The following is a 115,343-nucleotide window of genomic DNA, read 5'->3' on the forward strand; positions in this document are numbered from 1 at the left end:
TCAAAAATAACTCTGCTGGGTGTTCTAGCTTCATTAAATTTGAAGATAGGCTTTACTTTCTCCCTGGGCTTTTCTAACATCTCCATTTTGTCCAGCTGCTTTTGACGGCTTTTGGCACGCCCGGTAGTGGAAATCCTTGCTTTGTTACGGGCAATAAAATCTTCTAATCGTTCCACTTCTTTTTGCTGCTTTTCATAGGCTTTGAGATCTTGTCTTTTCTTTACTTCGTATAGCTGTAAGAACTGCTCATAATTACCGGTGTAACGAGTTAGCAGACTATTTTCCACGTGATAAATGACATTGACAACTTCATTTAAGAAAGGTACATCGTGGGAAACTAAGATAAAGGCATTTTCATAGTTTTGCAGATATTTCTTCAGCCACTCAATGTGTTCAAAATCAAGGTAGTTGGTTGGTTCATCTAAGATTAAGATGGTCGGGTTTTCCAGCAACAATTTGGTTAATAGCACCTTGGTTCTTTGGCCACCACTTAAATCAGCAACATCCTTGTCCAAACCAATTTCCACCAAACCCAAACCATTGGCGATTTCTTCAATCTTAGCATCGAGGGTATAAAAGCCGTTATCTTCTAAGATGGTTTGAATTTCTCCCACATCTTCCATCATGCGGGCAACCTCAGCTTCCGATGCCTCGGCCATTTTATCGTATAACTGAAGCATCTCTGCTTCTAAATCAAACATTCCCTTAAAAGCATCTCGCAAAACCTCTCGCATGGTTTTACCCTTGGTCAAAACAGTATGTTGGTCTAGATAACCCACCGTTACACGGTTAGACCACTCAACCTTGCCTTGATCAGGGGTGAGTTCCCCGGTGATGATACTTAAAAAGGTGGACTTTCCCTCTCCGTTAGCCCCCACTAAGCCCACATGTTCTCCCTTTAATAAACGAAAAGATGCATCCTCTAAAATGGATCTGCCGCCAAAACCATGAGAAACATTCTCTACTGTTAAAACACTCATTTGCTTCTCCTTTAAAACGATTAATTAAATAATATAATACCTTGTATATTTTATCTTGCCAGCAGCCTTAAGTCAAAATAGAATCTAGCGTAACGTAAATTGTTAAAATATATTGAAAAATCTTATTTAATCAGACAAATATTCTTTTGGTGTAGCTGCCTCTTGAAGATTAAATATAGAATGGGTTAATAATATTTGTTACAATAGGTTATATGTTTGGAGCAAGCGGACTATTTTAAGGAGGTTTGCGGTATGTTTACAATTGAACAAGTTTTACAACCAGAAACGTTAGAAGAAGCCTATCAAGCCTTACATGGAAATATAAGTAATACTGTTTTGGGCGGGTGTGCATTCTTAAGGTTAGGTTCTAAGAAAATAGCGACTGCTATTGATTTAAGTGAATTAAAGCTAGATTATATCCTGGAACCAGGGAAAGAAATTGAAATTGGTGCTATGACCACCTTTAGGACTGTTGAAACCCACCCTACCTTACATCAACTTTTTAATGGTGTGTTACCAAAATCGGTTAGTAATATTATTGGTGTGCAGTTTAGAAATGTTGTTACCGTAGGCGCCACTGTTTACTCCAAGTATGGCTTCTCTGATCTACTGACGGCACTTTTAGCTTTAGATACAGAGGTTGAGCTATATAAAGGCGGCAGACTGCCATTGGAAGAATTCTTACAGAAGTCCTTTCCTAAGGATATTCTTACTCGATTGTTCATCCAGAAAAATGCTCGTAAGGCATCTTATCAAAGCATGAGGAACTCCCTTAGTGATTATCCGATTCTTACCATCGCTGTTTCCGAGTTGAATCAAAGGTGGCGCATTGTGGTGGGAGCTCGCCCACTGAGGGCACAGCTTGCCTCTAAAGCATCCGAGGCACTGTCTAACAGTAAGCTAACTGCTGAGGATATTGAACAATCCGCTAGCCTGGCAGTAGAGGAACTGTCCTTTGGTTCTAATATCAGAGGCAGTGCAGAATATAGAAAAGCCATGTGCAAAGTGTTGGTTAAAAGAGGAATTATGGAGGTTCTGCAATGCAAATAGAAACTACCATTAATGGTAAAAAAATCACCTTGGAAGTAGCGAACGATGAACTATTGTCAGATGCCTTAAGAGCCAAGGGCTATTTAAGCATCAGACAAGGTTGTGACACCTCCTGCTGCGGACTTTGCACCGTATGGATTGATGGGAAACCTACACTCTCCTGCTCTACCCTTGCTTTCCGGGTTAGGGACAAACAGATCACAACGATTGAAGGGGTAGCGCAACAAGCCGAAGAATTTGCTCAAGTTTTGGTGGCAGAGGGTGCCGAACAATGTGGTTTTTGCAGTCCCGGCTTTATCATGACGGTACTGGCAATGAAACATGAATTAAAAAATCCTACAGAACAAGAGATTATTCACTATCTAACTGGTAATTTATGCAGATGTACTGGCTATATGGGGCAACTAAGGGCTATTAAGAAGTATTTAGGGGGTGCCTAGGGATGAAATATGTTGGAAAAGGATTGCCCAAGCTTGACGGCATACGGATTGCTACCGGCCAGCCTGTTTATACCGAGGATTTAACTCCGGCCAATACTTTGGTCGTAAAAATACTGCGTAGCCCCCACGCCTTTGCCAGAATTAAAACCATCGATACCTCTCAAGCTGCCGCTTTGGAGGGAGTTGCTTGTGTCCTCACCCACCAGGATGTACCGAAAGTAAGGTTTACCTTGGCGGGACAATCTTATCCAGAACCCTCTCCCTACGATCGCTATATTCTGGATGAAATCGTGCGGTACGTTGGTGATGAAGTGGCTATCATTGCAGCCGTGGATGAAAAAACCGCTATCCGGGCCATGGCATTAGTGAAGGTAGACTATGAAGTATTTGACCCTGTGTTAGACTTTGAAACGGCAGCCGAACATCCTTCCGTGGTTCATCCAGAAGCCGATCTGGCCTGCAATATTGATATTGGGCTACAGCAGGAAAAGAATATTGTGTGCTCTCATATCAATGAAGTTGGGGATGTGGAACAAGAGTTAGCCCAATGTGATGTGGTGGTGGAAGAAACCTATTATATCCAAGCCCAGGCTCATGCCATGATGGAAACCTACCGGGCAGTAAGTTATCTCGATCATACCGGCAGACTGGTGGTGACCAGTTCTACACAAATCCCCTTTCATGTGAGAAGACAGTTAGCTCGGGCCTTACAGCTTCCCGCCAGTAGAATTAGGGTTATTAAACCAAGAATCGGTGGCGGTTTTGGCGGCAAGCAAACCGGTTGTGTTGAGGTTTTTGCTGCTCTGGTCACTCAAAAAACCGGCCAACCGGCTAAAATTGTTTTAGATCGACGTGAAACCTTTACCAGTACCACCAGCCGTCACGCCATGCGTTTAAAAGTACGGATTGGTGCGGACAAAGAAGGATTTATCAGAGCCCTGGATATCGAAGGTCTTTCTGATACTGGAGCTTATGGAGAACACGCCCCCACTGTCTTTTGGGTAGTGGGCGAAAAAACGTTACCCTTGTACAACAAAACCAGAGCAGTGCGTTATCACGGGCAAGTGGTTTATACCAATAAAATGCCGGCCGGGGCTTTACGGGGTTATGGAGCAACCCAAGGTACCTTTGCCTTGGAATGTGCCGTCAATAAATTGGCTGAAAAACTTAACCTGGACCCTGCGGAGCTCAGACTGAAAAACTTAATTAAAGAGGGTGAAACTGCCCTGGCTTATCATGGAAAACGATTGGGCAGCTCTACCTTACATCAATGTATTGAAAAAGGTAAGGAATTAATCGGTTGGCAGGAAAAATACCCCAGAAAAGAAATGGGCAATAACAAAGTTCGGGCTGTGGGTATGGCTGTTACCATGCAGGGATCTGGCATAGCCGGAATTGATACCGCCTCTGCAGAAATTAGGCTGAATGATGATGGCAGTTATACCCTACTGCTCGGCTCCACCGATATGGGCACCGGTAGTGATACCATTCTTGCCCAAATGGCAGCTGAGGTTTTAGAGACTACCTTGGACCAAATCGTTGTGTACGCTGCAGATACGGACATCTCTCCTTTCGATCCTGGCTCTTACGCTTCCAGCACCACCTATGTTACTGGCATGGCTGTGGTAAAGGCTGCTCAAGATGTAAAGTCTAGAATTATTCAACAGGGTGCTAATTTCTTAGAGACAACGGTGGAGGAAGTAACCTTTGATGGTCAATTGCTTCATGCCGGGGACAAGTCTATGACCTTGGAAAAACTAGCAGAGCTTTCAATACTAGGCAGTGGTAAACTTCAGCTGGTTGGTCATGGAACCTATGGCAGCAATGTTTCTCCCCCACCCTATGTAGCGGGATTTGCTGAGGTGGAAGTGGATCAGGAGACCGGCAAAACTACTTTACTGGATTACGTGGCTGTGGTAGATTGCGGTACGGTCATTAATCCTACGTTAGCCAGGATTCAGGTGGAGGGCGGCATTGTTCAGGGCATTGGGTTAGCCCTTTATGAAGATGTAAAATATGATACCAAGGGTACGCTGCTGACCAACTCTTTCATGCAGTACAAAATTCCTTGCCGCAAAGACATTGGTAACATTCGCGTGGCCTTTGAAGAGAGCCATGAACCTACCGGACCCTTTGGTGCTAAATCCATTGGTGAAGTGGTTATTAACACTCCGGCACCGGCCATAGCTCACGCGGTTTATAATGCGGTAGGCGTTAGCGTAACCAAACTCCCCATTACACCCGAGAAAGTGTTTATGGGTATGCAGAAATAAGATCTAATAGATAAGAGGACTTACGCTGATTATGAGCGTAAGTCCTCTTCCTTTTTGTCATGGTGACATTATACTGTTTTTATTTTAAAATATGGACAAATATTTGTCCATAACATAGGAAAACAGTATCTACTAATCCACTTTAAGGGAACTTATTTAATGTGGATTAGTATTATAAAGTAGAAAGTATTTCCTTAGCGCAGGAGAGATAATAGTGACGGCCATTAGCACTTGTTTCCTGACACCCGAGGTTGAGAAGACCTTGGGCTTTGTAACGCTTCGCCTGTTTAGTGGAACTATCTGCAGCAATAAGGATATCTGCAAGTTCAAGAGCCCATTGATCTTCTTTGTTGTCTAAGGCTTGGCTAATGCTGGCAAGGACGGACTCTACGCCACCCATCAGAGCGATGGTTTTTTTGGCCCGGGTCTGCTTGGGCAACGGATTGAGATTGGTTGGGTTGCCGTCAAACCAGCCGATATAGCCAGCGTATATGCCACGAACAGACCAGGCCACAGTACCATAAAATTCGCCTAAATAAGGAAGTTTGGCCCACTTTTCAGGCAACGTAACTGCTTCTACCACCTCGTCCATGGTCATGCCCTGATTCATGCCTTTAAGAGTTTCTGTAAGTATGTAATCAATGGCATCCCGGAAGTTGGTTAAGATTTCCGCAACAGCTGCTTCCCCTTGGATAGGCTGAGTATGGCCGGGCAGGAGATGTTCAGCCCGATAAGCAATTAACTGGTCCAAGGTCTCTACCCAGGTACTGATATCTCGATACTGGCTGCCTCGAATGGCATAAAGATTAGGCCAGCAGCCGTAATAATTATCACCACAGCAAAGTACCTTGTAAGCTGGCAACCAGACCAGTAGCTGGTCATCCGTTTCGCCTGGAGCAGCAGCAAGTTCTAAGGTAACTCCATCAATCGTACGGTTGATTTTTTCCTCACCGTAAACAGTGGTTGGTGAAACAAAGGCCCTTTTCCCTTCACCCTGAACCATACCTTCACGAATGCCGAGGCCTTGGCAAATGGCTTCAGCGTCATTGAGCTCGTAGCCATGTTGCATAATGCCCCGCTTATCGAGTAGGTCCAGTAGGGTATTCATTCGCCCGAGGACTGGTTTGCAAGGAGCAAAGGCAATAATTTCTGGATCACTGTCCATAAAAACTCCCGCACCACCACAGTGATCCGGATGGCTATGGGTATAGATGATGGTCTTTACCGGCTTGTTGGTATGCTCAGCGATAATGGCTTTGAGGGCTTCTGCACGGTAATCGGTATCCAGGGTATCAATCAGTATAACTGAGGTTTCTCCAATGATAAAGCTAGCATTGCCGGTACCATAACCCATCACATGATAGATAACGCCAGGCATGATTTCTGTCACTTGACGTGGGTATGCTGTAAGTGAAAAGTCTTTTAATAATTGTTCTCCCTCTGGTCGTAACATGGCCCTACCTCTTTGTTTGTTAAGTCAATAAATCGTCCGTTTATCCTAATAACTCTTTTACCAAATTACTTACTAATTTGCCATCTGCTTTCCCTTTCACTTTCGGCATCAGGGCGCCCATCAATTTTCCCATCTCCCGAGCACCCTGGGCACCCGTTTGGTTAATGGTATCCTGAATAATCTCCCGCAGCTCAGCTTCTGAAAGTTGTTCTGGCATATAGACCAGCAATATCTCGATTTCTTTTTCCAGTTTAGCTACATCCTCTGGACGTTCTGCCTTTTTATATTCCTCCAGAGCATCCCGCCGCATTTTTATTTCCTTGCCAATGATCTCAACTACTTCTCCTTCGCTAAGTTCCTTTTTACCATTGATTTCCGCATTTTTGATGGCGGCGTTAGCCATTCTAATGGTATCTACCCTTAGCTTATCCTTGGCCTTCATGGCCGTTTTCATATCGTTCATTAATTGTGCCTTCAAAGAGAGTCATCCTTTCCAGATATAATGTACCATCATTATAACATTAGATGGCAAAAACAGCCAAACAATACCAATTTGAACTATTGAGCTTGAGAGGAAGAGCTACTTTCCTCCGGCGGCATGGCAGCTTCCGGTGATTCCCGCTCGGGAGGATTCGTTGGATTATTATTGGGAGCAGTATTCGCATCTTCTTGGTTATCTTCAATTTTAGGTGGTTGTTCTGGTAGTATTATCTCCGGTGGAGTTGGTTGTTGAGCCTGGGATGGATTCTCCTGTTGAGTGGGTTGTGCTTGAGTAGGTTGTTCTGGTATGACTTCTTCCTTGGGCTTCTCAATCATCTCTTGTTTCATAGGAATCTCTTGCTCATAAATCCGGACGGGTGATTTCATGATGCCCTGTTTTATTAAGGCAAGATTATATTCCCGCCAAGTAGGTGCTGCTAAATCACCACCGTAAAAACCACCTACGGAACGATTATTACTATTCCCCACCCATACTGCGGTGGAAATTTCTTTCGTATACCCGACAAACCACAAACAGCGACTGTCATTCGTGGTGCCGGTTTTCCCTGCTTCATTGCCAGAAATATTGGCTCTGGTACCCGTTCCCCCCCGAACAGCTTGCAAAAGTATTTGGGTTATAATTTTAGCAGTTTTAGAAGAAATAATTTGTCTTGGTTCTGGTTGATGTAAATACACGACATTGCCTAAATTATCTTCAATGGAGGTTATTAGATAGGGCTTATTATATTGTCCGTTATTGGCAAAGGCGGCAAAGGCTGCAGCCATTTCTGTAGGTTTAATACCATAGTACATGCCACCCAGGGCAATGGCTAGGTTACAATCATATTCACTTAGGGTGGTAATACCAAATTTTTTTAAATTGGCGAGAGTATTATTAATACCTAAGGTATTTACGACTTCAACCGCAGGAACGTTCATGGAATTTTTTAAAGCTACCATTACTGAAACATCAGCATCGATGTTGGAGGTGACACGATAGTTACCAAAACTTTTAGAACCAGCATTTAACAACGTATTTTCATTGATAATTCCTTTATCGATAGCTCCGGCATAATGAATAGGCTTAATGGCTGAGCCGGGTTGTCTGGGAATCATGGCTAAGTTATTCTGATCCTGATTAAAATCATAGCCGCCAACCATGGCCATAACTGCACCCGTTTGATTATTTACGGTAACCAGTGAAATATTGGAAGCAGTAATACCGGAACGCTGAAATTGTTCTACTTTTGCTTTGGCTATATTTTCAGCAATTTGAGCAGCTCGGGAATCTAACGTGGTTATTACTTTAAGACCGCTATTATATACTTTTTCTTTACCGTACATAGTCAGGAGTTGATTAACAACTTCGGTTGTAAAGTAGGGAAACTTATATGTTACCAGTTCTGCTCTTGGCGTAAACTGATTCACCTGTACGTCTTGCGTTAGGATTTCTGTCATTTCTTGTTGGCTAATCAGGGACAAATCCACCATCCGGCGCAGTACCAGTTCCTGGCGTTCCTTATTTTCTGGCCGATGATGGAGAGGTTCATAGTAGCTCGGGGCTTTAGGAATAGCCGCTAACATGGTTGCTTCGGCTAGATTTAACTCACTGGCAGATTTCCCAAAGTACATTTGGGCAGCCGATTCCACACCATAACAACCATTGCCAAAATAAATTTCGTTAAGATACATTTCTAAAATTTCTGCTTTGGTAAATTTTCTTTCCAGCTGAATAGCCAAAAATGTTTCTGTAATTTTTCTGGAAATGGTTTTCTCCGGGCTCAAGAATAAATTTCTTGCCAGTTGCTGGGTAATGGTGCTGCCCCCTTCTACTGCCTGGCCACTGGTTAAATCCTTGTAGAGAGCCCTTAGAGTACCTAAAGTATCAAACCCGAAATGTCTGTTAAAACGGTGATCTTCTATGGCAATTACCGCTCGTTGCATCGGTTTAGCAATTTGCTGCAGGCGAACGTGATCTTTGTTCAGTTGATAAAGATAAGTCAGCAAAACACCATCTGCTGAGTAAATGGCCCCCTTCTTACTATTGTTATATTGAAAATTATCCATATCATAGTTGTTATAAACGGCTTGATACTCCCGCATTAGCCAGGCACCGAGAGTAATGGTACAAGTTAACATAATAATCATCGTAACAATCAGCAGAACAAAGCATGGAGTCCACTTAACCTTCAAGACAACGCCCCCAGTCTGAAATTATCTAGTGCTCTTAACACTAAGCATTATTAAGTATATTTTCAAACCGGGAATTTTTATGATCTAAATAGCAAACAAAAAACCGGCATATAGCCGGCAACAATTAGTTAACTGATTAATATACAATCCGTGAACCTTAAATTAATTGAATAATAAACACGATGACGACAAGAGCTGAAAAGATCATTAGCTCAATGACCGGGCTAACAGAAAAAATAGAGAATAAACTACAAAGGGCTCTAAGCAAAGTTAGCACCTCCTACCCTATCTGTTTAGACATGATACGTATATATTCACTTTTTAATTATATTTTCCTCTTTGCTAGAGTAATTTTTTCGGATTGTAAAAAAATTCTAACGATTTATTCAAAGTGTATATTTTCCTCTATCCAAGTACGAATTGCTTGATTAATCTTGTAGATGTTTTCGGGATTCTTTTCCTGACCTTGCAAGGATTCCAACAGCAATTCTTGGGGAGGCTGTTGTTCCAAATAATCGCATTTAACGCCAAAGGGAGTAAACTTATATAAGGCCAGCTTGGGAGTTTCCCAGGCGTCCACCACAAAAGTATATCCTCTGCTTCTATTTTTGAATTCATTTTGCAAATCATAATCCCAATCAATTAGTGCCTTGATAATAGGCGTTGCCATAGTTAAAACCCCTTTCTGAGATAAATAATTATTATATATTTTTTCCACGAAACTTTTTTAAATCCTTCAATTCTTTACTAACAGCCTTTTTCTTGCAACATTTATTTAATAAGATACGGGAATAATAGCCTTGGCAGATCATAAAGTATAAGTTTATCTGATCTGCATAAGGGCAAACTAAGCTTCCGCCTGCGTCTAAAGACTTGGCGGAAGCCAAGTTTTACTAAGAAATAAGCTGTTTGTAAACAGGAGGATGAACATGGCAGAAAAAACCAATGTGATCAGTTTGGAAAAAGAGTTGGTCAATAAGAATTGTGAAATTTTCATTGATATAACCAAAATCATAGGTACGATGCTGCAGGACGGCCATGCCATTTTTTCTTTTGATCATACCGAAGCGGCTTTATCCTTTGATCCAGCTCCTTCGTTCGAAAGCAAATTGGCTCGATTTTCTCAGGAAAAAATTAAGTTGGTAACTGAGGAAATCGTAGAAATTTCTTTAATGCTATTAAATAATCAAGAACAAACGTTATTAAATCAAGCCCAAGAAGAAGGAAAAACTGCTGAGGCAATCCTGCAAAAGAAAATTGATGCTGTAAAGCAGTATATCATTAATAACAAATTGCAAACTGCCTTTCATTTTTACCGAACTTGCATAGGAAATGTATTAGAGCAGTTTGCCGCTCAAAGGATTATAAAAGCAGCCAGTCAAAATTATCCTTCCCAAGAAACCATTCTACTTAAAATGACAGTTAAAGATAATCTGGATGAAATAAATAAACAATCGATCCTCTTTGAACTGTACGAGGATCAGCTAGATGAAATAATCACCATTTTAACCAACCTAAAGAACCAAAATAAGCCTAACGCATAAAGATTGAAGGGAGTGTCTTTGGTCGACACTCCCCTTTTTGCTATCAGCCATCGGTTGTCAGCTGCCCATTCACCCCCAAAAGAATACCCAAAAGTTGACAGCTAATATACAACATCGAGTAACCCCGTATTGATTATTGAGCCTTTGCACCAGTCTTGGTTAACCTGGTATCCAATAACTCTTGATAATACTGAACTAATTTCTGGGCACAAAGCCGGGAAGAAAACTGTTTGGCATTTTCTACTGCTCTTTTAGCCAGACACAGGCGTAGTTCGTCATCTTTTAATAAATTCATTATTTGTTCGGAGAAGGCCTGCCTATCCATGGCTACCAAATAACCATCTTCACCGTCCGATACCATATTGGCAACCCCAAAGGCATTTACCGCCACCACCGGTAACCCTGCGGCCTTGGCTTCTGCTATCACAATGCCTTGGGTTTCTGTAGCAGAACTAAAAACAAACAGATCTGCCCCGCCATAGGCATTCACCAAATCCACCCTGGAAAGATTGCCAGTGAAAAAGACTCTTTCTGATAGTGCTAGTTCTTTGACATATTTCTTTAAATTTAAGGTTTCCGGTCCTTCCCCCACAATTACTAGAGATGCTTTGTGATACTGCTCTAAAATTTTAGCAAATCCATCAATGACAAAGGGAATATTTTTCTCCTTGGCTGCTCTACCAACAAATAAAAGTACGGGTTCCCCGGGATCTAATCCAAATTTTTTCTTCAGCCAGGTCCGGTCTAGGCTGCTAAATTCCGTTAGATCAATACCAGTGGGCAGCCACCGAATGTTTGACTTTACTCCCATATTTTCAATATGTGTGCAGATAATCTGCGTTGGCGTAATTACTAAATCACATTGGTTACAGAAACTTACTGTAACCTTACGGGTAAATTCCTTGCTGAGATCTTTGATGAGTGGTACATAGTGAGTATACTGGTCATAGAGGGTATGATACGTAAAAACCACAGGGATATCAAGTTTTTTTGCTATCCTAGCTCCCAATCGCCCTAAAATAAAGGGCGAGTGAACATGAATAATATCAAGGGGGTGGCTATTTAAAAATTCTTCTAGCCGAGTAGAAAAAGGCAAGCCCAGATAAAAGCCTTTATAGGTAGAGGGAATTGACGGAAATCTAAATACATCCTCTTCTTCCGGTAAACCTGGGTAATTTGGTGCAAAAATGTAGACTTCATGTCCCAACTGTTTTAATTCTTCGGTAAAGATTTCAATAGACCTTACTACACCACCCACATAGGGCTTATAACTATCCGTAAAAACACCAATCCTCAATTAAAAACACTCTCCCTTACAATACCACTACTAAAAGTATTAACAAAGGAGTGTCTAAATAAACTTTTACTTCTAATGTCTTGGATTCTTCTTCACAATTTGAATACCATTTAAAATAGCAGCAATTACCTGCGCCCGGCCCCCCACTTGTTCCATAGCAACTTTGGTATAAATACCGCCTTCATCGGTAACTACATAACGGGTGGGTAGCGCATTTAGTGCAATGGCCATAACATCCAACCTACACCGAGGACAGATACATGTATCCGGATTTTTCTTAGCGTAGCTTGTCAGGACATCGTCAAGCATTTCTTCCACGGCTAACTCAATGTAGTTTTTAATCATGATAGCCCCTCCCCATTATTTCTCTCAATCCCCAAAACTAATACCAATTTTTCTAGCTGCCTTCAATAATTCTCCTTCAATATCTACTTTACGGATACCATGAGCCACTTGGGAAAGGTGAATGGGCTTGATGTTTTCACCATCTAAGGAAACTACATAACCAAACTGCCCTTGGGCAGCTAAATCTGTGGCAGCTACCCCATACCGGGTTGCTAAAATACGGTCATAGGGGGTTGGGCTGCCACCCCGTTGCAAGTGGCCAAGAACAGTAACGCGAGACTCAATGCCGGTTAATTTTTCTAACTGTCCAGCCACCGTTTCGCCTATACCACCCAGACGAATGGGATCATCACTACCGGCAATCATTTTTTGAATGACCATTTCACCACCCAATTGTTTGGCCCCCTCTGCCACGACAACCAGGCTAAAACGTTTATTTTGTTGAAGTCGATCCTGAATTTTAGCAATAATTTTATCATAGGTAAAGGGAAGCTCTGGGATGAGAATAATATCTGCCCCACCTGCCAGGCCGGCATGGAGAGCAATATGACCGGCATAACGACCCATCACCTCTAGAACCAAGATGCGGTGATGAGATTCAGCCGTGGAATGAAGTCTGTCCAAGGCTTCGGTAGCAAAGGCATAGGCAGTGTCAAAACCGAAGGTTTTAGCCTGGCCCACTGCCAGGTCGTTGTCAATGGTTTTTGGACAACCCACCACTGGCAGACCCTTGAGGGAAAGTTCATGGGCAATGGAAAGTGAACCGTCTCCACCAATAACGATCAGAGCATCGGCATGTTCCTTGATCTTGTTGATGCATTGTTCGGAACGATCTTCGAATCGCCCCTCAGCCACCTGGTATTTAAACGGGTTATCCCGGTTGGTAGTCCCGAGAATGGTGCCACCCCGGGGCAAAATACCAGAGACAGCAGACTCCGTTAATAACATGCGCTGGTCCTCCATGACTCCTTTAAAACCGTCACGAAAGCCAATGACCTCGATACCATATTCTCGTATGGCTGTTTTTGTAATGGCACGGATTACTGCATTCAGTCCCGGAGCATCTCCACCTCCGGTCAATACACCCAGTCTTTTCATTGACAATTCCCCCCTCCGCACAACTAGTTTCAATTATTTTACCATAAATAATGGTGGTTGGATTCGCTAGATAATAAAATGGAGGCTGCCTTAGGACAGCCCCCTACTCTTACGCTACTTGTTTGTGGATGTGCTTATGACTGCTCTTGCAGCTTGGTGAGAACTTGCTTGAGCTGATCCAGGGATTGACCGTAACCAGCCCAATCGCCTGCTTTTAGTTTTGTTTGGGCATCATCATAGAGGCGGCCGGCCTCCGCTGCCAGTTCTCTAACTGTTGCTTGTGGCACAGGCTCTGTCGGTTTACCAGGTTGGTTTTCCTGTACTGATACGCCCGGTGGCGGTTGTTTGGATGGGACTGCACCCTCGCCAAAAATTCTTTGTAGGGCCAGGTCTAGGGTTGGCTCCATGACAATCTTATCACCAGCGGCAACAATGACCCGGCGCAGTTCAGGCATCTTGCTTTGTTGAGACTGTAAATATAATGGTTCTACATAGATGAGTGAATCCTTAATGGGAATGACCAATAGGTTCCCTCTGATGACCGAAGAACCCCTCTGATCCCACAGGGAGAGCTGCTGCGATATGGTGGTATCTTGGTCAATCCTGGCTTCAATTTGCATCGGTCCGTATACCAGTTCCTGTTTGGGGAACTCGTAAACAACCATCTTACCATAGTTATCGCCATCGGAGCGAGCAGCTAACCAGGCAATCATATTTTTCTTGTTCTGCGGGTTAAAGGGCATAATTTGTACAAACTCTGGTTCTTGCTCACCTGGTAACACAGTAATGGTAAAGTAAGGTTCCATGGGTTTCTCTTCATCACCGTATTTCTCAGTGGGCAATACCCATTTATCTTCCCGGTTATAGAATACCTGGGGATCAGTCATATGATAAAGGGTATACATGGTAGCTTGCACTTGGAAGAGATCTTCCGGGTAACGGATATGCTCTTTTAAATCAGCAGGCATCTCTGTTAAAGGTTTAAACATGCTCGGGAAGATTTTACTATAGGTCTGAATAATCGGATCTTTACTGTCAGCAATATAGAATTGGACTGATCCATCATAGGCATTAACAGTTATCTTTACAGAGTTACGAATATAATTATTGCCCCGCTTATCAAAGGGCTCCGAATAGGGATACATGTCACTGATGGTATAAGCATCCCACATCCAGAATATTTCACCCTTCGTGGTAATAACCGGGTAAGGATCGCTGTCATAGCTTAGGAAGGGCGCAATTTTGGGAATACGTTCTTTGATATTACGGTACATTAGTACTTGACTATCGTTGGTAATGTCATTGGTTAGGAATAATTTATAATCTGCCAGCGTGACAGCAAAGAGTAACTTTCTGAAGAAAGAGTTAATCTTAACACCGCTGGTACTCTCATATTGAGTGTAAGCGTTACCGTCACCCTGGGGGTGATCAAATTCTTTTGTTTTGGTATTGACAATGACATAACCATCATCGGATTCACCATAATAAACTTCTGGTCGAGTTACCTTAACATCCGTTGTGGGGGTTGGCGGGATATCCTTTAGGAAAAAGTTCGGTAACCCCTCTCCAGTAACTTCATTTACTGGGCTCATGGCTACACCGTAACCGTGGGTATAGAGCAAACGTTGGTTAATCCAAGTCTGTGCCTGCTGGGGCAGTTGGCTCTGATTCATTTCACGCACGGCCAGCATCACCTGACGTTGCTCACCATTAATCTTGTAACGGTCGACGTCAATATTCTTCAACTCATAATACAGCCGCATTTCCTGCAATTGGCTATAGGTCTGCTGGAGTGGCTGCCAATCCCACAGACGTATGTTTTCAATAGTATTGCGGTTTTCCTGGATGTCTTTTGCCTGCAGAGTACGTCCTGCGGGAAAGTCTTTTTGTTCTATCGTATCTAAGTTATACGCTTGTTGTGATAACTTGATGTTATTAGCGATATAAGGGGCTTCTCGGTTGAATTCATTGGGTAGAACAATAAACTTTTGTACAATGCTGGGGTAGATCCCACCCAATAATACAGAAACTACCAATAAGCCGACGATGGCATAAGCGGTTAGACGGAAGCGCCGCAAAAATATATTACCAATTATTATCAGAGCGGTAATTAATGACAGGATACACAATACCTTGTATGCCAGCAAAGAAGCATGAATATCGGTATAACCGGCACCGTGTACTACACCCGAGGAAGATAGCAGCAGACGAAACTGATCCAGACGGTAGCCCCAACTTTTAAGAATAAAGAACAGTGCAGCTAACGCTGATAAGTGATACCTAGCCGCAGGAAAACGGAATATCTTGGTTAAACCGCCCCGGGCAGAATCCGTTAAAAGGTAAACTAAAGCCACTAAAACAATATTTAAGAAGATGGCTGAAGCCACCAAACGATAAAGCAGCTCGTAAAAAGGTAGGCTAAAGATATAAAAACCAATATCTTTATTAAAAATTGGATCAGTTGTACCAAAGGCTGTCTGTTTAAAATATTGCAATACCGTGGTCCATTCGCTCGATACCGTAGAGCTGTATAAAAAGCCTAACAGCAAACTGAGACCTGTGAATACTGCTGTTAATCTACCAGGGGTAATCTGCTCGCGCCAATCAGCTCGAAAGGGGGGATAGTTGATGGTAATTACATTATCATCCTGAAACATTGGCCGGAAAGACTTGGAAGCTTCTACGGCCTGAAGCACAGATTTTCTGGTAAACATCAAGTTTAGTAATAATAAAATAAACATTAAGATACCAACCAAGGCCCTTAATCCAAGGCTAGAAACAAGGGAAGTCATAAAGACTTGTTGATATTGTAAAGCACTAAACCACAACCAATCGATATAAAGCCCAGCCCCCCAACCTATCAATGCTACTAGAATTAATGCAGCGACAATGATAAAACCAAGGGAAGTCCGAGACCCTTGACTCACGACACCACCTCCGGAAATTTTATTTTTCTTTTTAAATAGGTTTTGTGCCCTTTATTCGGTCATCTGACTCTTTTCTTAACTTCGCTTCACAAAGCTGGCAAAAGGACACAGATTTTTTGGGTTTAGGAATGAAATCATCCTCTTCTTCCCAGGGATCTTCACTTTTCTCGATGACAATGACACGTCCACACATAATACAGCGGATTTCTTTTTCTTGGTTTTCCAATTCTGCCACCCCCGTCAAATAGCCCACAACGAGCACTTATGTGTGAATTTCTTCTCACAGTGACAGAATTCCTGCCTCTTTTTCTGTAAAATGAAAAAAGTCAAAACATAGTTTGTTTTACTGTCAGTAGTTCCATTTTATGGTTATTATATAGGGTAACCAAGAATAGAACAAGACAAAACAAAAAAAGCAGATTTTTATCTGCCTTTTTGTAAATTGCTATTTCCGTAAACGTTTCGACTGCGCGAAAAAGTTTAAAAGGGAGGTGAATTTTTCTCTGTTACTTTTCCAACGCTAATTTTACCAATCGATCGGCCAATTGTGGAAATTCTATACCAGCATAACGGGCTGCATCTGGAAATAGACTGGTGGCTGTCATACCTGGGAGAGTATTAATTTCCAGGGCAAAAACTTTTGAGTCTGTGATCATAAAATCGACCCGACCTAAACCACGACACCCCAAAGCAATAAAGGCCTTGACTGCCAGCTCTTCTATTTTTCTTTGGACTTCTTCCGGCAATCTGGGCGGTATGATGTGATTACTCATACCAGGGGTATATTTAGCCTCATAATCATATACGCCGGTAGTAGAAGTGATTTCAATCAAAGGTAGTGCTAATGGTTCATCATTTCCCAGCACCGAGGCAGTTACTTCCATGCCGGTAATAAATTCTTCTATTAAGACATCTTGGTCATAATTTAATGCAGAAGTAATGGCTTCTGACATTTTATCTGCACTATGGACAAAAGTGATACCTATGGTAGACCCCTGGGTATTAGCCTTTACCACCGCTGGCACGCCAACCTCTTTAATAGCTCTGGCTGCAGCTGCCTCTATGCCTTTTTTATTTACTTCCCGTCGGGTTATCACAGTAAAGGCAGGTGTGGGAATATTTTCTAGCTGAAAGATCTTCTTAGTAGCTATTTTGCTGATAGCCATTGCACTGGCTAAAACTCCACTGCCAGTATAAGGAATATCCAACATTTCTAACAGACCTTGGATAGTTCCGTCCTCGCCATATTTACCGTGTAAGCTTAAAAACGCCAGTTCAATTTTATTTTGCTTCAGTTGCTCCACTAAATCATTCTTGGCATCTATCTTAACAATATTTGTGTAGCCTGCTGATAATAAGGCTTGATATACAGCTTCACCACTTCTTAGGGAAACTTCTCGTTCGGCTGAGCGGCCACCACAGATAACTCCAATTCTAATCACCAATCTATTTACACCTCCAAATTTGTAATATCTGCTAACTACAATACTATTCTATTATATTCTTAGGTACGCTGTAAAATCCTTATTGTATTTTGTTTTTTTCAAATCTTGGTGCTGTGATGTTATATTATAGTTGATATTCTTAGTTATAAATTTCAAATAATGTTACTATTTAGAGTAAGATAATTGTTATATGTAATTGCCAATATTGAAAACATTTATGCAATAATACGTGAATTGTTATTGTCTAAATGAACTGATAGTTTAATATATTACAACTTATGTTCTATAAATTGACACTTATATGATACACATGAGATAATCTGCACAGTAGACAATATGGGAGGAGATCATATGAATCCTGTTTCGGAAGTGACTAAACTCCGCCGGGATATCTTCACTCGGGTGGCTAGTTGGGCTTTCAACCAGCCTTTAGACACACCCATGGAGATGGACATATCCGCCATGGCAAAAGAAGTCATCCCCGATGGACCCGCCCGTTATCGTTGCTGTATTTATAAAGAAAGAGCCATTGTGGAAGAGCGGATTAAAATTGCGGTAGGATTAACGCCTACCATCCAACAAGTGACTGTTATTCCGGACGCTTGCAACGGCTGTTCCTTAAACAAATATGTCGTTACAGATGCTTGCCAAAATTGTGTTGCCCATCCCTGTAGGAATAGCTGTCCTAAAAAAACGATTACTGTTATTCAAAACAGGGCCTTTATAGACCAAACCAATTGTATCGAGTGTGGTAAATGTGCCAAGGCCTGCCCGTATAATGCAATTATTGAAATTATCCGTCCCTGTGAACGGGCTTGTGCTATTCAGGCCATTAAAGTTGACGATTCCCGCAAAGCGGTAATAGACCCAGAAATGTGTGTAGCCTGTGGTCTTTGTATGACCGTTTGTCCTTTTGGCGCAATCACGGATCAATCACAAATGCTTGACGTTCTATGCTCTATTCGTGTCAATGAACAGCCCCATGTAGCGATTGTTGCTCCAGCCATAGCAGGACAATTTGGTTCTAAAACAACTCCTGATCAAATTAAAACAGCTTTGCTAAAACTAGGATTTGATGAAGTAATTGAAGCTGCCTTAGGAGCAGATATCGTAGCCAAGGAAGAAGCGGCAGAAATAAAAGAGCATATTGGAAAGAGTCATCTAATGACAAACTCTTGTTGTCCTGCCATTACGAAGGCTATTGCAGTTAAAACCCCTGAGCATCAGGACAAGATCTCTACCACTCCTTCACCTATGCGTATAACTGGTCAATTAGTTAAAGATAAGTACAACCAACAGGTTACTAATGTCTTTATTGGACCTTGTATTGCCAAGAAAACCGAGGCAACTTGGGGCTCTGAAATTGATTATGTACTAACCTTTGAGGAATTGGCAGCAATTTTTTCTGCTCAGGAGTTTGATCTAACAACCTTGGAAGCTACCGAATTAAAAGATGCGTCTGCCAATGGTCGCCTTTTTGCTAGGGCTGGTGGTGTAACCACTGCTGTTCGTAATCATCTAGACGAACTAAAACTGGAAGCCATTCAAGTGCAAGGTTTAGGACAATGCCTTACTACTTTAAAGAACGTCGCCAAAAAACCAACCAATGATAACTTTACCTTTATTGAATGTATGGCTTGCGAGGGTGGCTGTGTAGGCGGACCTGGGTCTATGGTTAGTACAACGGTAGGTACAAGAGCAGTGGAAAGACATGCGGGAGAAAGCATTATATTGCCAAAATAGAATATTCAAGAAAATAACATTTTATTCTACTGTAGGAAACAAAATGCCGGATGGTTAATTCTATCTGGCATTTTGTTTCGCTGTTCGTCAGCCATCTTTATATAATCTCTAATGGTGGCTAAGGGAAAGCGGTATCATACTACCCTTTGTATTCTTATTATTTGATAAACTTATCTTCCTCTATTTCAAAGAAGGCTTGTTTCAGTTCCTCCTCTGTATTCATAACAATTGGTCCACCCCAAGCTATGGGCTCATGCAGGGGCTTGCCGGATAAAAGTAAAAATCTGATACCCTTATCCGATGCTTTTACCCAAAAGGTATCACCCTCATTAAATAATACCGCGTGTTTCTCTGCAATGAACACATCACTCTGGGGGTCCAAGCAGCCTTCTCCTTGTAGGATATAAATAAATAAGGTGGCATCCTCCTCTATCTTGCAAGACCAGTCACAGCCTGCCTTCACATCTACATCCAAATAGAGTGCTTTTACATAATCACCTGCCGTGGCACCAGCTATTCCGTTATGTTGTCCGGCAATGATATGTACGCGATGGTTCTCCTCAACAATCACAGGGATATTTTGCTTGCGGATATCTCGATACTGCGGTGCAACCATTTTATCCTTGGCAGGTAAATTGAGCCACAACTGAACCCCGAGCATCCTTGCACTGGGCTTAGGCATTTCTTGATGAATAATCCCGGAACCAGCAGTCATCCATTGACAATCTCCATCCAAAATGCTGCCCTTATTTCCCAGGCTGTCTTGGTGTTCTATATCTCCTTTGATCAAGTATGTAATGGTTTCTATTCCTCGATGCGGATGCATTGGGAAGCCCTTAACATAATCATCGGGGTTAGTAGAATCAAAGGCATCCAGCATTAGAAACGGATCAAAATCCTTGGCATCACGATAAGCAAAAACTCTTACCAGCCTTACACCAGCCCCATCTATGGCATTCTTCCCTGTTACAATTTTACGAACAGTCCTCACAGTACTCATAAAAAACACCCCCTCAAATTCTGAATAGAAAAGAATTGGTAGCTCTTAATCAAGTTTTCCAATATAATGCGTTCGCTTGCTACTGTCTATTATATGTAAGACATTATTTTTCTTTTTAATGGATATGCCATCTTTACACAAGCTATAAAATAAAAAAACCCGCAAGCTTTATGCTTACTGGGTTTCACTGGCGGGGGCACTAGGACTTGAACCCAGAACCAACGGTTTTGGAGACCGCTACTCTACCAATTGAGCTATACCCCCATATTTAGCTAATGTATATCTCTGACGCAAGAGTAAGTATACCAAAATAAGTATGCTTCGTCAACAAAAAAACTAAACTAATTGAGATAATTATACGATTATCTTGTGAATTTGCCAACCGTCTTGTCTCCTAAAATAATAGATTATACCTGAGTAACTGGAATAAATTTTTTTAATTAGATAACACTAAACCTGAAGTAATTCTAAAGGAGGAATAAATCAATGGCTAAACCAGATGACAGAAGTGATAATGTAGAAAAATTACAGAACATGGTGCAAAATACGATAGAGAATTTAGAAGAAGCCCATGAAACTCTGCAAAACAGTTCTTTAAGTAAAGAACAGAAACAAGACATTTTAGCTAAAAATAAAAAGCGTGAAGAAAGCATTCGTGGTTTTAGAAAAGAAATCAAGGATGAGTATAGAGATCTACACTAGGGGTGATTAAATGGGTAATTTTGTATATTACGACCCCAAAGAAGCTATGGAAGCTGCTGAGGAATTACAGCCCAGTATGAAAACTTCAGAAAAAAAGTTAATTCATCCCGAAGAATGGACTTACTGTGAAAAAGAAAAAGAGTTAACCAACTTTGCTCGCCGCAACAACAAGAAACCAGAGGTTTGACGCCTCTGGTTTCTCTTGATATGGTAGTGCAATTATTTTTCTTTGGCGGCTTCTTTTTCTTCCTTGGCCTTTTTAATAACCATTTCTGCTTCACGTCCGGAGAATTCTTCGTAGTTGTAGAATTCCATCGTGAAGGAACCGCGCCCTTGGGTCATAGACTTCAGATCAATAGCATAGCGATACATTTCTGATAACGGTACCTGAGCACGGATTTTCACCAATTTACCCAGGCCCTCTGTACCCAGTACACGGCCACGCTTGGTGTTAAAGTCGCTGATAATATCACCCATAAAATGTTCAGGAACAGTTACTTCTACATTCTGAATGGGTTCTAACAATGCAGGACTAGCCTGCTCACAACCCTTTTTAAAGGCCATATGCGCTGCAATCTTAAAGGCCATTTCAGAGGAATCCACCGGGTGGTAGGAGCCATCATAAAGGGTTGCCTTTAAGCCAGTAACAGGGAATCCTGCTAGCACACCTTCTTCTAAAGATTCCCTCAGACCTTTTTCAACAGCTGGGAAGAAGTTTCTCGGCACAGCACCACCAAATACTTCTTCAGCAAAGATGAAGTGTTCTTCAGAAGGCTCGAAACGAACCCAGGCATGACCGTATTGTCCACGTCCACCGGATTGTTTCTTGTGCTTGCCTTCTACCTCCACTTTCTTGCGGATGGTTTCACGATAAGGTACTTTCGCTTCAGTTAGAGTTACGTCTACGCCATACCTCTTCTTTAGACGATCCACCATGATTTGGGTCTGGGCCTCACCCATGGTAATCAATAGAGTTTGTTTTGTCTCTGTATTTTTCTGAACCTTAATAGTGGGGTCTTCATCTGTCAGTTTAAATAAAGCATCGCCTAATTTATCTTCGTCGTTTTTACTCTTGGGTGCTACAGCAATAGTTAAGGTAGGTGCAGGGAATTCAATCTTTTCTAATTCGATAGGTTTATCTTTATCAGCCAGGGTATTACCGGTACTGGTGTCCTGCAGTTTAACTAGAACCGCTAAGTCACCGCAGGGAACAACATCCGTTTGCTGAGTTGCTTTACCGCGCACATAAAGGATTTGACCAATTTTTTCTGGTTTTTCCTTAGAAACATTGACAATGGCAGAGTCATTTTTCAGCTGACCGCGATATACCCGAATAAAATTCATTTTACCAACATAGGGGTCGGCAATAGTTTTAAATACTAAAGCAGCTACAGGACCTTCCTCCACCTGGGGAGCAGGGAAATAAGTTGCCAGGAAATCCAAAATTTGGGCTACCCCAATATTCTTGACGGCACTGCAGGCCAGAACAGGCACTACTTTCCCCATGGCCAGCGCTTTTTGGAAACCATCTTTAATTTCTTCCGGGGTTAGTTCTTCTCCCTCTAAATATTTCATTGTCAACTCATCGTCACCTTCAGCAGCCGCTTCCACCAGGGTTTCACGATAAGTTTCAATGTAGTCGGCCATATCATCAGGCACAGGAATTTCTTTGCCCTTTCCATCGCCGCTATAGGCTTTGTTTTCCAATACAGAAGCTACACCACTGAAGTCGGTGAAAGCTCCGATGGGTAATTGAATAGGTACAAAATTGGCGCCAAACTTTGCTTTCAAGTCGTCCAGGACTTTGTCAAAGTTCGCATTTTCACGATCCATCTTATTAACAACCACAATTTTAGGCATTTCACCAGCCATATCCCAAATAACTTCATGTTGCACTTGCACTCCGTCAACGGCTGATACCACAAAAATGGAACCATCAGCAACACGCAGGGAACCTTTAACCTCACCAATAAAGTCGGAGAAACCTGGGGTATCTAACAAGTTGATCTTTGTATTATTCCATTCAACAGGTACCAAGCTAGTGTGAATAGTAATTTTACGTGCGGTCTCTTCAGGATGGTAGTCGGAAGTGGTTGTACCATCTTCCACTCTACCCATACGGGAGAGAGTACCTGTGTTGAAAAGCATTGCTTCTACCAGAGAAGTCTTGCCGGAACCGCCGTGAGCCACCACTGCCACATTGCGTAGTTGGTTTGATTGGTAATTTTTCAAAGTTCAGGCCTCCTTTTGTAAATATTGGCATTTACCAGTATTACCTAAAACTATACTTCTAACCATATTTAGGAGTTTATTCAATTCAATTATTGACATATAGTAACTCCTAATTTAGGTTGGCAAAATTAAAATTATGTTAACATTTCTACATGCCCCATCTAAATCCTCTAAATTTAAGGAAAATTGCATATATTTTTTCTGCACATACCCCAAAGTCCAAACTAAGCTTTCGCCTGCTTGTTTAGGTTATTCATACACCGTTGTCCACTATCATAAACATAGCATAGTGGACTATCTGGCCAAGACAAATGCGAAAGGAAAATGGACATGTCTCGACAATCATTTATCACTGGTGCACTTATTTTACTGATAGCAAGTTTTATTAACAGAATCATTGGTTTTGCTTATCAGATGATTATTGTTCGTCTTATTAAACCCGAAGGCATCGGTCTCTTTAACATGGTCTTTCCCTTTTATGTGCTAGTGCTGGTTTTAGCAACCATGGGCATTCCAGTAGCCATTGCCAAATTGGTGGCGGAGGAAGTGGCGCGTAATAATCTGCGGGGGGCCAATAGAATCTTTAAGATTTCCCTTACTTTTCTGATCATCTCTAGTGTTTTCTTCACGGTTCTATTGGTGATGGTCTCTCCCCTATTAATGAAATATGTTTTTCCCAACCCCAAAGTTTATTATATTTTCTTATGCCTAATTCCGGGTATTATCCTGGTGTCTATCTGTTCAGCTTTTCGGGGTTATTTCCAGGGATTGCAGCAAATGACTCCCACTGCTGTTACCCAGATATTGGAACAAATTGTTCGAGTAACTGCCGGTTTATCGATCGCCTATTTTTTGTTACCAAGGGGAGTTGAATATGCAGCTATCGGGGCGTCTCTAGGTGTCGTGATAGGTGAATTTGTGGGTTGTTTTACCATGATCTATCTTTATTTCAGTAATCGTAAGAAAAACCTAAGCGGGGCGGCAACTCCTTGCCAATCACTTCCTCAAACCTGCTCAAAAATCTTTGGTTTAGGTATACCCGTGACCATGACTCGTTTTACCAGTACGTTTCTACTGTCGGTGGAAGCAGTTTTAATCCCCCTAAGGCTACAGGAGGCTGGCATGACTCTGTCTGAAGCCACCTCCACTTTTGGACTGCTGGTGGGAGTGGCCGATACCTTGTTTTTTACGCCAACCATGATTACTGCAGCATTGGCCACGGCCTTGATCCCAGCCATTTCCGATGCACTGGCCTTAAATAATCATCATTTAGTGCTTTCTCGTACCGCCAAAGCCTTGCGCATTACCATTTGTGCCGGACTTCCTTGTGCAGTTGCCTTTATTCTTTTACCGAATGAAATGTGTGGTGTGTTATTTGGTTATGCCAATGCCGGTTCGATCTTGGGAGCTTTGGCCATTGGTGGACCTTTCTTATATTTTCAACAAACCACCACGGGCATTTTACAAGGTATGGGCCAAGCTGTGAGACCCTTTAAAAATTTAGTCGTTGCCTCCATCATTAAAATTTTAGGATTGTACTACCTCACGGCTATACCAGGGCTAGGTATTACTGGGGCCGTCATTGCAGTGGTATTTTGTTATATGACAATGGCTTGCTTAAATTATCTGGATTTACGCCACTTGATTGGTTATCGTATTCATTTTTCCCATGATATTTTTAAACCAATTCTGGCTGCCTTTGGTATGGCTGTGGTAATATGGAACATTAAACAGCTACTGTTGCCTATTTCTCCTTTGCTCACATTGCTGGTAGCTTTAGCTGCTGGAGGTTTTGTTTACCTGATACTTCTGTTTTTGCTGGGTGGCATTCATAGGGATGATCTCAAACCCATTAAAGAAATCATTATCAAGAAATTTTAAATATTTACAATCCTACTCCATCTATAAAAGCCAACAATTTCTCGGTCTTTAGTTGCATGAGTTCACGGTTGCCCCTTGCTTCAACATTTAATCTTAATACCGGTTCGGTATTAGAGCTACGCAGGTTAAACCGCCAATTACCAAACTCTACGCTTAAACCATCCGTACGGTCAATAGCAATAGCACCCTGTGAAAAATTTTTTTCTACCTGCTCCATTACTTTTCTTGCATCTGTTACTCGGCGGTTAATCTCACCGCTAACCGGATAGGCAGCTACTCGCTCGCCGATCAGTTTCGATAGACTTTTATTCTTTCGACTCATCAACTCTAAGACTAATAGCCAAGGTATCATTCCGCTATCACAGTAGGCAAAATCCTTAAAATAATGGTGGGCTGACATTTCCCCACCGTAAACTGCATCTTCCAAACGTAAGCGCTCTTTTATAAAGGCGTGGCCGGTTTTACTCTGAACTGGCACCCCACCTGCTTGCTGTACTAGCTCAATGGTATTCCAGGTTAACCGGGGATCGTGAATAATTTTAGCCCCTGGCTGTCGAGATAATAAGGAGGTTGCCAAAAGGCCTACTATATAGTATCCTTCAATAAAATTACCCCTTTCATCAAAAAAGAAACAACGATCATAATCTCCATCCCAGGCTAATCCCACAGCTGCCTTATTTTTTCGAACTGCTTCAGCCGTTGCTAGACGGTTTTCCGGTAATAATGGGTTAGGAATTCCGTTAGGAAACGTACCGTCCGGTTGGTGTTGAATCTTAATGAATTCAAAAGGTAAGTGGGACTCCAGCTCATCAAGAACTGGTCCGGCACAACCGTTGCCGGCATTCACTACCATTTTAATTGGTTTCAAAACAGATGGATCTATATATGATAACAAGTGTTGCACATAATCAGCCATTATGTTTATTTTACGGTAAGAACCTAATGCCCCAGAGGATGACTTTTCCCTCTTACATTGTCCGCTTATTAAGAGCTTTTCAATTTCTTTCAGGCCACTATCACCGCTAATGGGGATTGCCCCAGCTCTTACTAGCTTCATCCCGTTATACTCCTCAGGATTGTGACTGGCAGTAACCATCATACCGCCGTCCAGACCAAGATGAAAGGTAGCAAAATATACCTGCTCCGTACCGGAAAGTCCAAGATCGATTACCCCACAACCGCCTTCCCTTAAGCCTCGAATCAAGGAAGCCGCCAGGGCCGGACTGGTCAGCCGTATATCATAGCCTACGACAACCTGGCGAGGCTTAAACAACTGCACATAGGCCTGACCAATAAGGTAGGCTAGCTCTTCATTTAACTCTTCCGGAACTTTGCCCCGAATATCATAAGCCTTAAAGGCCCGGGTATTTACCTCCATCTGGTTACCTCCATGTTACTGTTGCATTTGTACACTAAAAAACGGCTCTGTTACACTAAAACAGAGCTGTTTTCTAATTACATACATTTTTTACGATGACATTCATTCTCTATTTCGCTCCAATTAAATAAAAAGCGTTCAATATCCTGTTCAACCAGAGTACTGCCCTTCTGAATTTCAATAATCTCCAAATCTGTTATGGCGTGAATGGAGTGAACATCTCCCTGGGAAATTTCCAATACGGATCCGGCCTCAACGGGTAAAATCACGCCATTCAAAGCTACCTCTCCCTTTCCCTGTACGATGGTCCAAGTTTCACTGCGCTGAAAATGTCTTTGATAGCTAATGTTTTTTCCGGCGTTGATACCCAGTCTTTTAACCATAATTTCATATCCATCATCGTAGTTTATGTGTTCCAAAACTTTATACCAGCCCCAACCCCGTTCTTCGTACATGGGCCTTTGCTCAATCTGCTCGATAAATTGCTTGATTTGGGGACTCATTTGTTTATCCGCTACCAGAATCCCATCCGGTGTGGCTACAACTACGCTATTGCTCAGTCCTAAAGCGAGGACAGGAACGCCTAATTCGTTGATCAGATGTACATTGTCAGCCCCTGCGATGATTCCCTTGCCTAACACCCTTTGGGGCATCTCCTCCGTTAAGGTATTCCAGGTTCCTAAGTCTTTCCAGCTTCCCGTATAAGGCAATACCACAATCTTTTCGGTTCTTTCCACCACTTGGTAATCAAAACTAATTTTAGGCAGCCGGTCATAGTAAGCCAGCAACTCGGCATAGTCAGTGGGCAAATTTTGTTCTTTAAGAATTTTCAGTAAAAAGTTAAGTCTGAAACTAAAGACCCCACAATTCCAGAGCGCCTTTTCTTCGATTAGCTTTTGGGCCTCTGCCTGCTGCGGTTTTTCCTTAAACCCCTTGACAACCCAATAGCCGTCCTGACCGTCCGTTCTCTCAGGAATTATATAACCGTATTTTTCCGTAGGAAAGGCAGGCAGCGCACCTATTAAAGCCAAATCAGCCCCCGACCTTGCCAATATCTCTTCTGTCTCATTCACCCGTTCAAAAAAACTGTCCTCCACCATGGGATCTACGGGAATGACTCCGATTACCTCCTGGGGAGATATTTTTTCCACAGAATTAAAATAAGCAGCTGCCAAAGCAATTGCCGGAAAAGTATCCCGCCGCTTCGGTTCGATGACCATCTTTATTTCCTGACCCAGTTGCTTGCGCAGCATCGACTGCTGATCTTTGCCGATGGCAAAAACAGCCTTATCTGCCAAACCGCTTCCCGTCAATTGCCGCCAAATCCTCTGGATCATCGACTCAGGATGTCCTTGTTCGTTGTTTAATACTTTTACGAACTGTTTGGCCCGTGCCCCATTGGTCAACGGCCAAAGCCTTTGTCCCGATCCGCCGGATAATAAGATTATTTTCATACGCCCCTCATTTCTTTGCACTAATATCAGGGTGATTCTTTTCACTGATTCGTTTGTAAACCGTTAGAAGAGCTCTTCCTTCCTTCCAGACCCAAAACTTACTTAAAAAATAATTACTAAAGCTGGCACAAACAATACCGGCGAAATTCCCCCAATATTTATCGATATGCAAAAAATAGTAGAGTAAAAATAAAGTAATACTTTTAATAAAGATGCCAAAGGAGGAAACTATTAAATATCTGCTGAAACGTCTTACATTTATAAGGAAAACTTTATAATCGAACTTTACTGCGGCAATTTCTTTCCAGGTAAACAAGTTATTTAAAGTATAATTAGAAGCCATCGCAATTAAGGCGGAAATAACAGCTCTTGCATTCACACTCATCCCGGCAAATCTGTAACTTAGTAAGGCAAAAATCAGCATATCGACGATGACCCCGGAACCTCCCACCAGACAGAAAACATAAAAACGCCGGTCACTCTCACTGCGCTTGAGTAAAGTGAAGATATGCCATAAATATTGGAGTTGTACCTTCAGATTCAACTTGGATTGCCCCAAATTGCGGCTACTAAAGGCATAAGGAATTTCTACCAACGTTTGATAGTTTCCCATCACCAGGATTTCCATGAGTATTTTCCATCCTACAGGATTCAGCTGCTTTCCTTTGATCACTTCCCTTCTCAGCATAAACATCCCGCCGGTATGATCCGAAGCCCGTCTTAGGCTTTTGATCAGGATTTTACCGATATATCGCGCTGTTGCCGAGACAAGTTTTCTGAACCAGTTCAATCCTCCGTCACTGCCACCGGGAATAAAGCGGCTGGGGACGACAAGATCAGCTCCCTGTCCAATTTCTTTCATCATCTTAGACAGCATTTCGGGGGGATGCTGCAGATCTCCGTCCATCACAGCCAGGATATCGCCTTCTGCATATTCAAAACCGCAAATCACCGCCGAAGACAATCCGGTCTTGTTTTCCCGGTGAATTAGTTTGATCCGCTGATCTTTGCGGGCAAATTGCGAAATTATCGCTGGGGTATCATCATCGCTGTCGTCCACAAAGATAATTTCATAGCTGTAATCTTGCAGGCTTTCTTCGACACGCCGAATCAGCTCACCAATATTATCCTTCTCATTAAATACGGGAATGACCAAGGACAGCATATTTACCCCTCCAACCGTTTGTTTACTTTATTTCTTTGGCTGATGTTCGGTATCGTCCTGCTCAGTCATTTGCCCTTCATGAATCCCGCTTTCAGCTTCTGTAAAACCTTGTTCAGCTTTCAGTTTTACTCCTGCTTGAGTAAACTCATTTTTAACTCGTCTCAGACGGAGTAACGCGATTAGGGCGGCAATGATTAAAACAATTAGAACTACCACTAACCACCATGGCAGATGGGTGATTTTTTCCAAATCATTAACTCGGTCTTCTGTTGTTTTGGGCACGCTGACCGCTGTCTTTTCACTGACGGCTAAATTGCTCACATCCAGAAAACTATTGACCAAAGCGAGCTGTTGCTCCATTTTTCGTAGAATATCCTTATTGCTTAAGGCTTGTTTCAACACAGTCAGAGCGTCTTGATTATTGTACATAATCACGTAAATTCTTCTTGCCGGGTCCCAGGGTGAACGAATTACCTGAATTAAGGCCTTATTCTGCAATGTTTCCGAAATCACGTTGACACCGTTTTGGATTGTTAACTCATTATTTTCGCCTGGAGCAACTGCCAAGGCCTTTTTTACCTCTTCCGGCAGCTTAATATCCTGATAAGAACCTAAAAATATCAGATCCATTTTTTTCTGTTTCGAGGTGGGAACATATTGCTTTAAGAGGGTCCAATCATACACCCGGCCTGTATTCTGACCAAGGCGGGTCGCCAAAAGGACGGCTGCTTCTATAGAATCCCCGTTGAACTGTTCCGGCATTCCCAGGGCAACCTGTGCTGGCTCTCCGTTCTGGCCGGAATATACGTAAGGAAACATTTTTAAACTGGGCTGAAGCATGACATTTCCCGGAGAAAACACAATTTGGGAAGTTTCATCAATCACGGTCCAGGCACTTTCCGAATAATCCTTGGAACAATCGACCAACCCTAAATAGTTGTAGCATTCGATTCCTACCTCAAGGAACGGAGACTTTAAATCTTTCTCCGGTATATCAATCTTCAGTGTTCCACCTTCAGCGTTGGCAGTCGTCAGCTTGGTGCTGGCAACCGGAGTTCCATTGATCTTTACCGTAATCACCGAGCGCTCGGAAATAAGAGCTTGAGAATGGCTGAACTTCAAATTAAGATAGGACCCTTTGCTGCTCTGAATTTCCTGAGGCTGAATAAAGGTCAAATAAGCTCGCTGATGAAAGACCCCTGCCAGATTGATCGTCGAGTAGCCAAAATCAGAAAAATGATAAACCCCTTTTTCTTTTGCCTTAAAAGCATTGGCGGCTGGCTGAACCTGAGATTTTAAAATGATAGCGGATTGATCGACCTGTTCCAGCAGAGTGCGGTTGGTGATCAAGTTGATGGCCTTCTGAAAGCCGCTTGCGTCCTTTCCCCCAATGACCGTTGAATAATGAGGCGTACCCTCTGTCGGTCCTGCAATGGCCAGATATCCTTCCTCCTCTTTCAGATATTGGGACAGAGCTTGCAGCGGCTGATTGTCCTGCCAACCTGGAAAAGGGCCAAGATAAACTTTATTTCGTGCCGGGACGTTGCTTACCGGAACAGGCTCTTGAGTTATTTCTTCATAAACCTGAAAATCCAGCATTTGCCGTCCTGGATAGGCCGCACCTAGGGAAGAGCCGAGTTTAAGCAGAGCAAGTACGGACTCTTCCTTGCTTCCTTTAGAGAGTATAAAATCTGTTGCCAACAGGCTTTGATCGGATAACCCCTCATAATATATCGGATAAAATCCTGACAATTCGGCAGTGTAATGATCTTTCAAGGTTATATTTAAATAAGAATCGCTGTGCAAAATCACCCAGTTGTCAGGATTATCAATATCGGCGCAATCTCCCTCAATTGAACGCTGATCACTGGTAAATTTAATTTCATTGACAGCATTTTGCTTGATCTTCTCCGTCGGCAGCGTAACGCTCCACCAGCCCTGCCCTTTTTCTTGCAAGGTATAAATACCCTTTGTTTCTAAAGCAACTCCATTAATGTAGACCGTCAGGCTGGATTTGGCATCAATCAAGGTATTGGAAAAGGTAAAATGGATGTTGAGGCTGCACGGATCGGTAACAGTTGTCCCTTTGGGCATAAAGAGCCAATAGGAAACAGCATTTCTTGGACTATTAAGCGTTTGATCAGTGCTGATAAAGGGAATCTGATAACTCTTTCCCTGAAGGTTTTCTACAGGGGGCTGGGCAAAGGCACTCCAGGGAATTAGCAGCAACATTATAATAGTCCAAATGAAGAGTTTAGCTATCCGTGATTTCGCATTTCTTTTCATTGATACTCTCCAATCTTTACCTTTAAAATCCCTGGTTTAGGCCGACAAATTGCTTCTATTGACTGTATCATATTTAGCCGCTGTTAAACCGTGATTTGTTTTCTCCCAATAAAAGGGCTTTAATACCAATTGAATCAAAGCTTTGTAGGCGGCAACACTCATTAACATCCAATAAAGAGGAGTCAGCAGTGCATACTTGATCAAGCCGTAGGAAAAAGGCTGTTTATTTTTTAACGAACAATCACGAATTACCCAATACATGCCTACTGCATTTGTATACATAAACATAAAATTGCCGAAAATTAACTGAAAACAAGCTAAATAATAAAGAATACCCGGGAACAGAGAGCTAATCCACCCTGCATGAGTCAGATACCAAAAGACCAGTAAGAACCAGAATATCGGATTCAATAAAGGTAGCAGGGGTGTGCCTAGAACCATCGCCTGATAGCCGATAAAACCTTTAAAACCGCAAATCCTGTATAATTGGACAGGATGGCGCATATGCACAAGCCAAGTCTGCATGTATCCTTTAATCCAGCGTGATCTCTGTCTCAACCAATTCGATACATCTGAATTGGCTTCCTCCCAGGTCCGAGAATCGACAATCGCCGTGTGGTAGCCCTTTTTAAAAAGTCTGATCCCTAAATCAGCATCTTCTGTGACATTGAAGGGATCCCAGGCTCCTACTTCCCGCAGAAAGTCAATTTTAAAATGATTGGAGGTGCCACCCAGCGGAATCGGCGTTTTGGTTTGCATGATGCCTACCAGCAACATTTCAAACCACATACTGTATTCCTGAGTAAAAAAGCGGGTCAGCAGATTTTGATTGCTGTTAAAATAATTCAGTTTGCATTGAATGCACACATAGCTGGATGGTAATTGCTTAAAAGCAAGATAGACTTTTTTCAGTTGATCCGGTTCAGGTCGGTCTTCGGCATCATAGATAACTACATATCTGCCCTTGGCCCGGATCAAGCCGTAATTACAGGCCTTCGGCTTTGTTTTAGGCTGAGAAGAAGGAACGATAATCGGCGTAAAATAGTGAGGCAAATTCATGCTCATGACTGTCTCAATGGTCTCCTTATCGTCTTCTTCAAGCAGGATACATACATCTAACTTATATTGCGGATAGTCCAAGGCCTGGATGTTGTGAATAAGCTGCTTAATTACCTCTTTTTCCTTATAAACAGGAACCAGAATCGTGTAAACGGGCAGTTTGGTTTCATCAATTGCTGCAATCTCTTCCGGTGTAAAATGGAGTTGAGCATCTTTATAGGAACCTTTATAGACAATATAAAGCTTTAAAATTGTCATGATAGCATACAGTCCCTGAACCAGGATATTGCCAACAAACAAAGCAGCCCGGTAATTGGCAATAAGGACAATTAAAAAAGCTATACAGGCTGCAATCAAGGCCACGCGTTGTCCTTTGGAAAAGGTGACGATGGCAGAGTTTTCCGGCTGTTCCTCATACAGTTTGAACACACTATCTTCTGACAACCTATGACCATATACCATCTCCCACAGGTTTTCAATCTCAATCATCGTAGCCAATACCTGCTCCACCGGTTTATCAAGATAGCTGCCAATTACCCGGATACTCTCCTCGGGCAATATTTCCCCTACGGCAAGGATATAAGAGTCCGGTCGGCTATTAATCAGGATAGCGTTATATTGAAGCGCGATCTCATAAGGGATCTTTTTCGCCATTTGTCGATTATAGTTATTACCAACCCGGCCCAAATTATTTTGCGTGGCTAAATAGCGGTAGAGAGTTTCGGGTGTTACATGTTTAAGAAATAATAGAACATCGCCAATTCTTCCCCCGCTCTTTTTCTGCATGGCTATTGCTTCCCCAAGCTGCTCTTCTGTAATTTCTTTGTTCTGAACCAGCATTTGTCCTAAAGGCAGCTTAGGTCTAGCATAAGTTGCTAAAAAGTCCTCCAATTTCTGTTTGCTGATATGGTTCAACAAGATCAAAATATCGCCTAAACGGCCACCGTTTTGTTCCTGATAGGCCATAGCCATTTTCAACTGGGCGGGAGTAATCAATTTAGACTGGATTAACCGCTCCCCTAATCTAGAGAATTGACTGGTTGTAATAAAATCCGTTAAATCCTGGGAAGATATAAAACCTTGACCAACCAGTATAGTACCGATTAAATCTCCTGTTTCTCTTTGAATATTCAGAGCAATATGAAGTTGTTCATCTGTTATATATCCCTGACGGAGCAGATTTTCTCCTAATCGATTGCTCTTTTCTGCCATTTTTATCTCCTCGTCAATTAGTCAAATATTAGTAAATGACCCGGAACAGTTTGAATCCTTCAAAGGTTACCTCTTGTTCACACCATTCCTCTCGGCCTGCATACAAATTCGGATACCAGGTATTAAGGGCATCCAGTTTTCCCGTCCCTTCATTAGGGTTGGGTACCAAAAGATAGGTGATTCCCAATTTATGTGGATTCTCCAAACTCTCATAAAAATCAGGGCTGGCGGTTACCACCATATTGGACATATTATCTATATTAACGAGAATCTCCCCTGTAACAAAAGAGTCCATCAATACTCTTTCCTCCTGAAGGTTTTCATTGATATACTCGGCAATCCGCCTGCTTTCCGTCGTTCCCATGGAGCTATGCTCCTCCGGGGATTTTTGAAGATTTCCAAGCGTACTTAATGTTAATCCACACGATACCAGCAATGATATTACTAAAATGCCCTGCAGTAGTAACTTTCGGATATAAGCTTCTTGGTTGATTTGGGCAATTTCATAAGGAAGCCACGCCACCGTAATGGGCAATACATAGGAAAAGAAGCGCAACCAGCCATAAGAAGAACCACTGAGGAGCATTAAATAGTGAAAGAGAATAACTGCCAACACCATGATTAGTAAAACAAAAAAATCATGTTTGAATAACTTTCCCCTTATAATTCGGACAATAACAATTCCTGCAAACACCGGGATGAAAGGAGTACTTTTCTCCCATACCACATTTCTGAATAATTCCCAGGGAGTCTCGGTAACCCCGCTGGTTAGACTTAGATAGGCAGAATTAGAATACGCCGAATTAAGAAAATAAAGTGGATTACCGGAAATTACCCAGTTGAACATGATCCATAGGAAAACAGCAAACAAAAGCGGTGTGTAGAGTATAATAGCGGTTCCTTCTGCATAATAATAAGTCTCCTTGAGTTGCCCTTGGGGAGCAAAGTCTTTAACGGCAGGACCGAAAAAGATAATGATGAGCACACCCAAGCCTATGGCAGCGGCAAAGGGAATGGCTTCATAACGGCAAAAGAAAGCTAATGCCAAGGCAAAAGCTATCCTCATAATATAGTGGGCAGCCCCTTCTTTCATCCACAACACCAGGCAGGAGACAGCATAAATCATGAAAAAGAACGTGAGCCCTTCGCTCATACCATTAAACCCATAAAAAAAGATAAAGGGATTAATTGCGTATAGACTAATAATAATAAATGTTAATTTTAGAGAAATGTTCAATCTTAAAAAGGTTTTGAATAAAACAACCACACTGCCCGCAGCAAATAAAGAGCTGATAATAGATGCTGCTATGCCCTGCGTCACCAAGGGCTTCCATATCTGAGAAAAAGCTACAAAAGGCAATTGTAGCATACTGGGCAAGGGATTCCACACTAAACCAATTGAAGCAAAGCGGGGTGGTTCTACAAAAAATACATAAAAAGCATTCGCTGTCCTGGCAAAGGCATCCTGCATTTTTGCATCCAAAAAATAACCATAATAAATCCCAGCAGCCAGTTCTATGGTGAAAACAACCATAAAGAGAATGGTTATTGTTTTTCTGCCGGGAATAAAGTTATGATAGTTTGTCAAAAGATCACTCCTACGAGGATATCGTTTCTGCACTCACCAAAATTACTCTGAAACAATAATCAATGAGTTTTAGTGACTCGGCATATTCAAGAATCTATAAAACTAGAATCTCTTTGGTCTTATTAGCCATTAGAATTTGCATATCAGCATTATTCTGTCACTCATCCTTACCATAGGAAATGACAATTCCATTCTTTATATAAGTAATTTTACAAAAAAATTAAGTATGCTACAACAGCGCAACAAAAATGTAATATAACTGTAACAAGATAGTATAAAACTTCCTCTGTACAGTAGTTTAATTTACTTAAAAAAATAACGCCATAATCTTAGCAAAATATTTTCTTAAAAATTCTCACATACAAGTCTAACGTAAGGACAAAATACCTTTTTATCCTTACAATTTCCTGGTGATTTTTCCCTGAACCTTGTTTTACAGACAGGTTTCGAACTATCTGCTAAATGCAGGTTCTCTACTATGACCACAGATTTTCTCCTAACCTATTGCTCTTTTCTGCCATGTTTATCTCCTCGTCAATAGTCAAATATTAGTAAATTACCCGGAATAGTTTGAATCCTTCAAAGGTTACCTCTTGTTCACACCATTCCTCTCGGCCTGCATACAAATTCGGATACCGGGCATTAAGGGCATCCAGGCTTCCCGCTCCTTCTTCAGGGTTAGGTACCAAAAGATAGGTGATTCCCAATTTATGCGGCTTCTCCAAACTCTCATAAAAATCAGGGCTGGCGGTTACCACTATATTGGACATATTATCTATATTAACAAGAATCTCCCCTGTTCTAAGAGAGTCCATCAATACTTTTTCTTCTTGAAGATTTTCATTGATATACTCGGCAATCCGCCTGCTTTCCGTCGTTTCCATAGAGATATGCTCTTCCACCGATTTTTGAGGATTTTCTAAAGTGCTTAACGTTAAGCCCCACGATACCAACAATGACATCACCAAAATGCCCTGTAATATTAATTTTCTGGTAGGCACTTCCTGGTTGGTCTGGGTAATTTCATAAGGAAGCCACGCCACTGTAATGGGCAATACATAGGAAAAGAAGCGCAGCCAGCCATAAGAAGAACCACTGAGGAGCATTAAATAGTGAAAGAGAATAACTGCCAACACCATGATCAGCAAGACAAAAAAATCATGCTTGAATAAATTTCTCCTTATGCTGCGGACAATAACAAGTCCTGCAAACCCTGGGATGAAAGGAGCACTTTTCTCCCATACCACATTTCTGAATAATTCCCAAGGAGTCTCGACACCTCCGTTGAGTAAACTTGCATAGGCGGAATTAGAATAAGCCGAATTAAGAAAATAAAGTGGATTGCCGGAAATTAACCAGTTGAACATGACCCATAGGAAAACAGCAAACAATAGCGGTGTGTAGAGTACAATAGCGGTGCCTTCTGCATAATAATAGGTCTCCTTGAGTTGCCCTTGGGGAGCAAAGGCTTTAACGGCAGGGCCGAAAAAGATAATGATAAGCACGCCCACCCCTATGGCAGCGGCAAAGGGAATAGCTTCATAACGGCAAAAGAAAGCTAATGCCAAGGCAAAAGCTATCCTCATAATATAGTGGGCAGCACCTTCTTTCATCCACAACACCAGGCAGGAGACAGCATAAATCATGAAAAAGAACGTGAGCCCTTCGCTCATACCATTAAACCCATAAAAAAAGATAAAAGGGTTCGTTGCGTATAGACTAATAATAATGAATGTTAATTTTAGAGAAATGTTCAATTTTAAAAAGGTTTTGAATAAAACGACCACGCTAGCTGCGGCAAATAAAGAGCTGATAATAGCTGCTGCTATGCCATGCGTTACTAAGGGCTTCCAGATCTGAGAAAAAGCTACTAAAGGCAATTGTAGCATACTGGGTAAAGGATTCCATACTAAACCAACTGAGGCAAAGCGGGGTGGTTCTACAAAAAATACATAATATGCATTTGCTGTCCTGGCAAAGGCATCCCCCATTTTTGTATCCAAAAAATAACCATAATAAATCCCAGCAGCCAGTTCCATACTGAAAATAACCATAAAGAGAATGGTTACTGTTTTTCTGCCGGGAGTAAAGTTATGATAGTTTGTCAAAAGATCACTCCTACGAGGATGACGTTTCTGCACTCACCAAAATTACTCTGAAACAATAACCAATGAGCTTTAGTGACTTGGCATACTCAAGAATCTATAAAACTAGAATCTCTTTGGTCTTATTAGCTAGTAGAATCTGCATATCAGTATTGATTATGTCAACTTATCCTTACCATAGGAATGTCAATTCCATTCTTTATATAAGTAATTTTACAAAAAAATTAAGTATGCTACAAATTAAAAATTAAATTTGGTTTTAACGCCAAAATCTTAGTAAAATATTTTCTTAAAAATGCTCACATACTAAGTCTAACGTAAGGACAAAATATATTTTTATCCTTACACTTTCCTGGTGGTTTTCCCTGAACCTTGTTCCGTAGGCAGGTTTCGATGCATATGCCAAATGCAGGTTTCCCGCTATAATCAAAAACGGATGAAGCGGTAAACGAGTAATTTGGTAAAAAATTTTATTAAGGGAGGATTTTATCATGGGAAGAGATAAGGTAATGAACTGGCAAATGAAACACTTTGCAGCAAGGCAGCAAGGCGTTGAGGGTTTAATTGAAGGGGAGCATAGTGACTATGGTAATTTAACTTCCCGCCAATGCGGTAATTTTGTTAAAATCGCTTTAGAAAGAGCCAACCAACTTACCTAAATAAAAAAGCCCTCTAAAATAGAGAGCTTAAACAGAAATCTATGAATGGGTCGGCAACCAGCCGGCCATTTTCTTTTGAAAATTATAATAGGTTAAATCCAAGTGCATGGGAGTGACGGAAATAAAGCCATCCCTAACAGCAGCTACATCCGTTTGCGGGTCATCTTCATCTAAATTATGAGGTTTTCCCACCATCCAAAAATATATATTTCCCCTGGGATCTACTCGCTTGTCAAAGCACTCCACATATCTACGACGAGCTAAACGAGTAATCTTCACCCCTCGGCCATCGTACTGATTGGGTACATTGACATTTAATAAAACCCCTGGTTCCAGAGGGTTAGCCAGCACCAAGGGAACAAGCTCCTTCATAAAAGCTGCTGCTGCTTGGTAATCTAAGTCCTGCCAGTCGGCTAAGGAGACAGCGATGGCTGGTACATGATTGATTACTGCCTCCACTGCTGCAGAAACCGTGCCGGAGTATAATACATCGCTACCCAGATTAGGTCCCAAATTAATACCGGAGACCACTAAATCCGGCGGATTTTCCATTATGGCTTCTAACCCTAATTTGACACAATCTGCTGGTGTACCGTCCACTTTCCATCCTTTGGTCTTATCCGATTTAAAAGGATGAACCTTGGCACGCAGGGGACGGGTTACCGTTATGCCGTGTCCACAGGCACTTCTTTCGCGATCCGGAGCTACTACATATACTTCGTCGGCAATTTCCTCCATGGCCTTTCTTAATTCCCCGATACCATCGGCATAGATACCGTCGTCATTGGAAATAAGTATCCGCATAGGGCCTCCTTAATCTCAATAAATATTGGTTGGCCAGCCTATGTTTCATATATTGAAATGGTCATTTTGCCATCTTTATCTTTGGTTAGGCCAAAAATTACATCTTTTTCTTTCAAGGTTCTGTTAAGATAATCCACTACTTTATACATTTCTGGGTAGGGGGCAAAACTCTTTTGAGCAATTAACTCTAATTTACCCTCTTTCTTATGTTCCAAACTCACAGATTTCTCCTCCACTTTTTATAACTCGCCTTTGGTAATTAGTCTGAGTGCTTCTGCCCGAGAGGATTCATGCTTTTTAAAAATACCCCTCACCGCAGAAGTAACGGTTGTAGCCCCCGGTGATCTGACGCCTCGCATGGACATACATAGATGCTCCGCCTCAACCACGACCATCACACCATAGGGATTAAGCTTTTTCATAATGGCATCGGCAATTTGCTTGGTTAACCTCTCCTGTAGTTGAGGACGACGGGCATAGCCGTTGACTAATCTGGCCAGTTTGGATAAACCCGTTACCTTGCCATTCCTCGGGATGTAACAAACGTGGGCTTTGCCAATAAAGGGAATTAAATGATGTTCACACATACTAAACAGTCGGATATCCTTTACTAGCACCATTTCTTCGTGGTCTTCAGCAAAGATTTTGCCCAGATGTTCTTCCGGGTCCTCTTGTAATCCGGCAAAAATTTCCTGGTACATCTTAGCCACCCGGGCAGGTGTTTCCACTAACCCTTCGCGCTCAGGATCTTCACCAATAGCTTCTAAAATCATACGGACTGCTTGTTCGATCTTTGGTAGGTCAAAAATTGTCATCAACTCCTCTATAGCTGCCCCATCATAAGATGTGTTTGTGGGATCACTCGTACGTTTGCTAAGTGGTCAAGGGCTATTTGTTGTAATTTTAGGATTTGATCAACAGCAGGGATTTGGCAACCACCCTTTGGGGTAACCGGTTGTAACACCAACTCAATGCCTGAATCTACACGGCCAATAAGTTCCGCAGCTCTTTGGATTTCTTTGACAGCCGTCTCTGATGTGATCACGATTTTTACATAAACCTTTCTTTGCGCAGCTACCTGCAAAAAACGATGATGCAGATCCCAGGGTGTTACGATACCCGTGGAACTCTGCAGTTTGATATCCATACTAACAATATCTATAGAATCAATAATATTGGCTAATTTCTCTGGCAAAGTGCCGTTAGTTTCCAGATAAATCCCCTGCCTTGTTCCTTTGATGAAGGGGATTAGCGTAGCTAAAAACTCTGTTTGCAATAAAGGTTCGCCACCGGTAAAGCTGATTGAATGATGCTCCGTTATTTTGTAGCGTTCTTTCAGAATGGCAGATAACGCTTCGGCACTCATTGGATTGGTATGGGTCGTAAAATCCCGTTGGCCGGGTGAATTCTCGATGGTAAAGACTTCGGGCTTTTCATTGCTCGGGGTATCACAAAAGGCACAGGACCAGTTACACCCGGCAAAGCGTATAAAAATTTGTCGACATCCCACATAGGGTCCTTCTCCCTGTACTGAGGAGAAAATTTCCTGCAGGTAGGTCTGTGGCATTAGCCAACCCCCCTAACCTTGCAGCGAGCCAAGCGAATGCTGGTGGTTTCCTGCACATAGGCCTCGGCAATGGCTTGACCAAGGGAAAGAACAGCCGAGTCTGTAACCCCTAGGTCCCAAAGTCCTACTGTTGGCACAGGAGTATTTTGCGAGGAAACATTAAGGCCGGTATGAATCATGGTAGATACCGGACTGGCGGTGGCGATGGAAACAGAAAGTTTATTCCCCTCTAGATACAAGTCGTCTCCTTGGCGGGTAAAGAGGGTGCCAGTTTTTTCCTGCAGTATATCCTTAATGATAGCAATGAATAGTCGCTGTCGTACCACTGTCTTTTCCAGGTCTTGTTCGAAGTGTTCAATAATAAAATGCAGCATATCCTCGCTATAAATGGGAGCATTGGCCCGGACATCTGCTAAATCCACCATTTCCGTGAGATCCACCTGACACTCCCCTCGGAAGAGCACTAGGCTGTCACCTTGTAAGCCATAGTTCCGAAAGGCAAATAATGAACTAAGTTGCCTGCCATCATATTTTAATGACTTCGGCACAGTGTATATCAGCATAAAGAATCCCCCTCCCCTGCTTTAGGCAAAGAAGCTGGCAAATCTACGTTGAGATAACGAAAGGCCCGGATCAGACGCTGGCAGCTTTCACATTTGCCGCACATGGCATCTCCTCCCCGATAGCAACTCCACACCAGTTCCCAGGGTACCCCCAAACGTTGTCCCAACGCAACAATTTCCTTCTTATCCAGCCGAGCCGTATAACTTACCACCTCTACCTGATTAGCCGTAGAATATTTCATGGCAGCAGTAGCTGCCTGGGTAAATTCGGGAGTATTGTCTGGGAAAGTAGCTGCTTCTTCCCGATTAAAGCCTGTTATCACCCGATGACAATGTAAGTTCTCGGCAAAGCAAGCAGCGATATTGACAAACAAACCGTTACGATTAGGCACCCAAACTGCCGCGGCTGTTTGACGGGCTTGCTCATATTGATCCAACGCATCTCCAGAAGGTTCCGGCAGCAGTTGTTCCTGGTTTACCAAAGCTGTGTTGGTGATTCGCTGCAGCCAGGGCAATTCGATGATTTGGTGTGCTATACCATAGTGCTTGGCTAAACGGCCTGCCGCCTCTATTTCTTGCTGTGCAGCCAGTTGGCCGTAATTCACGGTTAGGGCTAGTTTTACGCTTCCTTCGGTAAGGGCATAGGCCAGGTTAACGGTGGAGTCCAACCCTCCAGATAATAATACCACACTACTCACAAGATGAACCCTCCCGATAGGTAGCATAAGCATCCGGTGATTCCCATACAGAGATCTCTTTTAATTTTATCCCCGGCCGCAGCTCCGCCACTGGTTTTGCCAGAGACTGATAAATGTAATAGGACAGGTTTTCCGCAGTGGGATTGAGACCCTCTGGACCAAATCCGGGCAGGTCATTTAAAAAGCTGTGATCTAATTGGTCGATGATGCGGGATAATTGCCTCTTAATATCCTTAAAGTCCACTACCATACCAAGTTGGTCTAAGTCATGACCGCAGACTTTTACCTCAACGGTCCATGTGTGACCGTGCAAACGGGCGCAATCACCGGGATAACCGCAAAGACTATGGGCAGCGGAGAATCTGCTTTTTACTGTCAATTCGTACATGCATCGTCCTCCTTAAAGATAGTATTTCTCCCGGCTCCAAACTTTACTTATTTCTCTTCTATCTCTTATTCCCCTGCCAAAACAATAATTTTTTTAACAAAAATAAAAAACCTGGTCTATGGCGAATACTGATCTACTTAAAACCATCCAGGTTCTCAATTATTTCTATTAAAATTAATACTTTCTGTCTCAACCATAATCTTATAAATCCACATCATTTGGTTACGTATTTTTATCTCTTTGAGCAAGCCTGTTTAAGACAAGTTGTACAGCTATAGCATCGTCTAGATAACCAATTGGAAAAATATAATCGGGAATGATATCTGCTGACAAAATAAAATAGAGTAATGCACTCCCCAGTATGGCGCATTCTTCCGTTGTAATATCCTCTTTAGAAAATAGCACATACATATGTTTTAAGTGATCAATGAATGGTCCCGCGCCACTTACTTGTTCAACTTTAGAATGAAATTTTTCGAAGATGATTTTCTTGCCTTCCTCGGTTAACGCATATTGCTCATACTTGGTTAATTCCTGCTGAACTCGCTCCAAGGAAAATTGTTGATCAAGCAAATTTGCTGGAACAAGAACCCCTTGAATAATATCCATTGTCTCTTGTATTTTCGAATATCGTTCATCCCGCTCTATTCCAAAATCTATACCGGCATCTTTCATTAGCCTTTCTACCGGGACATCAAGATGGACGGCAATTTTTTTTAGGTGATCAGGTTTTGCCCGTTGCTTGCCATTTGCAATACGTGAAATGGTTGCTGTATCAATTCCCGTCAATGTACTAAGTTTACGCATTGATAGCGACCGTTCCTTGAGCAGTCTCTTTAGCAATAAACCAATACTCCGCCCTTTTCCAGCTTCAGACATAGCCCATTCACTCCTTCATCGAATAATGAATAAGGATGTTGAATTTTTTTCAACATCCTTTGCACGATTTCTCAACACTCTCAATAGAATGGCACAAAACTAATGAGGAGTGGTTGTAGAATGACCTGGCTTATTATCTTGGGTTTTGCTCTTGCATCAAGTATTGATAATTTAGGGGTGGGGATATCTTATGGTATCCGTGGCATTCGTATTGGTTTATCCTCTAATTTTCTAGTGGCCATTATTTGTTTTCTTTTTAGTGCAACAGGTATTTTCTTCGGACAATGGCTTTCAAAGGTTTTACCCGGAATATTTCCAATTCTAGCAGGTGCCTTCTTCCTATTCGTAATCGGTATCCGAATTATTTTATTGGCAGCCCCACGCAAACAAAGAATTTCTCAAGAAGTTACTAGTGACGAGAAACCTATCAAGGCCTTTACGGAAATACTGGAATACCCGGAAAAAGCCGATGTCGATAAGTCCGGAGACATTGGATTGGCTGAAGCCATTATTCTAGGAATTGCTCTCTCCGTTAATGCACTCACTAACGGATTAGGTGCAGGTTTACTTGGCTTATCTCCATTTGTCATCTCTTTAGCTGCCGCAATTGGTAGTTTTATAACCGTCTGGGCGGGGGTTGCTTTAGGTGGTAAAGTAGCAGCTATTCGTATTGGCTCTTTCACCATTGGGCAATTCGGAACCATCCTAAGTGGGATACTCTTAGTCGTTATTGCTACAAGTGCGCTGCTTTAGTTGTTGTTCTTAATCTAAGCTTATCTCTTATTTTATGATTCGTGAAGGGTTACTATGACAGAAAATTAGTTTACTGCCTAATTGTTTAATAAATATCGAAATAATTAACATTATTATTAATTCCAAGAGTATGCTCTAAATTTCTTTATTTCCCTTTGTTTTACTTTAGTTGCCTTATCTTCATACAATACGTAATACTGTTAGTTAGCTTACTATTTACTTTTAGAAATAATAAAGAGAGAGGCTGGCAGATGAAGGAAAATGAACTACCAATTATTTAAGGCTATTAACGATTTGGCTGGTGAGTACCCGATACTGGATGGATTCATGGTTTTTGTTTCGCAAAAATCAATATTTTTTTATGCATTGATTTTAATTTTAATGTGGTTTCGCAATGAGCGATATATGCGTATTGTTATTTATGCAGCAATCACTGGCTGTCTGGGGCTGTTTATCAACTTTGTTATTACACAAATATACTTTGAGCCACGGCCATTCGTTGCCCATTCTGTGCATTTATTGATAAAGCACGCGGCAGATGCGTCATTTCCAAGTAACCATACGACGGGTGCCTTTGCTTTGGCGTTAGGGGTGTTCATTCGCCAGCATAAAATAGGTTCCAGATTGCTCTTTGTCGCGATCTTAACGGGAATTTCTCGTATTTTTGTGGGGCATCATTACCCCTTCGATGTACTCGGCAGTGTTATCGTTGCAGGTCTTGCCAGCCTACTGGTTTACAAAGCGTCACCTTTGCTGGAACCAATTATCAGTTTTATTATTCAAACTTACTATCGCATGCCGTTTCTTGCTAAACACAAAACTGTGCAAAAGGACAAGTAATCGTGATCATCGTACAGAAACAGCATTACCCTGCTAACCCCAGAGCCCTGCCATAGCATTCGGCAGCTTCTCTCATCTTGCCCTGTTCGGCTAGCAATTCTCCCCGTAAGCCCCAGGCTTGATGATTATGCGGTTCACCCTCTAAGATCCTACTCACCACATCAAAGGCATCCTCAAGGCGTCCTAATGAAAGAAGACAATGTCCGTAATTCAATAAAAAGGTACTGCACTGAGGTGACAGAGCCACAGCTTGTTGGTAATGCTCCAATGCTTCCTGTGGAGCAGCGGTTTTTTCCAGGCAAATCCCCAGGTTATTGTGCAACGTGGGATCTCCAGGACAAGTGGCAATGACACTGCGATAGCAGTTAACTGCTTCCTCTACCCGACCCAGTACATGATAACAGGAGGCTAGGTTACTTAACAAACCCAGGTCTTGGGGTAGAAACTGTCGAGCCACTTCGTAACAGGACAGGGCTTCATCATAATGATGCAGATGAAATAAAGCATACCCCTTGTTATTTAATAGCTCTGGGGTAGAAAATCCCAGGGCCTGGGCTTGGGAATAGTATTCCAGAGCCTCTTGATGATTCCCTAATTTGCTTAGGGCTAGGCCCGTATTGAATAAAACCGCAGCATTTTGACCGCCCAAAGACATGGCCTGTTCAAAACAAGTTAAAGCCTCTTGAAATCTGTTGTTTTCTAAAAGACACAGGCCGCTGTTATTAAACTGAGAGATTTTATCTTCTGCCGGAGCCTCGGGAATGGTAGAGAGATCTTCTGGATGATCGAAATACGTTTCTTTCTCCCAGAGGTTATTCTTAATTCCACCGTTGGCAGCACGATTCAGCCAATAAATAAAACTCCCCGTTCCGATTCCTGCGGCAGCTTTTTTACAATGCAATGCAGCCCGGTCTATTTGCCCCAGCATTAAAAACACTCGGCTAGCCTGCAAATGTAAGTCTGCCCTGTCTGGCTGATTCTGCAGGGCTTTTTCCAGAAAACGAAGAGCTATTTTACCTGCCCCGGCTACTTCACACAGGGAAGCTATGATCTGAAAAGCATTTATCTTCTTCCGCATCAGTCATCGCTCCTTTTAAATCTACTAGGAACTGTTTCTTGGTACTAATTAACTTTTCCTTCCAGTTATTCCATATTTCGTTTGTCAAATCTCCTGGTGTTTTGACAATATTTTTTAACACGATTATTTTCTCTCAGTAGTTCCTAATTAGCTAAGAGAGTGATATAGTAGAACATAGCAAATGAAAAGGAGTAGATACTGATGGATCTATTGCCTGCTCCTAACACAGAATTAGCATCATTCCAACTTTCTTTGCAAGAACTATTGGGTCACCCTTTGTGCTTTATGAATCATGTACTATTTCCAAATTGTGTGTATCTAACTTCTCTAAATCACAACAACGATCTAGAAGAAGATAATTTTTATTTGATTTATGACCTTAAAAAAGACCGTGGCGGACAGCTTCAGGCAAAAATTTATTTTCTTCAAGTGCCTTTAGGCTGTCGAGGCCAAAAACTAGGTAGCAAAATTTACCTACTCTTAGAACAGTTACTACGGCAAATGGGCTGCCAATCTATCATTCTGGAAGCCAGAGTCAATTCACTAAATCCAAAGGATAATTCTGTAGGTTTTTGGGGTAAGCAAGGTTTTGTGCCGGGTGTTCATTATGCCTTTGATGATGAAAATTTTCCGATGATAAAAAGGTTAATCTAAAAGAGAGAAGGCCCGGGGGCCTTCTCTCTTTTAGACTGTAGCCAATTTTTTGGCCTTATTTTTCAGTTCATCCAAATATTTTACGGCCTGTAAGGCAGCTACCTGCCCCTCACCGGCCGCTTTACTTAATTGGTAAGGCAGCCCGGTACAGTCTCCGGCAGCAAATACCCCTGGGATATTGGTAGCACACTCTCGATTGATAACAATACCTTGGTTGCTAACATTAAGACCAGGTACCAATTGGTCTGGCAAGACTGATTCTCGGATGATAAAGATGCCATCCGCCTTTAATTCCTGATCTTCGAGTTTGACCCCGGTAGACCACATTTCTCCCAGGATAGCCACGGGTTTTCCCGGAATTTGTTTAATCTTTTCAGCTAGACGAATACCCCGGGCATCGTTCTCTTTCACCTGGGAAACTACGATTACTTCTTCGGCAATTTCTGCTAAAAAGTTTGCTTCCTCCAACCCTTCTCGATTGTAGGCTAAAACAATCACCTTTTTCCCTTTATACAGTGGGCCATCGCAGGTAGCACAATAGCTAACACCTCGCCCCAGGTAATCTAGCTCCTTTTCTATAGGCTTCACAGTGTTGACTCCGGTAGCTAAGATAACAGACTTTGTTTGATAAAACGTATCCCTGGATTGCAAGGTAAAACCATCAGCCGCCGGATAAATACCCGTTACTTTGCTGTCCTTAATCTTTAAACCCATTTTCTTAACGTGTGCCAAAAACCTTTGACGTAGTTCATCACCGGTCATTTCGGGTAAACCCAGATAATTATCGATATGCGGTGCATGGTGTAGTTTAGGGCTGCAAAATTCTGAACCAAAGATGCCAACTTTCTTTTTTCGAATAGCAGCGTTAATAGCTGCGGAAAGCCCTGCCGGACCGCAGCCAACAATGGCAATATCATACTCATCCACCAGGTTTATTTCATTGGTCATACCCTTCACCTCTTGTTTATTAGTAACAGTAAGTTTGCTAAACCTTTTCTTTTATGTATCTATAGTAGGTTTCTACATTTTAATAATTCTTATGTTATTAAAATTATTTAATCTTTGCGAAATGATGAGGAGGATCCTGCAAAGAAGAACTCTCATTTTCCCTTTGAAAATGAGAGTTCTTTGACAGCCTGAAACCGCAAAGCAACGGTTTGTTCTTTAATCTACAACGGTATAGCCTTCATCCATTATCGCTTCTTTAATGGTTGCCAGATTGCCGCTGTCATCGGTAGTAATTTTCACTATGTTTTCCGAGGGTATAGCCTCCACCGACTGAACACCAGCTACCTTCTGAACTGCCTTTTCCACGGCCATCTTACAATGATTGCAACTCATGCCTTCCACCTTAAGGGTGATAATGTCTGCCATTTACTCTTCCTCCTTTATAACTACCCCTTATGTTGGGGTATAAATCTCCTAGCTTAAATCTTAATTAATATCCTTTATTAGTCTCTCCCGCTGGCGTATAACAAAACAACTCCAGGCAAAACTAAAAAACAAAATAAAATCTATATTTGACCAAGGAGGATGTCACATGGATAAAGATAGGAAAAATGACTATCAACTCAAAGAAGAAAAGCAGTATGATACAGGTAAAAAATTTGTTTATGAACCAACTGGTTCTGCCACCCGTGTAAATGTTGATGGCAAATGGGAACATGATTTTTATAATACCAATCAGAATAAAGATCGTTCTCAAGGCACCGGAGATAATCCTTTGGCAGAATAACTCTAACCCCTTGGTTCTAAAAACCGAGGGGTTTTTCTATGCACCATAGTAGTCGTAAACTATCCAGTATATTTTCTTAGTCTGAATTCTGCTCCCAGGTTTTTGGCAATACTCCGACAGGCTTCCACATCCACACCGGGCCATTCAACCACTGACAAAATTACTTTAGGAATCACTCCCACACATTTCCGGGCAAAGTCTAACATGGCATAATAGGCCTCTTCCCCTCCTTGGGGATGGCAAAGCTCCATATAGCTGACAGCGTTTTGAGCATTTAAAGATATTGATATCACATCCACCAGGCCAACTAAATCAGAGACAACATTTCTGCCGTAATACTGATTGGCTTGTCCGTTAGTGTTTACCCGAATGGAACGTGCTCCCCGTTCTTTCAAAACGGCTGCTACTTCTTTAACCACGTCCAAACGGCTTAAGGGCTCCCCATAACCACAAAAGACAATTTCCCGGTATTGAGCGGGATTATCTATGGTGTTCAGGATCTCTGCTGCAGTGGGGTCTTTGTCCAACCAAAGATGATAACCAACACCGTTGTCAGTATCTCGGATGCAAAAAGCACAACGATTGGAACAGCGATTGGTAATGTTGAGATATAATGCATCTCCAATTTGATAACATAAGGTAAAAGTATTATCCATCGTCATAACTCCTTAATTCTGTCATAAAATGCAAGCATTATCCATAAAGATATGTTAAATAGTGTAAGGAGGTAAAAAATATGGCACTTCGCGGACCAGAAGCACCCGGAAAACCGGTACTACATTTTTCCTCCATCTGCCGGGGCACCTTGGTTTCTTTGGGACTTTCCTTCTTTTTAAGTACACTGGCCGGACTGGGATATTACTTTACCAGTCTTTCCGAAAACACCATGCCTTGGGCATCAGCCATTATTCTTTTTCTTAGTGTTGCTTCGGGCGGTGCCTATGCTGCTAAAAAAGCAGGCACAAAAGGTTTATTTAACGGCTTAGGAGTAGGAGTAGCAACTTTTTTCATCATCTGGCTCTTGGTAGGTTTCTTTTTACCAAGTCAAGTACTATTAATGGGAGCTTTTGGAAAATTGGTCTTAACTACGGTGGCTGGTAGTTTGGGTGGCACCCTTGGCGTAGGCTTAGCCTCTTAGATTCTAAGAGGCCTTTGTTTTTTTATAATTAACCATCGGTAGCTTTACCGTAAAGGTACTTCCTTTCCCTGTTTCGGTTTTAACGGAAAGTTTACCACCATGGTTATCCACAATTTGGTAACTAACGGGTAACCCCAACCCGGTTCCTTCGGCCCTTGTGGTAAAAAAAGGTAAGAAAATACGCGACATATTTTCTTTGCTAATGCCAACCCCCGTGTCAGTAAAACTAACCTCTACCAGCCCTTGAGATTCTTTATAAACGGCTGCTACCGTTAGGCGCCCCCCTCCAGGCATGGCATAGATAGCATTGGATGCTAAGTGCCAAAATACCTGTTTTACCTGATCTTCATCCAGAACCATTAAAGGTAAATCCTCCTGAAAATATTTATAAAGCGTAATCCCTTTACCAGCAGCTTCTCCTTCTATTAATGACAAAATATAATCTAACATAGCGGGTAAAGAAGCAAAACTTAAATTGGGAGTAGTTCGTCGGGCCAGCAGTAATAACTCCTTAATAATATGGTTAATTTGATCAATTTCTCGTATTATGACGGAAATGTATTCCTTAGCTGGATCCTGGTCAGACAGACGCTGATCCATAATTTGAATCAAACCCCTAACGGAGGTTAAAGGATTGCGAATTTCATGAGCTGTTCCCGCTGCTAATTCTCCTATCATAGTAAGTTTCCCAGATTGACTTATTTGACGACCTAAAAAGGACTGCTCGGAGGTAGGCCAAGCCACAAATATCGCTCCACTGGGTTGTCCGGCTTCATTTAAGAGGCTAATGGAATTTAAATAAAAATACTGAATATCTTCACCATTTTGGTAGGTAAAATAATGTTCTTGATACACTTGACTACCAACTAATGTCTGCGCCAGATAATGCAGTGGGCTATCACTTTCTGAAGAAAATTCCTTGATGTTAACATTAATGTCTAGCCCTATGCCACAGATTTCTCTGGCCTTGCTGTTTATAATGGTAATATTCCCTTCAAGATCCGTAACAATAACCGCAGCATCAATATTATTAAGGAAATCCCTTACAATATGTTTCGTACCATATCTGGACACTGTTTTTGTTTGCCCCACTTTAACCAGGAAACAAGCGGAGGCTCCTACTGCTAATAATATATGCAACCCATACGTTGTTGAAGGTTGAAAATGGAATGTAATGCTAACATAATGAGCAAGGGTAATTGCAACAACCAAAATCCCCACGAAGGTTATCATTTGTTTACGTGTCACTGCTATTACCTGCCCCTCCTGAATTATCAACCATAATTGTTATAATTTGTTAATACGACAAAGATTACAACGATTCCTTCTAAATAGAGATATTGATAAGAATATTGTAATCTTTTTACCAGCAAAATTGTACAAGGCAAGCCAACAGGCCTGCCTTGTAACTAATTCCAAATTTTTAATAACAATGATCGTAAAAAATTGGGAAGCCGTACAAAGTACACGCGCATTCCTATCACCCCTTGTTCATATTTGAATTCTTACTATAGTACGAGTGGGGGGTTTTATTGGTGCATCTGTGTAACAATATGACGACAAAAAGAAAAAAATAACTTAACTCAGAGACTTTTTAGAACTTTGGTATCTTAATTTTGCTTACCATTAAATAAGACAACAGCAGCATAGTCACGGGTAATACCAGAGCCGGCAAATTACCAAGCCCGATGATTAAAAGAGCAACAATACCGCCAGCGACGGTAATAGGTACACCCATAAAGCTACCACTAAAGTTAGTTACATTAAAACGGGCCAAGCGTAACGCACCACACATAACAAAAGCTAAGGAAATGGCTAAGCCCCAATAGCCCCAATCCGAAAGCTTTAGAGCATAGGCTATAACAGCCGGAGCTACCCCAAAAGAAACTAAATCCGCCAGGGAGTCCAGTTCTTTACCGAAGTCCGAAGACACTTGCAATTTCCGGGCTACTTTTCCATCTAAATAATCCATAACTCCTGCTAACAGTATCATTAAGCCACCTTGTATATAGTGCGCATCCAGGGCCAGTACCAAAGCAAATACTCCAAATAATAAATTTCCCAGTGTGAATAAGCTGGGTATGTGTTGACATCCCTTCATCGGGAACCTCCCTATCACTCTATTACTGCTTGCATTACTATATTGTAACATTCTACCCGTCGAAGGGAAAGGGGAATGCCAAATTATTCTTGTTTTTGTGTTAACCAAAATCTTACTTTTTCGGCAGTTTCTTGCCAACTTCCTCTAAAATGTTCTTTTACAGGAAGAGAATTGAAAATTTTTATACCGTACCTTTTTTCGAGCAACCGGCTATCTAACACCACCACCGCCCCTCTGTCCTGGGAATCTCGAATAAGTCTGCCAAAACCCTGTTTAAATTTAATGATGGCCTGGGGTAGTTGGTATTCCGTAAAAGCATTGCGCCCCTGTCGTTTAATGCGTTGAACCTTTGCCTCTAGTACGGGGTGGTTAGGCGGTGCGAAGGGCAGTTTTACGATAATGACACAGGATAGTGAGTTCCCCGGTATATCGACCCCCTCCCAAAAGCTAGCTGCACCAAACAGTACAGTACGGTGTCCTTCCTTAAACTGTTCTACCAAGCGGTTTCTGCTACCATCTAATTCATGCCCCAATAAACAAATATCTTCACCTTCAAAGGGTTCCTTTAATCGTTGATAAACCTCTCTTAAAATACGGTGAGAAGTAAACAACACCAAGGTACGTCCCTGAGCTGCCAGGGAAATATCAAAAACTGCCTGGGCTACTTGATTACAATACTCTTTATCACCGGCAGGGCCAGGTTGAAGCAGGTCTTTAGCAGCACACAATAATGCCTGTTCATTGTAATGAAAGGGAGAGTCCAATAGCTTCTCAATAAGCCTATCAGGAGGAAGCAAATCTAAACCGTTGTTTTTAATAAAATGTTTAAAATGACCATCAACGGCCATGGTGGCAGAGGTTAAGATAACTGGCCTGGGTTCTGAAAGGAGCTTAGCGTGTAATAAGGGACCCACCTCCACCGGGGCTGAGCGTAGTACTACCTCTGCTTGTTCCCCACCACCCTCTACCCAATAGACATAATCGTCCTGGTGATTACGGCAAATCCATTGCAGATTATGGATAATATCTTCCCCGGCGGTGATGCCAGAGAGTAAGTCCCGGACGGTTCCTGGCAAGTCCTCCCGGAAGGCAGACCAATCTGTCAGCCGATCTGCCAGCTGACGCATGATTTGGCTTAAACTCTTTATTTGAAACAATAGGTTTTCCAGCTCACTATCTACAGCTGGTGGCAAGCACTTTACACCATCCAAATTGCCATCAACCCCAAAGCGCAACGAACGACGGCCCTCACCACCGCCGGCGGTACTTTCCAGCCAGCGAAGTACCATCTCAAAGAAACTAATGGCTGTTTCCCGACATCTTTGTCGTATCTCCAAGGACTGATTGAGATTCTTTTCCCAGCTTTCTGGGTCTTCGGTTAAGCTAATCTTTTCTAACTTGGTTAACAGCTTACTAGTAACAGAAAGCCAACGCAACAATTCTACGCGGGAACACTGGCAACCCAAATGCTCTGTGGCACAACTCTCCAGATGATGTGCTTCATCCACGATTAAAGGTCCGTACGTGGGTAGAATGTGGTTATCGGCATTGGCATCACTAAGCAGCAAGGAATGATTGACAATGATTACATCAGCCTGCTCGGCCCGTTTTCTGGCAGCATTATAAAAACAGCTTGCTCCAAAATGACGGCAACGATTCCCCAGACAGCCCTCACTCTCGGAACAAATGCTATACCAATATTCCAATTCCTGATAGGGTATATAAAGCTCACTTTTATCTCCGGTCTTAGTTTCATTTAACCAAACCAGGGTTTTCGTTAAAAAGCTAGCCTCTTCTGGAGTATGTTGAGCTTCATTGATTACGGCTTTCCAACGGCGTAGGCAAAGGTAATTACTGCGTCCCTTTAATAAAGCGGCGTAAGTTTCTATTTCCGGTAGGTTAGCAAGCAGTGGAATATCCTTTTGCCAAAGTTGTTCCTGCAAGGTAATGGTATGCGTGGTTACCAGTACACGCTCCCCATTTTCCCTGGCCCAAAGGATTGCCGGTACTAAATAAGCCAAGGACTTACCGGTACCCGTGCCTGCCTCTACTACTGCCGTTTTCATTTCGTTGAGGGCCTGTACCACTGTTGTGACCATGTCACATTGCTGGGGCCGATGCAAAAACCGAGGCAAGGTGGCAGCCAAGGAACCTCCAGAACCTAAAATCCGCAAACATTCCTCTATAGAAATGGCTTGCCTTTGCTGATGCTGCACACGTTCTCGGACAGGAATTTGGTCTATTTTAACACCGGGATGCTTAGGAGCAATTTTTCTATCGGGAAACTTTTTAATAAGTTCATTACTCAGAGTATGAAAAAATGCATACCAAGGACTACCAGACTGCTTTAATAGTTGACCCATTTGCCAAACCAGTTCCGGTTCAAAACCCTCTAATTGCTCAAGTAGTTTTATCAACAATCTAGCAGAATTTTGCGCATCAGCCAAGGCACGGTGTTGCTGTTCCTGGTCCAGGGCAAAGAGTTTACACAAATCACCCAGGCGATGGTTAGCTGCAGCAGGCAACAAATACCTAGATAATTCTAGGGTATCATAAAGGGGGTTAGGAATTTGGCACTTACAAGCTGAGGCTAAGAAATCTCGGTCAAATTGGACATTGTGACCCACCAGGGGTAAATCACCAATAAATTGCAGAATTTGCTCCTGAACATCGATCAGGTTAGGCGCAGCTTTTAAATCTTCATCCATAATGCCTGTTAAACGTTTTATTCTTACGGGTAGTGGAATACTGGGTTGAAGAAAGGACTGGAACGTCTCTGTCTCTTGACCATCTTCTACCCTAACCAAACCAATTTCTATGATTTCATCGTGCCAACGATCTAGCCCGGTGGTTTCCAAGTCTATCGCCACAAAGGTCAACATCCGTTTATATACCCCCAAATATTTATACCATATCTCAATGAGTGTTTGCGCAAATTGTGCGCCAAAACGCGGCACTTCAGCACCTGCATGGCGCATTTTGAGTGCATCGCGCCGCGAGCGTTTTATCAAACGCCCCCTCAGTCGGGGATTGAACCCACCACTGAGGGGGCGTTTGATAAATTTATTATATCTGCTGACAGGAAGCAGCGAAAGCTATATGATAAATATTGTTAGAAAAACTTGGCTTGCCGGCCTGAGACCTACTAGGTTATGACCTATAGGGTAGGCCAAGTCTTTTATGCATATCGAAGGTTTATCCTCCGATATGCCAATAAAATTGTGCAATTTCGCAAAGGAGGATTCGTCATGCAGGAAGAGTTAAAGCAACTGCAAGATGCTCTTAAGGTTTTAGAGTATTCCCTGGGACCAGCACTGATCAAAGCAGAGGTTCACAAAATAGACGGTTGGAACCCAGAAGGAGCACCAGACCTACATCCCCAGGTTTTGCTGTGGTATAAAGTAAAAGAAGAACTGGCTCTGGCGGAACTCACCGGCACTCTTCCCCGCTCTCAACGCACCGCCGAAGTACTACGCCTAGCTAAATCGATGCAAGTTGAGGATAGATCTTAACGTGATTTGTTTACAATATTTGCCGTATCTTAGTCGTCTATGGTAAAATAATCCTAACTCATGACAAGGAGGTTCTAACTTTGAAAAAAGGTAGTATTGAACTGGAAAACGGTGGTAAGATTGTAATTGAATTTTTCGATGAAGCAGCCCCTGGCACTGTAGCTAACTTTGAAAAACTGGCAAATGAAGGATTTTATAACGGTCTAAACTTCCACCGTGTAATTCCTGGCTTTGTGGCCCAAGGTGGTTGCCCTCACGGCACCGGCACTGGTGGTCCAGGCTACACCATTAAATGTGAAACTGCAGGCAACCCCCATAAGCACGAACGTGGTTCCTTATCCATGGCCCACGCTGGTAAAGATACTGGCGGCAGCCAATTCTTTATTGTTTATGAGCCACAGCCCCATTTAAATGGCGTACATACGGTCTTTGGCAAGGTTGTTGAAGGTATGGAGCATGTTGATCAGATTAAACCAGGCACTAAGATGAAAGAAGTTAAGGTGTGGGAAGAATAAATATTATAAATTATAAAATCCAGCTTATAAGCTGGATTTTATAATTTATAATATTCTATTACGGTTTAATTAACTAACAAATATCTAAAGCTCTTTTAAAAGGACTTCTTGCCAAACTATAAAATTAAGCTAATCAGCTATAGCACTATTTTATACTTTTTCAATTTTAAATACATTAATTACTTTAACATCTGGACAGCAAAATACCCCACTTCCCTCATCTTCTGCCCAGGGAAAACTGCCTCCGTATCTTAAAATATCAATCATCGGAAATAATACATGCATGGCCAGAGGACAGAGTTTGCCTCGGTCTGTATCAAAGTCAAAGACATCACCAATGCGGTGACCTCGGTGACAATTCCCTTCTCCTTTTTTATCGACAACGGAAATTTTGATTTTGGGTCGTCTGCTCATATAAATCCCCTCTTTATGCTTTTACCACTATTATATTTTATATCGTCTGAAAAACAAGGTGACACAAATCACTCTTTAACACATCAAAAATCTATACACTAATAAACTATTCAATGTCGCTTGCTAGTTTAGTATTTTCTTCACCTTTATGCAAATACTGCAGGTAAAATCATATCCATCTCAGAGGGAATTATATATAATACCTTTATTGGGTCAAAACATTATTAGGGGGAGCAAAATGAGTGTCTTTAACGGTAAAAGGCTGGATAAAAAATTATTTGCCATCGATGTGGAAAGAATGCGGCAGGGGTGGTACACCGACGCCTATTTCTTAAATATAGAAACGATACTTCATGCCCTTTCTCAGGAAAGCTATCAATTTCAGGGGATCAATACCGGTGATCTGGAAGTGGAAATGCAGATATTTACCAGACGGAGACCCTTTAGCCTGGTTGCCGGAGTTGATGAAGCTTTGGCTATCTTGGAAGAAAGTACTGGATATTATCAAGAACGGGAGTTTGTCAATACTTACCATCAATTGGAAATTGAAGCTGTGCAAGACGGAACTTTAACCTACTACCATGGTGATCCGCTGGAAGTACAACCGGTACTCAAAATTCGCGGCCGTTATCGGGATTTTGCCAGACTAGAGACCCCTATTTTAGGTGCCCTATCAGAGGCTACTCGGATTGCTACCAATGTTTATAATGTTTTGGAGGCTACCCAAGGGAAGGATGTTCTCTTTTTTCCAGCTCGGTTTACCCATTATAAGCTGCAAGCCCTGCATGGATACGCTTACTCCCTGGCAGTACAAGCTTATAATCATAAATATAAGAAAAGCTCTGCCCCCTTTATTTCCACCGATGACCAAGGGGATTGGTGGGGCGGTAAAGGCGGCGGCACGATTGCCCATTCCTCCATTGCCTGCTTCCTGGGAGATACAGCAGAAACCATGATTCAGTTTTCCAGGATTATGCCCGTTGATGTACCGAGAATTGCCCTGATAGACTTTCATAATGATTGTGTAGGGGAAACCCTTAAGGTTATGGAAAGAATGTTTGAAAAGTACTGGGAGAACTATCGCGAGGGTAGATCCGAGGAGGCTATGGGGTATAAGCTTTTTGCCGTACGGGCTGATACCTCGGGCAGTATGCGGGACGTTTCGGTAGAGCCCCTGGGCGATGAGAAGCTTGATCTAGGGGTTAATCCACGCTTAGTATGGAATCTACGCAAAGCCATGGATGGAGCCTACCTAGCGTGGCAGTTGACTGATGCAGCCCAAGCAGTGGCTAAAGAGTGGTGCGAATCAGTGAAAATCGTGGTTACCGGAGGTTTTGATACAGAAAAGATTAAAAAGTTTGAAAAACTTCGGGTACCGGTAGATATTTACGGCGTGGGTTCTTCCCTATTGGAAAACTGCGGTGTTCATAGTAAAAGCAGTGACTACACTGCGGATATTGTACGAGTAAAAATTAATCATGAATGGCAGCCCATGGCTAAAGTAGGTCGCCAGGTCTGCGACAATCCTAATTTGGAGAGAATACAATAGGTTGATGACCTATGGCTGAAGGCTGTCAGCCATAGGTCATAGTCCAGAAGTTTATGTCAAATCAAAGGTCTCCCCTGGTTGAAGGACACATACACGGGAAGTTGTCTGCTCCTCCACCACCTTTTTAAAAGCAAAGGGGTCCTGGGTAATCAAGGGAAAAGTGTTATAGTGCATCGGTATCACCTGTCCAGGTTGGAGCATTTTTACGGCCTCCAGAGCATCCTCTGGTCCCATGGTAAAGTTATCGCCAATGGGCAGCAAAGCTAAATCAATGGAGTGCAATCGGCCAAGCAAAGCCATATCCCCAAATAGACCGGTATCTCCGGCGTGATACAGGGTCTTACCATTGGCAGTAATTAGAAAACCGCAAGGGTTGCCCAAGTATTCTGCCGGACCGTTATCACCGCCTAGGGAGCTGCCGTGCAGAGCCTGGGTTAGCTTAACCTGAAAAGGCCCAAAATCATGAGCACCGCCGATGTGCATGCCATGGGCCTTTGCCCCCTGACGGGTACAGTAATTGGCCAATTCAAAAACAGCCACTACGGTACCGCCAGACTGTTTAGCCAAGGTCAAAACATCGGACGAATGGTCGTTGTGGCCATGACTAACCAGAATATAATCTGCTGTAATGTTTACATTAGCTGGTACTACCGGGTTACCGGTAAGAAAAGGATCAAAGACGATGGTAATATTGTTCACTTCAACAAGAAACGCCGAGTGACCAAGGAAAGTAATGCGCATCAAATCAGCTCCTACTATAGGCCTTAGGCTTTACTATATTCAAAGTAAGTATTGCCTTATTATTCCATAAAAATAGCTATTCCAAAAAGGATTTACATAATACTGCCTAAAAAGCTTATGGCTTAGAGTCATAAACATATTTTCAAAAGCTTTGAATGATAGCCCTCAGTCTGCTTTACTCTACTCCCCCAACGCTTCCCGCACCAACTCCGCTACTTCCCAGGGCAGTGCTGCTACCTTCGCACCGGCTAAGGTCAAGGCTGCCACCTTGCTTTGGAAGGTCCCCTTGCCTCGTTCGATGATAGCACCGGCATGCCCCATGCGCTTGCCGGGAGGTGCCGAACTACCTGCCAGGAAGGCTACCACAGGTTTAGTCATTTCTTTAATATACAACGATGCTTCTTCCTCTGCATTGCCACCGATTTCTCCCACCAAAACCACCACTTTGGTCGTCGGGTCTTGCTCAAATTTAGCCAACACTTCGGTAAAGGAAAGACCCACCACCCGATCACCCCCCAGACCCACCACGGTGGATTGACCCAGTCCGCTCAGGGTGAGGTTATTGGCTATTTCATAGCTTAAGGTTCCGCTGCGGGCTACCACTCCCACCGGACCGGGGGTATAAATACTGTTAGGCATAATACCCATTTTGCTCTGTCCTGGTGAAATGATACCAAAGGTATTTGGACCTATTATGGTAACTTGATGTTTTTCGGCGTAGGCCATAATATCTAATTCATCGTGCAGAGGCACGTGTTCGGTGATGATGACTAAGGTTTTAATACCTGCAGACATAGCTTCGAAGGCAGCATCCTTAACCCCCGGTGCCGGAATAAAGATGATCGAAGCGGTAATGGGATACTGCTCCATTGCCTGAGCCACGGTATCAAACACTGGCACGCCGTGTACCTCCTGGCCTCCTTTGCCAGGCGACACTCCGGCAGCCACCCTCGCTCCATATGCCAGCATTTGGGAAGTATGAAAATTCCCCTGCTTACCGGTAATACCTTGCACCAGAATAACGCTCTTAGTATCAATAATGATTGCCATTACACTGCCTCCTTGGCTGCCAGTTCCACTGCTTTGGCCACTGCTTCATCAATACTACGGTAGGCGCTCATACCCTGCTGCCGTAAAATCTCTACTCCGGCCTCTTCATTGGTGCCCACCAGACGGATCACCAGGGGAACCGGAATACCAATGGTTTCTTTTACCTGAGCAAAGGCCCGGGCCACATCATCACAGCGGGTAATGCCACCGAAAATATTCACCACAATGGTCTTTGGTTTGGTGGACAAAAGAATTTCTAGAGCCTTGGCAGTAGCTTCGGTACCGGCACCGCCCCCGGCATCCATAAAGTTACGGGGACTACCGCCAAAGTGATTGATGATATCCAAGGTGGCCATGGTAATACCGGCACCGTTTGCCATCACACCAATTTCCCCATCCAGTTCTACAAAGGAAATGCCGATAGCCGCAGCCTTTAGTTCCCTTTCAGTACGTTCCTCCACGCTGGGCAGCCATTCCGGGTAACGGAAAGCAGCCTCATCATCAATGGTAAGCTTAGCATCTGCTGCGATTAGCTTACCGGAACTCAAAACCAAGGGATTGATCTCTACTAACTCTGCATCATATTTGCGGAATAGATTATACATTTTTACCAGCAACTCACTAAATTGCTTACTCTCTGCGGCAGGTAGCCCCATTCTTCTAGCCACTTCCCGCCCAAAATGTGGTTGTATTCCGGCGTGCACATCTACATGGAATTTAACAATATGCTCCTCTGCTACCTCTTCAATATCCACTCCACCTTGGGCAGAGGCAATTACCAAGGGCTTACGTTTTCCACCATCTACCGTGATAGCCACATAGTATTCTCGATCAATCTTTAATTTCTCTTCCACCAGCACTGCGTGTACAGGCAAATCCCTAATTACAGTAGCCAAAAGTTCCTGGGCTGCTACCTCCGTCTCAGTGGCTGAAGCAGGAAATTTAATACCACCTGCTTTACCCCTACCTCCGGCCAGCACCTGACTTTTGACAACAATGGCAGGCAAAGAAGCTGCAAAATCTGCTACACCTGCCGAATTAAAAAAAGCCTGCCCCCGGGGTACCGGAATTCCTTCCCGACGAAAGATATCTTTGCCCATATACTCATATAGTTTCAACGGGTAACCTCCTTAGAAAAACTTGGCTTACTTGCCTGCCTGGGACCTTAGGTTATGACCTATAGGGTACAAGTAGTTGAAAGCCTTAGTTTGTATGCTAAATAAAAGTCACACTAATGAAAATATTCGCTACAAACCGTTCTTTTCCTGTTCATACAGTTTAAGAAAACGCAATAATAATTCAGCTAGGGTAGCATCTGTCGCTCGGCAGGTACCTTTCATCTCCAGATCACGTGCCATCAACAGTGCATTTTGAATGGTCTTGATGGTGCTGATGCAGGGTAGTTGACAACCATTTCTTAATATCAGCCTTGATCTAGCTCCGTCTTTTTCCTGTTTCTCTATAGTCTCAATTATATTTACATTGATAAAACCATAACAAGGATCACCGGAACACCGAGCTGCTCGTGTCTTGATCGCCACCATTGTATAGCCCGGAGCCAAGGCAAGTGGTGCGAAACCACTGCCACCTCTCTTCTGAAAATGCTGCCTGAGAGCCTGATAGTCTACCATAAAATGACGGCAAATAAATTTTTTAATGCTGCGAATGCTGCGAATGTTGCGGAAGTCATGATAATAATTGCCAGCAACATCAACAATTTTGGTACCATCACCCTCAGGCAGGTAAATGGGAATAAAATAGGCTAGTCGGTTAATCACATTAATCCAAGGCGCCTTATTCATCATGTTTCTCCCCTTCCATTTGCTTGTCATAGAGCATATCGTATTCCAGTAAAAGGAAATTAAAGTATATTTTTATTTTGTGAAAGATTGGTAGAATTTTCAATGACACAAAAGTGTCAACTTTGCCTAATATCCAATCAGACTCTTAAATATGTCACATAGATGACAGTTAATTATTCCAGAGTTGGTAAAATTGTCATATTGTCACGTGTCTTACAATAATGCAAATACATTTTATCACAAGGGGTTGAAAGTTAATGTCTACGATTGTTCAGCCAAAAACTGGAGGTCTGCGAACTAAGCTCATTGTTTATTTCCTATTAATTACCTTGCTTCCTTTAGTAGGATACTCTTTCTACAGCATTAACAAAGCAGAACAAATATTAAAGAAGCAATACGAAACACAAACTCAACAATTACTAAGCACTAATTTAAATGATGTTTTATCGGCAGAACAAAAAATGATTTTGGAAATGTCTCATAGCCCCCTGGTAAAGTCTATGAATTATTTACAAGCAGAACCTTATTTTCAACGCTTTATTAAAGACAACCCTCAATACTCACATATCCTAATCTGTAATCCCCAAGGAATTGAAATTGCTCACTCCGAAGGAGCCGAACACCACGGTAAAAGCATTGCTGACAAAGAATATTTTAAAACACCCTGGGAAACCGGTAAGCCGGTCATTGCCGACGCCACCTTTTCCACCAGTACCGGACGTAAAATCATTGGTTTAGGTGTGCCCATCTTTACCGATAACGGGGAAAAGATTGGTGTGATTGTTGGCTTCATCCGTCTGGAATACATATCCGATCGTGTTACTGATAAAAAAGTTTCTCAAAATGGTTATACCTTTATGCTAAATAAAAAGGGTGAGTTAATTGGTCACCCGGATACTAATAAGCTTTTAAAAGAAAATATCCTACAAGACAAGAATCTTGATGAACACACTAAACAAATATTTCAAAAGATGATCAAGCAACAAAGCGGTGTTGATGAAACCTTTTTAGATGGTAAAAAGGTAATTATTAACTACAAACCGGCTAATATTAATGATTGGTCCATCGCAGCCGTCAGCCCGGTGGAAGAAGTCTTTGTTCTGGCAAATAAGTTAAAAACCGATACCTGGAAAGCCATCTTGTTGATTTCGGTTCTACTTTTGGGAATTGTAACATTCATCACTGGTCGAATCTTGAAACCCATTAACCACTACGTAAAAATGGTTAATGAAGGGGATTTTACCCAACAGGTAAATAGCAGCGATGAATTAGGCATTGCCTTTGGTAAGTTAGCTGTGGAATTAAGATCGATGTTAACCAAATTAAATATGAACGTAGAAAAATTGAGTTCCTCCTCTGAGCGTTTCCGGGATATCTCTGAAACCTCTGCAGCAGCTGCTAACGATATTACCATGAAGGTACAAAATATAGCGGAGTCTACCCTGTATCAAAAACAAAAGGTTAGCGAAGTGAGCAATTTTATTTCCAATATTAATCAGGAATTAACACAGATGCAGGAAGGCCTGGAAAACAGTCAAAGTTCATCGGATCAAGCCTTTTATACTGCCCAAAACGGTCAGCAATTAGTAGAAAACATGGCTTCCTCCATTAATAATTTAAGTCAGAAAACTAATCAAATTAATACCATTGTGGATACCATTAGCTCCATTGCCGAACAAACGAATCTACTAGCCCTTAATGCTGCCATTGAAGCGGCCAGGGCGGGAGATTCTGGTAAAGGCTTTGCGGTGGTAGCCGAAGAGGTAAGAAAACTTGCTTCCCAAAGTTCCGATGCCACCACCCAAATCGGTCAACTGGTGAAAGAAATTAAAACCGGCATTGAAACCGTAGTTAGTCTGGCTACTTCCCAGGGCAATGCCAACAATGTTGTGAGGGCTTTTGAAGAAATTTTAGAAAAAACACAACGTGCATCAGACAGCGTTTCTTCCTTGGCCTCAACTGCCAAGATGATCCAGAATGAAAGCATCCAAATTGAGCTAGAAGTCAAGCACATTGCAAATTTAGTCAAGGATACCGCCGACGGTGCTGAAAGCATTGCGGCCTACACCCAGGAACAATCAGCAGCAATTGAAGAACTATCTAGCTCTGCGGAAGAATTAAATACTGTTGCTGGTTCTATGAAAAAAGAAATCGACCACTTCAAATATTAAATCAAAGGTGCAGATTATTGAACAATTCAATAATCTGCACCTTTTTCAGATAAGTGTTAATCTATCTACAAAAAACACCACAACAATGTGTGGTGTTAAAAAAATCAACTATATTTTTAATGAATTTGGATATACTACCAAGGTAGGTTGAAGTTCTCAACCTAATCTCCTCTCCCTTTCTTGCTGTATCTAACCCAAGATACAGCATTTTTTTCGCTTTCAGAAGACTTGGCGTACCCTATAAGTCATAGCCTAAAGGTCACAGGCAAAAGTAAACAAGTCAAGTTTTACTGCTTTATTCCTGAGCTGCTAAATACTTTTCTACTTCCATGGCTGCCACGGCACCGTCAGACACCGCGGTAACCACTTGGCGCAAGGGTTTTTGGCAAATATCCCCGGCCACATAGAGTCCTGGTACACCGGTTTCCATTTTGTTATTCACTAAAACGTACCCACGGGAATCAGTTTCTACCAGATCCTTTATCAAATCGGAATTAGCCCGGGTACCTACGTAAACAAACACACCGTCTACCGGAGTATCCTTACGTTCATCACTGCGGACATCCTTTACCGTAACCGCTACTACTTTATCTTCTCCTACCACTTTATCCACCACTGAATGCCAGATGAACTCAATCTTTTCATTAGCCATAGCACGTTTCTGAATGAGTTTGGTGGCCCTAAGTTCATCCCGACGGTGAATGATATACACCTTGGCGGCAAACTTGGTAAGGAATAGTGCTTCTTCCACAGCAGCATCCCCACCACCTACCACAGCAACGGTTTTATCCCGGAAGAAGGCACCGTCGCAGGTGGCACAATAGGAAACGCCTCGGCCATGAAACTTTTGCTCTCCATCTACCCCTAGAAAACTAGGCTTAGAACCTGTGGCAAGAATGACCGTTTTGGTTTTAAAGGTGGAATGACCGGTCTTTACAATAAATTCTCGATCCTGTTTTTCGACAGATTCTACATCTTCAGTTAGCACAGAAAGACCAAAGGTACGTGCCTGTTCATCCATCTTCATGGCCAGATCAATACCACCAATACCACCGGGAAAACCAGGATAATTTTCAATCCATTCCGTAGCTGCAGCCTGACCACCGGGCATTCCTCTTTCAATTAGTACTGCATCTATATCTGCCCTGGCTGCATAAAGACCTGCGGTATAGCCCGCTGGTCCACCGCCGATAATTATTAATTCCTTTTCCTGCACAACAGCACCTCCAAATAATAGGACTTACGAAAAGACAATACAATATTTATTATCTCATTTATCAAAATTATCTGCAAGCAAAAAATTAAGACCCAATCAGGGCCTATTCTGATTCTCTCTGTTCTTTCTCTTGTAGTAAAATAGCTCGGGTCTCTCTGGCGGCCCGCTGCACCTGAAGTTCTTCCTCCATGTTCTCAATTAACTGCTCCAAATGCTTTAAAGCACTGGGCATCTTTAGTTTGCTCAAGGCGATGGCAGCATTCTCCCTTACTAAGGCCACGGGATCTTCCAAAGCATTAATTAAGGCGAAGTAAAAGGATTGTTCAGCCATTTGCCCCATGGCCTGGCATGAACGCACCCTGACCAGACTGTCCCTATCCAAGATAGCTTTACTTAATAGGCTGATAGCATCCTTGCCACCCAATTGGCCGCAGGCCCAGACAATTTGTAAAAATACCTTTTTCGTTACTCGTCTCTGTAGAGCCTTAAAACACATCACTACGCTAGTATCTCCCCGACGCACCAGTTCCCGGATTACGTGGACAGTCACCTCCGGGTTTTTACCCTGCAGTACCGCAGTACTGCGGGAAATCTTATCCCGGGCTTTGCTGCGTAACGTATTCTGCACCTCATCCGCCAGTCCTGGAACCACCAGGGGCACAATGAGCCGAGCAGCCTGTTCGGAAAGGCCTAAAACCTGATCATGGCTGGCATCACTTATAATAATATTCGCTTCTTGTAAACGTTCTAATAAAGTGGTAATTTGTTTTTTCGGCCAGTTGGCTAAAATTGCATAACCCCGCGTTTTGGTAAAGAAACTCTCGCCCGTTAACCAAGCAGATTTAGCACCCTTAAGAATATCCACAAAACGACTAGGATTCACCTGTCTTTCAACTTCAAAAAGTCCCTCAAATATACGGATGAGGCTATCCGGTTCCAGTTCCAGTCCTAATTCCATAATGATTTGTTCAGCCTGTAACCGTTCCAAATAATTCTCAAATACCTGAAAACGGTTTCGAAAATCGATCATGAAGCGTAGCATTTGAATTTCAGTTCCAGCTAGATCTCGGTGAGCCAGTACCTGCTCTTCGTTAGTTTGTCCTAGCGCCTGAATAACTTCCTGGAGCTGCAAGTAATTTTTCTTAAAAATATCCAAGTAAGCTTCGGGATAGCCTGTTTTTTGCACAATCTCCGGTAAGCGGTAGCCAATAGTAAACATACGCAGGATCATTTCCCAAGGTTGCCAGGGGTGGTTATTGGCTACCGGACTTAGTCCCAGCACTTCCTTGGCACACTTTAACAAGTCCCCAGACAGCCCTTCGGCAAAGGCAGGCGGATAGGCAAACTGTGTATTTAACTTAGCCGTAAGGATATTACGAAAGGTAGCATTATCAAAAAAATGCCAGTTTATCCTTAAACAAAAAACCAGTTCGGGAATGACGGTTTCCCGTAGATAGGCTAAAGCCAGAGCACTTTTGGGGCCGCCCCATTCCTCCGTAAAGGTTTTCTCCAAGGCCTGGGCTAAATCTCCCGCTCCTCCCATAGGCCAGGGCTGTACCTTTATATCCATGGAATCACATCCTACATGGTTATCCATAAGGTATTACTATTCTGCATGGACTTTATGGAATCCTGTTAGTTTTTAGAAAATCCTATGGCTTAAGGCCCATCACCTAGGGCCAGTCCTTTCACTCAAATCCCTTCCTAAAGAAAATAGCATAAAAAGATATCGCCATGGTAATAAGGGTCAGCATCAGGGTCCCTACTGCTCCACGCTTGTTTTGATGAGTCCATAACCAGACCACAAAGGAAATAGTATAAAAACCAACGGCCAACGGAATTAAGGCTAGAATGTAATTCATTTTTTCTCCGTCCTTAATATGGGTAGTGTTTGTCTCAAGAGTCCTGGTCGACGAATATTAGTTTTACAAATAACGTTGATTTCTGCCTCATCGTAGATTTCTTTCCAGTTTAAATTTTTCCATTCTTCCCAAGTCCTTAATTCTTTACGGTAATAACGATCATATTGAAAAATATCTCCATAATTTTCTTCCTTTGTCTTGGCAATTAACTCCCTCGCTTGTTTTTCGACCTCCCGGCTAAAGGTTTGTTCTAACTGCCGCTTTGCTTCGACTCCTTCATAGTCTTCTCCACTTTCGATGGCTATAAATTCTCCTTCCAAAAATACGGTTTCCTCAATCTTGACCCCATCAGCCTCACGGTTTATTCTGATTTCTGGTTTTCTGGCCTGTCTTAAATTTACAGCAATGTTGAAGTTGTCATACTTAGGGTCACGAATATTATACATGCTGGAAGTTAAATCTCCCTGTAGTAGTAACATGGTTCGGGTCTCACTCCCAGATAAAATGCCAACCATTTTATCATCATTAAATACCGCTGTGCCAATAAACTCGGCTTTATTGCCGCCTGTTCTAGGAACCACTCCGGCATAATAGGGTTCCTGCAAAGGATCTGTAGTCTCTCTCAGCAGTTTTTCTACTTGCTCATCCTCACCCGTTTTATGAATCCCAACTAAGCCGGCAATGGGTGAACTATGCAAGTTTTTTAGAGTCTTTAAAATATCATTAACAGTAGTTACCGGAAAGTAACCTATGATTTTTGAAGTGTTTTCAATTAATTCAATTTGTTTGGCCGGAGAGGTTTCCAATACTGGTTTATTATTCATTAAAAAATCCTTGGCTTTGCCCTTGCAGATGTAGAGAGAACTGTTACCCCGTGCTTCCCGAAAACGGGAGATGGCTGTAAGGTATTTTTCAATACCATCTTTAGCTGTTTCTTCTCCGATAACAAAGAGCTTGGTATGCATATAGGCTAATTCTCGGCTGTTAAAACTGTTAAAAAGGCTCCCAGTTTCCCAAGCACTAGGTGCTTTCACACTGACAGTCTCATAGGATGGAGCATCCTGTCCACCGCTACCACCTGTACTAGAGAAGGCTAGGGTATTGGCAATGGTTATCGTTACTTCCTGTTGATTGTTATCAGCTTTATCAAATCCTATGGCCAAAACAAAGGCTAGCTGATCTGTTTCTCTAGCTCCCATGCAACCGATACTGGTAGATATCAAACAAAGTAAGCAAACTATTTTGATCCACAGCTTGACTTCTTTTGCTTTATCCCTCATGCAAACCCTCCATCTACTTTAGAGTTCAGACCACTTCCCTTATTGGTTTCCTGCTTCTGAAGTATGCTTCTGTTTTCTCTCCCGTTTCCTAACTAGAGACACCACTAGGAGTAAAAATGGTAGTACAATGGTGGGGATCAGTCCCCAAACGGTAAAATAATTTAGATTCAGTGTTCCTATGGTTTCTACATCTGGTGGGATGATACTTATACTAAAACACAATAGGCTCACTGCCCAAAGAAGGGGTCGATAATCTTGCAATCGAAAGGTTCGGGCTAAAATAACTGTTGAGGCATACAAGGTAATAGACAGTTTAAGAAAACCCACCATGGCCCAGGTTAACAAGAAGACCGATTCTGCACGTTGAAAAAAGCGACCAAAACTAACCAAACGGCTAAGATTAAAGAAGGGAAGTACTTTTTCTGAAGCTAATTCCACCCCTAAGGCCAGAATCAGTAAGATAATTAAGGTTGTTCGAATGATTCCGCTAACAGAAATAGCCAGCAAACCAACCGAACGAAAGTTGTGCCAGTTGCCAAAGGAATGAAAAATTACGGCAGCTAAAAGACCTTCGCTTAAAATGATTAATTTATACTGACCTTCTGCTATTATTTTTAGAGGATTGACACTCCACAGCGGATATAAATTAGTAACATCAACATAACTTATTACCGCCATAAACAAAATAAAGATCCCGCCGAAGATAAAGGTGATGGATATTCGAGATACCCTAGCGATGGTCTCTAAACCATAATAACAGCTAATAATCGCTGCCAAAGTGAGGGTAACCATGATAACACTGATAGGAGTAGTGGGCAAGGCCGCAGTTAATAAAGCCTCACCATACCTTCTGATGAGAATGGCCTCCTCTACAATAAAATACAAAGCAAATAACAAATTACACAGTATCCCCAGATAAGGACCCAGAAGTTGTTCGCTGGCTTCGATAATGGTGGTGTCCTGATGCCTCTTCATCAGAGAAATAATAATCCAGTACTCTAATAGCATGACTACCATCGTAAACAATGCCATTAACCAAGCCATATTTTTTCCCAATTCAACGGCTACACTGGGTTCGACCAAATATATTGTGGCAAGATTGGAGATTAGAAGCAGAGAAACCCCTTCGGCAAAACCAAATTTTCCTTCTCTTATCAAGATTTTCTCTTCCTTTTGCTGGATTCTTTCACCCAACCTCTGGCGATATTAGGCTGAAATTGCTCTTGCTGAGTATTTAGATAATCAGGTCTCTTTTCCCAAGAAAAGACTGGTTTTCGCAGCACCACATCCCCGGTCGAATCAGTGGTTGGCGACATGGGTGCTAAGTAAGGTACCCCAAAGGATTTAAGAGAAGACAGCATATGCATTTGCACAAATAAACCAAAGATAATACCCACAAAGCCCAAGGCTGCACCTAAAAAGATATAGGCAAAACGGATGATACGCAGGGAAAATTGCAACGAGTAATAGGGTACCGCAAAGGAAGACAGACCGGTAACCGCCACGACAATGATCAGAATAGGACTGACAATATTAGCCTCTACCGCTGCCTGTCCCAAAATCAGTGCCCCTACAATACCAATGGTATTTCCCACAGCCCCCGGTACACGGAGGCCAGCCTCTCGAATGAGTTCAAAGGATACTTCCATGATAATAACCTCTACTAAACTAGGAAAGGGTACCTTTTCCCTGGCTCCGGCTATCGCCAATAGCAGTTCCGTGGGAACCATCTCTTTGTGAAATAAAACAATGGACAGATAAATACCCGGTGTTAGAAAGGAAATATAAAAAGCAACCGTTCTAATCAGCCGCAGGAATGTGCCATACAGCGGACGGAGAAAATAATCATCCATGGTATGCAGCTGGTCGAACATCGTGGTGGGAACCACCAGTGCATAAGGACTGCCGTCCAGGAGAATGGCAATTTTGCCCCGCAGGATATGAAAAGCAACCCGATCCGGCCTTTCCGTAGCCATCACCTGCGGAGCAATATTCCAAGGACGTTCCTCAAGATACTGCTCTAAAATGCCGCTGTCCACGATACCATCAACTTGGAGAGATTCAATTCTTCGCTTAACCTCTTTTAACAACTTCGGATTGACCACATCTCGCAAGTACATAATAGCCACATCACGATGGGTTGTTTCCCCTACTTTAACCATCTCAGTAGTTAATTTGGCAGAACGTATTTGTTTCCGTATAAGTCCTGTATTAGTCCGCAAGGTTTCGTTAAAGGCTTCCTGGGGACCTCGGATAACCTGTTCATTAACCGGATAAAATATACCCCTGTGTTCCCAACCCTTGGTTTCCACCAGCAAGGCTTGATCGCAGCCCTCCACAAAAACGGCGGTGGAACCAAAATTCACACCAGCTACAATTTGCTCAAATTTATGGTGAACATTGACCTGGTTGCCGATTAATACCCGCCTTTCAATATGGTCTATGAGGTAACCATCCACTGTGGGCTGAAAATTGGAAAACAGCATTAAGGGCTGCAGTACATAAGTATTGATGGATGCCTTGTCACTCATGCCTTCCATAAATATGGCAAAGGCCTTGACGGGTGGCACCACTGCAATGGTAAACTCCCGGATAATAAAGTCTTTGTTATTCGGGATGTCATAGATTTCTTCGATGCGCTTTTGGTTAACTTCTAAATAAGGACTGACCTGATCTGGATCTTGATCTTCCTGAGCCTGGTATATTTTTAGTGGTTTTCTCAGATCTGTTGTTGTGTTCTCATGTTTTTGACCAAAATTCCGATCTTCCTTGGCGGAGCTCGGCTCCTTCTTTTTTTCTTCCGTTTTGGTTTGTTTCTGCTTAGACCCCTCTCGACCCGTTACTCTTTCTGGTCGCTTTAATCGGGAACGATTTTTCGGCTGGGGCTTTGCTGCTTCCTCTTTAGCAGCGTTAGAATCTTCAGGTTGATCTGTTTCAACCTGTCTATCCTTTTTTAACATTGCTCTTTCTTTAGGCGTTTCTTTTAACACAAAACCTTCCCGATCACTGTTCGGTTTATAGGTTAAGGTTTGTTTCAGTTCTTTCCACCAATTCATTCGTCATCACCATTGTTAGTTTTTCCATCTTTGGCAGTATTATGTGGAGTTTGATCTCCCAAATAATTCTCGATATAAACATAAAAGCTGCACTTTGTCCTTAGTGCAGCTTTTACTCTAATTTTTTAACAAAAGCTTTGTTCTGTTCTTTCGATAATTTCGTCTTGTAATTCTTTGCTTAGATTATGGAATAAATCACTGTAGCCGGCTACTCTGACGATCAAGCCTTTGTATTCTTCGGGCCGTTCCTGGGCAGCCAACAGAGTTTTACGATCAATCACATTAAACTGAATATGGTGTCCATCCATGTTAAAATAGGTCCTTACCAAGGAAACCATGTTTTCCAATCCGTCATTCCCTGCCACTACAGAAGGATTGAATTTTTGGTTCAAAAGAGTTCCGCCAGTACGCAAATGATCCATTTTAGCTGCGGATTTGATGACTGCAGTGGGTCCTTGGCGGTCTGAACCCTGTTCCGGAGAAATGCCCTCGGAGAGAGGTTTCCAGGCCAACCTGCCGTTGGGGGTAGCTCCGGTCACAGAACCAAAGTAGACATGGCAGGTGGTCGGCAGCATATCAATACGATAGCTCCCACCCTTCCTATTCTTTCTACCGTTTACTGCATCATAGAAGGTATTAAAGGCAGCCAACATGATGGCGTCGGCAAAGTCATCATCGTTCCCGTATTTAGGAGTTTTGTTCTGCACCAGATGGCGGATCTGTTCATAGCCGACGAAATTAGCCTCCAAGGCCTGCATAAGTTCCTGCAGGGTGAATTTTTTATGCTCAAATACATTATATTTGATGGCAGCCAGGCAATCGGTGAGGGTACCAATACCCACGCCCTGAATATAGGAGGTATTGTATCTGGCACCCCCAGCGTTATAATCCATTCCTTTTTTGATACAATCACTGACGGTAATGGATAAAAAGGGACAAGGCATTTGACTGGCATAAATTTTTTCAATAATATGATTACCCTTAATCTTGATATCTATAAAGTGATTTACTTGCTTTTCAAAGGCTGCAAATAGCTCCTGATAGCTTTGATAGTCAGTAGCATAGCCGGTGGTTAGCCCTAGCTGTTTACCGGAAACCTTATCGTAACCGTTATTTAAAGTGATTTCCAGTATTTTAGGAAGGTTAAAATAGCCGGTTAAAATATACGCTTCTTTACCAAAGGCACCGGTCTCCACACAACCACTGGCGCCGCCTTCTCTGGCGTCCGCAATGTCTTTACCAGCCCGTAAAAGTTCTTGGATAATAGCATCGGTGTTGTAAAAGGCCGGTTGACCCCAGCCCCTACGGGAAATCTCAGAAGCTCTTTTGATGAACTGATGAGGTGTCTTGCGGCTGATCTGGACATTGGAACTGGGCTGCAGCAGCTTCATTTCATCCATCACATCCAGTATTAAGTAGCTCACATCATTGACCCCATCGGAACCGTCCGACTTCACACCACCCGTGTTCAGATTGGCAAAATCAGTATAGGTACCGCTTTCCTTGAGGGTAATCCCCACCTTGGGAGGCGCCGGTTGGTTGTTGAACTTCACCCATAAACATTCCAGCAGTTCTTTAGCCTGCTCCTCTGTCAGAGTCCCTTCTGCTAGGTCTTTTTGATAAAATGGATAGAGATGTTGGTCCAATCTGCCGGGGCTGAAGGCATCCCAGTTATTTAGTTCGGTGGTAACTCCAATATGCACAAACCAATACATCTGGATGGCCTGGGCAAAGGTTTTAGGTTTGTGAGCCGGTACCACATCGCAATTGGCAGCGATACCCAGTAATTCTGCTTGACGCTTGGGATCTGCCTCCCTGGCTGCCATTTCCCGGGCATAGGCAGCATAACGCTCGCCAAAGGTAATGATGGCATCACAGCATATTTTCATAGCTTCTAGCTGTGTTTTTTTCTCATAGGCTTGCTCATCTTCTAATAAATCAAGGGTATCAATAGCCTGTTGAATTTCTTGCTTAAAGTCAAGGAACCCTTTCTGATACATTTTGCCGTCAGCCACGGTATGGCCGGGAGACCGCTGTTCCATAAATTCTGTAAAAATACCACTTTCATAGCAGGCTTTCCACTCCGGAGTCATATGACGAAGAATTGTTTCCCGCAAGGAACGCTTCTGCCAGTAAGGAATAATCTTATCCTCTTGTATTTGCTTTGCCTCTGCACTGACTTTAAAAGAAATTTTTTCCCTTTGATGCATAACCTCGAAATCCGCCAAGGTGTGACAGCATAGTTCCGGGAAGGTGGGAGCGGACTGGGGACCCTCTCCCTTTTCACCGACAATCAATTCCCCTTCGTTGATACAAAGGGTTTTATTTTCTAAAATATGTTTAAACGTTAACGCCCTTAATATCGGAATTTCTACTGTACCAGCATACTTTTCATAGGCTTCGGTAACCAGTACCGCCCGCTCAATGGAAATAGCAGGGTCCACGGTCAGACTTTGTTTTCTTAATTGGCGAATTCTTTCATTCATGCCCCGTTCCATATATACATCAACCTCCAATTTTTACTTTAAATTGATGGGCTTCCAAGAGCCCTTTTATTTCTTTCATTTTCTCTTCGCTAGGCGCTGCCATTTGGTGGCCCGCGTAGGGCCTAGCCAATCTGTAATACTTCGATTGATGAATATCATGATACGGTAATAAGTTAACTAACGAAATATTCATACCCTTCGTAAATTCAATCATCTGGTTTAGGTGGTCGTTGTCCGTATTAACTCCTTCTATCAGGGGGAGTCTCAGGTGAATAGTAGCCCCTTCTGTCGCCAACTTATGCAGATTTTCCAAAATCAAACGGTTATCAGCTCCGGTGTATTGTTCGTGTCGTACAGGGTCCATTAGCTTTAGGTCGTAAAGAAAAATGTCTACATCTGGGAGGATGCGTGCAAAACTGCTAAAGGGAACGTAACCGCAGGTATCTACAGCCACGGCAATACCTTTTTTCTGGCAATTTTTCACCAATTCTGCCACGAAATCAATTTGACAAAGAGCCTCACCACCGGAGAGAGTCACTCCGCCGCCGGATTGTTCATAAAAAGGTCTGTCTTTTTCTATTTCCACCATTAACTCTTGCAGGGTATACTCATGCCCCGCCATTTGCCGGGCGTCTTGGATACAAGTATCAAGGCATTTTTCGCAAGCACTACACTTGCTGTAATTCTGTTTTAAAATACCCTCACGAATACTGATCGCACCTTTATCACATATCTGCTGGCAACATCCGCACAGAGTACATTTCCCGGGGTCATATAAGAGCTCCTGCTGGAAATTTTGGCTTTCCGGGTTATGGCACCAAGCGCAACGCAGGGGACACCCCTTAAAAAAAATCGTGGTGCGAATTCCCGGGCCATCATGCACACAAAATTTTTGAATAGCAAAAATCATTGCTTTTTTCATCTGCCACCTCTACTACTTTTACTTATTTTCATTCAGCAGATTGGGTGTGCTGACCACCAGTAAACGGGTCAGCTTATTGGTATAGTTGGCCCAGTTATGGGTTAACTGAGAACTATAATGGGCCGAATCCCCTGGGAAAAGTTCATATTGTTGGTTATTAATAAATAGGGTTAACGTCCCCTCTAAAACATAGACAAATTCTTCCCCTTCGTGGGGATACTGAGTGATGTTTTCATCACTGTTAATGGGAAGCAATTCAATAATTCGTGGCATCATGGCCTTATCCTGTATGGCACTCCCAAGGTGGTATTGAATAAAGCGGTTCTCCACCCGAAAAACTTCTTTCTCATAATTTCTGACTATGTAACTGCGATTACGCTGAGGTCTAATGAAATAGGACAGGTCCACCCCCAGTGCCCCGGCAATGGTAGCTAACGAATCTGTGGCAACACTGGTTAATCCTCTCTCCAATTGTGATAAAAAACCCGTGGACAGATTTGTTAACTTACTTAAATCCTTTAAAGTCATCTTTCGATTGTTTCTCAGCTCTTTTATTTTTTTGCCAATGTCTTTATTCAAATATACAACAAACTCCTTTAAATACATCCTTGATCTATTAATATCACTATAGTACACCCATATTTAAAAATCCAGTGATATTTTTTATAATTATGAAAAATTTAACTGGATTTTTATTGATAATGAAAATAATTTTATATTTATGAAGATGTTTTCATTAAACAAGGGAGTACCGCAAAAAGTAGTTTTGCGATACTCCCTTTACTTCTTAAAAAAGTGCACGCAGACAGCCTGGCAATTCCAATGCTACGCTCCCGCGACTTTCCTGGTTCCTTAATTCATCCCTTTGTTCAACGTATTTAGAACACAACTAATTGTCTAATACAAAACCACTATCTATTGGTGCTATCAGAAAAAATTATTTAAAGCACTTCTTACTTTACTACTATCCTTTAAACTAATGGCTGCCCCCAAGTAATATTCAAGCAATTCTTTCTATTACCGCTCACTTAGTTGAAGCATAGAGGAGTCTCCAACTGCAATTTTAGTGTTTAGCTCATACAAGTCTCCACGAAAATTAAAGATGGTATATTCAACAGGTCTTTGGTTGATAGAGTAAGTTGTGCGTCTTAATTCTAATACGGGACCACCTTTGGAAATTTTTAAATGCTCTGCTATTTTGGGTTTAGCAATTACCGACCTGATAGTTACATGAGAATCTTTAAGTTTAACGCCAGCAGATTCTTGGATTAACCGAATTGAATTTTTTTCTGAAAACTCCTCTTTGCTCCAATGCTTTGCTATATCAAAGGGTATACATGCCTGGCAAATACCAATCACAGTTTTCTTTATATAAAACTGTCTAATATAATTTAAAATTACTTCTCCATCCGAAAGCTGCAAGATTTTTTTCTCTTCAGCATTCGGCAATACATTCTCATATTCTAGTATTTTTGCTTCAAGATTATCAAACTTACTTAATAGGGAGGGATAAAAATCTATAAAATCCACAATTGTTTGTGTTATCACTTCTTTTGTAACAAAAGTTCCTATTCCCTGTTTGCGAATAATTTTCCCCTTGGATATTAAATGGTCCATAGTTTGTCTAACCGTTATCCTACTAATACCGTAGGTTTTCATTAGTTGCTGTTCAGAAGGAATTTTTGAGCCTTGGGGATAAATACCATCATTTATGGCACCTTCAATAATCTCCGCTAATTGTATGTATAAAGGGCTTGGACTTAATTTGTCAAGTTTTTCTATCATAAAACACCTCTTGGTATAAATTATTCTCTATTATAAACCACTAGAGTTAAATTAAGCTAATATATAGACAAAAATTTAATAATTATTTACTATAAGTGGAACAATTTACCCAAACAGAATATGGAGAGGCATTTTTACCTCTCCATAATATTTCTTTATCAACCTGCTAGCGGATTAAAAAAGGAATTGTTACCTTGATGGCTTCGCATGGGCAATCAATTTGGCAACTACCGCAATACCAACATAGTTCATATTTAATAAAGGGTTTTCCTGCTTCATCCATTCTAATACAATCTAACGGGCAGATATCTTCACATGTTCCACAGCCAATACATTTTTCAGCATCAACCTTTATTGACATAACGCAACCTCCTTTTACAAGCTATCATCAACGGGTTTGAATTCTACATTTATTTCGGGATAACTATTACCAACACTTAGAACTACGTGCTTTAGCCAATTTTGATCATCCTGTTGGGGATAGTCAGCCCGAAAATGTCTGGGACCCCATCTAGATTCTTTCCTGGCAAGAGAGGCTACTGTGCACAGCTCGGCGCAATCGATAATAAAACTAATTTCGATAGCTCTGGATAACTCATTATAATCATTTACTCTGACTAAGCTCTTAAGATTTTCTCTAAATTCTTTCATGTGTTTCTGACATTTGTTTAATTTGTACTCATTTTTAGGAGAAGGAATGTAATCGTTAATGACCCTTCTCACCTTATATTCCATTTTTTCTACTGAAACTTCATTTTCTTTTGTGTTCAACAGTTCCTCAATATTCTTTTGCTCTGCTTCAACCTGACTCCAATCGATATCAAACTCATCGTTAAATAATTCTTGGGCTTCTTCAGCAGCGATTTCACCAAAGGTAAAGGCTCCAGTAAGGTGTCCCCTGGAAACGTTTGCTACATCCCCTGCAGCAAATAAACCTTTTAATGTAGATTTTGCCTTTTCATCAACCATAATACCGGTTAAACCATGGCCACCACATAGAAATAATTCCGATGCAACTAGTTCAATATTATCTTTTCGAAGGTCCAAACCTCTGCCCTCAAAATAATTTTTCATCATGGGTCTCTCTACACTAAACCAGAGATCTTCAATGGCTTTTATTTTTTCTTCTGGCAAGTCTTTAACATTTATAAAGAGTGGCCCCCGGCCATCCTGACACTTCTGAACCATTACATCCTGATTGATGGTTCCTCCCATATCAATTTCCTGGCCTAAAGCGTCATAAAGCTTGCCACCTCTGCCAATTGCTACATAACCCGCCGGCATATTGATGTCTTTCATTAGAGCATAACTCATACAGTATTCAAAACCGGTTATCTTTGCTCCGGCACGAAAAGCCAAGGCATAGCCATCTCCAGCATTGCCGGGATAATCATACGTACCGTGCAATGCACCTGTATTAGGAATACCAAACCTCGAGGCACCCCCATTAGAAAGGAGAACAGCCTTAGCTTTGCAAACAATTAATTCTCCTGTTCTAATGTTTAATCCGACAGCACCAGCTACTCTATCATCCTGGGTCAGAAGTCTGGTAGCCATTGTCCTGTTAAAGACGGTTACACCATGTTCTTCAACCTTTTGGGCAAGGATAACTTTTAGATTTTGTTCAGGCATGGTCAGACAAAAGCGTCCGTTAGGGTGAACTTGCAGCCTCTCGTAATCTCCATCTTCATCTTTGGGGAAATATACCCCCCAGCTTTCTAGGCGCTTTACCATGGCATAGCTTCTGTCCGCCAGGGCATAACTAGGCTTAGCATCCAAAATACCATGACATGCTTTTTTATTTGTTTCCACATATTCCTCTGGAGTATTTGCACCGGGAACAGCAACAATATTCATGGCATCCATACCCATCGCTATGGATCCGCTGCGCTTGATATTCCCCTTTTCAAAAATTACGACCTTTGCTTCGGGGTTCAGCTCTTTAGCACGTATAGCGGCCATAGTCCCGGCAGTTCCTCCGCCAATGACCAAAAAATCCGCTTCTACTGTTTGATAACTCATAATTAAATCCTCCTAAGCAATGTTTAATTAACTAGCTGATATGCTTTTAACAACCACATTAGCTACATTTGCGAACAACGAACGTTCTCTGACCTTACTGCCTTAATTTGTAATGCAAGTATCATTAATACTAAACCTACTCCTATAACATCAGTCATCAATTCAGGTATAATCATGCAAACTGAACCAGCAAACAGTATTACTCGTTGCCAAATGGTAAGTTCTTTAAGGATGTAGCCCTGTAGAGCAGCGGCAAATGCCATTACCCCGACAGTAGCCGTTAAAACAGCTTGTATCACTTCTAAAGGCTTTCCGTTTAATAAGAGTACAGGGTCATATACAAACAAATAGGGTAGTATAAAGGCAACTAATCCTAAACGCATTGCCTGAAGACCCGTCTTCATAAAATCTGCCTCCGCTATACCCGCACTTGCTTGTGCTGCCAAGGCTACTGGTGGTGTGATAGCTGATATAATGCCAAAGTAGAAAACAAACAGGTGTGCTGCAATGGGGTATACCCCCATTTTTATCAGCGCAGGTGCCACAAGAATTGCTAAAATAATATAGCAATCAGTTGTAGTCATACCCATGCCTAAAATTATTGCAACTGCCATGGTTATAAAAAGAAGAAGTAGTAAGTTCCCCTGGGATAGTGCAATTAGTAGTGTTGACAATTTCATACCAAGTCCTGATAAAGTGAAAGCACCCACAATTATTCCTGCTGCAGCGGTGGCCATTGCAATTTCAAGACCGCTCTTAGATCCATTTTCTAATGCCTTTAAGATCTTTGGTAAGGTTAACCGGGTTTCTTTAAAACACCAGGACACTATTATGGCACTAATAATAGCCGCTAATGCTGCCTTCGCTGGGGTAGTTTGAAAATAACCTAGATATACTAGTAACACTGCCACCGGAATTAACTGAAACCAACCTTTCTTTAAAACCTCACCAAGACGTGGCAGTTCTTTCACAGGCAATCCTTTTAGGTTAGTTTTCGCCGCTTCAAGATCTATCACTACAAATAACGACAGGTAATATAAAAAGGCTGGTAAAGCCGCTGCAATAACAATTTCGATATACGGCACCTGAAGCATTTCAGCCATAATGAAAGCTGCTGCTCCCATTACCGGTGGTGTCAATTGTGCTCCAGTGGAAGCTACGGCTTCAATGGCTCCGGCCATATATGCTCTGTATCCTGTTTTTTTCATGAGGGGTATAGTAAATATACCCACAGTGGCCACACTGGCCACTGCTGCCCCTGTCATAGTACCTAGAGCAGCACTTGAAACTACACACGCTTTAGCAGGACCCCCACGAAACCTTCCAAACAAAGCAAAGGCCAAATCTGATATGAATTTACTTCCACCAGTTTCAATCATCACTGCTCCAAATATAGTAAACAGTATGATGAAAGAAGCGGATACCCCTAACGGTATACCAAAAATACCTTCCGTCGTCATGTACAAGTGATAGATAATTCTACCAGGTGTAAAACCAGGATGACCTACTGCCGGGGGTAGTAAATAACCGAATAGAACATAGGCAATACATACAGAAGCTATTATTGACAATGCCCAGCCTAAAATTCGTCGGCTAGCTTCCAGGAGAAGTAAAATTGTGAGGATGCCACATATTACATCTAGTGTATTGGGGTTTCCTGCCCTATCACCCATAGTCTCGTAGGAAACACCTGCATAAATACCAACAAATACTGTCCCGAGAATCATAATGGCATTTATGAAAGTTCCTGCTCTCCCCCACCGCTTATAGGGGTGAATCAAGAGCACTAGTACCAATGCAAAGGTAAGGTGAATGCTCCTTTGCAAAAATGCCCCAAAGGTTCCGAATGAAGCAGCATATATATGAAAGCAAGAGAAAATTATAGCTATAACCGTGATCGCAAAGACTGCAACAGATTTTTTATTAGAATTACCTTTGGCATTACCCTCGACTGTTTTATCCATACCATCCAACCTTTCATTTCAGCAGCCTTTATTTAAGTGCGCCTATTTCCTTAAGATATTTTTCCGCACCAGGATGAAATGGTATTTTTATGTATTTTGCACCGTTTGTAGCAGCTTCCTTGTTCCACTCTTTTGCAGACGGGTGAACTTCAGCGATTGAATCTGTATTTTCAATGATTGTTTTGGTAATTAAATATACTGCTTCTGGATCAACAGATTGATTTACAATAATGATATTCGTTGAAGCTATCGCATTCACTGTTTCATTCTGGTCTTGGTAAGTTCCTTTAACCATCTCACCCGGAGCCCAGGTCGGGTTCTTTTTAAGGATTTTCTCTAATTCTGCTTGATCAATAGGAATCAATCGAATACCTGTTGTTGTAGCTAAATCTAATAACCCTGGAACAGGAGGACTTGCAAAGTGAAATCCTGCATCAATGCGTTTATCTTTCAATGCCTCAACAGCTTCAGATAAAGATATCCGTTCGGTCTTAACTTCATTTTGAATACCATAGGCTTCAAAAATTTCCTTAGCCATTATCTCTGTCAGAGTGCCAGGTGCCCCAATAGAGACCCTTTTTCCTTTCAAGTCATTGATTGTCTTGATTGATGAATCCGCCCGTACAAAAATATGCTGGTACATTAATGGCCCGCTGATAACAGCCCTTAAGTCGGGATAACTCTGCTTAAATTCACGCTGCCCAACGTGAGCGAAATAGGCACAATCCGCAGTAGTAAAACCCAACTGTGCATCACCTTGTCCCACAAAACGGTTATTCTCTGAGGTTCCACCAGTTTGTATGGAAATATCCAGCCAGGGGTTTTTCTCCTTAACTACTTTTGATATCCCCCCTGCTACACCATAGAAAGTACCCGCTGTTCCACCTGTGGCCCAGGTAAGATAGACTGGTTTTTTATCTGTTTGTCCTTGTGTATCCGATGGTCCTTTTGCCCCACAGCCCGACATCATCGCAACTACCAAAGTTATTAAAAGAATGGACATCAATCTAAAATGTTTTTTCATATGTTCCCCCCCTAGCAAATTTGAGAACTATTAGTAACCAATCAACCAATCAATAATTGCTCTATCCCCTCCTCACTTATAGATTGCCTCTACACTTCTAGTCCGCACAGTTGTTGCATGTGAATGTATGCACCTTCACTTATCATAATACGTTATAATACGTTATATGTCAATGTGTTTATTTCTTTTTCCAAAAAATAGTCTTATTTAAGACGAGATAAATAGAAAACACCTCTCGCAAGATCAGCTTGGGAGAGGTGTTTTTATAAAATGTTTTACAAAATTAGGGGACAGCAATTGCGGACAAAACGTTGCAAGCATCATTCGCACCTTCAATATGGTATTCCTTTGGAGCTTTTTCGGGTGCTATACACCGCAGCCGGACGCTCCGCTTCGCTTATGGAATAGCCAGTCTACCCGCTTACTTTTAGTTTCTCAACCACTGTTCTCTCTTTTTAGCCTATGGCTGATGGCTTAGTTAAGCATTTTCTTATTTTTAAATTCTTCCTTAAAGGCCGCTAGCTTAACGCTATTGGTAATTCTCTTCTGCCGTATAGTCTCTTGAATTTGCTTGGTCTCTTCGATTCCCTTAACAATGGTTTCCCAAGATTTTTGCAATGTTTCTACACTGACAAAACTGCCGGAGGCTAATTGGGCTGTCATTTTGGATTGGAGTGCTGTGTTTTGGGCGTTTCTTAACAACAACTCATTGGTCTTTTCATCCAATGCCTGCATGGCTTTGGCTTGTACAGCCTGCCGTTTGAGCATAATGGACTGAATTAAGCACTGCTTAAATATCGGCAAGGTAATAATGAAGGCGGAATTAATCTTGCGTATTAAGTTGTAGTTGCCATTTTGAATGGATTTAATGCTAGGCATGGTTTGAATGGCAATGTTCTCGGCCAGCTTCAGGTCATGCACACGTTGTTCCATCATTTCCAACATTCTGGCCACATTGTTTGCCTGCACCTGATCCAGTTGGTTACCGCTGGCTGCTGCCTTCTGCTGCATTTCCGGCAGAATGTTCTCGCGCACCTCTTTAATGGCCAACTCTCCAGCATAAATATACTGCTCTAACTGCTCGTAGTACTCCAGATTTTTAACAAACATTCCCTCCAGATTGTTGTTGGCCTTGTTGATTTCCACCTCATACTGCTTTAAGGTAACATAAATCTTATCCACTTCGTCACCCATGGTGTGGTACTTCTTAAACAATGCTTCAATGGAATCCTTAGCCTTGTTAAACAGCCTGCTTAGCAAGCCTTGCTTCTTCTCTTCAAAATCCTTAATATCAAACTTGTCCATAATGGCATTAAGCTGTACCAGCATATTGCCAGAGTCCTCCACCTTGACCGTTTCCATACTGTGTAAAATTTGGTCGGAAAACCGGGCTATTTCCTCCGTTATGTTAGCACCATAGGTCATAATGGTATTGGCGTCAGCCAAATCAATTTGTGCCAAAATGTTATCAATCGCGGGGGAATTTTGGACATTTACAGCCACTTCTTGTTTTTGTTTTTCTAAATCAAAGGGAACTACCTCAACCACTTGTTCCGTTTGCCTGTCAGCTCTGTTAATTTTCAACAAAACTTCCTCCTTATCTTTGCTGATAGTTGGTTAAACAAATTACCGATTCTACCTGGTTCAGTTGGCATGGCAGTTAAATCAGGTATGACCAAATCTAAGTGCAATGCCGGCAGTTGGTGTTCATCTAACAGTTCTGCTTGCAATTTTAATTCAATGTTTTTGTAGTTCGTAGGGGTGAAGATCGCAATATCCAGCCCCACAATATTTAAAAAAGCAATCATGATAGCGTCTTCCGTACTAAAGACCTCTTTCGTGCTGTCATAAATAACCAATTTAGGCACCGTTTTGGGGTAATCAAAGGTTTCCATCAGCCGTAGGATCTTTTCATCCATCGTCAGCACGGTCATTAGAATTTTTAACGGCAGTTCTTTGTCTGTGGCACCAATGAACGGATTGATTTTAATCAGTTCCTGTATTTTGTTGATGATAAAATCCTGTAACGAATTTCTTAAATAGGCAAGCTGATAAAAATTACTTTGCATCAGTTTTTCCTTATTTAACAGGCCGTCGCTGTTGAATAAAAAGGCAGATGCATATAAATCCCGCTTACTATAGTTTATCTTGGTAAAGGGCACCTGGGTGATCACATGCGTGTTGGGGGCACCGGTGAGTAGTTTATAATCTTGCCAATACAGGGATATGTCCTCATGGGTGCCGCTAACCTTGGCAAAGAGGTTCGGTACATACACGGTACCGTTAACCACTTTAAATTCCGGCCGAATGCGAGCCTCTTCCGACCATAAAATTTTTAGTTCATCATAGGTGGTACGTAAGGTTACCGGCTGGGTTTGGTACTCTTCAAACTGCCAAGGTTTAAATAAGCCTGTATCTTCGCTGTAAATCATCTGCTGAATTTCCTGGGCAGCATTGTAAGCCACAGTGGCCTTGCGCACTGCCCGCTCCACTAGCGGGAAGGGCTCCAATATTGCACTGTTTGGCTGTTCAATTAGCTTGGTATGTTGCTCTGCGGGATCAATTTCTTTAAAGATGTCATCCTTTTGGTGTTCGGTATTGACATATAACACGTCACAGCCGATTTTGGAGAAGTAAATTAATAAATAAACCTCATGTTGTTTAATGTTGCCATAATATAACACCTTGGGACTGTCCTGAAAAGTAGAGCTTGTATATAAAGCCTTGAAGTACATATTGATCCAGCCAATTAATTTTAAAGCAAAGTTCTCTAACTTAGCCGGATGATTGTTAGACCCTTGGTTAATGAACAAGGCCATGGTTTCCTGAAAAGCCATCTTAATCGTGTTATTCAACAACTTGTTGTTAGTGGTTGGCAAAATATTTGCCTGTACCATTCGGTTAATCAACAAATCTTGCCCATTGGTCTGCTGAAGTTTGACTTTATAGCGGTCAATGTCAGTATTGTTCGGCATTGGCACCTGATCTATCAAATGAACAAATCCGCAGGCCCGATTGGTTAAGGTTTTCGCCAGGTGATAAAGGGTATTGTAATATTCGTCTATTGCCACACTGCTGGTATCCTGCAAGCCAATGTGCCGGTAAAAATAAATGGGCAGAATGGGTGGGTTACCCAGGTAGCCGCTTCTTTTATGCAATGGCAGCAAAATATCCTGCCAAATATTGGTGCAGTTTTTCAGTTTTATCACCGCACTATGGCCGGAGATGACGGGCTTTGGGGCCAATTCCGGTGCTGCTGCTTTAATGGGGCATTCAACCAATTTGGTTTTAATACGGCCTTCTACCCGTTGGGAAAACCGGTCGCTGCAGTCTACCCTTTGATAGGTGGCATCACTGTGGGGGTTAATATATAATACATCACAGCCCATTTGCGACAACAAAATTAAAAAGTAAACAGAGTGTTTTTTTATGTCCCCATAATACAACACTTTGGGATTCCAGTTGGCATTATTTTGCTCTAAAGACGGGATATAACGATACGTCCATAGCATAATTTTAGAGACAAAGTTTTTAACCATGCCTTGGTTGGCCTCAGGTTCGTTTTTTATATATAATTCCAAAATGGTTTGCAAATTGTTTTTTATTTGGTTGTTGGTGGCAGGGAATAGTTTAGCTTGGTCTAGACAGTCACAAATAACCCTTGGCTGAATGCTTTTGAGATCGGCCAGGGCTTGGGCTATTTTATCAGTCAGAATTTTGTTAAAAGGGATTGGGATGTTGCTACTAAAATAAAGATAAAGATCACCCAGCTTAGTCAACTGCTGATGCAGCAGTGCAACCTTTTTCAAAAATTCTGCTTGATCGTCAAAACCGATTAAGCGGTAAAAATAAGCACCTTGTTCCCCATGGGCCCGTTCTTGCAGAGGCAAAAGTATCTTACAAAAAATATCGTTAGCCTGTACCAAAGTAGGTTTGTTAGATCTACTAATTTTCATCAAGAAACGACCCTTTCCTCCACGTTATACCTTAATTATAAAGGCTATTGCTAATTTTGAGAACCTTATGGGGCTAAAAAGTCCTTGGCAGCAATTTATGATCACCCAAAAAAGAAACCTGTGGTAGAAAACCACAGGCATAACCACCCACCGGTGATATGATAGCTTACATTTTTAAAACCACAAGTTTCTCCTTGGTCATTTCTTCGATGACATAGCGGGGACCTTCTTTGCCGATACCGCTTTGCTTCCAGCCTCCATAGGGCATGAGATCCGCCCGAAAGGTAGAAACATCATTAATGATTACTCCGCCGGCTTCCAACTCCTCGGCACAACGGGTAGCGAGAGGCAGGGAATTTGTAAAGACGGCTGACTGCAGACCGTAGCGTGAATCATTGGCTAAGGCAATGGCCTCATCAATGGTATCGTAGGGCACAATGGTAAAGACCGGAGCAAAGACTTCCTGACAACTGCATTTCATTTGGGGTTTAACTTGGGTCAAGATGGTCGGTTCTAAAAATGGACCCCGGCGGCGCCCTCCTGCCAATAGTTTAGCCCCGGCGGCAACGGCCTCCTGAACCCATGTCTCAGCCCGGATGGCCTCCTGTTCGCTAATCATGGGGCCAATATCAGTAGCTGGATCTAAAGGATTACCAATTTTCAAGGTTTGGGCCAGGGCAGCCGCTTGCTTGCAGAATTCATCGTAAATAGGAGCATGAACATAAACCCGTTGTACCGAAATACACAGCTGACCAGCATTGGCAAAGGCGGCTCGTGTGCAGGCCAGAGCGGCTGCTTCTAAATCGGCATCGCTATGAACCAGGGTAGGTGAGTTGCCTCCCAGTTCTAAAGAAATAGGTCTAAAGCCCACCGTATTTTTTAGCTTCATACCCACCTCTGCGCTGCCGGTAAAGCTATAAAAATCAATTCGTTCATCCTTGGCCAATGCCTCACCCACCACCGAACCAGCACCCATGACCATGTTTAGGTAACCGCTAGGCAGTCCGGCGTCCTGCATAATTTCACAGATTTTTGCTCCGATAATGGGGGTTGCACTGGCTGGTTTGTACACAACAGCATTGCCGGCCGCAATGGCCGGACCAATTTTATGGCAGGTTAGATTGGCTGGCACATTAAAGGGTGTAATGGCACAAACAACCCCCCGAGGGAATCGCTTGGTCCAAGCCTGTCGATTTTCATTGCCGGGGGAACCATCAATAGGTACGATTTCTCCATGGATACGCTTACTTTCCTCCGCCGAAAGCAGCATGGTTTGCACCGCCCGGGCTACTTCTACCTTTGCTTCTTTCAGTGTTTTACCCACTTCCCAGCTGAGGGTGAAAGCTAGGTCATCCTGTCTTGCCGCTATTAATTCGCTGGCTCTCTTTAATATCTCATAACGAAGATAGGGAGCTAACTTTTTACTCTGAAAAGCGTTCCGAGCAGCAGCAATAGCTGCATCCACTTCCTGTGCCCCGGCAACATAATATTCTGCCAGTGTTTCTCCCGTGGCCTTGTTTAAAACCTGTTCCTTTTGATTGGTAGTTACCCACTCACCGTTAATAAATAATCGTACTTCAGCAACCATTTTGTATAACTTCTCCTTTTAAGATAAATAGTAGTTTCTTTGGCCTCTGGGGAAATTGTATCACCTTTCCTGGGTTTGAAACAATATGCCTGTCCTGCGCTTCATGATCTCACAGTAATAACAGCAAGCGCACAGGAATTCGTCCTGTGCGCTTGCTGTTTCCGTATTCAGTTGGCGTTCTTAAATTGTCCCTATGATACTTTTCTAGATTAATTTTCTCCAACCACAGCACTAAGGGCTTGCTCGGCCAAGCCGAAGCCTAATTCCAGTGCTTTGCGGTTCATATCTTCTGTACCCTTAGGCACCCGGCGCAGCAGAGCCGTTGTCACCGATTCTTTACTAACCATATTAGATAGCGCCGACAAAGCTCCCAGGGCCACTACATTGGCCACCAGTTCCCGGCCCACCTGTTTACGGGCTGTTTCGGTGATAGGTAACGAGTACACTCTGGCTTTACTCGGTGGCACATGGTTTACCAAGCCGGAGTCCACGATGGCCAGCCCGTTTTCTTTGCAGCCAGTCATGTATTTTAGCACAGACTCCTGGTTTAAACCCAAAAATACATCCGGTCGTTCTACCTTGGGATAATCAATTTCCTCCGGGCTGATGATCACTTCTGCTTTACTGGCGCCACCCCGGGCAGCGGGCCCGTAGGACTGCGTTTGTACCACATTTTGCCCATCAATAATGGCTGCTTCTGCCAAAATAATTCCAGCGAGAATAAGTCCTTGACCGCCGGAACCACTTAGTCTTACTTCCCATGTTCCTGGCATAATCCTTACCTCCCCCGCGCAATTTTTCTCGGCATATCAAGAAGTATAAAACCTTCCAATATGCAGAGGGTGTTAACGCTAAAGGCTCTCGTACCCGTGTTAGGGTATGGCGTTAACCAAGTTTTTCTAATAGTTTCTGGTACTCTGTCGTATACTCTGGTGCCTCGGTTTTATGCAACACACCAATAATGAATTTATCCGCCCGTTCTTCGGGGTTTAAATTTTCATATCGCATAGCCGAAATACCATGATCTCGCTGCCATTTTAACATATCTGCCGGAGTTCCCATTTTATTCTGCCGACCAAAGGACGTTGGGCAGTGTGTGATCACTTCTATAAGCGAAAAGCCTTTGTTTTTATGGCCTTCAATAATGAGGTCTGTTAATTGTTTGGTATGGTAGGTAGTAGTTCTAGCCACAAAGGTAGCTCCTGCAGCAATCGCTAATTCAGTTAAGTTAAAAGGACGTTCCAGGTTGCCGTAGGGAGAAGTGGTAGCTCGGCAGGAGTTGGGGGTCATCGGTGAATACTGACCACCGGTCATCCCATAAATGTTATTATTAAATACTATGGTGGTAAGGTTAATATTGCGACGGGCAGCATGAATAAAATGGTTGCCGCCAATGGCCGTACAATCTCCGTCACCGGTGAGAACAAAAACATTTAGCTCCGGTTTGGCAAATTTAACCCCCGTGGCAAAGGCCAGCGCCCGACCGTGGGTAGTATGCAACGTATCAAAATCCAGATAACCTGAAGCCCTCGCGGCACAGCCAATACCGGAAACCATTGTCGTACGATCCTGATCCAGACATAATTTATCGATAGCCTTTACCAGACTGTGTAGTATAATGCCGTTACCACAGCCGGGGCACCACATATGGGGTAACTTTTCCAGCCGAAAATATTGTTCAATTTCCGGGAGCATGTTCATACACCTCCCTGATTTTAGTTAAAATAACATCCGGTTGGGTTAATTCTCCGTTACTTTGTAGGCAGCTATGTACCTCTGAGCGCCCTGCAGCGACCCGCTGAACCTCCAAAAGCAGTTGACCATAATTCATTTCTGCTACCAACAGTTTCTTACCGCTGGCGGCCAATTCTCCGATGGCTGCCTCTGGGAAAGGCCAAATGGTCTGGGGACGGAAAATACCAACTTTACGGCCTTCCTGACGGGCTAGCTTAACCGCCCTACTAACAGCCCGGGCAGTTCCTCCGTAGGCAATAACCACTAAATCTGCATCCTCTGTCTCTTCACTGGTATAGGTGATAATTTCATCCAAGTGCTGATTGATTTTCTCATGTAAACGCTTTAATTGCCAATCGATAATTTCCGGTTTCTCAGTGGCAAAACCACTCTCATCGTGGAATAGCCCCGTAACATGATAACGATAACCCTCACCAAAACAGGCCATAGGTGGTGTCTTGTCGCCATCAGCTTTGTAGGGATAATAATTCTCCCGGCTGCATGTGGGCTTAACCCGGTTTACCACGGGAAATTCACCGGGCTGCGGTAAAGTTACCTTCTCCCGCATATGACCAACCACTTCATCCATTAAGAGAATGACGGGAACTCTAAATTGTTCTGCTAAATTGAAGGCCCTTACGGTTAGCTCGAAGGCTTCCCGGACCGAAGAGGGAGTGAGGGCAATAATGGGATGATCTCCATGGGTACCCCAGCGAGCCTGCATAACATCTCCCTGAGCCGGGGCGGTAGCCACACCGGTACTGGGGCCAAGACGCTGCACATTAGCAATGACGCAAGGTATTTCCGCCATACAGGCGTAGCCAATGTTCTCTTGCTTTAAAGAAAAACCTGGGCCACTGGTAGCGGTCATTACTTTGGCACCGGTGAGTGACCCACCAATGATCGCCGCCATACTGGCAATTTCATCTTCCATTTGGAGAAACTTACCCCCCACCTGAGGTAATCTTCTAGCCAAAATTTCAGCGATTTCGGTGGAAGGTGTAATGGGATAACCAGCATAAAAACGCATTCCGGCGTAAATGGCTCCCTCGGCACAGGCTTCATTTCCCTGTATCAGACGTGGTTCTGTACTCATGCTTCTTCCACCTCCAAAGTGATGGCATAATCCGGGCAGAAGTTTTCGCAAATTCCACAACTCACGCACTTTTCCGGTTGAGCCACCTCTACCCTGTTGCCTTCTCCGAAGGCTAACACGGTCTTATTACAGAAGGCGATACAGATACCGCACTTTTTACACCAGGCCTGATTAACGACAACCTTTGTCTGTGGCAGTTTTGGAACCGATGAGAGTTCTGTCACACTTTCACTCCCCGTCAAGGGGTTACCCCCTAAAATTTGTCAAAAAAGACGAATTTATTCTAACTATTTAGATAATTAAGAATAGATTAACTCCTACTTTATGTTACGTCAAGGGGTAAAGATGCCTTCAACTTTTTGACTTAAAGCAAAGGTCCTTACCCCCCGGCCAATGGAGAAATCAACACTATCTCTTCCCCGTCCTGAGGAGTGTAGGATAAGTCTCGACGCTGTCCATTGACCACTACGGTCATGACCAGCTCCGAGTTTACTTTTATTTGCCGCAATATTTCTTGAACTGTAGAAGGTGCCGTCAAAAACACCGGGAGTATTCCTTTGCCAGCGGGGAAGTATTCGGTGAGCAAACCTGTGACTCGTATGGTAATTTGCAAAGTAATTCCCTCCCTCTTGCAACAGTCTGTAGGGGCCGATGTGGGCATCGACCCCTACAAAATCTGCGCATTTTGTAGGTTCATGCGTTGATCACTTTCTGATGGAGGCAAATCCAGTTTCTTACGCCAACTTTCTACTAAGTCCTTGCAATTCCTGTACCACAAACCCAAGCCCCATCTGCTCCAGTTTCTCTCGGGTGGGTAGACCGTTTTTATTCCAGCCACGCAGGTTGTAATAGTCATCCAGCAGGTATTCCAGAGCTTCTTTGGTAAGGGTATCTCCGGCATTGGGGCCACTGGTCACTGCTTCTTCATAGAAACGGGCCGGTGGATAGTCGTACTTTCTACCGTAATCCTCAATTTCTCTCCAGGCAAAGGCCCGGGTAAGGTTCCATACCTTTTCAGATATCTTCATGAGATCGTCCTGGGAATAGTCAAAACCGGTAATATATCGGAAGATCTCTGGATAGTGTTCCAATTCAAAGCCGATTTCAACCCACTGTAGACGGCAGCAACCAATGAGATCAAAGAATGGACGAATATGCTGCAGTTCCACTACCTTTTGGGCCTTACCTTCCAACACCTTCCTACCTACGGCCATGTCATGGGTAACGGACCAGGCGCGACTGTGGTGGGCACCCAGATCACAGGTCATATAAGCCAGCATGTTGGACGGAGCGCTGCGAGATTCGTAACCACTCCACTCCAGGCCTTTGATTTGAATGGCAAAATTCGTTGAGCCACGGCCAAATTGTTCTGCTGCGTATTTAACACCCTCGGCCAGAACATTACCGATGCCCTGCCGAGTCGTGATTTGTTCTGCCAAGAACTTAAAACTGTCCACATCGCCAAATTTAATTTCACGTCCCACCTGTTCAGTGGTGATAATACCCTTTTCAAAACATTCCATCGCAAAACCGATGACATTCCCGGCAGAGATGGTATCTAGACCCATTTCATCACAGAGGTAGTTCATATAACCCACCTGCTCAATATCGGTGAATACACAACTACCAGCGATTAGAGCTGTGGTTTCATATTCCGGGCCCTCGGTATAGACATCATATTCCTTAACGTAACAGTATTTACCACAGGGGCTGGGGCAACCAAAGCACCCCTTGTCATTAATCACCATTTTCTCTCGCATAATCTTACCATCTAAGGCTTCGTTACCCTCCAGATAGGAAGATTGGAAGTTTTTAGTGGGAAAAGCACCAATTTTATTAGCCCACACAGGAACACCTGCTGTACCATAATCCTGCCATTCGTCCAGGTTTTCCTTAGCAAAGCAACCCTTCAACATTTCCTTTCCCTTGGCTACAGCAGTAGTCATATCTGCCAGGGGAATGCTCTTGCTGCCACAAATGGCAATGGCTTTGATATTCTTACTGCCCATCACGGTACCCATGCCGGTGCGTCCTGCCTGACGGCCAAAATCGTGGGAGATGCAGGCATATTTCACCAATTTTTCACCGGCGGGTCCAATGGTGCAAATTTGAAAATCTTCACCCAGTTCATCTTTGAGGGCTTTTTCAGCTTGCATTGCACCCTTACCCCACACATGGGCAGCATCCCGTATTTCAACTTTATCGTCTTCAATATAGAGGTAACTGGGTTTTGCAGCAGCACCTTCTAAAATAATAACATCGTAGCCGGCATATTTCATTTCAGCAGCAATGTGACCACCCATGCAACTCTCGCCATAAATACCGGTGGCCGGTGATTTAGCCCCGAAGCTTACCTTACCGCCTGCAGGTACCAAAGTGCCAGCCAGAGGGCCGGTGGACATTACCAATTTATTGTCTGGACCCAGGGGGTCGATGCCGGGTTTTAATTCATCCCACAGAATCTTAGCAATGAAGCCCCGTTGACCAATCCATTCACGGGCCATCTCTACCCCCAAGGGTTGAACTTTCACTTCTCCAGTAGAAAGATTAAGGCGCAAAACGTTCCCACCATAGCCATTCATGCTACTGCACCTCCTTGCTGTCTGCATCGTATAAGGCACCTCGCTGACAAAGTTCCACACATTGGCCGCAGGCTACACACTTAATAGGTGCCTGTTCCGCACGGTGACGAAACATAGCTTGCGAGGGACAGGCTTCCATGCATTCACCACAACCCGTGCATTTTTTTTTATCGATGTGATAAACACCGGCTATCTCATAAATTGCTGCAAATTGACAGGTGGCAGCACAAACCCCACACTGGTCGCAAATTTTAATCTCGTAGTGTCCAGGAGCGGGAAAGTGACCAATGATTTTCAAAGCCGCCTTTTTGGGGTTGTTCTCCGCAAAGTTGTGCAAGCCGCAAATGACCTGACAGGTGCGACAGCCTGAACAACGGGCTTCGTTTAATGCTATTCTCAAGTATTTTCACACTCCTGTTGTCTATTCTATTTGATGTTCGCTAACTTATTGCAAAGGGTTAGTTTGGGGATGGTGTTATTTTCTGATTAACCTTTACTACACTACCGAAGGCTCCACAAACAATTCTCCCCGGGCAAAGCGGCTAAAGTCGAACATGCTGATGGGCAGGCTGGTTTCCTCACCTAAAATGTGTTCCGCCATCAGTTTGCCGGTCATCGGTGCAATCATAAAGCCATGTCCGGAGAAGCCCGCAGCTAGATGAACTCCTTCAAAACCGGGAACACTGCCTAAAATCTGCTGACGGTCCGGAGTAAGGTCGTAAAGACCGGCCCACTGACGCACTACCCGAAGATTAGCCAGTGGTGGCAGCAAGAAGGTAGCCTTGGCAGCCATCTCGTGCAGGAACTGCCAGCTGCCGTTAAAATTATATTCCTTTGGTTCGTTGGGGTCACCCAGTCCCATGACAAAGCTGCCGTGAGGTACCTGCTGACAGTACAGCCCATGGTAGAAACTCATAACCATGGGACCCTGCATCATCTCTACCGGCTCGGTAACTAAGATTTGGTGACGCTCAGGTGTAATGGGTAAATCGATGTCGATGGTGGCGGCTAAATCCCGGGAATAGGAGCCGGCACAAAGTACTACCACGGGAGTTTCGATGACACCTTTGTCAGTTTCCACCCCGGTAATCCTACCATCCTGGGCCAGCAATTGCTTGACCTCGGTGTACGTCATAATTTCTACACCCAGACGCTCTGCCGCCTTGGCGTAGGCATCGGTGGTTTTAAAGGGGTTACAATGGCCATCTTTGCCACAGAAGGTTGCTCCCAGTAAACCCTGGGTGTTTAAATGAGGTACGATCTCTTTGGACTCTTCCGGGGTAACCCAGCGGGAAGGAATCCCCAGCTTGTGCTGTACTCCCAGGTTCTTGTGAAATTGTTCTACCATCTTCTCGGTATAGGCCAATAGCAGGTAGCCCCCCTGCTTAAATTCGATACTGTCCTGATAACCCAGTTCTTCCTCCAGGTTTTCAAACATTTCGATACTGTTTTTGGCCAGCAGACAGTTAGTCTCGGTACCAAACTGCATACGCACACCGGCACCGCAGCGTCCGGTGGCACCGCTGGTGAGGTATTTCTTTTCAATAAGAACAATGTTTTTAGCACCTTTTTTAGCTAGGTTATAGGCAATGGAGCAACCAATGACACCACCGCCAATAATTACATAATCTGCTGTTTTATTCATGGTTGATACCTCCCGCCAGTACTCCCAGTTTCACCGCAGTGGTGGGTTGACGAAATACCGTGAGAGGGATATCCTTGACCGGGCGTCCGGTGGCCCTAGCAATTTCATTGATCAACAAAGGAGTACAGGTACGCCCTTGACAAGGTCCCATACCGACCCGCAGCAACCGTTTTAGCTGTTCTAAATCGGTAACACCTTGATTGATGTACTCCCTGATTTCATCTAAGGTAATGTCCTCGCAACGGCACAGGATGGTAAGGTTTTTATCTTTTTCTTGACACATCTTACCGCACCTCCTTAACTCTGAAGTGCCGGACTTCCATCATTTGTTCCTTGGGCACTGCCAACCAAACAATGACAGTACGATCCTGTACCTTGGTGTTTTGCACCTTGATCACCTTAGCTTCTGCCACTGCTTGCCCGCCGCGATTAATGGCCGTAACAATTTCGCCAACCTCCGGTAGGGGCAAAAACTCGTAGGGGATCTTCACCAGGGCTTCGTTATCAGAGTAGGTGGCATCCACCACAAAGATAGCTAAGCCAGGACAACGACTCATGCAAGAACCACAGCCATTGCATTTATCAAAATTGATTTGTGGACGTTCATTAATATCATTAAATTCTTGGATAGCTCCCTGTTTACAACTGTGGTAGCAGGGATCGCATGGTATATTTTGAAAGCACTCGGCAATGGCTACGGGACCTTTGGTCAAACGTTCCGCGGGTGGCAGTACCGAGGTTACCTCTTCTGCGGTAGGGATTCCGTTTTGTGACAGCATAAACATCTCACTCCTTTATAGGCTGCACTGGGCCAGGCCCTTGCGAATTTTTTCTCCCACCGGGCCCGAACGCAGACCAGCCAGTTGATCCAGAACATTCTGGCGGTCAGCTGTCAAAGTATCACTGGTATAGCCCAGACTGGCGGCAGCATTGATGCCGGCTAGAGCACCCTCCATCATGGCAGCGGAAGCTTCTTCAATACCGGAAACGTCACCTGCCACGTAAAGGCCCGGTACTGATGTTTCCAATTGCTCATTGCGGAAGGGCACATTACCTCCCAGTTCCGGCACAAAGGTCATTTGGCAGCCGGCTTGCCATAACAATTCGGTCAGAGGGGTGAGACCCACCGACAAACAGATGACATCGGCCTCAATCTCCCTTTCGGTACCTGGGATCGGTTGCCAGTTATCGTCTAACTGAGCAATGACTGCCCCCTTCACTTCACCTTCACCCTCAGCTCGCAGGATGGTGTGTCGGGTATAAATGGGTACCCCGGCACGGACTACTTTAGCAGCGTGCACCCAGTAAGCACCGATGCGGGGAGCACCCTCAATAATGGCAGCCACTTCCACTCCGGCCTGGAGCAATTGATAACTGACAATCACGCCAATATTGCCAGCCCCAACCATTAACACCCGTTTGCCGGGCTTTACTCCGAATACATTAACCAAGGTTTGTACGGCTCCAGCACCGTAGACCCCAGGTAAGTCGTTGTTAGGAAAAAGCAACGTCTTCTCTGCTCCTCCGGTAGCAACAATAAAACGCTCTGGTTTGATCGCCATGATTTTCCCAGCCTGTTCTACCAGAAGAACTCCGTCCTCATAGTGGCCTAGAGCCGTGGCTTCCGTTAGTACTTCAATTTTTTCATTGGCCATGACCTCATTGGCCAGCTCCAAAGCAATATCAATACCACGCTCTGATGCCCTTTGTTGTTTGGAACCAAAAAAACGGTGAGTTTGCTTGATTAACTGACCACCTAAGTAATCGTTACGGTCGATTAAAATCACCTGGGCTCCCAGTTTGGAAGCATTAAGAGCTGCCGCTAGACCTGCCGGGCCACCCCCAACAATAGCAATCTCTATTTGTCTCACTTCAACTCACCCTTCCCCTTCTGGGTTTCCACGTTCATTCCCTCACGTAGTCGTTCCACGCACACCCTTACGTTAGGTTCGCCGTTCACTACCATTAAACAGGACGAACAGTTACCTATATTACAAAATAGCCCTCTGGGGCGGTGTAAGTGGCCACTCTCACGCATCGTACGAATACCTGCTGCGTGTAACGCAGCGGCAATGGTTTCCCCTTCATGACCTTCCAATTCCCTACCGTCAAAGGTAAACTTCACAATTTTTCCAGTCTTGAATTCTAGTATTGGGTGTTTTTTTATGCGCATGGACGATACCTCCCTTACTTAAAAATAAAGCAATTTTTATGCCAAATCGACTAATAGTCTCCCACCAAGGGACGTCACAGTTGGTAGCAATAGCTAAAAACCTCGCTGTTAACGTGTTTTGAGAAAAGTAATAATTGCAAGAATATTGTATACATAAAAGAAGACACGTACATGTACGCATCTTCTTTTATAGGCATATTATTTTTGTCTAACTAATTGCACACATTGTCGGTTTTTCTGACAGTGTTGTTTGTACAGATATAGATTCAATAAAAAGGTTTAGCTAAAGCTACATGATGCCTAACTGGTGCATCTTATAGTAAAGGGTACTCCTGGGAATGCCCAGCATCCGTGCAGCCTCTGAACGGTTGCCATTAACCTGTTTTAGAGTACGAATAATTAATTCTCGCTCGGTTTGTTCAGTAACCGAAGCCAGACCCACGGCGGTATTTATCTGATCCTGACGTGAACTTAACTTTAAGGTGTCTGGAATGGAGCTTTCCAGCACAGTATCGTCTTCTGTTAAAATGACCATTCTTTCGATGATATTCTTTAATTGCCGGATATTTCCGGGCCAAGAGTAGGCCAGGAAGGTAGCCATAACCCCCGGTTCCAACTTGCTAATCTGTTTGTGATAGAGTTGGCTGAATTCCTGCAAAAATAGATATACCAATTCTGGAAGATCTTCTCGTCTTTCCCGTAAGGGTGGTATTTCTAGGGAAACTACATTTAAACGATAATATAAATCCTCACGGAAAGTAGCGTTAGCCATCATCTCTTCTAAGGAGCGGTTGGTGGCAGCAATAATTCTCACATCCACCTTGAGGGGGGTGGAGCCACCCACCCGGAAAAAGATACCGTCCTGCAGTACCCTCAGGAGTTTCACCTGCATATCCAAGGGCAATTCGCCAATTTCATCCAAGAACAGGGTACCACCATCAGCCATTTCAAAAATACCTGCTTTACCTTTTCTGTCTGCTCCTGTAAAGGCTCCGCTTTCATAGCCAAACATTTCACTTTCAAAAAGGCTGGGAGGGATGGCAGCACAATTGATCACACAAAACTTTTTCGCTACCCTGGAACTGGCATCGTGGATGGCTTTGGCAAACAGTTCCTTGCCGGTACCGCTTTCTCCTCTCAGGAGTACCACAGCGTTGGTAACAGCAGCTTTTCTCGCCATATTGATTAATTCGACCAGGCGTTTATTATGACCTTTGATGGTTGCAAAGGGATTCTTGTTACTGCTGGATATCTCATGAATCTCATTTTCCAATCGTTGTACTTGTGCACTGGCCTGATTAAGTTTGTGGTTTAATTGTACAATTTCCGTAACATTTTTCTCTGCCGTTACACCGCCGATTACTTTAGGTCCTAGACGCACTGGCGTGGCATTAATTAAAACATGAGTACCTTCCAGCGGTTGATGAGGTAGCGAACGAATTTCCTGCCAGTCCTTATTCACTTTGGTTACCACCAGATTGGAGAAGAACTTATGAACAGGTTGTCCAATAATGTCTTGATCTTTTATACCATAAAGTTCTTCAGCCCTACTATTCCAGGTTACAACAATATCATTACTGTCTACTATGCAAATGGCCTCATCTACTGTTTCAACCACTGCATTAATACGGGCTTCGGTTTCACAAAGCTTTAAGGCTAGATTGTGGAATACTTGGTCATAAGACAATACCCCCAGGACTTTTCCCCTTGCATTACGACAAACCAAGGCATGATACCGCAATTCTGGTAGGAAAGCTAAAATCTCCCTATCCAGATCATCTTCATCCAAGGAAGAGAAATCCCTTTTCATAACTTGTTGAACTAAAACATCCGATTCCAGCTTGCGGTTAATTGCATCTTTCCAGAGTAACACACCAACGAGCCTATCCTTCTCCATTGCCAGGACCACAGGACGATTGGGGACACCCTTTTCCCTAACCTCGCCAATGGTGGTAACAGGCGTAACATGAAGGAGATCTTTATATAACATATCTTTAACTGTCAAGAACCCTTTGTGCATATAATCACCAGATCCTACTTTTATTGGCATATCGGAAAGTATAAAGCGCAAACTAAGCTTCTGTCGTCTTTAAAGACTTGGCGCTCCCTAAGGCATAACCTAAAGGTCATAACCTTATGGTCACAGGCAGGTAAACAAACCAAGTTTTTCTAATCTATAGTATACTCCGTTATTCTCCTAAATAGGCTTTTTGTACCTGTGGGTCATTGGCCAAATCTTGTGCCGCACCGCTTAGCACCACTTCCCCGGTTTCCAGAACATAGGCACGGTTGGCAATGGATAAAGCCATATGGGCATTTTGCTCTACCAATAAAATGGTGGTACCAGACTGATTAATCTCCTGAATAATGCTAAAAATCTCTTGCACCAGCATGGGAGCTAAACCCATGGAGGGTTCATCCAATAACAACAGAGTAGGCCTAGACATCAAAGCTCTACCCATAGCCAGCATCTGCTGTTCACCACCAGAGAGGGTACCAGATAACTGTCCCTTGCGTTCTTCTAGACGTGGGAAACGTTCAAATACTTTTTTAATGTCCAGTTTGATATTAGCTTTATCGTTTCTGCTATAGGCACCCATTTCAAGGTTTTCCAGTACAGTCATCCTAGTAAATACCCGGCGTCCTTCGGGTACCTGACTGAGTCCCAGGTTGACGATCTGGTGAGGTGGCAGTTTGATAATGTCTTGCCCTTTATAGGAGATGGTTCCTGTATAAGGGCGGATTAATCCCGATATGGTGCGCAGGGTGGTGGTTTTACCGGCACCGTTGGCTCCAATTAAGGCCACAATTTCACCTTGATCCACCTGGCAGGAAACTCCCTTTAAAGCCCGTATTGCGCCATACGAAACATGTATATCATTTATTTCAAGCATCATGGCCTAGCCCACTTCCTTTCCCAAATAAGCGGCAATAACGGCAGGATTACTTTTAATTTCAGCAGGAGAACCTGCTGCTATTTTTCTGCCATAGTCTAAAACCATAATGCGATCGGACAAATTCATCACAAATTTCATGTCGTGTTCCACCAGAAAAATGGTCAACCCTTTGTCTTGTATTTTGCGAATCATACTCATAAGGGTTTGTTTTTCTTGAGGATTCATACCTGCTGCCGGCTCATCCAGTAGAATCAATTTGGGATTACTGGCCATGGCCCGGGCAATCTCTAAACGGCGCTGCTCCCCATAGGGTAAGTTCTTAGCCAGTTCGTCAGCTTTATGATCTAATTCCAGTATTTTCAAGGCTTCCATGGATTCTTCGGTAATTGCTCTTTCCTCAGCTTTCACCCCTGGTCCCCGTAAAAGTGCTCCTAAAAAACCTGCCTTGGTACGGCAATGCCTGCCAATTTTTACATTATCAAGTACTGTCATCTCACTGAACAGGCGAATGTTCTGAAAGGTTCTAGCAATTCCCAGCTCAGTAATCAAGTGAGGTTTATATCCATTAATAAGTGTACCACGAAAACGAATTTCACCACTGCTAGGCGGGTAAATCCCCGTGATAAGGTTAAAAATTGTACTTTTTCCGGCACCGTTTGGGCCAATGAGAGCACGAATGGTGCCTTCTTCTATTTTCATATCTACACTGTCTACGGCAGTCAGGCCACCGAAACGGATGGTTACATTGTCCATTTCTAAGATTGTCTTTGACATTCCCTCACCTCCATCAGTTGGCCCCGCCAGACGCGGAAGTACCTGTGGTTTGCACTTTCTTTTTAGCAAATAAACGGCTTAATTTCACGCCACCCAGTAAACCTCTGGGACGGACGATCATCATAAAGACCATTAGTAAGCCATAAATCATCATACGATAATCAGCTACAAAACGTAAAAATTCAGGTGCTAAGGTTAAAACAGTGGTCCCCAAAATAGCACCAGGAATACTACCTAATCCACCCAACACGATAAAGGCTAAGAAATCAAAGGATTTTACGAAGCCAAAGTCCTGCGGATTAAGATATTGAATTAAATGTGCATATAGGCCACCGCCGACACCTGCAAAAAAGGTCCCTAAGGCAAAGGCCGTAATCTTCGTTTTGGTTATATTAATACCCATGGCCTCGGCTGCAATTTCATCTTCACGGATGGCTATTAGAGATCGGCCAAAACGAGAATTCTCTAATCGAAACATAGCTAAAATGGTAATGAAGACCAAAATAATTACCATCGTTAGTGAAGTGGAACGAGGTATCCCTGCTAACCCCAAAGCGCCGCCAGTAATTTTCATGTTTAAAAAGACAACCCTTACAATTTCGCCGAACCCTAAAGTAGCAATACCTAAATAGTCACCGGTTAAACGTAAGGTTGGATAGCCCAACAAAATACCCCAGATAGCTGTCATGAGACCGGCTGCTAAGAGAGCCACTACAAAAGGAAGCTGTAGCTTAAGACTAATAATAGCAGATGTGTAAGCGCCAATGCTTAAAAAAGCAGCATGACCAAAGGAGAGTTGTCCAGTAACACCGGTAATCAGGTTTAACCCGAGAGCAGCTATCAGGTAGATACCCAGCATGGTTAATACCTGTATATAATAATCATTCAAAAACATGCTGAAAATACTATCCATAGCTCTAACCTACACTTTCTTCTGGATTGGACGTCCTAGCAAACCCGTTGGGCGGAACAGTAAGACAATAATCAGTAAAGTAAATGCGATAGCATCCTTATACGTATCAAAGCCACCGGCAATCCCTAATGTTTCAGCAACTCCTATAAAGAGGCCTCCCAACATAGCTCCGGGAATACTACCAATTCCACCCAGTACCGCCGCACAAAAGGCTTTTAAGCCGGCTGTAACACCCATAAAGGGAGATACAGAATTAAAATATAGCCCCACCAGCACACCACCTGCAGCGGCCAGAGAAGAACCTATGGCAAAGGTAAAGGAGATTACTCGGTTGACGTTAATTCCCATTAACGCACTGGTGTCATAGTCTTCGGAAGCTGCCCGCATGGCTTTGCCAATCTTCACATATTTTACAATAAAATGAAGTCCTGCCATTAATAAGCTGGCAACCACCAGAATGATAATTTGCACCTTACTAATTTCAATGGGTCCTAGTTTATAGAGAGCATCTTCCATGACATGAGGAAAAGGAATTGGCTGAGGGCCTTTAATTTTAGTCATCAAGGTCTGTAAAAAAATGGAAAGTCCAATGGCAGAAATAAGTGGTGCCAGACGCGTGGAACGACGTAAAGGGCGATAGGCAAAGCGCTCTATGGTAACCCCCATAATCACACAAGCCAGCATAGCTGCCGCCAAAGAAACAACTAATCCCTGTTGAAAAACAGTTATCATGAATACCCCGACGAAAGCCCCAACCATATAGATTTCTCCATGGGCAAAGTTGATCAATTGTATTATACCGTACACCATGGTATAACCCAGGGCTATCAGTGCATAAGTAGCACCAAGTGTTATTCCGTTCAGTATTTGCTGCGATAGCATAGAACCATCCTTTCTATCGGGATTAAACAAGGATTGCAGCCATTACGAATCGCAATGGCCGCAACCATTTAAAAAAGCTTTTTCACCAGGGAAAATTATTTAACTTCGATGGTATCCTTAACTGCTAACTTACCTTCTTTAACTTCTAGCAAGTAGACGGGGCTTTTAATAGGCTCACGACTCTCGTCAAAGGTAATGGTACCGGAAACGCCTTCCCAATTTTTGGTTTTGGCCAGTTCAACACGGAATTTTTCAGGGTCATCACTATTTGCTGCCTTAATGGCATCGGCAATTAACATAACCGCATCATAACCCTGTACGGAGAAGTAATCGGGCTGTACACCATTGTTACCGGCTTTGTAAGCCTCGATAAATTTCTTGGTTTTATCACTGGATTTGGTTTCGTCAACTGCAAAGCCACAGAAAAACATGGAACCTTCAACAGCTTCGGCACCCATTTTAAGGAATACGTCGGACATAAGGCCATCACCGCCAACCAGAACGGATTTAAGGCCCTGCTTACGTACTTCTTTCATAAACAGTGCACCCTCGGTATAGTAACCAGTGAAGATAATGCCGTCGGCGTTTTTATCCTTGATGGCGGTAACCTGGGCGGCAAAATTCTGGTCGCCATCCTGAATACTTTGTTCCCCTACGATCTCCATTTTGTTTTCGATCAGGGCCTCTTTAAACAAATCAGTCAGACCAACGCTAAAATCATTGTTCATAGAAGTAACGACAACTACTTTTTTCCAACCAAGTTTTTCATTCAGATATTTTGTTACCGCAGGAGCCCCTACGGAGTTTAATAATACATCACGGTAGATGTAATCACCAATTTCAACTACACCGGGGCCCACAGCACCCGCAGACAATAAGACAACTTTGTTTTGTTGGGCAATCGGTGCTGCCGCCTTGGTAATGCCGGTAGTAGGATCTCCAATGATGGCAACTACTTTATCACGGGTAATGAGTTTCTGAGTAACAGTAGTACCCTCGGAAACTTTACTGCCATGATCTTCTTCCACAATCTCAATTTTCTTGCCTAGCAGGCCACCAGCTGTGTTGATATCTTCCACAGCCATTTTTATACCTTTCAAGGTTTCAACACCATAGGCTGCGTGTCCACCGGTTTTAGCTCCCAGGAAACCAATTTTAATGGTGTCCCCACCAGTTGCAGCTTTCTCACCCTCAGCTTGCTTCTTCTCATCGCCGCCGCCACCGCAGCCGGTTAAGAGCAGGGCTGTAATCATTAAAGCGCTGAGAATAAAGTAAATTTTGCTTTTTTTCATCTCTTTTTCTCTGCTCCCTTTCTAATTTTTTGTACAGTTATTGATAATTCGACTAAAAGCCCCAATCACCTCCTAGAAAAGATAAGAATACTTTATCCTTTTGCAGGAATGCCCAGTTGACGAAGTTTATAATAAAGGGTGCTTCTGGGGATTCCTAAAACCCTGGCTGCTTCGGAGCGATTACCTCTCACCTGCTGCAGGGTTTTTAGGATCAATTGTTTTTCAGCCTCAACAGCTACACTCATCAATTTTCCCTGAGTCACCGGGCTGGTGACCACTGAAATGTAAGTATTTCGTCGTAAATTTTCCGGTAAGGATTGTTCGTCGATGGTTTCTCCTTCTGTGAGTACCACCAGTCTTTCCACAGCATTTTTCAGTTCCCGCACATTCCCCGGCCAGGAATAGTCCAAGAAAGAAGTCATTACCGCAGGTTCTAATTTATTGATAGACTTATCGTATTTTGGACTGAATTCTTGTAGAAACAGGTGTACCAATTCGGGGATATCCTCCCTGCGATCTCGTAAGGGAGGTATTTCTAAGGAAACAACATTTAATCGATAGTATAGATCTTCTCTGAACTGACCTCGGCTGATCATAGTCTCTAAATCACGGTGAGTAGCTGCCAAAACCCTTACATTTACCTGGACCGGTTGGGACCCCCCTACCCGATAGTAGGTGCCTTCCTGCAGTACTCTAAGCAGCTTAACCTGCATTTCCACTGGCATTTCGCCTATTTCATCCAGAAACAAGGTGCCGCCGTTGGCCAGTTCAAACATACCTGGCTTACCTTTGCGATCCGCCCCGGTGAAGGCACCACCTTCATAACCAAACAATTCACTTTCAAAAAGGTTCGCTGGTATAGCTCCACAATTGACTACAATAAAAGGAAACAAGTGACGGTGACTATTCTGGTGGATAGCCCGGGCAAGAAGTTCTTTGCCGGTGCCACTTTCACCCCTTAACAGAATTGTTGCATCGGTAACACTTACTTTTTTACCAAAGGAAATTAGGTTTCGAATAGTCTGGCTCCTGCCAATCAACTTGCGAAAGGCATCGTCCTGGCCAGACATTTTCTTTATTTCCTGTTCCAGCAACTTCACTTGGGAACTGGCGCGGGTCAATTCCTGATTTAGTTGCACCACCTCGGTAATATCCTTTTCCACCGACAAGCCGCCCAGTACCTCTTCCCCCGCCATTACCGGAGCCGAATTAATAAGCACATGGGTACCTTCACAGGGTTGGTGATAGTGACCCTTCAATTCCTTCTTTTCGTGCATGCAATTACTGACTCTGAGATTGGAGAAAAAATCTTCAATACGGTGGGTCAGAATAGAATCAGCATTTACACCATATAGTTCTTCTGCCTTGGGATTCCACATGACTACGCGGTGTAATCTGTCAATCCCACAAACACTTTCATTTACCTGATTTAAAACACTGTCTAAATAAGCACGCATCTTGATTAGTTCATCATGTATTGCACCGGCCACTGCCAGTGGTTCCAGCATAGCAAGAAACTGCCCCGCAGCATTGGTTATTATCGGTACATCTGTTGGTTGCTTTAACCACTTGGTCATTAGTTCCTCAGAAGATAATTGTTCTGGAATAAAAATAGCCTTTCTCCAGGCAAGGGAACCTAAAGTTTCACTTTCCAAAGAATATGACATATCCGATGCTAAAACAACCATGTAATGATTGTTAACGCACAATAACAATCCACCCAGCAAACCTGACTGCAGTAATACCTGACCTTCTTTCACTAAAGTGGCAGCGTCCACTTCCTGTACAGGCAGACTGCGCAATTCACAGGCCTTTGAGTGAAATAAGTGATACCTCCTCATACCCCATCACATCCAGGTTTTTATTCATTATCGGTTAATAAATTTAAATTCCACAAATTCAATTAAAATTCCTGCATATTTTTGAATGTTTTAATAAATCAAGCCAGCCTTTTGTGCAACTAATTGACATAGAAATGGCATCTACATGACGTTTATGAATCTAGCCACCTAAATATGCTTTTTTCACCTCTGACGAATTGAGAAGATTTTCCGCATCCCCGGCCAGTACAATACGTCCTGTTTCCACTACATATCCTCTATGAGCAATCGATAAAGCCATTTTAGCATTTTGCTCTACCAATAAAATAGTTGTTCCTTGTTGGTTAAGTTCTTTGATAATCGAGAAAATATCTTTTACCAGGATGGGTGACAAACCCATGGAGGGCTCATCCAACAGTAGTAATCTGGGCTTTGACATTAAAGCTCGACCCATCGCCAACATTTGTTGTTCGCCACCAGATAAACTGCCTGCTAATTGATTTTTTCGTTCCTTAAGTCTAGGAAACCGATCGTAAACCTTTTCTATCTCTGCTGCCACTTCTTTTTTATTTTTGTTTAAGAAAGCACCCAGTTCAAGATTCTCGTAAATCGGCATGTTGGCAAAAATTCTGCGACCTTCAGGAACCTGAGTTAAACCCCTTTTCACTAACTCTTGGGTAGCCACGCCGGTAATTTCTTTGCCTTCGAAACGAATCTGGCCACTTTTTGCTTTAATCAAGCCACAGATTGTATTGAGGATCGTGGTTTTACCCGCCCCGTTGGCACCAATCAGCGTTACTATTTCACCCTGGGAGACCTCCAGGGAAATACCTTTAATGGCGTAAATTGCTCCATAATAAACATGAATATCTTCCACTTTTAGCATTAGGAAGCCTCCTCTCCCAGATAGGCTTCAATCACCCGACGATTATTCTTGATTTCTTCCGGTGTGCCCTGGGCAATGATCTGACCGTAATCTAAAACGTAGATTTTTTCGCAAACCCCCATCACTAGTGACATATCATGCTCGATCAACAGGATCGTCAGGTCAAATTGATCACGAATCCAGTGAATCATTTCCATTAATTCGTGAGTTTCCTGAGGATTCATACCTGCTGCCGGTTCATCTAGTAACAGGAGACGAGGCTGTGTAGCCATAGCCCTGGCAATTTCTAGTCTTCGCTGTTCACCATAGGGAAGGTTGTTGGCTAACTCCTCCCACTTGTGCTCAAGTTTAAATATCTTTAACAATTCCATCGATTTTTCATACATCTCTTTTTCGCCACTATAAAAACCTGGTAAGCGGCAAATGGCTCCCCAAACTCCGTATTTAGCATGGCTGTGGTAAGCGATTTTTAAATTATCGATTACCGACAGGTCTCCAAACAAACGAATATTTTGGAAGGTTCTGGCGACCCCACAATGATTAATTTGATAAGGCTTTAACCCTAGCAAACTTTTACCATCTAATTTTATATCCCCTTCAGTGGGCAGATAGACGCCTGTTAGCATATTAAATGCGGTTGTTTTGCCTGCTCCGTTAGGACCAATTAACCCGGCCAAATCATTTTTGTTTAGTTCCAGGTTTAAATTGCTGACGGCCCTAAGACCTCCGAAAGATATGGATAGATCACTGACCGATAGCAGTGCCATGTTGTTTTCCCTCCTTATCTTTCGTCTTACGTCTAAACATTTTCAGGCTAAACTCTTTGGTGCCCATCAAACCTTGAGGCCTAAACAACATGACAATAACCAGTAATAATGCATAGATCACCAAACGTAAAGCTGCTAATTTCTGCAAAGCGGCTGATAATATGGTTAAACCAACGGCAGCAATAATGGAGCCGGTAATACTGCCCTGCCCACCCAACACAACCATGACTAAAATATCAAAGGACTTTAAAAAGTTAAAGGTACCTGGTTGAATGGTATAAAAATAGTGTGCATGTAAACCACCGGCCAGACCGGCAAAGAGAGATCCGATGGAGAAAGCCATTACCTTATACTTGGTGGTATTAATGCCCATAGCCTCGGCGGCAATTTCGTTTTCTCTGATGGATATGGTTGCTCTACCGTGGGTAGAGTTGACAAAGTTGGCAATAACAATAACAGTGAGTACGGTTAACCAGAAGACCAAGGTCCAGTTGGTTAATTTGGGTATGCCGGAAAGGCCATAGGCACCTCCGATATAATCAATGTTAACAATAACACCACGAATAATTTCGCCAAAACCAAGGGTAGCAATGGCTAAATAGTCACCCCGCAGGCGCAGGGTGGGTAAGCCTACTAAAATACCAAAAATACCGGCCAAGAGTGCCCCAAACAAAAGTGCCAGCCCAAAGGGCAACTGAGTTTTTAGGGTAATTATGGCCGCACCGTAGGCACCCACAGCCATAAAGCCAGCGTGACCAAGAGAAAACTGTCCGTTAAAACCGTTAATTAAGTTCAGGCTGACAGCTAGAATAATGTTAATACCAATGAGAATCAGGTTTAACTCATAGTAGGGGTTAATAATACCTAAACCCACCATCGCCTGAACAGAGGCCCAGAAGATGATAAGAACCGCCAGAATAGCAATTTGTTTTCCGATCTTACGCTGAAACATTGACCATCACCTACACTTTCTCCCGGACATTCTTACCAAACAAGCCGGCCGGTTTAACAATCAAAATGATGATAAGGATAATGAAGGCTACCGGGTCACGGTAAAGAGATTTGCCATAACCACTGACCATGGCTTCCACAATTCCCAGCAAAAAGCCACCCGCCATAGCACCGGGAATAATGCCTATGCCGCCCAGTACAGCAGCTACGAAAGCTTTTAAACCGGGCATAATCCCCATCAACGGATTAATGGCATTGTAATAAATACCCACCAATACACCGGCGGCGGCGGCCAAGGAGGAGCCAATGGCGAAGGTGAAGGAAATGGTGTTGTCAACGCTGATCCCCATTAATTGAGCAGCTTGTTTATCATGGGAAACTGCCCGCATAGCTTTACCTATCATTGTCTTGTGAACGATATACTGTAACAACAGCATTAGAGCAATCGTCACCACGAGAATAATAACTTGACGACTGCTGATAACTAAACTGCCAAAAAGGTTATACTGCACATCAGACAATACCTGCGGGAAGGAACGAACTTCTGGCTTCACCAGTAACATCATACTGTATTCTAAAAATAAAGAAACACCGATGGCAGTAATTAAGGCCGCAATTCTCGGAGCGTTACGCAATGGTTTATAAGCCAGTTTTTCAATAACCACTCCAAGCACAGCACAAACAGCCATGGCCATCAGCAGTGACGGCAGGAAAGGCCAACCCAAAATCGCAATAGCAAAGAAGCCCAAGTAGGCGCCCACCATGTAAATATCACCATGGGCAAAGTTGATAAGCTTAACAATCCCGTATACCATTGTATAGCCAAGGGCGATCAGTGCGTAGATACTCCCCAGCGAGATGCCGTTAATTAGTTGTTGTATAAATTCTTCCAAGGAGGCCACCCCAATCAGTGTAAATAGTGTGAGGGGGAATTCCCCCTCACTTTAAATCCAGTTCGTTATTTAGGGTTTCACGTAAGTCTTGTAGGTTTGCTTGCCGTCTTTCATTTCTAAGATAACAGCACCTTTAATGGGGTTATGGTTTTCATCAAAGGAGAGTTTGCCAGTGACAGCCTGCACTTCTTTAGCACTAATCAAGGCATCTTTAATTTTTTCGGGTGTGCCATCTTCAGAACGCTTAACGGCATCTACCAGAAGAATAGCGGTATCATAACCAAGGGCAGCAAAAGTATCAGGAACTTGACCGAATTTAGCCTGGTACTTTTCTACAAAGGATTTAATCGTGGGATCATCCTGCTGAGAGGAATAGTGGTTGGTGAAGAAGGTGTTATTTAAAGCTGCAGCACCGGCAATCTCAGGCAGTTTGGGAGAATCCCAACCATCACCACCAAGGATAGGAACGTTGATACCAATTTCACGACTCTGCTTGACGATTTTACCAACGGGCTCGTAGTAAGCAGGTACATAAATAACGTCTGGGTTTAGTCCTTTAATTTTCGTTAAGGTAGCTTTAAAATCTTGATCTTCAGGGACAAAGGCTTCTTTCGCTAGGATTTGACCACCCTGCTTAATGAAAGATTCTTCAAAGAATTGAGCCAAGCCCTTAGCATAAGGAGACTGATTATCGACGTAAAGAACAGCCGTTTTAGCTTTTAGATCATTGGTAGCAAAGTTAGCCATCACAATACCTTGGAAGGGGTCGATGAAGCAAGTACGGAAGACATAGTCACGTACTTTTTTCGTATTAGGATCAACAGTAACGTCTAGAGCGGTTCCAGAAGGCGTGATAATCGGCACCTTGTTGTCTGTGGCAACCTGCATATAACCCATCGTGTTACCGGAAGTTGCTGCACCCATGATGGCTACAGCTTTGTCCTGGGTAATTAGACGAGTAGCGGCATTGGCAGCCTCGGTGGCATCAGACTTGTTGTCCAACACTTCAAATTTTATTTGCTTACCAAGAACGCCTCCGGCAGCATTCACTTCATCAAAGTATAATTGCGCACCATTTTTCATGGCAGTACCAAAGGTGGCCACAGCACCGCTTAATTCTAGGTTACCGCCAATAATGATTTCTTTAGCATCAGCTGCTTTTTTCTCTTCGCCGCCAGCGCCACAGCCAACTACTAGGGCAGCCAGCATTACCACTGCTGTTAACAGTGCATACAAACGAAACTTTTTCATAAACATCCTCCTCTTAAATATAGGGTACCGAGTAAACTTCTGCCAACACCACTGTCAGTCCTTTGACCACCTCCTGGTCGATTATTTAGTCAGACTTGATTAAAAATTTCTACGAAAAGAATATTCCACGATCTCGAATAAATTCCTTCTCGATTGTTAAATAATTTTGTGTTTTTTGTTAGGGTAAGAGTGTTTAATATATTGACGATATTTTTTGTCACAGAGAAAAAATACGCTAACCCAGCTGCCACGACACTGTAGCAACAGAGTTATTTCCCCTACTACCCCTGTCACTTCTTCCTATAACCAAGGCAAGCAAGCCCACTGCCAATGACAAATAGTCTTTTTGTCCATAGAATAAAAAAACTCCCGCTATCCATGATAGCGAGAGTTTTTATTGACTCTATTTTACTGCTGCCAGAATGTCAGCTAATACTTTGCTGATTTCCTGATCTCCGTTGATGCCCTTGAGAATGCCCTTTGCTTCATAATAGTCAATTAGAGGCTTGGTTTTCTCAATGTAAGCATTTAGGCGGGTACCTACGGATTCTTCATTGTCGTCGGAGCGCTGATATAATTCTCCACCACAGCTATTGCACTTTCCTTCTGCCTGAGGGGGATTGAAAATGACATGATAGGAAGCACCGCAACCTTTGCACACACGACGGCCAGTTAAACGGGCCATTAATTTTTCCAGCGGAACTTCAACATTTACAACGCCATCAAGCTTGATGCCCATATCTTGCAGAGTAGCATCCAAAGCAGCGGCTTGTTCTACCGTGCGAGGGAAACCGTCTAACAGAAAACCTGCTTGGCAGTCAGCCTGGGACAAACGGTCTTTTACCATGCCAATAACAACTTCATCGGGCACCAAAGCACCTTTGTCCATGTATTCCTTAGCCTTTTTACCCATTTCGGTGCCTTCTTTGATGGCAGCGCGGAACATATCCCCGGTGGAGATGTGGGTGATGTTCAATTCTTTAACCAGTACTTCAGCCTGGGTACCTTTACCGGCTCCAGGGGGTCCCATAATTAATAGATTCACAACTATCCCTCCTGATTTTATAATGACTCGTCCATAATTAATATTGTATATTATATCACAAACTGGTCAATATGCGTTTATGATAAATATAAAAAACAAACAAAAAATGTTTTGATTGGAATACGTTTGCATAAGGGTTATAATGTTGCTAAAAATGTCGAAAGGATTGTTTATTTTATGAAAGTCGATGTAGACAAATTTGTTCAGGAACACCAAGAAGAAATTATTACATTAGTAAACAATAGCCTAAACCGGGCCGGTGATCTTGTCGCCAAGAAAGTGCAAGCCGGTGAACTAGGGACAACCATACAGGATGTGCTACCCATTATGCTTTATGAGATTTTGCTCACAAATACGGTAGCAACATTGCGACTTGCTGCTGAGATGGTCAATGAGGGTAGCGAAGCCTAGTAATCTTTTGCTATCAAACTTGACCTTCAGCCGTTAGTTTTAGGTTTTCAGTTTAGGAAGTTAGTAAAGAGTAAGCCATCAGTTGGACGTAAACCGTAACTGATGGCTTTTGGTTTTACTGACGTCTTACTTCGCTTCTTCTTTTACGTAATCCTCTTTTGTCCCACCGCAGGCGCATTTTTGAGGACGGCAACGTCCTTCCTTAGTAGCACCACATTTCTGACACTTCCAAACAGCCATGAGTCTGCACCTCCTTTGGTTAACGTCTTTTGGGCAAAAGCTTGTTTCAACTCATACTCTCTACTTTAGCAAACGGCCTTTAGCTATCGAATGACTAACGGCCAATGGCTATCTTTTAGCTGGCACTACCGAAGCCTCTTCTGCTGCTTTTCTTATCTCCTGTACCGCCTGGGCCGGATTGTCACTACCAAAGATCGCACTGCCTGCCACCAGCACATTGGCTCCAGCTTTAGCCACCAAGGAAGCTGTTTGGGCATTAATGCCCCCGTCCACCTGGATTTCTGTGACTAGCCCTCTTTCTTTGATCATCCGGGAGATAGTCTCAATCTTGGGCAACACTTCAGGGATAAATTTTTGACCCCCAAAACCTGGGTTTACTGTCATTAGTAGCACCAGATCAAGCATGGGTAAAACATATTCAAGTAACTGAACAGGGGTGTGAGGGTTTAATGCTACCCCTGCTTTGGCTCCCTTTTCTTTGATCAGGGAAATGACTCTGTGCAGGTGGCTGCAGGTTTCCCCATGAACACACACTAAATCTGCCCCTGCTTTAATAAAATCCGGGATATAACGATCCGGTTGCTCTATCATCAAATGCACATCAAAGAACATCTTGCTGTGCGGTCTCAGTGCCTCAACGATTAAGGGACCAATGGTAATATTGGGTACAAAATGCCCGTCCATGACATCGATATGGAGGTATTCTGCGCCCGCCTTTTCCACCATCTGTACAGACTGAGCCAAGTTTGCAAAGTCAGCCGACAGAATGGAGGGAGCTATTTTCACCATTCTTAGTATCTCCTCTCCTGCTCAATAACTTCCTGTAAAAAGGTTAAATAATGTTGATAGCGATCTTGTTGAATAAGCCCTTGCTCCACTGCCAGCTTAACGGCACACTGGGGCTCATGGTGGTGTAAGCAACCGTTAAATTTACATTCTTCACGGAAAACCTCAAACTCTGGGAAATGGTAGCCCAATTCTACTCGCTCCATTTGAGGTAAATCCAAACTAGAAAATCCCGGGCTGTCCACCACAAAGCCACCCCGCAACAGCGGCAATAATTCTACATGTCGAGTGGTGTGCTTGCCTCTCTTCAGTTTATTACTAATTTCCCCCGTCTTCAGTTCCAGACCGGGCTGTACTGCATTTAAAAGGCTAGACTTACCAACGCCGGAAGGACCGGCAAATACTGAGGTTTTACCCATAAGCAATTCCCGTAGTTCCTCCAGGCCTTGATCCTGTTTGGTACTGGTAATCACAATAGGATAACCTATTCTACGATAAAGTTTTAACCATTCATGTTCTCGGTGTCCGGTAAGTAGATCCGCCTTATTTAAACAAACCACCGGGGCAACATCAGCACTTTCTGCTAGAACCAAAAACCTGTCTAACAAGGCCAAGTTGGGTTCAGGATTTTTAGCAGCAAAAACAATCACCGCTTGATCAATATTGGCCACAGGCGGACGGAATAACTCTGTCTTTCGGGGCAACACCTCATCAATGCGACCGGTATTGCCGCGCACCGGTGTAACCCGCACCCGGTCCCCTACCAGTGCCGGCGTACCCTTCCCCAGGCGAAACTTGCCGCGCAGGGAGCACTCCCAAATTTCTTCCCCTTTTTTCACATAGTAAAAGCCGCCGTAAGCCTTAAATAAAACCCCTTCAAACACTAATGAACTCTCTCCTTGATTTAGCTGCATTATTCAACAGGTATGTCTTTTTCAAGTTGTCCATCCAGAAAAACCCGAATTTTGCCCTTGCCATAGAAACGAATATCTTGGATCACGTTATCCCCAGGCTGATTAGAACTAATATAGGGATAGTCTGTGCCCCGAACATCCTGTCGTTCAATTTTAACCTCGTGAGTTTTCCCGTCATTCGGAACACGTATAGTAACTGTTATTTGCTTTGGTGCAGGTCCAGGGCCAGTGCTAATGGTTATCTTTACTTTATTTCCCTCTTCCAGTTCACTATCCGGGGCAGGATCTTGCTTGGTAATTTGCCCACTCAAATATTCGCTGCTTTCCACTTGTCCGATGGTCTCATCCAAGGCCAAGCCTAAGCGGGATAGTTCAGAAAGGGCTGCTTCCTGAGTTAAACCGATCAGATTAGGCACCTTTTGCACTTGGGGCTTGGGACCTTTACTGAGATGCAGTTTAATGGTACTGCCCCGGGGTGCCTGAGCTTTGCCTTTGGGCTCCTGTTCTGCAACCTTGCCTTTGTCGATATCTTCGCTGTAAACCTCTTCTTCTGCCAGAACTTCTACCTTAAATTTTTGGTTAAATAACGTGTATTTAGCTTCCTCCGGAGAAAAGTTAACCACATCCGGTACTTCTACTAAATCCTGACCAGCACTTACCACCAAGACAATAGCTCGCCCTTTTTTCACCATCCGGTTGGCTTCCATATCTTGGGATATCACATGATCCTTTTTTACAGTATCATGGGGCTGAGTGGAAACACTAACCTTTAAACCTCTTTCTTCCAAGACATGCCGGGCTTCATCGATGTGCATCCCCACCACCGGAGGTACCTTGACTTCTCCCACATTTAAATAACTGTTAAAAACAAACAGCATACCAGCTGCTAAAAGAACCAGCACTAAAGCCAACATGCCCCAGGCCGCAGGCTTCATTTGCCTGCGTTGGCTAGGTTTATCCGACGCACGGCTAATTCTCGGTTCTTCTTTCATAATCAAGGTTGGGCTGGGCAACACCCGAGTGTGCTCTTCGTCCTCAGGCAGATAGGGGAGCATCGTTCTTGTTTCATCACTAATCGAGATAAGGTCTTTGCCTAGGGCTCTGGCACTTTTGTGTCTTCTTTCTGGTAGTTTATCCATAGCCCGGAGAACTACTTTCTCTAGATCCTCTGGTATGTTAGGGTTGATTTCCCGCAAGGATGGTGGCTGCTCCTGAATATGCTTTAAGGCTACACCAATGGCACCGTCTGCTTGGTAAGGTACCTGTCCGGTAAGCATCTCATAGAGAACCACACCCAAGGCATAAATATCTGATTTAGGTCCGGCCGGTTCTCCTTTGGCCTGTTCCGGCGAGATGTAGTGAACCGAGCCAACAATGGCATCCGTATGGGTAATTGTCGAGGCACTGGCCTGGGCAATGCCAAAGTCTGTTAGCTTAGCCCTACCGTTTTTCGTAATTAGAATGTTATGGGGCTTGACATCCCGGTGAATAATACTGTTCTCATGGGCGTGTTCCAAGGCCTCAGCAATCTGACGACCCAGTTGAATAGCCTTGGTCGATGGCAAAGGAGCTTCCCGACGAATAAGTGACTTTAGACTTTCACCTTCCACATATTCCATGACCAAGTAATGACTGTCGTTTTCCTGTCCGACATCATAAATGCTGACAATATTGGGGTGGGACAGGCTGGCCACAGCCTGGGCTTCCCGCCGGAAACGACGGACAAAATCTTCATCACTGGCATACTCGGGCCGCAGCACTTTAATGGTAACCAATCTATTTAAAAGGGTATCTTTCCCCTTCCAAACCAGCGCCATTCCGCCGCCGCCCAATTGCTCTAATACTTCATAACGGTTACCCAGAAGCTTGCCTATCATGTTCTGTCTCACTCCTTACTACAACTAAAACCATATCTATTTGCCAGACAGGGCAGCAGCCATAACATCTCTCGCTATGGGGGCGGCCACTTTGCTGCCTGAACCGCCTTTTTCTACAATAACGGCTACTACCACTTGGGGGTTGTCAGCCGGAGCAAAACCTACAAACCAGGCATGGGGCGCACTCGTAGGATCTTGTGTATTTTTTGTTTCTGCAGTCCCCGTTTTACCTGCTACCTTAATACCTTTCAGGGAAGCCCCTGAACCAGTACCCCAGTCTACAGCATCCACCATCCCCTGGGTAATCAGCCCGGCAATTTCCGGTGTGGTGGCTGAGAGCCAAGGGCTGCTTTCAGTTAACCGTACTACCTGCCCCTCAGGTTTGCGAATCTCTTTGACCAAATAGGGTTTCATAATGGTACCCTGATTAGCAATGGCCGAACAAGCCAACGCCATGTGTAGAGGGCTAAGGAGCGTGTCCCCCTGGCCAAAGGAAGTCTCCGCCAGTTGACTCTTATTGCGACGCTCTGCCACGGCAAAGGTGCCCGCTCTGACAGGAATTTCCAAATCAGGATTTTGATTAAGTCCAAACTTTTCAAAGGTATCCAGCAGGTTATGCCAACCTAACTTTACTCCTTCTTGGGCAAAGTACGTGTTACAGGACAGAGCCAAGGCCTTAGTAAAGTTCACTTGATGGTGTACCTGGTTATCGGTAATTTTGTTACCATCAATGATGACGTACCCAGGGCAATCAATGGTTTTTTCCGGTTGATCAACGTGGTTGGCCAAAATCCCTGCCCCGGTAAGCAACTTAATCACGGAACCAGGTGGGTAGGCTCCCTGGGTGGCTCGGTTTAATAAGGGTGCATTTGCCTCTGCTTTATTCAATTGCTCCCAAATCTCTGGGTCTTTCACGGTATTACTATTGAAAGCCGGGGAACTGACCATGGCTAAAACAGCACCGGTGCGGGGGTCTAGAGCCACCACTGCTCCCCTTCTGTTTCCTAATAAAGCCAGGGCCCGACTCTGCAACGAAGCATCTAAGGTGAGAATCAGGTCGTTGCCTCGGGGAGTACGATTAAGAATTTTATCAAGCAGGTTCTCCACCGCATCGGCTTCCGTTAAACCCAATAGTTCTTTACTATAGGCCGCCTCTAAGCCAGAAGAACCATATCTTTCAGATACATAGCCCACCACATGAGCGGAGGGAAAAACATGCTCTACGGTTTGGTAAACCCGCTGCCCTGCTTGGCCTTGCCACTTGGTTTCCGCTAAGCTAACACCCTGTCGGTCATAAATAGTACCACGGATAATAGCAGCTTCTTTGGCAGCCATACGGCGATTTTGGGGATGGGTAGCCAATTCCTCACCTTGCTGAAAGGTGATATATGTTAAATAAAAAAGAAGAAGAA

General features: G+C 43.2%; 106 protein-coding genes and 1 tRNA gene (2 of these 107 cut by a window edge). 19 read left to right on the forward strand and 88 right to left on the reverse strand.

The window, feature by feature from the left end:
* Positions 1–980 carry the 5' portion of an ABC-F family ATP-binding cassette domain-containing protein gene (locus BUA78_RS00290; RefSeq protein ID WP_072910283.1) on the reverse strand. It extends 577 nt beyond the left edge of the window, so only the first 980 of its 1,557 coding nucleotides appear in the window; the start codon lies at positions 978–980; its stop codon lies beyond the left edge, outside the window.
* 252 nt (positions 981–1,232) lie between these two features.
* Between BUA78_RS00290 and BUA78_RS00295 the strand changes: the two genes are divergently transcribed.
* From BUA78_RS00295 to BUA78_RS00305, 3 genes are read left to right on the forward strand one after another with little or no spacing between them, the layout of a single operon-like run.
* Positions 1,233–2,030 (forward strand): FAD binding domain-containing protein, encoded by a 798-nt coding sequence (locus BUA78_RS00295; protein WP_072910284.1) that lies wholly within the window; start codon positions 1,233–1,235, stop codon positions 2,028–2,030.
* The gene (locus tag BUA78_RS00300; protein WP_072910285.1) at positions 2,021–2,470 is read left to right on the forward strand and encodes a (2Fe-2S)-binding protein; all 450 of its coding nucleotides are present in this window, start codon (positions 2,021–2,023) and stop codon (positions 2,468–2,470) included. Before BUA78_RS00295 ends, BUA78_RS00300 begins: the two co-directional genes overlap by 10 nt.
* 2 nt (positions 2,471–2,472) lie before the next feature.
* On the forward strand, positions 2,473–4,743 hold the full coding sequence (locus tag BUA78_RS00305) for a xanthine dehydrogenase family protein molybdopterin-binding subunit (protein WP_072910286.1): 2,271 nt from the start codon (positions 2,473–2,475) through the stop codon (positions 4,741–4,743).
* 172 nt (positions 4,744–4,915) lie between these two features.
* Here BUA78_RS00305 and BUA78_RS00310 read toward each other — a convergent pair whose 3' ends face one another.
* The 4 genes from BUA78_RS00310 to BUA78_RS00325 all read right to left on the reverse strand — a co-directional run bounded on the left by BUA78_RS00310 (position 4,916) and on the right by BUA78_RS00325 (position 9,539).
* On the reverse strand, positions 4,916–6,196 hold the full coding sequence (locus tag BUA78_RS00310; protein WP_072910287.1) for an alkyl/aryl-sulfatase: 1,281 nt from the start codon (positions 6,194–6,196) through the stop codon (positions 4,916–4,918).
* Between the two features lie 40 nt (positions 6,197–6,236).
* Positions 6,237–6,674, reverse strand: coding sequence for a GatB/YqeY domain-containing protein (locus BUA78_RS00315; RefSeq protein WP_084082249.1), 438 nt, complete (start codon positions 6,672–6,674; stop codon positions 6,237–6,239).
* 80 nt (positions 6,675–6,754) lie between these two features.
* Positions 6,755–8,869, reverse strand: a complete 2,115-nt coding sequence (locus tag BUA78_RS00320; protein ID WP_072910288.1) for a transglycosylase domain-containing protein — start codon at positions 8,867–8,869, stop codon at positions 6,755–6,757.
* A 382-nt stretch (positions 8,870–9,251) separates the two neighbouring features.
* Positions 9,252–9,539, reverse strand: coding sequence for a DVU0772 family protein (locus BUA78_RS00325; protein ID WP_072910289.1), 288 nt, complete (start codon positions 9,537–9,539; stop codon positions 9,252–9,254).
* A 259-nt stretch (positions 9,540–9,798) separates the two neighbouring features.
* Here BUA78_RS00325 and BUA78_RS00330 point away from each other — a divergent pair, with 259 nt between their 5' ends.
* Positions 9,799–10,413, forward strand: a complete 615-nt coding sequence (locus BUA78_RS00330; protein WP_072910290.1) for a hypothetical protein — start codon at positions 9,799–9,801, stop codon at positions 10,411–10,413.
* Between the two features lie 133 nt (positions 10,414–10,546).
* Here the strand turns inward: BUA78_RS00330 and BUA78_RS00335 are convergent, their stop codons facing one another.
* The 6 genes from BUA78_RS00335 to BUA78_RS00360 all read right to left on the reverse strand — a co-directional run bounded on the left by BUA78_RS00335 (position 10,547) and on the right by BUA78_RS00360 (position 17,525).
* Positions 10,547–11,710 (reverse strand): glycosyltransferase family 4 protein, encoded by a 1,164-nt coding sequence (locus BUA78_RS00335; protein ID WP_072910291.1) that lies wholly within the window; start codon positions 11,708–11,710, stop codon positions 10,547–10,549.
* Between the two features lie 72 nt (positions 11,711–11,782).
* Entirely contained in the window at positions 11,783–12,055 is a 273-nt protein-coding gene (locus BUA78_RS00340; protein WP_072910292.1) for a late competence development ComFB family protein, read from the reverse strand.
* Between the two features lie 24 nt (positions 12,056–12,079).
* Positions 12,080–13,153 carry a 6-phosphofructokinase gene (locus tag BUA78_RS00345; protein WP_072910293.1) on the reverse strand — a complete coding sequence of 358 codons (1,074 nt, stop codon included), beginning with the start codon at positions 13,151–13,153 and terminating at the stop codon, positions 12,080–12,082.
* A 134-nt stretch (positions 13,154–13,287) separates the two neighbouring features.
* Positions 13,288–16,080 carry a UPF0182 family membrane protein gene (locus tag BUA78_RS00350; RefSeq protein WP_072910294.1) on the reverse strand — a complete coding sequence of 931 codons (2,793 nt, stop codon included), beginning with the start codon at positions 16,078–16,080 and terminating at the stop codon, positions 13,288–13,290.
* Between the two features lie 31 nt (positions 16,081–16,111).
* Positions 16,112–16,306, reverse strand: a complete 195-nt coding sequence (locus tag BUA78_RS00355) for a hypothetical protein (RefSeq protein WP_072910295.1) — start codon at positions 16,304–16,306, stop codon at positions 16,112–16,114.
* A 280-nt stretch (positions 16,307–16,586) separates the two neighbouring features.
* The gene (locus BUA78_RS00360; RefSeq protein WP_072910296.1) at positions 16,587–17,525 is read right to left on the reverse strand and encodes a D-alanine--D-alanine ligase; all 939 of its coding nucleotides are present in this window, start codon (positions 17,523–17,525) and stop codon (positions 16,587–16,589) included.
* A 351-nt stretch (positions 17,526–17,876) separates the two neighbouring features.
* On the opposite strand from BUA78_RS00360, the gene BUA78_RS00365 reads away from it, so the two are divergent.
* Positions 17,877–19,268 (forward strand): monomeric [FeFe] hydrogenase, encoded by a 1,392-nt coding sequence (locus tag BUA78_RS00365; protein ID WP_072910297.1) that lies wholly within the window; start codon positions 17,877–17,879, stop codon positions 19,266–19,268.
* A 157-nt stretch (positions 19,269–19,425) separates the two neighbouring features.
* On the opposite strand, the gene BUA78_RS00370 is transcribed toward BUA78_RS00365, so the two are convergent.
* Both BUA78_RS00370 and BUA78_RS00375 read right to left on the reverse strand, forming a co-directional pair.
* Positions 19,426–20,268, reverse strand: a complete 843-nt coding sequence (locus tag BUA78_RS00370) for a pirin family protein (protein WP_072910298.1) — start codon at positions 20,266–20,268, stop codon at positions 19,426–19,428.
* Positions 20,269–20,456: 188 nt separating this feature from the next.
* A tRNA-Trp gene (locus BUA78_RS00375) sits at positions 20,457–20,532 on the reverse strand.
* 222 nt (positions 20,533–20,754) lie between these two features.
* On the opposite strand from BUA78_RS00375, the gene tlp reads away from it, so the two are divergent.
* Both tlp and BUA78_RS20025 read left to right on the forward strand, forming a co-directional pair.
* Positions 20,755–20,970 carry a small acid-soluble spore protein Tlp gene (tlp, locus tag BUA78_RS00380; protein WP_072910299.1) on the forward strand — a complete coding sequence of 72 codons (216 nt, stop codon included), beginning with the start codon at positions 20,755–20,757 and terminating at the stop codon, positions 20,968–20,970.
* A gap of 10 nt (positions 20,971–20,980) precedes the next feature.
* Entirely contained in the window at positions 20,981–21,157 is a 177-nt protein-coding gene (locus BUA78_RS20025) for a hypothetical protein (RefSeq protein WP_175548937.1), read from the forward strand.
* Between the two features lie 32 nt (positions 21,158–21,189).
* Here BUA78_RS20025 and fusA read toward each other — a convergent pair whose 3' ends face one another.
* Positions 21,190–23,202 carry an elongation factor G gene (gene fusA, locus BUA78_RS00385; protein WP_072910300.1) on the reverse strand — a complete coding sequence of 671 codons (2,013 nt, stop codon included), beginning with the start codon at positions 23,200–23,202 and terminating at the stop codon, positions 21,190–21,192.
* A gap of 330 nt (positions 23,203–23,532) precedes the next feature.
* On the opposite strand from fusA, the gene spoVB reads away from it, so the two are divergent.
* A complete protein-coding gene (gene spoVB, locus BUA78_RS00390; RefSeq protein ID WP_072910301.1) occupies positions 23,533–25,083 on the forward strand; it encodes a stage V sporulation protein B in 1,551 nt (516 codons plus the stop codon).
* A 4-nt stretch (positions 25,084–25,087) separates the two neighbouring features.
* Here spoVB and BUA78_RS00395 read toward each other — a convergent pair whose 3' ends face one another.
* The 7 genes from BUA78_RS00395 to BUA78_RS00425 form a co-directional block, all read right to left on the reverse strand.
* Positions 25,088–26,461, reverse strand: a complete 1,374-nt coding sequence (locus BUA78_RS00395) for a phosphohexomutase domain-containing protein (RefSeq protein ID WP_072910302.1) — start codon at positions 26,459–26,461, stop codon at positions 25,088–25,090.
* 77 nt (positions 26,462–26,538) lie between these two features.
* On the reverse strand, positions 26,539–27,915 hold the full coding sequence (locus BUA78_RS00400) for a sugar phosphate nucleotidyltransferase (RefSeq protein WP_072910303.1): 1,377 nt from the start codon (positions 27,913–27,915) through the stop codon (positions 26,539–26,541).
* A gap of 7 nt (positions 27,916–27,922) precedes the next feature.
* Positions 27,923–29,080 carry a glycosyltransferase gene (locus BUA78_RS00405; RefSeq protein WP_072910304.1) on the reverse strand — a complete coding sequence of 386 codons (1,158 nt, stop codon included), beginning with the start codon at positions 29,078–29,080 and terminating at the stop codon, positions 27,923–27,925.
* Positions 29,081–29,107: 27 nt separating this feature from the next.
* The gene (locus tag BUA78_RS00410; RefSeq protein WP_072910305.1) at positions 29,108–31,366 is read right to left on the reverse strand and encodes a cellulose biosynthesis cyclic di-GMP-binding regulatory protein BcsB; all 2,259 of its coding nucleotides are present in this window, start codon (positions 31,364–31,366) and stop codon (positions 29,108–29,110) included.
* A gap of 36 nt (positions 31,367–31,402) precedes the next feature.
* Entirely contained in the window at positions 31,403–33,637 is a 2,235-nt protein-coding gene (locus BUA78_RS00415) for a cyclic di-GMP-binding domain-containing protein, MshE-related (protein WP_072910306.1), read from the reverse strand.
* Positions 33,638–33,665: 28 nt separating this feature from the next.
* Positions 33,666–35,225 (reverse strand): hypothetical protein, encoded by a 1,560-nt coding sequence (locus BUA78_RS00420; RefSeq protein WP_072910307.1) that lies wholly within the window; start codon positions 35,223–35,225, stop codon positions 33,666–33,668.
* A gap of 548 nt (positions 35,226–35,773) precedes the next feature.
* Positions 35,774–37,333 carry a hypothetical protein gene (locus BUA78_RS00425; protein ID WP_072910308.1) on the reverse strand — a complete coding sequence of 520 codons (1,560 nt, stop codon included), beginning with the start codon at positions 37,331–37,333 and terminating at the stop codon, positions 35,774–35,776.
* Between the two features lie 488 nt (positions 37,334–37,821).
* Here BUA78_RS00425 and BUA78_RS00430 point away from each other — a divergent pair, with 488 nt between their 5' ends.
* A complete protein-coding gene (locus BUA78_RS00430) occupies positions 37,822–37,989 on the forward strand; it encodes an alpha/beta-type small acid-soluble spore protein (RefSeq protein ID WP_072910309.1) in 168 nt (55 codons plus the stop codon).
* A 39-nt stretch (positions 37,990–38,028) separates the two neighbouring features.
* Here BUA78_RS00430 and surE read toward each other — a convergent pair whose 3' ends face one another.
* From surE to BUA78_RS00470, 8 genes are all read right to left on the reverse strand, one after another.
* Entirely contained in the window at positions 38,029–38,793 is a 765-nt protein-coding gene (gene surE, locus BUA78_RS00435; RefSeq protein ID WP_072910310.1) for a 5'/3'-nucleotidase SurE, read from the reverse strand.
* 38 nt (positions 38,794–38,831) lie between these two features.
* Positions 38,832–39,014: a YpmA family protein gene (locus tag BUA78_RS00440; RefSeq protein ID WP_175548938.1), complete on the reverse strand. Its 183-nt coding sequence runs from the start codon at positions 39,012–39,014 to the stop codon at positions 38,832–38,834.
* Between the two features lie 18 nt (positions 39,015–39,032).
* Entirely contained in the window at positions 39,033–39,602 is a 570-nt protein-coding gene (folE, locus tag BUA78_RS00445) for a GTP cyclohydrolase I FolE (RefSeq protein WP_072910473.1), read from the reverse strand.
* Between the two features lie 14 nt (positions 39,603–39,616).
* Positions 39,617–40,360, reverse strand: coding sequence for a 7-carboxy-7-deazaguanine synthase QueE (locus tag BUA78_RS00450; protein ID WP_072910311.1), 744 nt, complete (start codon positions 40,358–40,360; stop codon positions 39,617–39,619).
* Complete coding sequence (locus BUA78_RS00455) at positions 40,360–40,923, reverse strand: DUF366 family protein (protein WP_072910312.1); 564 nt, start codon at positions 40,921–40,923, stop codon at positions 40,360–40,362. Before BUA78_RS00455 ends, BUA78_RS00450 begins: the two co-directional genes overlap by 1 nt.
* Entirely contained in the window at positions 40,917–41,621 is a 705-nt protein-coding gene (gene queC / locus BUA78_RS00460) for a 7-cyano-7-deazaguanine synthase QueC (protein ID WP_072910313.1), read from the reverse strand. The genes BUA78_RS00455 and queC overlap by 7 nt, the downstream gene beginning before the upstream one ends.
* Positions 41,614–42,009 carry a 6-carboxytetrahydropterin synthase QueD gene (gene queD / locus BUA78_RS00465; RefSeq protein WP_072910314.1) on the reverse strand — a complete coding sequence of 132 codons (396 nt, stop codon included), beginning with the start codon at positions 42,007–42,009 and terminating at the stop codon, positions 41,614–41,616. Before queD ends, queC begins: the two co-directional genes overlap by 8 nt.
* 222 nt (positions 42,010–42,231) lie before the next feature.
* Entirely contained in the window at positions 42,232–42,888 is a 657-nt protein-coding gene (locus tag BUA78_RS00470) for a helix-turn-helix domain-containing protein (protein WP_072910315.1), read from the reverse strand.
* Between the two features lie 120 nt (positions 42,889–43,008).
* Between BUA78_RS00470 and ytaF the strand changes: the two genes are divergently transcribed.
* Both ytaF and BUA78_RS00480 read left to right on the forward strand, forming a co-directional pair.
* Positions 43,009–43,641 carry a sporulation membrane protein YtaF gene (gene ytaF / locus BUA78_RS00475; protein ID WP_072910316.1) on the forward strand — a complete coding sequence of 211 codons (633 nt, stop codon included), beginning with the start codon at positions 43,009–43,011 and terminating at the stop codon, positions 43,639–43,641.
* A 261-nt stretch (positions 43,642–43,902) separates the two neighbouring features.
* Complete coding sequence (locus tag BUA78_RS00480) at positions 43,903–44,481, forward strand: undecaprenyl-diphosphatase (protein ID WP_072910317.1); 579 nt, start codon at positions 43,903–43,905, stop codon at positions 44,479–44,481.
* Between the two features lie 25 nt (positions 44,482–44,506).
* Here the strand turns inward: BUA78_RS00480 and BUA78_RS00485 are convergent, their stop codons facing one another.
* On the reverse strand, positions 44,507–45,559 hold the full coding sequence (locus BUA78_RS00485; protein WP_072910318.1) for a tetratricopeptide repeat protein: 1,053 nt from the start codon (positions 45,557–45,559) through the stop codon (positions 44,507–44,509).
* Positions 45,560–45,760: 201 nt separating this feature from the next.
* Here BUA78_RS00485 and BUA78_RS00490 point away from each other — a divergent pair, with 201 nt between their 5' ends.
* Positions 45,761–46,213 carry a GNAT family N-acetyltransferase gene (locus BUA78_RS00490; RefSeq protein WP_238456671.1) on the forward strand — a complete coding sequence of 151 codons (453 nt, stop codon included), beginning with the start codon at positions 45,761–45,763 and terminating at the stop codon, positions 46,211–46,213.
* A 30-nt stretch (positions 46,214–46,243) separates the two neighbouring features.
* On the opposite strand, the gene BUA78_RS00495 is transcribed toward BUA78_RS00490, so the two are convergent.
* Entirely contained in the window at positions 46,244–47,161 is a 918-nt protein-coding gene (locus BUA78_RS00495) for an NAD(P)/FAD-dependent oxidoreductase (RefSeq protein ID WP_072910320.1), read from the reverse strand.
* A 216-nt stretch (positions 47,162–47,377) separates the two neighbouring features.
* Positions 47,378–47,587 carry a cation transporter gene (locus BUA78_RS00500; protein WP_072910321.1) on the reverse strand — a complete coding sequence of 70 codons (210 nt, stop codon included), beginning with the start codon at positions 47,585–47,587 and terminating at the stop codon, positions 47,378–47,380.
* 166 nt (positions 47,588–47,753) lie between these two features.
* Between BUA78_RS00500 and BUA78_RS00505 the strand changes: the two genes are divergently transcribed.
* Positions 47,754–47,948, forward strand: coding sequence for an LAS seventeen-binding protein 3 (locus BUA78_RS00505; protein WP_072910322.1), 195 nt, complete (start codon positions 47,754–47,756; stop codon positions 47,946–47,948).
* Positions 47,949–48,007: 59 nt separating this feature from the next.
* Here the strand turns inward: BUA78_RS00505 and BUA78_RS00510 are convergent, their stop codons facing one another.
* The gene (locus BUA78_RS00510; RefSeq protein WP_072910323.1) at positions 48,008–48,604 is read right to left on the reverse strand and encodes a TatD family nuclease-associated radical SAM protein; all 597 of its coding nucleotides are present in this window, start codon (positions 48,602–48,604) and stop codon (positions 48,008–48,010) included.
* An 80-nt stretch (positions 48,605–48,684) separates the two neighbouring features.
* Between BUA78_RS00510 and BUA78_RS00515 the strand changes: the two genes are divergently transcribed.
* Positions 48,685–49,086, forward strand: a complete 402-nt coding sequence (locus tag BUA78_RS00515) for a TIGR04086 family membrane protein (RefSeq protein ID WP_072910324.1) — start codon at positions 48,685–48,687, stop codon at positions 49,084–49,086.
* Between the two features lie 3 nt (positions 49,087–49,089).
* On the opposite strand, the gene BUA78_RS00520 is transcribed toward BUA78_RS00515, so the two are convergent.
* The 3 genes from BUA78_RS00520 to BUA78_RS00530 form a co-directional block, all read right to left on the reverse strand.
* A complete protein-coding gene (locus BUA78_RS00520) occupies positions 49,090–50,334 on the reverse strand; it encodes a two-component system sensor histidine kinase NtrB (RefSeq protein ID WP_139257206.1) in 1,245 nt (414 codons plus the stop codon).
* A 346-nt stretch (positions 50,335–50,680) separates the two neighbouring features.
* A complete protein-coding gene (gene pssA, locus BUA78_RS00525) occupies positions 50,681–51,187 on the reverse strand; it encodes a CDP-diacylglycerol--serine O-phosphatidyltransferase (protein WP_072910326.1) in 507 nt (168 codons plus the stop codon).
* Positions 51,188–51,270: 83 nt separating this feature from the next.
* Positions 51,271–54,198 carry a helicase C-terminal domain-containing protein gene (locus BUA78_RS00530; RefSeq protein WP_238456672.1) on the reverse strand — a complete coding sequence of 976 codons (2,928 nt, stop codon included), beginning with the start codon at positions 54,196–54,198 and terminating at the stop codon, positions 51,271–51,273.
* Between the two features lie 237 nt (positions 54,199–54,435).
* On the opposite strand from BUA78_RS00530, the gene BUA78_RS00535 reads away from it, so the two are divergent.
* A complete protein-coding gene (locus tag BUA78_RS00535) occupies positions 54,436–54,699 on the forward strand; it encodes a hypothetical protein (RefSeq protein WP_072910328.1) in 264 nt (87 codons plus the stop codon).
* Between the two features lie 80 nt (positions 54,700–54,779).
* On the forward strand, positions 54,780–55,214 hold the full coding sequence (locus tag BUA78_RS00540) for a peptidylprolyl isomerase (protein ID WP_072910329.1): 435 nt from the start codon (positions 54,780–54,782) through the stop codon (positions 55,212–55,214).
* 150 nt (positions 55,215–55,364) lie between these two features.
* Here the strand turns inward: BUA78_RS00540 and BUA78_RS00545 are convergent, their stop codons facing one another.
* Complete coding sequence (locus BUA78_RS00545) at positions 55,365–55,628, reverse strand: TIGR04076 family protein (protein ID WP_072910330.1); 264 nt, start codon at positions 55,626–55,628, stop codon at positions 55,365–55,367.
* A gap of 238 nt (positions 55,629–55,866) precedes the next feature.
* On the opposite strand from BUA78_RS00545, the gene BUA78_RS00550 reads away from it, so the two are divergent.
* Positions 55,867–57,177 (forward strand): nicotinate phosphoribosyltransferase, encoded by a 1,311-nt coding sequence (locus BUA78_RS00550; RefSeq protein ID WP_072910331.1) that lies wholly within the window; start codon positions 55,867–55,869, stop codon positions 57,175–57,177.
* Between the two features lie 51 nt (positions 57,178–57,228).
* Here the strand turns inward: BUA78_RS00550 and BUA78_RS00555 are convergent, their stop codons facing one another.
* The 4 genes from BUA78_RS00555 to BUA78_RS00570 all read right to left on the reverse strand — a co-directional run bounded on the left by BUA78_RS00555 (position 57,229) and on the right by BUA78_RS00570 (position 60,773).
* On the reverse strand, positions 57,229–57,918 hold the full coding sequence (locus tag BUA78_RS00555) for a metal-dependent hydrolase (protein ID WP_072910332.1): 690 nt from the start codon (positions 57,916–57,918) through the stop codon (positions 57,229–57,231).
* A 180-nt stretch (positions 57,919–58,098) separates the two neighbouring features.
* Positions 58,099–58,968, reverse strand: coding sequence for a succinate--CoA ligase subunit alpha (gene sucD / locus BUA78_RS00560; RefSeq protein WP_072910333.1), 870 nt, complete (start codon positions 58,966–58,968; stop codon positions 58,099–58,101).
* On the reverse strand, positions 58,968–60,086 hold the full coding sequence (sucC, locus tag BUA78_RS00565) for an ADP-forming succinate--CoA ligase subunit beta (protein WP_072910334.1): 1,119 nt from the start codon (positions 60,084–60,086) through the stop codon (positions 58,968–58,970). Before sucC ends, sucD begins: the two co-directional genes overlap by 1 nt.
* A 129-nt stretch (positions 60,087–60,215) precedes the next feature.
* Positions 60,216–60,773 (reverse strand): hypothetical protein, encoded by a 558-nt coding sequence (locus BUA78_RS00570; RefSeq protein WP_175548939.1) that lies wholly within the window; start codon positions 60,771–60,773, stop codon positions 60,216–60,218.
* Between the two features lie 254 nt (positions 60,774–61,027).
* Between BUA78_RS00570 and BUA78_RS00575 the strand changes: the two genes are divergently transcribed.
* Positions 61,028–62,941, forward strand: coding sequence for a methyl-accepting chemotaxis protein (locus BUA78_RS00575; protein ID WP_072910336.1), 1,914 nt, complete (start codon positions 61,028–61,030; stop codon positions 62,939–62,941).
* A gap of 295 nt (positions 62,942–63,236) precedes the next feature.
* Here BUA78_RS00575 and trxB read toward each other — a convergent pair whose 3' ends face one another.
* The 42 genes from trxB to BUA78_RS00780 all read right to left on the reverse strand — a co-directional run bounded on the left by trxB (position 63,237) and on the right by BUA78_RS00780 (position 109,703).
* Positions 63,237–64,157: a thioredoxin-disulfide reductase gene (trxB, locus tag BUA78_RS00580; RefSeq protein WP_072910337.1), complete on the reverse strand. Its 921-nt coding sequence runs from the start codon at positions 64,155–64,157 to the stop codon at positions 63,237–63,239.
* Between the two features lie 103 nt (positions 64,158–64,260).
* Positions 64,261–65,727 carry a HEAT repeat domain-containing protein gene (locus BUA78_RS00585; protein ID WP_084082250.1) on the reverse strand — a complete coding sequence of 489 codons (1,467 nt, stop codon included), beginning with the start codon at positions 65,725–65,727 and terminating at the stop codon, positions 64,261–64,263.
* Positions 65,728–65,845: 118 nt separating this feature from the next.
* Positions 65,846–66,019, reverse strand: coding sequence for a hypothetical protein (locus BUA78_RS20030; RefSeq protein ID WP_175548940.1), 174 nt, complete (start codon positions 66,017–66,019; stop codon positions 65,846–65,848).
* Entirely contained in the window at positions 66,016–67,299 is a 1,284-nt protein-coding gene (locus tag BUA78_RS00590; RefSeq protein ID WP_072910339.1) for a Ger(x)C family spore germination protein, read from the reverse strand. Before BUA78_RS00590 ends, BUA78_RS20030 begins: the two co-directional genes overlap by 4 nt.
* Before the next feature lie 39 nt (positions 67,300–67,338).
* Positions 67,339–68,457: a GerAB/ArcD/ProY family transporter gene (locus BUA78_RS00595; protein WP_072910340.1), complete on the reverse strand. Its 1,119-nt coding sequence runs from the start codon at positions 68,455–68,457 to the stop codon at positions 67,339–67,341.
* A complete protein-coding gene (locus tag BUA78_RS00600; RefSeq protein ID WP_072910341.1) occupies positions 68,454–70,355 on the reverse strand; it encodes a spore germination protein in 1,902 nt (633 codons plus the stop codon). Before BUA78_RS00600 ends, BUA78_RS00595 begins: the two co-directional genes overlap by 4 nt.
* Before the next feature lie 125 nt (positions 70,356–70,480).
* On the reverse strand, positions 70,481–72,853 hold the full coding sequence (hypD, locus tag BUA78_RS00605; RefSeq protein ID WP_072910342.1) for a trans-4-hydroxy-L-proline dehydratase: 2,373 nt from the start codon (positions 72,851–72,853) through the stop codon (positions 70,481–70,483).
* 7 nt (positions 72,854–72,860) lie between these two features.
* Positions 72,861–73,763, reverse strand: coding sequence for a trans-4-hydroxy-L-proline dehydratase activase (locus tag BUA78_RS00610; RefSeq protein WP_072910343.1), 903 nt, complete (start codon positions 73,761–73,763; stop codon positions 72,861–72,863).
* 18 nt (positions 73,764–73,781) lie between these two features.
* Positions 73,782–74,342 carry a helix-turn-helix domain-containing protein gene (locus BUA78_RS00615; protein ID WP_072910344.1) on the reverse strand — a complete coding sequence of 187 codons (561 nt, stop codon included), beginning with the start codon at positions 74,340–74,342 and terminating at the stop codon, positions 73,782–73,784.
* Positions 74,343–74,780: 438 nt separating this feature from the next.
* Positions 74,781–75,548: a GntR family transcriptional regulator gene (locus BUA78_RS00620; protein WP_072910345.1), complete on the reverse strand. Its 768-nt coding sequence runs from the start codon at positions 75,546–75,548 to the stop codon at positions 74,781–74,783.
* A 166-nt stretch (positions 75,549–75,714) separates the two neighbouring features.
* Complete coding sequence (locus BUA78_RS00625) at positions 75,715–75,909, reverse strand: 4Fe-4S binding protein (RefSeq protein ID WP_072910346.1); 195 nt, start codon at positions 75,907–75,909, stop codon at positions 75,715–75,717.
* 14 nt (positions 75,910–75,923) lie between these two features.
* Positions 75,924–77,570, reverse strand: coding sequence for an FAD-binding protein (locus tag BUA78_RS00630; protein WP_072910347.1), 1,647 nt, complete (start codon positions 77,568–77,570; stop codon positions 75,924–75,926).
* A gap of 62 nt (positions 77,571–77,632) precedes the next feature.
* Positions 77,633–79,534: a TRAP transporter permease gene (locus tag BUA78_RS00635; RefSeq protein WP_072910348.1), complete on the reverse strand. Its 1,902-nt coding sequence runs from the start codon at positions 79,532–79,534 to the stop codon at positions 77,633–77,635.
* A gap of 28 nt (positions 79,535–79,562) precedes the next feature.
* Complete coding sequence (locus BUA78_RS00640; protein ID WP_072910349.1) at positions 79,563–80,558, reverse strand: TAXI family TRAP transporter solute-binding subunit; 996 nt, start codon at positions 80,556–80,558, stop codon at positions 79,563–79,565.
* 474 nt (positions 80,559–81,032) lie between these two features.
* Positions 81,033–82,142: a toxic anion resistance protein gene (locus BUA78_RS00645; protein ID WP_084082251.1), complete on the reverse strand. Its 1,110-nt coding sequence runs from the start codon at positions 82,140–82,142 to the stop codon at positions 81,033–81,035.
* Complete coding sequence (locus tag BUA78_RS00650) at positions 82,139–84,514, reverse strand: YceG family protein (protein WP_072910475.1); 2,376 nt, start codon at positions 84,512–84,514, stop codon at positions 82,139–82,141. Before BUA78_RS00650 ends, BUA78_RS00645 begins: the two co-directional genes overlap by 4 nt.
* 166 nt (positions 84,515–84,680) lie before the next feature.
* The gene (locus BUA78_RS00655; RefSeq protein WP_072910350.1) at positions 84,681–86,102 is read right to left on the reverse strand and encodes an aldehyde dehydrogenase family protein; all 1,422 of its coding nucleotides are present in this window, start codon (positions 86,100–86,102) and stop codon (positions 84,681–84,683) included.
* Between the two features lie 209 nt (positions 86,103–86,311).
* Entirely contained in the window at positions 86,312–86,875 is a 564-nt protein-coding gene (locus BUA78_RS00660) for a 2-oxoacid:acceptor oxidoreductase family protein (RefSeq protein ID WP_072910351.1), read from the reverse strand.
* Positions 86,876–86,987: 112 nt separating this feature from the next.
* Complete coding sequence (locus BUA78_RS00665; RefSeq protein ID WP_072910352.1) at positions 86,988–87,797, reverse strand: 2-oxoacid:ferredoxin oxidoreductase subunit beta; 810 nt, start codon at positions 87,795–87,797, stop codon at positions 86,988–86,990.
* A complete protein-coding gene (locus BUA78_RS00670; protein ID WP_072910353.1) occupies positions 87,781–88,932 on the reverse strand; it encodes a 2-oxoacid:acceptor oxidoreductase subunit alpha in 1,152 nt (383 codons plus the stop codon). Before BUA78_RS00670 ends, BUA78_RS00665 begins: the two co-directional genes overlap by 17 nt.
* The gene (locus BUA78_RS00675; protein WP_338011583.1) at positions 88,929–89,174 is read right to left on the reverse strand and encodes a 4Fe-4S dicluster domain-containing protein; all 246 of its coding nucleotides are present in this window, start codon (positions 89,172–89,174) and stop codon (positions 88,929–88,931) included. Before BUA78_RS00675 ends, BUA78_RS00670 begins: the two co-directional genes overlap by 4 nt.
* A gap of 137 nt (positions 89,175–89,311) precedes the next feature.
* Positions 89,312–89,545 (reverse strand): MoaD/ThiS family protein, encoded by a 234-nt coding sequence (locus BUA78_RS00680; protein ID WP_072910354.1) that lies wholly within the window; start codon positions 89,543–89,545, stop codon positions 89,312–89,314.
* A 121-nt stretch (positions 89,546–89,666) separates the two neighbouring features.
* The gene (locus tag BUA78_RS00685) at positions 89,667–91,514 is read right to left on the reverse strand and encodes an aldehyde ferredoxin oxidoreductase family protein (RefSeq protein ID WP_072910355.1); all 1,848 of its coding nucleotides are present in this window, start codon (positions 91,512–91,514) and stop codon (positions 89,667–89,669) included.
* Position 91,515: 1 nt separating this feature from the next.
* On the reverse strand, positions 91,516–91,914 hold the full coding sequence (locus BUA78_RS00690; RefSeq protein ID WP_072910356.1) for a 4Fe-4S binding protein: 399 nt from the start codon (positions 91,912–91,914) through the stop codon (positions 91,516–91,518).
* A 96-nt stretch (positions 91,915–92,010) separates the two neighbouring features.
* Positions 92,011–93,159 (reverse strand): NAD(P)/FAD-dependent oxidoreductase, encoded by a 1,149-nt coding sequence (locus BUA78_RS00695; protein ID WP_072910357.1) that lies wholly within the window; start codon positions 93,157–93,159, stop codon positions 92,011–92,013.
* On the reverse strand, positions 93,152–93,442 hold the full coding sequence (locus BUA78_RS00700; protein WP_072910358.1) for a (2Fe-2S)-binding protein: 291 nt from the start codon (positions 93,440–93,442) through the stop codon (positions 93,152–93,154). The genes BUA78_RS00695 and BUA78_RS00700 overlap by 8 nt, the downstream gene beginning before the upstream one ends.
* Before the next feature lies 1 nt (position 93,443).
* Positions 93,444–93,938 carry a 4Fe-4S binding protein gene (locus BUA78_RS00705; RefSeq protein WP_072910359.1) on the reverse strand — a complete coding sequence of 165 codons (495 nt, stop codon included), beginning with the start codon at positions 93,936–93,938 and terminating at the stop codon, positions 93,444–93,446.
* A 15-nt stretch (positions 93,939–93,953) separates the two neighbouring features.
* Positions 93,954–95,030, reverse strand: coding sequence for an NAD(P)/FAD-dependent oxidoreductase (locus tag BUA78_RS00710; RefSeq protein ID WP_072910360.1), 1,077 nt, complete (start codon positions 95,028–95,030; stop codon positions 93,954–93,956).
* Positions 95,027–95,332, reverse strand: a complete 306-nt coding sequence (locus tag BUA78_RS00715; RefSeq protein WP_072910361.1) for a (2Fe-2S)-binding protein — start codon at positions 95,330–95,332, stop codon at positions 95,027–95,029. The genes BUA78_RS00710 and BUA78_RS00715 overlap by 4 nt, the downstream gene beginning before the upstream one ends.
* Positions 95,333–95,621: 289 nt before the next feature.
* Positions 95,622–97,352 (reverse strand): sigma 54-interacting transcriptional regulator, encoded by a 1,731-nt coding sequence (locus BUA78_RS00720; RefSeq protein WP_072910362.1) that lies wholly within the window; start codon positions 97,350–97,352, stop codon positions 95,622–95,624.
* A 169-nt stretch (positions 97,353–97,521) separates the two neighbouring features.
* Entirely contained in the window at positions 97,522–98,226 is a 705-nt protein-coding gene (locus BUA78_RS00725; RefSeq protein ID WP_072910477.1) for an ABC transporter ATP-binding protein, read from the reverse strand.
* 6 nt (positions 98,227–98,232) lie between these two features.
* The gene (locus BUA78_RS00730; RefSeq protein ID WP_072910363.1) at positions 98,233–99,003 is read right to left on the reverse strand and encodes an ABC transporter ATP-binding protein; all 771 of its coding nucleotides are present in this window, start codon (positions 99,001–99,003) and stop codon (positions 98,233–98,235) included.
* Between the two features lie 13 nt (positions 99,004–99,016).
* The gene (locus BUA78_RS00735) at positions 99,017–99,916 is read right to left on the reverse strand and encodes a branched-chain amino acid ABC transporter permease (protein ID WP_072910364.1); all 900 of its coding nucleotides are present in this window, start codon (positions 99,914–99,916) and stop codon (positions 99,017–99,019) included.
* Positions 99,917–99,925: 9 nt separating this feature from the next.
* On the reverse strand, positions 99,926–100,798 hold the full coding sequence (locus tag BUA78_RS00740; RefSeq protein WP_072910365.1) for a branched-chain amino acid ABC transporter permease: 873 nt from the start codon (positions 100,796–100,798) through the stop codon (positions 99,926–99,928).
* Positions 100,799–100,893: 95 nt separating this feature from the next.
* Entirely contained in the window at positions 100,894–102,090 is a 1,197-nt protein-coding gene (locus BUA78_RS00745) for an ABC transporter substrate-binding protein (protein ID WP_072910366.1), read from the reverse strand.
* Between the two features lie 92 nt (positions 102,091–102,182).
* Positions 102,183–103,931 carry a sigma-54 interaction domain-containing protein gene (locus BUA78_RS00750; protein ID WP_072910367.1) on the reverse strand — a complete coding sequence of 583 codons (1,749 nt, stop codon included), beginning with the start codon at positions 103,929–103,931 and terminating at the stop codon, positions 102,183–102,185.
* Between the two features lie 160 nt (positions 103,932–104,091).
* A complete protein-coding gene (locus BUA78_RS00755) occupies positions 104,092–104,796 on the reverse strand; it encodes an ABC transporter ATP-binding protein (RefSeq protein WP_072910368.1) in 705 nt (234 codons plus the stop codon).
* Positions 104,796–105,563: an ABC transporter ATP-binding protein gene (locus BUA78_RS00760; RefSeq protein ID WP_072910369.1), complete on the reverse strand. Its 768-nt coding sequence runs from the start codon at positions 105,561–105,563 to the stop codon at positions 104,796–104,798. The genes BUA78_RS00755 and BUA78_RS00760 overlap by 1 nt, the downstream gene beginning before the upstream one ends.
* The gene (locus BUA78_RS00765; protein WP_072910370.1) at positions 105,541–106,515 is read right to left on the reverse strand and encodes a branched-chain amino acid ABC transporter permease; all 975 of its coding nucleotides are present in this window, start codon (positions 106,513–106,515) and stop codon (positions 105,541–105,543) included. The genes BUA78_RS00760 and BUA78_RS00765 overlap by 23 nt, the downstream gene beginning before the upstream one ends.
* A gap of 10 nt (positions 106,516–106,525) precedes the next feature.
* Complete coding sequence (locus BUA78_RS00770) at positions 106,526–107,407, reverse strand: branched-chain amino acid ABC transporter permease (protein WP_072910478.1); 882 nt, start codon at positions 107,405–107,407, stop codon at positions 106,526–106,528.
* 69 nt (positions 107,408–107,476) lie between these two features.
* On the reverse strand, positions 107,477–108,658 hold the full coding sequence (locus tag BUA78_RS00775; protein WP_072910371.1) for an ABC transporter substrate-binding protein: 1,182 nt from the start codon (positions 108,656–108,658) through the stop codon (positions 107,477–107,479).
* 403 nt (positions 108,659–109,061) lie between these two features.
* Entirely contained in the window at positions 109,062–109,703 is a 642-nt protein-coding gene (locus BUA78_RS00780; protein ID WP_072910372.1) for an adenylate kinase, read from the reverse strand.
* A gap of 177 nt (positions 109,704–109,880) precedes the next feature.
* On the opposite strand from BUA78_RS00780, the gene BUA78_RS00785 reads away from it, so the two are divergent.
* The gene (locus BUA78_RS00785) at positions 109,881–110,114 is read left to right on the forward strand and encodes a hypothetical protein (RefSeq protein WP_072910373.1); all 234 of its coding nucleotides are present in this window, start codon (positions 109,881–109,883) and stop codon (positions 110,112–110,114) included.
* A 126-nt stretch (positions 110,115–110,240) separates the two neighbouring features.
* Here BUA78_RS00785 and BUA78_RS20950 read toward each other — a convergent pair whose 3' ends face one another.
* The 5 genes from BUA78_RS20950 to BUA78_RS00805 all read right to left on the reverse strand — a co-directional run.
* On the reverse strand, positions 110,241–110,354 hold the full coding sequence (locus BUA78_RS20950) for an RCKP-type rubredoxin-like domain-containing protein (protein ID WP_338011586.1): 114 nt from the start codon (positions 110,352–110,354) through the stop codon (positions 110,241–110,243).
* Between the two features lie 108 nt (positions 110,355–110,462).
* Positions 110,463–111,143: a ribulose-phosphate 3-epimerase gene (rpe, locus tag BUA78_RS00790; RefSeq protein WP_072910374.1), complete on the reverse strand. Its 681-nt coding sequence runs from the start codon at positions 111,141–111,143 to the stop codon at positions 110,463–110,465.
* A gap of 2 nt (positions 111,144–111,145) precedes the next feature.
* Positions 111,146–112,024, reverse strand: a complete 879-nt coding sequence (gene rsgA, locus BUA78_RS00795) for a ribosome small subunit-dependent GTPase A (RefSeq protein ID WP_072910375.1) — start codon at positions 112,022–112,024, stop codon at positions 111,146–111,148.
* A 29-nt stretch (positions 112,025–112,053) separates the two neighbouring features.
* Positions 112,054–113,931 (reverse strand): Stk1 family PASTA domain-containing Ser/Thr kinase, encoded by a 1,878-nt coding sequence (gene pknB, locus BUA78_RS00800; protein WP_072910376.1) that lies wholly within the window; start codon positions 113,929–113,931, stop codon positions 112,054–112,056.
* Positions 113,932–113,967: 36 nt separating this feature from the next.
* On the reverse strand, positions 113,968–115,343 hold the 3' portion of the coding sequence (locus BUA78_RS00805) for a peptidoglycan D,D-transpeptidase FtsI family protein (RefSeq protein ID WP_072910377.1). Its footprint extends 49 nt past the window's final position; 1,376 of the gene's 1,425 nt are visible here — the last part of the coding sequence; its start codon lies off the right edge, out of view — the gene reads right to left on this strand; its stop codon occupies positions 113,968–113,970.

The organism is Desulforamulus aeronauticus DSM 10349 (assembly GCF_900142375.1).
Classification (GTDB): domain Bacteria; phylum Bacillota; class Desulfotomaculia; order Desulfotomaculales; family Desulfotomaculaceae; genus Desulfotomaculum; species Desulfotomaculum aeronauticum.

Coding starts and splice junctions, on each gene's coding strand:
- pssA (WP_072910326.1), bottom strand. CDS start 51,187: ATGAAGGGATGTCAACACATACCCAGCTTATTCACACTGGGAAATTTA.
- BUA78_RS00310 (WP_072910287.1), bottom strand. CDS start 6,196: ATGTTACGACCAGAGGGAGAACAATTATTAAAAGACTTTTCACTTACA.
- BUA78_RS00510 (WP_072910323.1), bottom strand. CDS start 48,604: ATGGATAATACTTTTACCTTATGTTATCAAATTGGAGATGCATTATAT.
- BUA78_RS00630 (WP_072910347.1), bottom strand. CDS start 77,570: ATGAGTTATCAAACAGTAGAAGCGGATTTTTTGGTCATTGGCGGAGGA.
- BUA78_RS00555 (WP_072910332.1), bottom strand. CDS start 57,918: ATGCGCATTACTTTCCTTGGTCACTCGGCGTTTCTTGTTGAAGTGAAC.
- BUA78_RS00745 (WP_072910366.1), bottom strand. CDS start 102,090: ATGAAAAAAAGCAAAATTTACTTTATTCTCAGCGCTTTAATGATTACA.
- BUA78_RS00660 (WP_072910351.1), bottom strand. CDS start 86,875: ATGCCAGGAACATGGGAAGTAAGACTAAGTGGTTCCGGCGGTCAAGGA.
- BUA78_RS00470 (WP_072910315.1), bottom strand. CDS start 42,888: ATGTCTGAAGCTGGAAAAGGGCGGAGTATTGGTTTATTGCTAAAGAGA.
- BUA78_RS00730 (WP_072910363.1), bottom strand. CDS start 99,003: ATGTCAAAGACAATCTTAGAAATGGACAATGTAACCATCCGTTTCGGT.
- BUA78_RS00700 (WP_072910358.1), bottom strand. CDS start 93,442: ATGTGTCAAGAAAAAGATAAAAACCTTACCATCCTGTGCCGTTGCGAG.
- BUA78_RS00515 (WP_072910324.1), top strand. CDS start 48,685: ATGGCACTTCGCGGACCAGAAGCACCCGGAAAACCGGTACTACATTTT.
- BUA78_RS00455 (WP_072910312.1), bottom strand. CDS start 40,923: ATGCTGATATACACTGTGCCGAAGTCATTAAAATATGATGGCAGGCAA.
- BUA78_RS00365 (WP_072910297.1), top strand. CDS start 17,877: ATGAATCCTGTTTCGGAAGTGACTAAACTCCGCCGGGATATCTTCACT.
- BUA78_RS00725 (WP_072910477.1), bottom strand. CDS start 98,226: ATGCTTGAAATAAATGATATACATGTTTCGTATGGCGCAATACGGGCT.
- BUA78_RS00575 (WP_072910336.1), top strand. CDS start 61,028: ATGTCTACGATTGTTCAGCCAAAAACTGGAGGTCTGCGAACTAAGCTC.
- BUA78_RS00655 (WP_072910350.1), bottom strand. CDS start 86,102: ATGGTTGCTGAAGTACGATTATTTATTAACGGTGAGTGGGTAACTACC.
- hypD (WP_072910342.1), bottom strand. CDS start 72,853: ATGGAACGGGGCATGAATGAAAGAATTCGCCAATTAAGAAAACAAAGT.
- BUA78_RS00760 (WP_072910369.1), bottom strand. CDS start 105,563: ATGGCACTGCTATCGGTCAGTGATCTATCCATATCTTTCGGAGGTCTT.
- BUA78_RS00490 (WP_238456671.1), top strand. CDS start 45,761: ATGGATCTATTGCCTGCTCCTAACACAGAATTAGCATCATTCCAACTT.
- BUA78_RS00535 (WP_072910328.1), top strand. CDS start 54,436: ATGCAGGAAGAGTTAAAGCAACTGCAAGATGCTCTTAAGGTTTTAGAG.
- BUA78_RS00785 (WP_072910373.1), top strand. CDS start 109,881: ATGAAAGTCGATGTAGACAAATTTGTTCAGGAACACCAAGAAGAAATT.
- BUA78_RS00620 (WP_072910345.1), bottom strand. CDS start 75,548: ATGATAGAAAAACTTGACAAATTAAGTCCAAGCCCTTTATACATACAA.
- BUA78_RS00345 (WP_072910293.1), bottom strand. CDS start 13,153: ATGAAAAGACTGGGTGTATTGACCGGAGGTGGAGATGCTCCGGGACTG.
- BUA78_RS00495 (WP_072910320.1), bottom strand. CDS start 47,161: ATGACCAATGAAATAAACCTGGTGGATGAGTATGATATTGCCATTGTT.
- spoVB (WP_072910301.1), top strand. CDS start 23,533: ATGTCTCGACAATCATTTATCACTGGTGCACTTATTTTACTGATAGCA.
- BUA78_RS00485 (WP_072910318.1), bottom strand. CDS start 45,559: ATGCGGAAGAAGATAAATGCTTTTCAGATCATAGCTTCCCTGTGTGAA.
- BUA78_RS00735 (WP_072910364.1), bottom strand. CDS start 99,916: ATGGATAGTATTTTCAGCATGTTTTTGAATGATTATTATATACAGGTA.
- BUA78_RS00305 (WP_072910286.1), top strand. CDS start 2,473: ATGAAATATGTTGGAAAAGGATTGCCCAAGCTTGACGGCATACGGATT.
- BUA78_RS00370 (WP_072910298.1), bottom strand. CDS start 20,268: ATGAGTACTGTGAGGACTGTTCGTAAAATTGTAACAGGGAAGAATGCC.
- BUA78_RS00325 (WP_072910289.1), bottom strand. CDS start 9,539: ATGGCAACGCCTATTATCAAGGCACTAATTGATTGGGATTATGATTTG.
- BUA78_RS00670 (WP_072910353.1), bottom strand. CDS start 88,932: ATGAGTACAGAACCACGTCTGATACAGGGAAATGAAGCCTGTGCCGAG.
- BUA78_RS00450 (WP_072910311.1), bottom strand. CDS start 40,360: ATGCCACAGACCTACCTGCAGGAAATTTTCTCCTCAGTACAGGGAGAA.
- BUA78_RS00395 (WP_072910302.1), bottom strand. CDS start 26,461: ATGGAGGTAAATACCCGGGCCTTTAAGGCTTATGATATTCGGGGCAAA.
- BUA78_RS00505 (WP_072910322.1), top strand. CDS start 47,754: ATGGATAAAGATAGGAAAAATGACTATCAACTCAAAGAAGAAAAGCAG.
- queD (WP_072910314.1), bottom strand. CDS start 42,009: ATGTACGAATTGACAGTAAAAAGCAGATTCTCCGCTGCCCATAGTCTT.
- BUA78_RS20025 (WP_175548937.1), top strand. CDS start 20,981: ATGGGTAATTTTGTATATTACGACCCCAAAGAAGCTATGGAAGCTGCT.
- BUA78_RS00480 (WP_072910317.1), top strand. CDS start 43,903: ATGAACTACCAATTATTTAAGGCTATTAACGATTTGGCTGGTGAGTAC.
- BUA78_RS00695 (WP_072910357.1), bottom strand. CDS start 93,159: ATGAATAAAACAGCAGATTATGTAATTATTGGCGGTGGTGTCATTGGT.
- BUA78_RS00405 (WP_072910304.1), bottom strand. CDS start 29,080: ATGCTGTCCTTGGTCATTCCCGTATTTAATGAGAAGGATAATATTGGT.
- BUA78_RS00640 (WP_072910349.1), bottom strand. CDS start 80,558: ATGAAAAAACATTTTAGATTGATGTCCATTCTTTTAATAACTTTGGTA.
- BUA78_RS00750 (WP_072910367.1), bottom strand. CDS start 103,931: ATGAGGAGGTATCACTTATTTCACTCAAAGGCCTGTGAATTGCGCAGT.
- BUA78_RS00430 (WP_072910309.1), top strand. CDS start 37,822: ATGGGAAGAGATAAGGTAATGAACTGGCAAATGAAACACTTTGCAGCA.
- BUA78_RS00755 (WP_072910368.1), bottom strand. CDS start 104,796: ATGCTAAAAGTGGAAGATATTCATGTTTATTATGGAGCAATTTACGCC.
- BUA78_RS00590 (WP_072910339.1), bottom strand. CDS start 67,299: ATGAGGGATAAAGCAAAAGAAGTCAAGCTGTGGATCAAAATAGTTTGC.
- BUA78_RS00330 (WP_072910290.1), top strand. CDS start 9,799: ATGGCAGAAAAAACCAATGTGATCAGTTTGGAAAAAGAGTTGGTCAAT.
- BUA78_RS00625 (WP_072910346.1), bottom strand. CDS start 75,909: ATGTCAATAAAGGTTGATGCTGAAAAATGTATTGGCTGTGGAACATGT.
- BUA78_RS00650 (WP_072910475.1), bottom strand. CDS start 84,514: ATGAAAATTAGTAGATCTAACAAACCTACTTTGGTACAGGCTAACGAT.
- tlp (WP_072910299.1), top strand. CDS start 20,755: ATGGCTAAACCAGATGACAGAAGTGATAATGTAGAAAAATTACAGAAC.
- BUA78_RS00705 (WP_072910359.1), bottom strand. CDS start 93,938: ATGCTGTCACAAAACGGAATCCCTACCGCAGAAGAGGTAACCTCGGTA.
- BUA78_RS00715 (WP_072910361.1), bottom strand. CDS start 95,332: ATGCGCATAAAAAAACACCCAATACTAGAATTCAAGACTGGAAAAATT.
- sucD (WP_072910333.1), bottom strand. CDS start 58,968: ATGGCAATCATTATTGATACTAAGAGCGTTATTCTGGTGCAAGGTATT.
- BUA78_RS00545 (WP_072910330.1), bottom strand. CDS start 55,628: ATGAGCAGACGACCCAAAATCAAAATTTCCGTTGTCGATAAAAAAGGA.
- BUA78_RS00550 (WP_072910331.1), top strand. CDS start 55,867: ATGAGTGTCTTTAACGGTAAAAGGCTGGATAAAAAATTATTTGCCATC.
- BUA78_RS00295 (WP_072910284.1), top strand. CDS start 1,233: ATGTTTACAATTGAACAAGTTTTACAACCAGAAACGTTAGAAGAAGCC.
- BUA78_RS20030 (WP_175548940.1), bottom strand. CDS start 66,019: ATGAATTACATTCTAGCCTTAATTCCGTTGGCCGTTGGTTTTTATACT.
- BUA78_RS00635 (WP_072910348.1), bottom strand. CDS start 79,534: ATGGATAAAACAGTCGAGGGTAATGCCAAAGGTAATTCTAATAAAAAA.
- BUA78_RS00585 (WP_084082250.1), bottom strand. CDS start 65,727: ATGGATATAAAGGTACAGCCCTGGCCTATGGGAGGAGCGGGAGATTTA.
- BUA78_RS00340 (WP_072910292.1), bottom strand. CDS start 12,055: ATGATTAAAAACTACATTGAGTTAGCCGTGGAAGAAATGCTTGACGAT.
- BUA78_RS20950 (WP_338011586.1), bottom strand. CDS start 110,354: ATGGCTGTTTGGAAGTGTCAGAAATGTGGTGCTACTAAGGAAGGACGT.
- BUA78_RS00570 (WP_175548939.1), bottom strand. CDS start 60,773: ATGATGAATAAGGCGCCTTGGATTAATGTGATTAACCGACTAGCCTAT.
- BUA78_RS00410 (WP_072910305.1), bottom strand. CDS start 31,366: ATGAAAAGAAATGCGAAATCACGGATAGCTAAACTCTTCATTTGGACT.
- BUA78_RS00600 (WP_072910341.1), bottom strand. CDS start 70,355: ATGAATTGGTGGAAAGAACTGAAACAAACCTTAACCTATAAACCGAAC.
- pknB (WP_072910376.1), bottom strand. CDS start 113,931: ATGATAGGCAAGCTTCTGGGTAACCGTTATGAAGTATTAGAGCAATTG.
- BUA78_RS00665 (WP_072910352.1), bottom strand. CDS start 87,797: ATGCTCCCGGAAATTGAACAATATTTTCGGCTGGAAAAGTTACCCCAT.
- BUA78_RS00415 (WP_072910306.1), bottom strand. CDS start 33,637: ATGGCAGAAAAGAGCAATCGATTAGGAGAAAATCTGCTCCGTCAGGGA.
- surE (WP_072910310.1), bottom strand. CDS start 38,793: ATGCGGATACTTATTTCCAATGACGACGGTATCTATGCCGATGGTATC.
- BUA78_RS00720 (WP_072910362.1), bottom strand. CDS start 97,352: ATGCACAAAGGGTTCTTGACAGTTAAAGATATGTTATATAAAGATCTC.
- BUA78_RS00765 (WP_072910370.1), bottom strand. CDS start 106,515: ATGTTTCAGCGTAAGATCGGAAAACAAATTGCTATTCTGGCGGTTCTT.
- BUA78_RS00500 (WP_072910321.1), bottom strand. CDS start 47,587: ATGGCAGACATTATCACCCTTAAGGTGGAAGGCATGAGTTGCAATCAT.
- rpe (WP_072910374.1), bottom strand. CDS start 111,143: ATGGTGAAAATAGCTCCCTCCATTCTGTCGGCTGACTTTGCAAACTTG.
- BUA78_RS00300 (WP_072910285.1), top strand. CDS start 2,021: ATGCAAATAGAAACTACCATTAATGGTAAAAAAATCACCTTGGAAGTA.
- BUA78_RS00610 (WP_072910343.1), bottom strand. CDS start 73,763: ATGAAAAAAGCAATGATTTTTGCTATTCAAAAATTTTGTGTGCATGAT.
- ytaF (WP_072910316.1), top strand. CDS start 43,009: ATGACCTGGCTTATTATCTTGGGTTTTGCTCTTGCATCAAGTATTGAT.
- BUA78_RS00400 (WP_072910303.1), bottom strand. CDS start 27,915: ATGAAAATAATCTTATTATCCGGCGGATCGGGACAAAGGCTTTGGCCG.
- BUA78_RS00775 (WP_072910371.1), bottom strand. CDS start 108,658: ATGAAAAAGTTTCGTTTGTATGCACTGTTAACAGCAGTGGTAATGCTG.
- BUA78_RS00740 (WP_072910365.1), bottom strand. CDS start 100,798: ATGCTATCGCAGCAAATACTGAACGGAATAACACTTGGTGCTACTTAT.
- BUA78_RS00685 (WP_072910355.1), bottom strand. CDS start 91,514: ATGAATGGCTATGGTGGGAACGTTTTGCGCCTTAATCTTTCTACTGGA.